This is a genomic window from Plantibacter sp. VKM Ac-2880 (assembly GCF_015351235.1).
GTDB lineage: Bacteria > Actinomycetota > Actinomycetes > Actinomycetales > Microbacteriaceae > Plantibacter.
Genome location: NZ_JADKSJ010000002.1, coordinates 397141 through 510560 on the forward strand (window position 1 = coordinate 397141; position 113420 = coordinate 510560).

At 70.8% G+C, this 113420-nt stretch carries 101 protein-coding genes (2 of these 101 only partly in view); 40 read left to right on the forward strand and 61 right to left on the reverse strand.

What is annotated here, in order from left to right; all coding sequences use genetic code 11:
* From ITJ57_RS14010 to ITJ57_RS14045, 8 genes are all read right to left on the reverse strand, one after another.
* Positions 1-922 carry the 5' portion of an adenosine deaminase gene (locus ITJ57_RS14010; protein WP_194670708.1) on the reverse strand. It extends 209 nt beyond the left edge of the window, so the window shows 922 of its 1131 coding nt (coding positions 1-922); its start codon is at positions 920-922; its stop codon lies off the left edge, out of view.
* A 112-nt stretch (positions 923-1034) separates the two neighbouring features.
* The gene (locus ITJ57_RS14015) at positions 1035-2327 is read right to left on the reverse strand and encodes a thymidine phosphorylase (RefSeq protein WP_194670709.1); all 1293 of its coding nucleotides are present in this window, start codon (positions 2325-2327) and stop codon (positions 1035-1037) included.
* Positions 2324-2743, reverse strand: a complete 420-nt coding sequence (locus ITJ57_RS14020) for a cytidine deaminase (RefSeq protein ID WP_194670710.1) — start codon at positions 2741-2743, stop codon at positions 2324-2326. The genes ITJ57_RS14015 and ITJ57_RS14020 overlap by 4 nt, the downstream gene beginning before the upstream one ends.
* A gap of 2 nt (positions 2744-2745) precedes the next feature.
* Complete coding sequence (locus ITJ57_RS14025) at positions 2746-4047, reverse strand: ABC transporter permease (RefSeq protein ID WP_056012898.1); 1302 nt, start codon at positions 4045-4047, stop codon at positions 2746-2748.
* The gene (locus ITJ57_RS14030; protein WP_194670711.1) at positions 4044-5330 is read right to left on the reverse strand and encodes an ABC transporter permease; all 1287 of its coding nucleotides are present in this window, start codon (positions 5328-5330) and stop codon (positions 4044-4046) included. Before ITJ57_RS14030 ends, ITJ57_RS14025 begins: the two co-directional genes overlap by 4 nt.
* A complete protein-coding gene (locus ITJ57_RS14035) occupies positions 5327-6841 on the reverse strand; it encodes an ABC transporter ATP-binding protein (protein WP_056012902.1) in 1515 nt (504 codons plus the stop codon). Before ITJ57_RS14035 ends, ITJ57_RS14030 begins: the two co-directional genes overlap by 4 nt.
* A gap of 138 nt (positions 6842-6979) precedes the next feature.
* Positions 6980-8086 carry a BMP family protein gene (locus tag ITJ57_RS14040; RefSeq protein WP_056012905.1) on the reverse strand — a complete coding sequence of 369 codons (1107 nt, stop codon included), beginning with the start codon at positions 8084-8086 and terminating at the stop codon, positions 6980-6982.
* 259 nt (positions 8087-8345) lie between these two features.
* Positions 8346-10052 carry an ABC-F family ATP-binding cassette domain-containing protein gene (locus ITJ57_RS14045; RefSeq protein WP_194670712.1) on the reverse strand — a complete coding sequence of 569 codons (1707 nt, stop codon included), beginning with the start codon at positions 10050-10052 and terminating at the stop codon, positions 8346-8348.
* A 263-nt stretch (positions 10053-10315) separates the two neighbouring features.
* On the opposite strand from ITJ57_RS14045, the gene ITJ57_RS14050 reads away from it, so the two are divergent.
* The gene (locus ITJ57_RS14050; RefSeq protein WP_194670713.1) at positions 10316-11311 is read left to right on the forward strand and encodes a hypothetical protein; all 996 of its coding nucleotides are present in this window, start codon (positions 10316-10318) and stop codon (positions 11309-11311) included.
* Between the two features lie 4 nt (positions 11312-11315).
* Here the strand turns inward: ITJ57_RS14050 and ITJ57_RS14055 are convergent, their stop codons facing one another.
* Both ITJ57_RS14055 and ITJ57_RS14060 read right to left on the reverse strand, forming a co-directional pair.
* The gene (locus tag ITJ57_RS14055; RefSeq protein WP_194670714.1) at positions 11316-11804 is read right to left on the reverse strand and encodes a hypothetical protein; all 489 of its coding nucleotides are present in this window, start codon (positions 11802-11804) and stop codon (positions 11316-11318) included.
* 13 nt (positions 11805-11817) lie between these two features.
* Positions 11818-12933 (reverse strand): mannose-1-phosphate guanylyltransferase, encoded by a 1116-nt coding sequence (locus tag ITJ57_RS14060; RefSeq protein ID WP_056012915.1) that lies wholly within the window; start codon positions 12931-12933, stop codon positions 11818-11820.
* Positions 12934-13040: 107 nt separating this feature from the next.
* Here ITJ57_RS14060 and ITJ57_RS14065 point away from each other — a divergent pair, with 107 nt between their 5' ends.
* The 5 genes from ITJ57_RS14065 (at position 13041) to ITJ57_RS14085 (ending at position 17834) form a co-directional block, all read left to right on the forward strand.
* Positions 13041-14165: a magnesium and cobalt transport protein CorA gene (locus tag ITJ57_RS14065; RefSeq protein WP_194670715.1), complete on the forward strand. Its 1125-nt coding sequence runs from the start codon at positions 13041-13043 to the stop codon at positions 14163-14165.
* Between the two features lie 195 nt (positions 14166-14360).
* Entirely contained in the window at positions 14361-14789 is a 429-nt protein-coding gene (sdhC, locus tag ITJ57_RS14070; protein WP_370582414.1) for a succinate dehydrogenase, cytochrome b556 subunit, read from the forward strand.
* Positions 14789-15235, forward strand: a complete 447-nt coding sequence (locus ITJ57_RS14075) for a succinate dehydrogenase hydrophobic membrane anchor subunit (protein ID WP_056012923.1) — start codon at positions 14789-14791, stop codon at positions 15233-15235. Before sdhC ends, ITJ57_RS14075 begins: the two co-directional genes overlap by 1 nt.
* A 26-nt stretch (positions 15236-15261) precedes the next feature.
* On the forward strand, positions 15262-17064 hold the full coding sequence (sdhA, locus tag ITJ57_RS14080) for a succinate dehydrogenase flavoprotein subunit (RefSeq protein ID WP_194670716.1): 1803 nt from the start codon (positions 15262-15264) through the stop codon (positions 17062-17064).
* A gap of 2 nt (positions 17065-17066) precedes the next feature.
* Positions 17067-17834, forward strand: coding sequence for a succinate dehydrogenase iron-sulfur subunit (locus ITJ57_RS14085; protein ID WP_056012929.1), 768 nt, complete (start codon positions 17067-17069; stop codon positions 17832-17834).
* A gap of 83 nt (positions 17835-17917) precedes the next feature.
* Here the strand turns inward: ITJ57_RS14085 and ptsP are convergent, their stop codons facing one another.
* Positions 17918-19576 carry a phosphoenolpyruvate--protein phosphotransferase gene (gene ptsP, locus ITJ57_RS14090; protein ID WP_194670717.1) on the reverse strand — a complete coding sequence of 553 codons (1659 nt, stop codon included), beginning with the start codon at positions 19574-19576 and terminating at the stop codon, positions 17918-17920.
* Positions 19577-19687: 111 nt separating this feature from the next.
* On the opposite strand from ptsP, the gene ITJ57_RS14095 reads away from it, so the two are divergent.
* From ITJ57_RS14095 to trpS, 3 genes are all read left to right on the forward strand, one after another.
* Entirely contained in the window at positions 19688-21010 is a 1323-nt protein-coding gene (locus ITJ57_RS14095; protein ID WP_194670718.1) for a YihY/virulence factor BrkB family protein, read from the forward strand.
* A gap of 9 nt (positions 21011-21019) precedes the next feature.
* Complete coding sequence (locus tag ITJ57_RS14100; RefSeq protein WP_194670719.1) at positions 21020-21865, forward strand: exodeoxyribonuclease III; 846 nt, start codon at positions 21020-21022, stop codon at positions 21863-21865.
* A 70-nt stretch (positions 21866-21935) separates the two neighbouring features.
* Positions 21936-22940, forward strand: coding sequence for a tryptophan--tRNA ligase (trpS, locus tag ITJ57_RS14105; protein WP_194670720.1), 1005 nt, complete (start codon positions 21936-21938; stop codon positions 22938-22940).
* Positions 22941-23031: 91 nt separating this feature from the next.
* Here trpS and glpK read toward each other — a convergent pair whose 3' ends face one another.
* The 3 genes from glpK to ITJ57_RS14120 all read right to left on the reverse strand — a co-directional run bounded on the left by glpK (position 23032) and on the right by ITJ57_RS14120 (position 27283).
* Positions 23032-24546: a glycerol kinase GlpK gene (glpK, locus tag ITJ57_RS14110; protein ID WP_194670721.1), complete on the reverse strand. Its 1515-nt coding sequence runs from the start codon at positions 24544-24546 to the stop codon at positions 23032-23034.
* Positions 24547-24644: 98 nt separating this feature from the next.
* Complete coding sequence (locus ITJ57_RS14115) at positions 24645-25397, reverse strand: MIP/aquaporin family protein (protein ID WP_079002885.1); 753 nt, start codon at positions 25395-25397, stop codon at positions 24645-24647.
* Positions 25398-25546: 149 nt separating this feature from the next.
* Positions 25547-27283, reverse strand: a complete 1737-nt coding sequence (locus tag ITJ57_RS14120; protein ID WP_194670722.1) for a glycerol-3-phosphate dehydrogenase/oxidase — start codon at positions 27281-27283, stop codon at positions 25547-25549.
* Between the two features lie 134 nt (positions 27284-27417).
* Between ITJ57_RS14120 and ITJ57_RS14125 the strand changes: the two genes are divergently transcribed.
* From ITJ57_RS14125 to ITJ57_RS14155, 7 genes are all read left to right on the forward strand, one after another.
* Positions 27418-28404: a sugar-binding transcriptional regulator gene (locus ITJ57_RS14125; protein ID WP_056012949.1), complete on the forward strand. Its 987-nt coding sequence runs from the start codon at positions 27418-27420 to the stop codon at positions 28402-28404.
* Between the two features lie 340 nt (positions 28405-28744).
* Positions 28745-29863, forward strand: coding sequence for a bifunctional diaminohydroxyphosphoribosylaminopyrimidine deaminase/5-amino-6-(5-phosphoribosylamino)uracil reductase RibD (ribD, locus tag ITJ57_RS14130; protein ID WP_228507258.1), 1119 nt, complete (start codon positions 28745-28747; stop codon positions 29861-29863).
* The gene (locus ITJ57_RS14135; RefSeq protein ID WP_194670723.1) at positions 29844-30542 is read left to right on the forward strand and encodes a riboflavin synthase; all 699 of its coding nucleotides are present in this window, start codon (positions 29844-29846) and stop codon (positions 30540-30542) included. Before ribD ends, ITJ57_RS14135 begins: the two co-directional genes overlap by 20 nt.
* Complete coding sequence (gene ribA / locus ITJ57_RS14140; protein WP_194670724.1) at positions 30539-31816, forward strand: GTP cyclohydrolase II; 1278 nt, start codon at positions 30539-30541, stop codon at positions 31814-31816. The genes ITJ57_RS14135 and ribA overlap by 4 nt, the downstream gene beginning before the upstream one ends.
* A gap of 75 nt (positions 31817-31891) precedes the next feature.
* Complete coding sequence (gene ribH, locus ITJ57_RS14145) at positions 31892-32362, forward strand: 6,7-dimethyl-8-ribityllumazine synthase (RefSeq protein ID WP_194670725.1); 471 nt, start codon at positions 31892-31894, stop codon at positions 32360-32362.
* A gap of 204 nt (positions 32363-32566) precedes the next feature.
* Positions 32567-33913: an MFS transporter gene (locus ITJ57_RS14150; protein WP_194670726.1), complete on the forward strand. Its 1347-nt coding sequence runs from the start codon at positions 32567-32569 to the stop codon at positions 33911-33913.
* Between the two features lie 166 nt (positions 33914-34079).
* Positions 34080-36008, forward strand: a complete 1929-nt coding sequence (locus ITJ57_RS14155; RefSeq protein WP_194670727.1) for an ABC transporter ATP-binding protein — start codon at positions 34080-34082, stop codon at positions 36006-36008.
* A 69-nt stretch (positions 36009-36077) separates the two neighbouring features.
* On the opposite strand, the gene ITJ57_RS14160 is transcribed toward ITJ57_RS14155, so the two are convergent.
* Entirely contained in the window at positions 36078-36347 is a 270-nt protein-coding gene (locus ITJ57_RS14160; protein WP_194670728.1) for a hypothetical protein, read from the reverse strand.
* Positions 36348-37221: 874 nt separating this feature from the next.
* The gene (locus ITJ57_RS14165; RefSeq protein WP_194670729.1) at positions 37222-39087 is read right to left on the reverse strand and encodes a phosphoenolpyruvate carboxykinase (GTP); all 1866 of its coding nucleotides are present in this window, start codon (positions 39085-39087) and stop codon (positions 37222-37224) included.
* A 123-nt stretch (positions 39088-39210) separates the two neighbouring features.
* Here ITJ57_RS14165 and ITJ57_RS14170 point away from each other — a divergent pair, with 123 nt between their 5' ends.
* Positions 39211-40668, forward strand: a complete 1458-nt coding sequence (locus ITJ57_RS14170; protein WP_194670730.1) for a helix-turn-helix domain-containing protein — start codon at positions 39211-39213, stop codon at positions 40666-40668.
* Here the strand turns inward: ITJ57_RS14170 and ITJ57_RS14175 are convergent.
* The gene (locus ITJ57_RS14175) at positions 40653-41840 is read right to left on the reverse strand and encodes a DUF4192 family protein (protein ID WP_194670731.1); all 1188 of its coding nucleotides are present in this window, start codon (positions 41838-41840) and stop codon (positions 40653-40655) included. The genes ITJ57_RS14170 and ITJ57_RS14175 overlap by 16 nt on opposite strands.
* A gap of 223 nt (positions 41841-42063) precedes the next feature.
* Here ITJ57_RS14175 and ITJ57_RS14180 point away from each other — a divergent pair, with 223 nt between their 5' ends.
* Together ITJ57_RS14180 and ITJ57_RS14185 are read left to right on the forward strand one after the other, a co-directional pair.
* Positions 42064-43770: a thiamine pyrophosphate-binding protein gene (locus ITJ57_RS14180; protein ID WP_194670732.1), complete on the forward strand. Its 1707-nt coding sequence runs from the start codon at positions 42064-42066 to the stop codon at positions 43768-43770.
* 64 nt (positions 43771-43834) lie between these two features.
* The gene (locus ITJ57_RS14185) at positions 43835-44629 is read left to right on the forward strand and encodes an alpha/beta fold hydrolase (RefSeq protein WP_370582416.1); all 795 of its coding nucleotides are present in this window, start codon (positions 43835-43837) and stop codon (positions 44627-44629) included.
* Positions 44630-44714: 85 nt separating this feature from the next.
* On the opposite strand, the gene ITJ57_RS14190 is transcribed toward ITJ57_RS14185, so the two are convergent.
* From ITJ57_RS14190 to ITJ57_RS14230, 9 genes are all read right to left on the reverse strand, one after another.
* Positions 44715-46976 (reverse strand): efflux RND transporter permease subunit, encoded by a 2262-nt coding sequence (locus tag ITJ57_RS14190; RefSeq protein ID WP_194670733.1) that lies wholly within the window; start codon positions 46974-46976, stop codon positions 44715-44717.
* 92 nt (positions 46977-47068) lie between these two features.
* Complete coding sequence (locus ITJ57_RS14195; protein ID WP_194670734.1) at positions 47069-47644, reverse strand: isochorismatase family protein; 576 nt, start codon at positions 47642-47644, stop codon at positions 47069-47071.
* Positions 47645-47740: 96 nt separating this feature from the next.
* Positions 47741-47935 carry a hypothetical protein gene (locus ITJ57_RS14200; RefSeq protein WP_056012984.1) on the reverse strand — a complete coding sequence of 65 codons (195 nt, stop codon included), beginning with the start codon at positions 47933-47935 and terminating at the stop codon, positions 47741-47743.
* Positions 47932-49053 (reverse strand): ABC transporter ATP-binding protein, encoded by a 1122-nt coding sequence (locus ITJ57_RS14205; RefSeq protein ID WP_194670735.1) that lies wholly within the window; start codon positions 49051-49053, stop codon positions 47932-47934. Before ITJ57_RS14205 ends, ITJ57_RS14200 begins: the two co-directional genes overlap by 4 nt.
* Before the next feature lie 70 nt (positions 49054-49123).
* Positions 49124-50767 carry an iron ABC transporter permease gene (locus tag ITJ57_RS14210; RefSeq protein ID WP_194670736.1) on the reverse strand — a complete coding sequence of 548 codons (1644 nt, stop codon included), beginning with the start codon at positions 50765-50767 and terminating at the stop codon, positions 49124-49126.
* 2 nt (positions 50768-50769) lie between these two features.
* The gene (locus ITJ57_RS14215) at positions 50770-51807 is read right to left on the reverse strand and encodes an ABC transporter substrate-binding protein (RefSeq protein ID WP_194670737.1); all 1038 of its coding nucleotides are present in this window, start codon (positions 51805-51807) and stop codon (positions 50770-50772) included.
* Positions 51808-51859: 52 nt separating this feature from the next.
* The gene (locus ITJ57_RS14220; RefSeq protein ID WP_194670738.1) at positions 51860-52666 is read right to left on the reverse strand and encodes a metallophosphoesterase; all 807 of its coding nucleotides are present in this window, start codon (positions 52664-52666) and stop codon (positions 51860-51862) included.
* Positions 52663-53391 carry a tyrosine-protein phosphatase gene (locus ITJ57_RS14225; RefSeq protein ID WP_194670739.1) on the reverse strand — a complete coding sequence of 243 codons (729 nt, stop codon included), beginning with the start codon at positions 53389-53391 and terminating at the stop codon, positions 52663-52665. Before ITJ57_RS14225 ends, ITJ57_RS14220 begins: the two co-directional genes overlap by 4 nt.
* A 182-nt stretch (positions 53392-53573) precedes the next feature.
* A complete protein-coding gene (locus tag ITJ57_RS14230) occupies positions 53574-54413 on the reverse strand; it encodes a MurR/RpiR family transcriptional regulator (RefSeq protein WP_228507260.1) in 840 nt (279 codons plus the stop codon).
* Positions 54414-54533: 120 nt separating this feature from the next.
* Between ITJ57_RS14230 and ITJ57_RS14235 the strand changes: the two genes are divergently transcribed.
* Complete coding sequence (locus ITJ57_RS14235; RefSeq protein ID WP_194670740.1) at positions 54534-55394, forward strand: endo alpha-1,4 polygalactosaminidase; 861 nt, start codon at positions 54534-54536, stop codon at positions 55392-55394.
* Complete coding sequence (locus ITJ57_RS14240; protein WP_194670741.1) at positions 55391-56296, forward strand: LysR family transcriptional regulator; 906 nt, start codon at positions 55391-55393, stop codon at positions 56294-56296. The genes ITJ57_RS14235 and ITJ57_RS14240 overlap by 4 nt, the downstream gene beginning before the upstream one ends.
* An 11-nt stretch (positions 56297-56307) precedes the next feature.
* Here the strand turns inward: ITJ57_RS14240 and ITJ57_RS14245 are convergent, their stop codons facing one another.
* From ITJ57_RS14245 to ITJ57_RS14305, 13 genes are all read right to left on the reverse strand, one after another.
* Positions 56308-57774, reverse strand: coding sequence for an LCP family protein (locus ITJ57_RS14245; RefSeq protein WP_194670742.1), 1467 nt, complete (start codon positions 57772-57774; stop codon positions 56308-56310).
* A gap of 82 nt (positions 57775-57856) precedes the next feature.
* Positions 57857-58921 carry a lysostaphin resistance A-like protein gene (locus ITJ57_RS14250; RefSeq protein ID WP_370582502.1) on the reverse strand — a complete coding sequence of 355 codons (1065 nt, stop codon included), beginning with the start codon at positions 58919-58921 and terminating at the stop codon, positions 57857-57859.
* A gap of 164 nt (positions 58922-59085) precedes the next feature.
* Positions 59086-60075: a LacI family DNA-binding transcriptional regulator gene (locus ITJ57_RS14255; RefSeq protein WP_194670743.1), complete on the reverse strand. Its 990-nt coding sequence runs from the start codon at positions 60073-60075 to the stop codon at positions 59086-59088.
* Between the two features lie 77 nt (positions 60076-60152).
* Positions 60153-61073: a hypothetical protein gene (locus ITJ57_RS14260; protein WP_200936454.1), complete on the reverse strand. Its 921-nt coding sequence runs from the start codon at positions 61071-61073 to the stop codon at positions 60153-60155.
* Between the two features lie 117 nt (positions 61074-61190).
* Positions 61191-62603 (reverse strand): FGGY family carbohydrate kinase, encoded by a 1413-nt coding sequence (locus tag ITJ57_RS14265; protein WP_194670744.1) that lies wholly within the window; start codon positions 62601-62603, stop codon positions 61191-61193.
* Between the two features lie 159 nt (positions 62604-62762).
* A complete protein-coding gene (locus tag ITJ57_RS14270; RefSeq protein ID WP_194670745.1) occupies positions 62763-63818 on the reverse strand; it encodes a DUF4432 family protein in 1056 nt (351 codons plus the stop codon).
* An 84-nt stretch (positions 63819-63902) separates the two neighbouring features.
* On the reverse strand, positions 63903-64670 hold the full coding sequence (locus ITJ57_RS14275; RefSeq protein WP_228507264.1) for an SDR family oxidoreductase: 768 nt from the start codon (positions 64668-64670) through the stop codon (positions 63903-63905).
* Between the two features lie 67 nt (positions 64671-64737).
* Positions 64738-65484, reverse strand: coding sequence for an SDR family oxidoreductase (locus tag ITJ57_RS14280; protein ID WP_194670746.1), 747 nt, complete (start codon positions 65482-65484; stop codon positions 64738-64740).
* On the reverse strand, positions 65481-66323 hold the full coding sequence (locus ITJ57_RS14285) for a class II aldolase/adducin family protein (protein WP_194670747.1): 843 nt from the start codon (positions 66321-66323) through the stop codon (positions 65481-65483). The genes ITJ57_RS14280 and ITJ57_RS14285 overlap by 4 nt, the downstream gene beginning before the upstream one ends.
* On the reverse strand, positions 66320-67801 hold the full coding sequence (locus tag ITJ57_RS14290) for a rhamnulokinase family protein (RefSeq protein WP_194670748.1): 1482 nt from the start codon (positions 67799-67801) through the stop codon (positions 66320-66322). The genes ITJ57_RS14285 and ITJ57_RS14290 overlap by 4 nt, the downstream gene beginning before the upstream one ends.
* On the reverse strand, positions 67798-68802 hold the full coding sequence (locus ITJ57_RS14295; protein ID WP_194670749.1) for a 1-phosphofructokinase family hexose kinase: 1005 nt from the start codon (positions 68800-68802) through the stop codon (positions 67798-67800). Before ITJ57_RS14295 ends, ITJ57_RS14290 begins: the two co-directional genes overlap by 4 nt.
* Positions 68799-69557: a DeoR/GlpR family DNA-binding transcription regulator gene (locus ITJ57_RS14300; protein ID WP_194670750.1), complete on the reverse strand. Its 759-nt coding sequence runs from the start codon at positions 69555-69557 to the stop codon at positions 68799-68801. The genes ITJ57_RS14295 and ITJ57_RS14300 overlap by 4 nt, the downstream gene beginning before the upstream one ends.
* Positions 69554-71113, reverse strand: a complete 1560-nt coding sequence (locus ITJ57_RS14305; RefSeq protein WP_194670751.1) for an FGGY-family carbohydrate kinase — start codon at positions 71111-71113, stop codon at positions 69554-69556. The genes ITJ57_RS14300 and ITJ57_RS14305 overlap by 4 nt, the downstream gene beginning before the upstream one ends.
* A 152-nt stretch (positions 71114-71265) precedes the next feature.
* On the opposite strand from ITJ57_RS14305, the gene ITJ57_RS14310 reads away from it, so the two are divergent.
* Together ITJ57_RS14310 and ITJ57_RS14315 are read left to right on the forward strand one after the other, a co-directional pair.
* Positions 71266-72036: a DeoR/GlpR family DNA-binding transcription regulator gene (locus ITJ57_RS14310; RefSeq protein ID WP_194670752.1), complete on the forward strand. Its 771-nt coding sequence runs from the start codon at positions 71266-71268 to the stop codon at positions 72034-72036.
* Positions 72037-72085: 49 nt separating this feature from the next.
* A complete protein-coding gene (locus tag ITJ57_RS14315; protein ID WP_194670753.1) occupies positions 72086-72904 on the forward strand; it encodes a class II fructose-bisphosphate aldolase in 819 nt (272 codons plus the stop codon).
* A gap of 38 nt (positions 72905-72942) precedes the next feature.
* Here the strand turns inward: ITJ57_RS14315 and ITJ57_RS14320 are convergent, their stop codons facing one another.
* The 6 genes from ITJ57_RS14320 to ITJ57_RS14345 all read right to left on the reverse strand — a co-directional run bounded on the left by ITJ57_RS14320 (position 72943) and on the right by ITJ57_RS14345 (position 78663).
* Positions 72943-73242: a hypothetical protein gene (locus ITJ57_RS14320; RefSeq protein WP_194670754.1), complete on the reverse strand. Its 300-nt coding sequence runs from the start codon at positions 73240-73242 to the stop codon at positions 72943-72945.
* Positions 73243-73463: 221 nt separating this feature from the next.
* Positions 73464-74459 carry an ABC transporter substrate-binding protein gene (locus tag ITJ57_RS14325; protein WP_056013014.1) on the reverse strand — a complete coding sequence of 332 codons (996 nt, stop codon included), beginning with the start codon at positions 74457-74459 and terminating at the stop codon, positions 73464-73466.
* A gap of 74 nt (positions 74460-74533) precedes the next feature.
* Positions 74534-75619: an ABC transporter permease gene (locus tag ITJ57_RS14330; RefSeq protein ID WP_194670755.1), complete on the reverse strand. Its 1086-nt coding sequence runs from the start codon at positions 75617-75619 to the stop codon at positions 74534-74536.
* Positions 75616-76377 carry an ATP-binding cassette domain-containing protein gene (locus ITJ57_RS14335; RefSeq protein WP_194670756.1) on the reverse strand — a complete coding sequence of 254 codons (762 nt, stop codon included), beginning with the start codon at positions 76375-76377 and terminating at the stop codon, positions 75616-75618. The genes ITJ57_RS14330 and ITJ57_RS14335 overlap by 4 nt, the downstream gene beginning before the upstream one ends.
* A gap of 133 nt (positions 76378-76510) precedes the next feature.
* Entirely contained in the window at positions 76511-77605 is a 1095-nt protein-coding gene (locus ITJ57_RS14340) for a class I mannose-6-phosphate isomerase (protein WP_194670757.1), read from the reverse strand.
* Positions 77602-78663, reverse strand: a complete 1062-nt coding sequence (locus ITJ57_RS14345; RefSeq protein ID WP_194670758.1) for a LacI family DNA-binding transcriptional regulator — start codon at positions 78661-78663, stop codon at positions 77602-77604. The genes ITJ57_RS14340 and ITJ57_RS14345 overlap by 4 nt, the downstream gene beginning before the upstream one ends.
* Positions 78664-78995: 332 nt before the next feature.
* Between ITJ57_RS14345 and ITJ57_RS19840 the strand changes: the two genes are divergently transcribed.
* Both ITJ57_RS19840 and ITJ57_RS14355 read left to right on the forward strand, forming a co-directional pair.
* A complete protein-coding gene (locus ITJ57_RS19840) occupies positions 78996-80204 on the forward strand; it encodes an HAD-IA family hydrolase (protein ID WP_194670759.1) in 1209 nt (402 codons plus the stop codon).
* A 476-nt stretch (positions 80205-80680) separates the two neighbouring features.
* Positions 80681-82168: an HNH endonuclease signature motif containing protein gene (locus ITJ57_RS14355; protein WP_194670760.1), complete on the forward strand. Its 1488-nt coding sequence runs from the start codon at positions 80681-80683 to the stop codon at positions 82166-82168.
* A gap of 105 nt (positions 82169-82273) precedes the next feature.
* On the opposite strand, the gene ITJ57_RS14360 is transcribed toward ITJ57_RS14355, so the two are convergent.
* Both ITJ57_RS14360 and ITJ57_RS14365 read right to left on the reverse strand, forming a co-directional pair.
* Complete coding sequence (locus ITJ57_RS14360; RefSeq protein ID WP_194670761.1) at positions 82274-83767, reverse strand: mannitol dehydrogenase family protein; 1494 nt, start codon at positions 83765-83767, stop codon at positions 82274-82276.
* A gap of 48 nt (positions 83768-83815) precedes the next feature.
* Positions 83816-84508 carry a nucleoside/nucleotide kinase family protein gene (locus ITJ57_RS14365; RefSeq protein WP_194670762.1) on the reverse strand — a complete coding sequence of 231 codons (693 nt, stop codon included), beginning with the start codon at positions 84506-84508 and terminating at the stop codon, positions 83816-83818.
* Positions 84509-84729: 221 nt separating this feature from the next.
* Between ITJ57_RS14365 and ITJ57_RS14370 the strand changes: the two genes are divergently transcribed.
* Together ITJ57_RS14370 and ITJ57_RS14375 are read left to right on the forward strand one after the other, a co-directional pair.
* Positions 84730-85458 (forward strand): SDR family oxidoreductase, encoded by a 729-nt coding sequence (locus tag ITJ57_RS14370; protein ID WP_194670763.1) that lies wholly within the window; start codon positions 84730-84732, stop codon positions 85456-85458.
* 55 nt (positions 85459-85513) lie between these two features.
* The gene (locus tag ITJ57_RS14375) at positions 85514-86515 is read left to right on the forward strand and encodes a LacI family DNA-binding transcriptional regulator (protein WP_194670764.1); all 1002 of its coding nucleotides are present in this window, start codon (positions 85514-85516) and stop codon (positions 86513-86515) included.
* Positions 86516-86524: 9 nt separating this feature from the next.
* Here ITJ57_RS14375 and ITJ57_RS14380 read toward each other — a convergent pair whose 3' ends face one another.
* A complete protein-coding gene (locus ITJ57_RS14380) occupies positions 86525-87076 on the reverse strand; it encodes a GIY-YIG nuclease family protein (RefSeq protein ID WP_194670765.1) in 552 nt (183 codons plus the stop codon).
* A gap of 642 nt (positions 87077-87718) precedes the next feature.
* On the opposite strand from ITJ57_RS14380, the gene ITJ57_RS14385 reads away from it, so the two are divergent.
* Positions 87719-88045 (forward strand): GIY-YIG nuclease family protein, encoded by a 327-nt coding sequence (locus ITJ57_RS14385; protein ID WP_194670766.1) that lies wholly within the window; start codon positions 87719-87721, stop codon positions 88043-88045.
* A gap of 357 nt (positions 88046-88402) precedes the next feature.
* On the opposite strand, the gene ITJ57_RS14390 is transcribed toward ITJ57_RS14385, so the two are convergent.
* A complete protein-coding gene (locus ITJ57_RS14390) occupies positions 88403-89581 on the reverse strand; it encodes a Gfo/Idh/MocA family protein (protein WP_194670767.1) in 1179 nt (392 codons plus the stop codon).
* On the reverse strand, positions 89578-90420 hold the full coding sequence (locus tag ITJ57_RS14395; RefSeq protein WP_194670768.1) for a class I fructose-bisphosphate aldolase: 843 nt from the start codon (positions 90418-90420) through the stop codon (positions 89578-89580). The genes ITJ57_RS14390 and ITJ57_RS14395 overlap by 4 nt, the downstream gene beginning before the upstream one ends.
* 125 nt (positions 90421-90545) lie before the next feature.
* Here ITJ57_RS14395 and ITJ57_RS14400 point away from each other — a divergent pair, with 125 nt between their 5' ends.
* Together ITJ57_RS14400 and ITJ57_RS14405 are read left to right on the forward strand one after the other, a co-directional pair.
* Positions 90546-91622, forward strand: a complete 1077-nt coding sequence (locus tag ITJ57_RS14400) for a carbohydrate kinase family protein (protein WP_194670769.1) — start codon at positions 90546-90548, stop codon at positions 91620-91622.
* A gap of 25 nt (positions 91623-91647) precedes the next feature.
* A complete protein-coding gene (locus tag ITJ57_RS14405) occupies positions 91648-92670 on the forward strand; it encodes a LacI family DNA-binding transcriptional regulator (protein ID WP_194670770.1) in 1023 nt (340 codons plus the stop codon).
* Between the two features lie 334 nt (positions 92671-93004).
* On the opposite strand, the gene ITJ57_RS14410 is transcribed toward ITJ57_RS14405, so the two are convergent.
* From ITJ57_RS14410 to ITJ57_RS14420, 3 genes are all read right to left on the reverse strand, one after another.
* Positions 93005-94774, reverse strand: a complete 1770-nt coding sequence (locus tag ITJ57_RS14410) for a glycoside hydrolase family 3 protein (RefSeq protein ID WP_194670771.1) — start codon at positions 94772-94774, stop codon at positions 93005-93007.
* 167 nt (positions 94775-94941) lie between these two features.
* Positions 94942-95916: an alpha/beta hydrolase fold domain-containing protein gene (locus tag ITJ57_RS14415; protein ID WP_194670772.1), complete on the reverse strand. Its 975-nt coding sequence runs from the start codon at positions 95914-95916 to the stop codon at positions 94942-94944.
* A 49-nt stretch (positions 95917-95965) separates the two neighbouring features.
* The gene (locus ITJ57_RS14420) at positions 95966-96331 is read right to left on the reverse strand and encodes a MerR family transcriptional regulator (protein WP_194670773.1); all 366 of its coding nucleotides are present in this window, start codon (positions 96329-96331) and stop codon (positions 95966-95968) included.
* A 122-nt stretch (positions 96332-96453) separates the two neighbouring features.
* Here ITJ57_RS14420 and ITJ57_RS14425 point away from each other — a divergent pair, with 122 nt between their 5' ends.
* The 5 genes from ITJ57_RS14425 to ITJ57_RS14445 are packed head-to-tail and all read left to right on the forward strand — an operon-like array spanning position 96454 to position 101650.
* The gene (locus ITJ57_RS14425) at positions 96454-97650 is read left to right on the forward strand and encodes an MFS transporter (RefSeq protein ID WP_194670774.1); all 1197 of its coding nucleotides are present in this window, start codon (positions 96454-96456) and stop codon (positions 97648-97650) included.
* A gap of 49 nt (positions 97651-97699) precedes the next feature.
* Positions 97700-98548 carry a siderophore-interacting protein gene (locus tag ITJ57_RS14430; RefSeq protein ID WP_194670775.1) on the forward strand — a complete coding sequence of 283 codons (849 nt, stop codon included), beginning with the start codon at positions 97700-97702 and terminating at the stop codon, positions 98546-98548.
* Between the two features lie 59 nt (positions 98549-98607).
* Positions 98608-99543 carry an iron-siderophore ABC transporter substrate-binding protein gene (locus tag ITJ57_RS14435; RefSeq protein WP_194670776.1) on the forward strand — a complete coding sequence of 312 codons (936 nt, stop codon included), beginning with the start codon at positions 98608-98610 and terminating at the stop codon, positions 99541-99543.
* A complete protein-coding gene (locus tag ITJ57_RS14440; RefSeq protein ID WP_370582419.1) occupies positions 99540-100625 on the forward strand; it encodes a FecCD family ABC transporter permease in 1086 nt (361 codons plus the stop codon). Before ITJ57_RS14435 ends, ITJ57_RS14440 begins: the two co-directional genes overlap by 4 nt.
* Entirely contained in the window at positions 100622-101650 is a 1029-nt protein-coding gene (locus tag ITJ57_RS14445) for a FecCD family ABC transporter permease (RefSeq protein WP_370582420.1), read from the forward strand. Before ITJ57_RS14440 ends, ITJ57_RS14445 begins: the two co-directional genes overlap by 4 nt.
* A gap of 4 nt (positions 101651-101654) precedes the next feature.
* On the opposite strand, the gene ITJ57_RS14450 is transcribed toward ITJ57_RS14445, so the two are convergent.
* The 4 genes from ITJ57_RS14450 to ITJ57_RS14465 form a co-directional block, all read right to left on the reverse strand.
* Positions 101655-101921: a helix-turn-helix transcriptional regulator gene (locus tag ITJ57_RS14450; protein ID WP_194670777.1), complete on the reverse strand. Its 267-nt coding sequence runs from the start codon at positions 101919-101921 to the stop codon at positions 101655-101657.
* The gene (locus tag ITJ57_RS14455) at positions 101921-102571 is read right to left on the reverse strand and encodes a DUF2975 domain-containing protein (protein WP_194670778.1); all 651 of its coding nucleotides are present in this window, start codon (positions 102569-102571) and stop codon (positions 101921-101923) included. Before ITJ57_RS14455 ends, ITJ57_RS14450 begins: the two co-directional genes overlap by 1 nt.
* An 88-nt stretch (positions 102572-102659) precedes the next feature.
* Positions 102660-103004 carry a biopolymer transporter Tol gene (locus ITJ57_RS14460; RefSeq protein WP_194670779.1) on the reverse strand — a complete coding sequence of 115 codons (345 nt, stop codon included), beginning with the start codon at positions 103002-103004 and terminating at the stop codon, positions 102660-102662.
* A gap of 81 nt (positions 103005-103085) precedes the next feature.
* Positions 103086-103391: a hypothetical protein gene (locus tag ITJ57_RS14465; RefSeq protein WP_056781485.1), complete on the reverse strand. Its 306-nt coding sequence runs from the start codon at positions 103389-103391 to the stop codon at positions 103086-103088.
* A 244-nt stretch (positions 103392-103635) separates the two neighbouring features.
* On the opposite strand from ITJ57_RS14465, the gene ITJ57_RS14470 reads away from it, so the two are divergent.
* Positions 103636-104121 carry a pyridoxamine 5'-phosphate oxidase family protein gene (locus ITJ57_RS14470; RefSeq protein WP_194670780.1) on the forward strand — a complete coding sequence of 162 codons (486 nt, stop codon included), beginning with the start codon at positions 103636-103638 and terminating at the stop codon, positions 104119-104121.
* 8 nt (positions 104122-104129) lie between these two features.
* Here ITJ57_RS14470 and ITJ57_RS14475 read toward each other — a convergent pair whose 3' ends face one another.
* The gene (locus tag ITJ57_RS14475; protein WP_194670781.1) at positions 104130-105542 is read right to left on the reverse strand and encodes a PLP-dependent aminotransferase family protein; all 1413 of its coding nucleotides are present in this window, start codon (positions 105540-105542) and stop codon (positions 104130-104132) included.
* On the opposite strand from ITJ57_RS14475, the gene ITJ57_RS14480 reads away from it, so the two are divergent.
* Together ITJ57_RS14480 and ITJ57_RS14485 are read left to right on the forward strand one after the other, a co-directional pair.
* Positions 105541-106455, forward strand: coding sequence for a DMT family transporter (locus ITJ57_RS14480; protein WP_194670782.1), 915 nt, complete (start codon positions 105541-105543; stop codon positions 106453-106455). The two genes, ITJ57_RS14475 and ITJ57_RS14480, sit on opposite strands and share 2 nt — an antisense overlap.
* A gap of 7 nt (positions 106456-106462) precedes the next feature.
* Complete coding sequence (locus tag ITJ57_RS14485; RefSeq protein WP_194670783.1) at positions 106463-107080, forward strand: FMN-binding negative transcriptional regulator; 618 nt, start codon at positions 106463-106465, stop codon at positions 107078-107080.
* On the opposite strand, the gene ITJ57_RS14490 is transcribed toward ITJ57_RS14485, so the two are convergent.
* Positions 106998-107996 (reverse strand): DMT family transporter, encoded by a 999-nt coding sequence (locus ITJ57_RS14490; RefSeq protein WP_194670784.1) that lies wholly within the window; start codon positions 107994-107996, stop codon positions 106998-107000. The genes ITJ57_RS14485 and ITJ57_RS14490 overlap by 83 nt on opposite strands.
* Before the next feature lie 32 nt (positions 107997-108028).
* On the opposite strand from ITJ57_RS14490, the gene ITJ57_RS14495 reads away from it, so the two are divergent.
* Both ITJ57_RS14495 and ITJ57_RS14500 read left to right on the forward strand, forming a co-directional pair.
* Positions 108029-108616, forward strand: coding sequence for a TetR/AcrR family transcriptional regulator (locus ITJ57_RS14495; protein WP_194670785.1), 588 nt, complete (start codon positions 108029-108031; stop codon positions 108614-108616).
* Positions 108617-108671: 55 nt separating this feature from the next.
* Positions 108672-109481, forward strand: a complete 810-nt coding sequence (locus ITJ57_RS14500) for an SDR family oxidoreductase (protein WP_194670786.1) — start codon at positions 108672-108674, stop codon at positions 109479-109481.
* On the opposite strand, the gene ITJ57_RS14505 is transcribed toward ITJ57_RS14500, so the two are convergent.
* A complete protein-coding gene (locus ITJ57_RS14505) occupies positions 109442-111526 on the reverse strand; it encodes a beta-galactosidase (protein ID WP_194670787.1) in 2085 nt (694 codons plus the stop codon). The genes ITJ57_RS14500 and ITJ57_RS14505 overlap by 40 nt on opposite strands.
* On the reverse strand, positions 111523-113420 hold the 3' portion of the coding sequence (locus ITJ57_RS14510) for a glycoside hydrolase family 36 protein (protein WP_370582422.1). It continues 283 nt past the right edge of the window; 1898 of the gene's 2181 nt are visible here — the last part of the coding sequence; its start codon lies off the right edge, out of view; the stop codon is at positions 111523-111525. The genes ITJ57_RS14505 and ITJ57_RS14510 overlap by 4 nt, the downstream gene beginning before the upstream one ends.

Below are 113420 nucleotides of genomic sequence, written 5' to 3' on the forward strand. Positions count from 1 at the left end.
CCGTGACGGCGAAGTCGAGCTGGTACAGCAGGTCGAACGGGTGGTCCTCGAGGTCGTCGCCCCAGGCCGCGATCGCCCCGGTCTGCAGGTTCGACTGGGGGCTCAGCTCGAGCGGGATCCGGCGGTCGCGGACCCACTCCGCGACCGGTCCGAGCGTGGCGTACAGGGACTCGGCGTCATCGCGCTCGATGAAGATGTCCTCCGCGATGCGGACCCCGTGACCGAGGCGGAGCGCCCGGCCGTCGAGCAGGGCGCTGCGGATCGACTCGACGCCGTCGGCCTCACCGGCGTGCACGGTGACCGGGAAGAGCTCACGCGCGAGGTAGTCGAAGGCCAGCCGGTGCTTGCTGGCCGGGAACCCGGCCTCGGCGCCGGCAATGTCGAAGCCCGCCACGCCGCGTTCGCGGTGCCGCACGGCGAGCTCCGCGATCTCGAGGGCGCGATCGGCGTGGCGCATAGCCGTGATGAGCTGACCGATCTGGATGTCCGAACCCGTGTGGGCGGCGTCCTTGATCCCGAGCTCGATGCCCTCCTGCACGGCCTCCACGACCGCGTCGAGGCTCAGCCCGCGGGTGAGGTGCTGCTCGGGAGCCCACCGCACCTCGCCGTAGATGACACCGTCGGCCGCGAGGTCCTGGACAAACTCGCGCGCGACGCGGACGAGCCCCTCCTCGGTCTGCATGACCGCGGTGGTGAGGTCGAAGGTCTTCAGATACTCGACGAGCGAGCCGGCGTTGCACTGGGCGTAGAACCAGTCGGCGAGGCCGTCCGGGTCGGACACGGGGACGTCGACGCCCACCGCCTCCGCGAGTTCGATGATGGTCGAGGGGCGCACGCCGCCGTCGAGGTGGTCGTGGAGCGAGATCTTGGGCAGCGCGCTGACGTCGACGCCGGAGAGGGGGGATTCATCTGCAGAGGTCACGGGGTTCACTGTACCGCGCACGCGCGTCCGGCGACATGGCGTCCATCGGGCCGCTCCGACCCGTCACCCGCGAGGAGCGGGCACGGCCGGTCGGAGCGGACCGGAGGGCGGGTCAGGCCTCGATGCGCGCCCGGACGATGGGCCCGCGCGGAGCCGCCGAGTCGGCGATCGAATACGCGCCCTCGAGCGCCTCGAGCGCCCGCGGGAACCGTGCGCCGTCGTCCGCGCTCAGGGTGAACAGCGGCTGGCCCGCTCGGACCTCGTCACCGGGCTTCGCGTGCAGGTCGATGCCCGCAGCGTGGACGACCGGATCCTGCTGGCGTGCACGACCGGCGCCGAGACGCCAGGCGGCGATACCGAAGGGCAGGGCCTCCTGCGTCGCCAGGACGCCGTCGCGGGAGGCGGTGACGACGTGGGTCTCCTTGGCGACCGGCAGCGGAGCATCCGGGTCGCCGTCCTGCGCTCGGATCATCCGCTTCCACACGTCCATGGCCCGGCCGTCCGCCAACGCACTCTCGACGTCGGCGTCCGGCTGGCCGGCGAGGGTCAGCATCTCCCGCGCGAGCGCGATGGTCAGTTGCACGACGTCGGCCGGGCCACCACCCGCGAGCACCTCCACGGACTCGCGGACCTCATTGGCGTTGCCGATCGCGAGGCCGAGCGGGACGTTCATGTCCGTCAGGAGCGCGGTCGTCGCGACGCCCGCGTCCGTGCCGAGCGCCACCATCGTGCGCGCCAGTTCCTCGGCGCGCTCGTACTCCTGCATGAACGCGCCAGAGCCGAACTTCACGTCGAGGACCAGGGCCCCCGTGCCTTCGGCGATCTTCTTGGACATGATGCTCGACGCGATCAGCGGGATGGCCTCGACGGTGCCGGTGGTGTCGCGCAGCGCATAGAGGCGCTTGTCGGCCGGTGCGAGCCCGGAGCCGGCAGCGCAGATGACCGCGCCGACCTCGGTCAGCTGCCGCATCATCTCGTCGTTGGTGAGGGCGGCACGCCAGCCGGGGATGCTCTCGAGCTTGTCGAGGGTTCCGCCGGTGTGCCCGAGGCCTCGCCCGGACAGCTGGGGCACCGCGACGCCGAACACGGCGACCAGCGGCGCGAGCGGCAGGGTGATCTTGTCGCCGACACCACCCGTCGAGTGCTTGTCCGAGGTCGGCTTGTCGAGCGCGGCGAAGCTCATGCGCTCACCGCTCGCGATCATCGCCATCGTGAGGTCGCGGATCTCGCGGCGTTCCATACCATTCAGGAGGATCGCCATCGCGAGCGCCGACATCTGCTCGTCGGCGACGTAGCCGCGGGTGAACGCGTCGATCAGCCAGTCGATCTGCGGCGTCGTCAGCTCACCCCGGTCGCGCTTCGTGCGGATGAGGTCGACGACGTCGAAGGCTTCTACGGGACTCATGCGTGGTACTCCTCGAGTTGACGAGGCCCGAAGGCGTCCGGGAGGACCTCGTCGATGGTGCGGATGCCGGAGACGGTGTCGAGCAGCATGCCCGCCGTCGAGTGCTCGTACAGCAGCTGACGGCAGCGTCCGCACGGCATCAGGCGCTCACCTTTGCCGTCGACGCACGCGAAGGCGACGAGGCGTCCTCCGCCCGTCATGTGCAGGGCGGACACGAGGGCGCACTCGGCGCACAGGGTGAGCCCGTAGCTGGCGTTCTCGACGTTGCAGCCGGAGATGATCCGACCGTCGTCGACGAGCGCCGCCGCGCCCACCGGGAAGCGGCTGTAGGGCACGTAGGCGTGGCCCATCGCCTCGCGGGCGGCAGCGTGGAGGGCGTCCCAGTCGATCTCGGGACCGGTCGATGCGTCGCTCACGATCAGCCCTTCACGTAGGGTTTGCCGGCTGCGGCCGGACCCCGGGAGACGCCGACGAGGCCCGCCACCGCGAAGATCGTCACGACGTACGGCAGCATGAGCATGAACGCGCTCGGCACCGGGGAGCCGATGGCGCTCAACGCGAACTGCAGGTTCTGCGTGAAGCCGAACAACAGCGCCGCGAGGGTCGCCTTCAGCGGGTCCCATCGCCCGAAGATGACCGCCGCGAGCGCGATGTAACCTGCACCGGCCGTCATCTCCTTGTTGAATGCACCGACCGAGCCGAGGGTGAAGTACGCGCCGCCGAGACCGACGATCGCACCGGCGAGGGCCACGTTCCAGAAGCGCGTCCGGTTCACGTTGATGCCGACGGTGTCGGCCGCCTGCGGGTGCTCACCGACCGCGCGGAGGCGGAGACCCCAGCGGGTGGAGAAGAGGCAGTAGAAGACCACGGCGACGGCGATGTACATCAGGTAGATGATGATCGTCTGCCGGAACAGCACCGGCCCGATGAGCGGGATCTCGCTGAGGATCGGGATGTTGATGCGGGGGAACTTCGGCGGGCTGTTGAAGAGCGCCTCGTTCTTCGTGAGCACCTGTGCGTACAGGAAGCTCGTGAGCCCCACGACGAGGACGTTGAGGACGACACCCACGATGACCTGGTCGACGAGGTACTTGATCGAGAACGCCGCGAGCAGGAAGCTCACGAGCATGCCGGCGATCATCGCCGCGACCAGGCCGAGCACCGCGTTGCCCGTCACCGACGCCACGAAGGCGGACGAGAACGCTCCGGCGAGGAGCTGGCCTTCGATCGCGATGTTGACGACGCCGACACGCTCGGAGATGACGCCGCCGAGCGCTCCGAAGATGAGCGGGACGCTCAGCGCGACCGTGCCGAGCAGCAGCCCCGTGATCGGGATGGCCTTGCCCGCGGCGGCCCAGGACAGGAACCCGACCATGAAGAGCACGCCGAACACGGTGATGAGCCAGAGCGGGATGCGCTTGCCGGTCGTGACGAGGTAGGCGCTCAGCGCCGTGATCGCCGCGAGGAGGATCGTGACGACGATGCCCGTGACGGTGGACGGCAGCACCACCGTCGGCAGCTGGATGACGTCCCCCTCGCTGGAGAGGCGGAAGGTGCTGTTGCCGTCCCGGTGCCAGATGACGAAGAGCAGGAACGCGATGACGGTGAAGATGCCGAAGGCGATCGGCGCCTTCCAGCTCCGGACCACGACCGTCTCGAGGACGATCGGTGCGTCGGGAGCGGGCTGGGGCTGCTGCTTGTCGAGCGTGAACGCACTCATGCGGACACCTCCTTCTTGGTGGCGCGACGCGTGCGGCGCGCCGATCCGTCCGGCTTCGGCAGGAAGAAGATCGCGCGGACGAGCGGCGGCGCCGCGATGAACAGCACGATGAGGGCCTGGAGGACCAGGACGATGTCGATCGGCACATTGACGCCCTGGGTCGCCTGCATGGAGTACCCGCCGGCCTTCAGTGCGCCGAACAGGATGCCGGCGATGAGGATGCCGCCCGGCCGACTCCGACCGAGGAGGGCGACGGTGATCGCGTCGAAGCCGATGCCCGCGTCGATGCCGTTGTCGAAGCCGGAGGTCACGGTCCCGAGCACCTGCGAGACCCCGGCGAGGCCGATGAGCCCACCGGAGAGGAGCATGGCGTACACGTAGGTGTTCTTCACGTCGATCCCGGCGACGCGGGCGGCGTTCGGGTTCTCCCCCACCGCGCGGAAGCGGAAGCCGATGGAGGACCGGCTGAACAGCCACCACACGAACACGACCGCGATGATCGCGATGAGGAACCCGGCGTGGAGGTTGTACCGGTCGCCCAGGAGCTTCGGCAGGACGGCGTTCTCCGCCATCCCCGCGCTCTTCGGCACGTTCGACCCGGGAGCCTGCAGGAGCCCCTGGGTGGAGAGCATGAAGGTGATGAGGTAGAACGCGACGTAGTTGAGCATGATCGTGATGATCACCTCGTGCGCGCCCGTCCTGGCCTTCAGGACACCGACGATGCCACCCCAGAACGCACCGCCGACGATGCCCGCCGCGACGGCGACGAGCAGGTGCACGACCGGCGGGAGGTCGAGGGTGAACCCGACCCAACCGGCGCAGGCGGCGGCGATGAGCATCTGGCCACGGCCACCGATGTTGAACATCCCGACGCGGAACGCGAGACCGACTCCGAGACCGGCGAGGATCAGCGGCGTGGCGAAGGTGAGGGTCTCGGTCAACGGGCGGATGCCGTTCAGGAAGTCGGGCCGGCGGAAGTTGTAGATGGACCCCTGGAAGAGGGCCCCGTAGGCGCCGGTCGCCGACTGCCAGACCGCGGCGATCGTGTCGCCCGGCCGAGCGAAGAAGTACCCGGCGGCCGCGTGGACCTTCGGGTCGGTGAGGGCGATGAGGACGGCACCGGCGACCATCGCCAGCACCACCGCGAGGATGGAGATGACGATGCTCGAGTTGAGGATCTCCGCCAGCACCCTGTTCGAGCGCGGCTGCGTCGTGTCGGGCTTCGCCTCGCCGGGAGCCACCGGCTGGACCGTTCCAGGCGGGGTGTGGGACGTGTCGCTCATGCTGCTGCTCCTGCCGGGAGTTCGCCGGCCATCATGAGGCCGAGGACCTCTCTGGGGGTCGAGGCCGGGACGATCCCGACGATGCCGCCGCGGTACATGACGGCGATGCGGTCGGCGAGCGCGACGACCTCGTCGAGCTCGGTCGACACGACGATGACGGGGATGCCCGCGTCGCGCGTCGCGACGATGCGCTTGTGCACGAACTCGATCGATCCGACGTCGATGCCGCGGGTGGGCTGGGCGGCGACGAACAGACGCAGGTCACGGCTGAGTTCGCGCGCCAGGACGACCTTCTGCTGGTTGCCGCCCGACAGCGAGCCGGCGGGCGACTCGATGCCCTGGGAGCGGACGTCGAACTCCTGCGACTTCTCGCGGGCGAAGTCGTCGCGGAAGCCGCGCTGCACCGTGCCGGCCTTCACGAAGGGCGCACCCGTCGAGCGGTCGAGCATGAGGTTCTCCGCGATCGTGAACTGCTTGACGAGCCCGTCCTCCGACCGGTCCTCCGGCACGAACCCGACACCGGCGTCGAGGACCTTCCGCGGGGTGGAGCCGACGAGTTCGACGCCGTCGAGCTTGATACTGCCCTTCGTGTGGGGCTGCAACCCGAGGATCGCCTCGGTGAGTTCGGTCTGACCGTTGCCCTGCACGCCGGCGATGGCGAGCACCTCGCCCTCGTGTACGTCGAAACTGACGGCGTTCACGACGAGCTGTCCCAGGTGGTCGACGACCGAGAGGTCCTGCACGCGGAAGGTGGCCTCGCCGAGCTTCGGCGCCTCCTTATGGACGGTGAGCTCGACCGGACGGCCGACCATCAGCGACGCGAGCTCGGCGTTCGTCGCCGTGGGCGAGGCCTCGCCGACGACCTTCCCGAGGCGGATGACGGTGATGCGGTCGGCGACCTCGCGGACCTCGCGCAGCTTGTGGGTGATGAAGACGATCGACGTCCCCTCGCTCTTCAGCTGCTTCATGATCGCCATGAGCTCGTCGGTCTCCTGCGGCGTGAGCACGGCGGTGGGCTCGTCGAAGACGAGGACGTTGGCATTGCGGGAGAGCGCCTTGACGATCTCCACCCGCTGCTGCACGCCGACGGGGAGGTCGCCGACGAGGGCGTCCGGGTCGAGGCTGAAGCCGAACCGCTCGGAGATGTCGGTCACGAGCTTGCGGGCCGCTGCGACGTCGAGGCGACCACCGCCCTTGGTCTGCTCGTGGCCGAGCATCACGTTCTCGGCGACGGTGAAGACGGGGATGAGCATGAAGTGCTGGTGGACCATGCCGATGCCGGCGGCCATGGCGTCGCCCGGGCCTTGGAAGTGCTGGACGACGTCGTCCAGGAGGATCTCGCCCTCGTCGGCCTGGTACAGGCCGTACAGGACGTTCATGAGGGTGGACTTGCCTGCGCCGTTCTCACCGAGGAGGCAGTGGATCTCCCCCGGTTCGACGGTGAGGTCGATGTGGTCGTTGGCGGTGAGTGCGCCGAACCGTTTGGTGATGCCGCGGAGCTGGAGCTTCATGGGTCCCAATCTAGTCACGTGTCGGGTGTCGGCACAGACGGTCGGGATCGCCGTCGACCATGCCGCGAACAGACCGGGGGGAGGCCGCGATTCGCGACCTCCCCCCGGAGTTCCGGGCGTCTGCCCGGGAAAGAGGGACTACTTGACGGGCGAGGAGACCGAGGTCGCCTTGATGGAACCGTCGATGATGCCGGCCTTGATCGTGTCGAGCTCGTCGGCCAGGGTCGGGGAGACCTTGGACTCGAAGTCGTGGAACGGCGCGATGCCGACGCCCTCGTTCTCGAGGGTGCCGATGTAGGCTGCCGCGTCGAACTTCCCGCCACCGGCCTCGGTCACGGTGTCGGCGACGCCAGCCTTCATGCCCTTGAGGATGGAGGTGAGGAAGAGGCCCTTGTTCTCGGCGTTCGTCTCGTAGAGGTCGGCGTCGACACCGACCATCGCGATGTCCTTGCCGGTCTCCTGGATCTCGGCGATGGCGCTGAGGAAGATCGGGCCACCGACGGGCAGGAGCACGTCAGCGTTCTGGTCGATCAGCGTGCGGGCGAGCTGCTTCGCGGTGTCGTTGGCCTCGAAGCCACCGGTGAACGAGCCGGTCTGGGCGGCGACGTCCCATCCGACGACCTGGACGCTCTTGCCCTTCTGCTCGTTGTAGTACGCGACGCCCTCGGCGAAGCCGTCCATGAAGATCTGGACGGACGGGAAGGGCTGCCCACCGAAGGTGCCGACGACGCCGGTCTTCGAGTAGTCGGCCGCCGCGTAGCCGGCGAGGAACGCCGCCTGCACGGTGTCGAAGAGGATCGGCTTGATGTTCGGAGCGTCGACCTTGCCGTCGAAGTCGTTGTCGGCCGCGTCGTCGATGATCGCGTAGTCGACGTCGGGGTTGGCGAGTGCCGCCTCGACCGTGTCGGCGGAGAGCGCGAAGCCGACGCTGACGATCAGCGAGCAGCCCTGGTCCGCGAGGCTCTGCAGGTTGGGCTTGTAGTCGTCGGCCTTGTCGGACTGGACGGTGATGGGCTCGACGCCGAGCTCCTTCGCCGCCTCGGTCAGACCCTCGTAGCCGAGCTGGTTGAACGACTTGTCGGTGAAGCCACCGGCGTCGGAGACCATGCAGGGGAGGAAGTCGGATGCGGCACCCGTCGCGTCGCCGCCACCGGTGCTGGGAGCCGATGCGCAGCCGGCGAGCAGTGCCATGAGACCGACGCCGGCGATTGCGCCCGCAGCGGCCTTCCGAGTTGTGATTGCCAAGGTAGCCTCCAAGATGCAGCCCCGCGGGTCACGGGGCGTATGGGGTTACGTTACCCAATGTGACGACGCCCGGATGGACGATCCCGGCTTCGCGACCGAAGCGTTACAGAACGGTGGCGTCGGCGTCATCCGCCGGAAACACGGGGCTGCTCAGCTGCGCACGAGCGGGCGTCCGCGATGCGCAGCTGAGCAGGCCGACCCGCCCGACGGCGCGGCTTGCGCTGCGGGTGCCTGCGGTTCCGACCGGTCGGTGCGCCGGTCAGCGGCGGTCGAGCGCGAGCGTCTCGCCGTCCCACCTCCGACGCAACCACCGGTCGTGGCTCGCGATGACGACCGCTCCGGGGTACGTCCCGAGCGCCTCCTCGAGGTCGGTCGCCAGCGTGAGCGACAGGTGGTTGGTCGGCTCGTCCAGGAGGAAGAGGTGCGGCGGCTTGGCGATGATCAGCGCGAGCGCCAGTCGGCGCTGCTGTCCCACCGACAGGTTGCCGATCGGACGATCGAGGTCGCGCGGCGCGAGCAGGCCGAGACCTGCGAGCGGGGTGCGCGCGGCTCGCGACTCGCCGAGGGCGCGCTCGTAGACCTCCCGAGGGGATCGTCCCGGTTCAGGGAACACGACGTCCTGCTCGAGCAGCCCCACCCGCAACCCCCTCCGCCGGAGCAGGGTCCCCGAGTCGAGGCGAAGCGAGCCGGCCAGCGCCGACAGGAGCGTCGACTTCCCTGAACCGTTCGCTCCCGTGACGAGCAACCGCGTCCGGGGTGCGATCCGCAGACGGTCGAGGTGGAGCCGGCCGTCGATGCGGGCGTCGGCGAGCTCGAGCAGCTGCTCCCCCTCGTCGAGGACCGTCGAACCGCTCGGGATCCCCGCGAACGAGAGCGGGCGAGGCGGACGTCGCACCTGCTCGCGCTCCAGGGTCTCGAGCCGGAGCTGCGCGTTCCGCACCCGCCGACTGATCTGTTGCTCGACGCGGTCACCGCGCATTCCGAACGCCATCCGGTTGTTGTCCCGGATGCCACGGTCGTGGTTGATCCGCGGGGCCGTGTCGTGCACGGCGGACGCGAGTCGACCGAGCTCCGCCTGTTCCTCCGCATGGCGAGCCGCCCACCGCTCGAGTTCCGCGGCCTTCCAGCCCAGGTACTCGCTGAAGGGACCGCCGAACACCACGAGGGGCGAGGCCTCGCCGACCGGGACCGCTCGGGATGGATCGATGTCGACGAGCCCCGTCGCGACCTCGTCGAGGAAGGCGCGGTCGTGGCTGGCGAACAGCACGGGACCGGGCCAGGTCGACAGCTGGCCGCGGAGGAAGGCGACCGCCTCGTCGTCCAGGTGGTTGGTCGGCTCGTCGAGCAGGAGGGCGGTCGGCCTCATGACCAGGAGCGCGGCGAGGGCGAAGCGGGACCGCTGTCCGCCGCTGACCTCGCCGAGGCGCCGTGACCGCTCGATCCCGGCCAGTCCGAGGCCGGCGACGACCGCGTCCAACCGGGCGTCCGCCGACCAGACGTCGGCACGTTCCGCCGCATCGAGGGCCGCGGCGTAGCGGCGACCGGCGGCCTCCTCGGTGGCAGCACCCGCCTCGCCCAGCGCCGCCGCCGAGCGTTCGAGCTCCGCCTCGACCGCTCTGACGTCACCCAGGGCCTGCTCGAGCAGCTCGCCGACGGACGTCTCCTCCGGCAGCTCGAGCTCCTGCATGAGGATTCCGGTGCGCACCGGGCGGACGGCCTCGCCGTCGTCCGGCTCATCGAGCCCGGCGAGGATCCGCAACAGGGTCGACTTGCCGGCGCCGTTCTCGCCGATCAGGCCGAGACGCTCGCCGGCCGAGACGACGACGTCGACGTCGCGCAGGACGACACGGTCGCCGTACGAGCGGGTGATGCCGTCCGCGCGCAGCTGCTGGACGTCGGCGGAACGCCCGAAGCTCGGCGCCGTTCGCGGGGTGACGGATGATGCATGGGTGATGGGTGCTCGCATGGAGGCCCCTTTCCGGATGGGGCACACCTCGCGCGATCGTCGCCGGACGCATCGGGAGCGAGCGCGGGGCTCGAACGCGTGGCGGGACGTGAAGCGACTGGCGTACCTCGATGGATTCCCGCCGGGCACACCACGGACGTGATGCTCGGGCCGCAGGCGCGGGACGTCGATTCGCTCAGTTCTTCACAGTGCGACCAGGGTATCCGGCGTGTGTCGACGCTCGCAAGCCCTCGGCGTCACCCGCCCCGATTAGGCTGGTGACCATGCGTGCTCCGTCGATCCCTTCGCTCGTGCGGCGTCGGTCGGCGCGTCGATCGATCGTGACGGCGTTGGTCGCGGCGGTGGGCGTCTCCGCTCTGCTGTTCGGCGGGCTCCCTGGCTCGAGCGCCGCAGCGGCCACGCGCGAGCAGGTGGCGGCCACGGCGACGCCAACCCCGACGCCGAAGCCGACCGGCAGCACCCCGGCGACGCCCAAGCCGACGGCCAAGCCCTCGACACCGGCCCCGGCCCCGGCCCAGCCTGCACCGCCCACGGTCCGCGGCACGGACTTCGATCCCGGCGAGATCATCAGCGACGAGAACTTCTACGACGCGAACGCGATGAGCGAGGCGGACGTCCAGGCGTTCTTCGCCTCCCAGCCCTGCACGCCGAAGGACGGCGTGCCGTGCCTGGCGGACTTCCGCGACAGCACCGAGTCGGTCCCGGCCGCCGAACCCGGTCACTGCGAGGCCTATCGGGGCGCCGTCAACGAATCGGCCGCCCGGATCGTCGCCAAGGTCGCGCACGCGTGCGGGATCAACCCGAAGGTGCTGCTCGTCCTCATGCAGAAGGAGCAGTCGCTCATCACCGGACCGAGCGAGTACGGCTACGCGCGGGCGATGGGCTGGGGCTGCCCGGACACCGGCCCGAACTTCAGCGCGAGTTGCGACGCCGACTACTTCGGCTTCCAGAACCAGGTCTACCGCTCCGCGTGGCAGTTCCGGCAGTACACGCTCTACCCGGTGAACGTGCCCGGCGAGTCGTACCAGCGCGCGTACCACCTCGGATCGGTGTACATCCAGTACAGCCCGGATGCCGCATGCGGGGGCACCCAGGTGGACATCCGCAACCAGGCCACGGCGAACCTGTACCTCTACACCCCGTACCAGCCGAACGCCGCGGCGCTCGCCAACGTGTCCGGCACGGGCGATGCCTGCAGCGCCTACGGCAACCGCAACTTCTGGCGCCTCTACACCGAGTGGTTCGGCCCCGCCGTCTGACGCCTCACTCCCCGATGAGGAGCGAGACCCGGTCGTCGAGGTAGGCGTCGAGTGGGGTGAGACCGAGGTCGTGACCGGCCCAGCGAAGCATGACCGTGTCGTCGACGAGGGAGAGCGGACCAGAGCCCGCCCGGAGCGACGCCTCGTCCAGCGCCAGTTCGACGACCTCGAAGTTCACGACGTCCCCCTCCGCGAACGGGCCCCGGTGGGCCGCCTGCTGGGCGATCCGCCGGTGCTCGACCTCCGCAGAGCGGTGGTTGAACCACTTCGGCTCGACGGCGCGCGTGGACTCGGCCGCGGTGAAGAGTCGGCCGTCGACGGACAGCAGCACGACGCCGAGGCGCCACGCCCGACCGATGGGCCGGAGCGCGGGCGCCCGCTTGACGAGCGGGATCCCGCGCGGCGTGTAGACCTCGGCGAGCGCCTCGTCGTGGACCCCTGCCGCCTGCAGACGCGCCGCAGCCTGCACCAGCAGCTCGTGCAGCGCGGTCACCGTCGGCAGCCGATCAGAGGACGTCGTCGCGACCGGACAGCTTGAGGGCGTCGACGACGCTCTTCACCCGTTGAGCGTTCGCGCTCGTGGTGACGAGCAGGGCGTCCGGGGTGTCGACGACGACGATGTCCTGCACGCCGATGAGGCTGATGACCCGACCGGTCTGGCTGACCACGATGCCGCTGGAGGCGTCGGACAGCACCCGCGCGTTCTCGCCGAGGATCGCGAGGTCGGACTTGCGCCCACCGGAGTTGAGCTTGGCGAGCGAGGCGAAGTCGCCCACGTCGTCCCAGTCGAAGTGCGCCGGCACGACGGCCATGCGACCGGCGGCCGCGGCGGGCTCGGCCACCGAGTAGTCGATCGCGATCTTCTCGAGGGCCGGCCAGACGCGGTCGACGACCGGACCGCGCGCTGCGGCGTCGTCCCAGACCTCGGCGAGTTCGAGGAGTCCCGCGAGGAGCTCCGGCTTCTGCCGGCCGATCTCCTCGAGCAGGACGTCGGCGCGGGAGATGAACATGCCGGCGTTCCAGAGGTGTTCACCGCTCGAGACGTAGCGCTTGGCCGTGGCGAGGTCCGGCTTCTCGACGAAGGAGTCGACGAGCATGACGCCCTCAGCCCCGCGGATGCCCAGATCGTGCGCGCTCTTGATGTAGCCGAAGCCGATCGCCGGCTCCGTCGGCTGGATGCCGATCGTGACGATGTACCGCTCCTCGGCGGCCGTGACCGCCTGGGCCACCGCGGCCCGGAACAGCCGATCGCCGCGGATGACGTGGTCGGCGGCGAAGGAACCGACGATGACGTCGGGCTCGCGGCGCACGAGGATCGCCGCGGCGAGGCCGATCGCCGCGGTGGAGTCACGCGGTTCGCTCTCGAGGACGACGTTCGCGTCGGCGAGGTCGGGCAGCTGCTGTTCGACGGCCGCCCGGTGCGCGCGTCCGGTGACGACCATGATGCGCTGGTCGCCGGCGATGGGAGCGAGGCGGTCCCAGGTCGCGCGGAGCAGCGTGCTGCCGGACCCGGTGAGGTCGTGCAGGAACTTGGGTGCGTCGGCGCGAGAGAGCGGCCAGAGCCGGCTGCCGATGCCGCCGGCCGGGATCACCGCGTAGAAGCGTTCGAGGGGCGTGGTCATCGCCCCAGCGTACCGGCAGCGTCCTGCCGCGCGACGACGGCACGGAACCGTCATCTGACGGGTTTACGATGAGCGCCAGTTCGAGCACGAGAAAGAGCGGTACGCGCATGGCTGGACGCAACGTCCTCGGGATCCCGATCCCGTCCTTCGGCAGCAAGCAGACTCCCCCGGCGCCCGTCGGCCCGCCCGATCCCGCCGACCTCGACGGGCGGAACAGCATCGTCAACGCGTGCATCTACCGACACGGATCCCGCAGCTCCACCCTCACCTCCCTGGAGGACACCTTCCGGGCGCTCCACGAGACGCCTGAGGGTGTCGCGTGGATCGGGCTCTACCGTCCCGACGCGGGCGAGCTCGGCGTCCTGGCGGCGGAGTTCGGGCTCCACCCGCTCGCCGTCGAAGACGCGATCACGGCCCATCAGCGGCCGAAGATCGAACGCTACGACGACGTCCTCTTCGTCGTCCTCCGAGCAGCCAACTACATCGACGAGACCGAGTCCGTCGAGTTCGGCGAGTTGCACGTCTTCGTCGGCCCGAACTTCGTGATCACCCTCCGGCACGCGGAGTCCCCCGACCTCTCGCACGTGCGCGCGCGCATGGAGCAGGAGCACGAGCTCCTCGCCTACGGACCGCAGGCGATCCTCTACGCCATCATCGACGCCGTCGTGGACGGGTACGGCCCGGTCGTGGCCGGACTCTCCAACGACATCGACGAGATCGAGGAGCAGGTGTTCGTCGGCGAGTCCCAGGTGTCTCGGCGGATCTACCAGCTCTCCCGCGAGGTCATCGCGTTCGAGCGCGCCACCCACCCGCTGAGCGACGTCATGCTGTCGCTCGAGCAGGGCAGTGCGAAGTACGGGGTCGCCGACGAGCTGCAGCGTGGTCTCCGCGACGTCGCCGACCACCTGACGAGCGTCAACCAGCGCATCGACGCCTACCGCGAGCTCCTGCGCGACATCCTGACCGTCAACAGCACGCTCGTCGGACAACGCCAGAACGAGGAGATGGCCAAGATGACGGAGGCGAGCCTCAAGCAGGGCGACGAGGTGAAGAAGATCTCCTCCTGGGCGGCCATCCTCTTCGGCCCGAGCCTCATCGCGGGCATCTACGGCATGAACTTCACCCACATGCCCGAGCTGTCATGGTGGTTCGGCTACCCGATGGCGCTCGCCCTCATGGCCACGACCAGCGTGATCCTCTACAAGGTCTTCAAACGACGGAACTGGTTGTGAACGGCGCCCGTCCGACGGGTGCCGAGCAGGTGGCGCGAGTCTCTCGTCATCGAGACAGTTAGGCCAGCCTTAGCGGCGGAACGGCGCGTCTCACGCCTACACTTGGGCACAGCGTGCCGATTCGACGCACGGCAGGCAACAACCCCCGCACGGCAGAACGATCTGCCGCAGATAGCGAATATCAGGGAGGACCTCGTGACCGCGAGTCTCACGCGAACGTCACCGTTGGAATCCACGACATCCAAACGCCCGGCCGGCACCCTGTATCGGGGCCGTGAAGGCATGTGGTCGTGGGTGCTCCACCGGATCACCGGCGTCGCCATCTTCTTCTTCCTCCTCGTGCACATCCTCGACACCGCGCTGGTGCGGGTCTCGCCTGAGGCGTACAACGCCGTCATCGGCACGTACAAGAACCCGATCATGGGCCTCGGCGAGGTCGCCCTGGTCGCGGCGATCACGTACCACGCGTACAACGGCATCCGGATCATCCTCATCGACTTCTGGTCGAAGGGCACGAAGTTCCAGCGGCCGATGTTCTGGATCGTCATCGGCCTCTGGGTCGTCACGATGCTGGGCTTCACGCCGCGCCACCTGATCAACGTGTTCAGCGAGATGGGCCACTGATGACGACGATCGCCGCTCCCCGCACCCCTGCACGTCCTGCGCGCCGCAAGGGCGTCAACTGGGAGAAGTGGGGCTGGATCTACATGCGCGTCTCCGGCGTGATCCTCCTGGTCCTCATCTTCGGACACCTGTTCGTCAACCTCATGGTCGGCGACGGCATCAAGGCCATCGACTTCGCGTTCGTCGGCGGCAAGCTGTCGAACCCGTTCTGGCAGTGGTGGGACGTCGCCATGCTGTGGCTGGCGCTCATCCACGGCGGCAACGGCATGCGCACGATCGTGAACGACTACGCGACGGGTCGCACGATCCGCGGCGTGCTCAAGGTCGCGATCCTCGCCGCCGTCAGCATCCTCATCATCCTCGGGACCCTGGTCGTCTTCACCTTCGACCCGTGCCCCGCCGGCGCACCGGCAGACCTGCTCGCGTCGTTCTGCCCCGCCAACTGAGCAACCGAGACCGAGCAACGGAAACCGTGACTACAGAAACCACCGAGTCCACCGTCATCGACGGCATCCACTACCACCAGTTCGACATCGTGATCGTGGGTGCCGGCGGTGCCGGCATGCGCGCCGCGATCGAGGCCGGTCCAGGAGCGAAGACCGCGGTCATCTCCAAGCTGTACCCGACGCGTTCCCACACGGGTGCCGCGCAGGGTGGCATGGCGGCCGCACTGGCCAACGTCGAGGAGGACAGCTGGGAGTGGCACACCTTCGACACGATCAAGGGTGGCGACTACCTCGTCGACCAGGACGCCGCTGAGATCCTCGCGAAGGAAGCCATCGACGCGGTCATCGACCTCGAGAACATGGGCCTGCCCTTCAACCGCACGCCCGAGGGCAAGATCGACCAGCGCCGCTTCGGCGGACACACGCGCGACCACGGCAAGGCCCCGGTCCGCCGTGCCTGTTATGCGGCCGACCGCACCGGCCACATGATCCTGCAGACGCTGTTCCAGAACTGCGTCAAGCTCGGCATCAACTTCTTCAACGAGTACTACGCACTCGACCTCATCATGACGAACGTCGACGGCGTCGACAAGCCGTCGGGCATCGTCGCGTACGAGCTCTCCACCGGCGAGATCCACGTCTTCCAGGCGAAGGCGATCATCTTCGCCACCGGCGGGTTCGGCAAGATCTACAAGACGACCTCCAACGCGCACACCCTCACCGGCGACGGCGTCGGGATCATCTGGCGCAAGGGCCTCCCGCTCGAGGACATGGAGTTCTTCCAGTTCCACCCCACCGGCCTCGCCGGGCTCGGCATCCTCCTCACCGAGGGTGCCCGAGGCGAGGGCGCGATCCTCCGGAACGCGAGCGGTGAACGGTTCATGGAGCGCTACGCACCGACCATCAAGGACCTCGCTCCCCGCGACATCGTGGCGCGATGCATGGTCCAGGAGGTCGCGGAGGGCCGCGGCGCCGGGCCCAACAAGGACTACGTCTACCTCGACTGCACGCACCTCGGCGCCGAGGTCCTCGAGACCAAACTGCCCGACATCACCGAGTTCGCCCGCACCTACCTCGGTGTCGACCCGGTGACGGAGCCCGTGCCGGTCATGCCGACCGCGCACTACGCGATGGGCGGCATCCCGACGAACGTCAAGGCCGAGGTCCTGAGCGACAACAACACCGTCGTCCCCGGCCTGTACGCCGCCGGCGAGTGCGCCTGCGTCTCCGTCCACGGCTCCAACCGGCTCGGCACGAACTCGCTGCTCGACATCAACGTGTTCGGCAAGCGAGCCGGCAACAACGCGGTCGAGTACGTCCAGAACATCGACTTCACCCCGCTGCCCGAGAACCCGGCCGGCTTCGTCGCCGGGCTCGTCGAGCAGATGCGGAACTCCAACGGCACCGAGCGGATCTCGACGATCCGCAAGGAGCTCCAAGAGGAGATGGACCGCAACGCGCAGGTGTTCCGCACCGACGAGTCGCTCGCCGGGGTCACCGCGACCATCCACAACCTGCGCGACCGCTACCAGAACATCGCCGTCCAGGATAAGGGCAAGCGGTTCAACACCGACCTCCTCGAGGCGATCGAGCTCGGCTTCCTGCTCGACCTCGCCGAGGTCGTCGTGTACTCCGCGCGGAACCGCAAGGAAAGCCGCGGCGGCCACATGCGCGACGACTACCCGAAGCGCGACGACGAGAACTACATGCAGCACACGATGGCGTACCTGTCGGGCGACCCGCACTCGTCCGACGCCGCCGATCACATCCGGCTCGACTGGAAGCCCGTGGTCATCACGCGGTACCAGCCGATGGAGAGGAAGTACTAGCGATGAGCACTGCAACGCTCGAGAACCCGCCGGCCGCGGCCCCGGAGGAGATCCAGTCCTTCACGGTCACCCTGATCATCCGTCGGTTCGACCCGGACGTGGACGCCGAGCCGCGCTGGGAGGACTTCGACGTCGAGATGTTCCCGACGGACCGGATCCTGGACGCGCTCCACAAGATCAAGTGGGAGCAGGACGGTACGCTCACCTTCCGTCGTTCGTGCGCCCACGGCATCTGCGGCTCCGACGCCATGCGCATCAACGGCCGCAACCGGCTCGCCTGCAAGACGCTGATCAAGGACCTCGACATCTCGAAGCCGATCTACGTCGAGGCGATCAAGGGCCTGCCGCTCGAGAAGGATCTCGTCGTGGACATGGACCCGTTCTTCGCGTCCTTCCGCGAGGTGCAGCCGTTCCTCATCCCGGGCAAGCCCGCGGAGAAGAACAAGGAGCGGGTGCAGTCGGTCGCCGAGCGCGCCCGCTTCGACGACACCACGAAGTGCATCCTGTGCGCCGCGTGCACCTCGTCCTGCCCGGTGTTCTGGACTGACGGCCAGTACTTCGGCCCGGCGGCGATCGTCAACGCGCACCGCTTCATCTTCGACTCGCGCGACGACGCCTCACAGGTGCGTCTCGACATCCTCAACGACCAGGAGGGCGTGTGGCGTTGCCGCACCACCTTCAACTGCACCGAGGCCTGCCCCCGTGGTATCCAGGTCACTCAGGCGATCGCCGAGGTCAAGCAGGCGATGATCTCGGGCAAAGTCTCCTAGCCCGATCCCCGTTCGTCCGTCCGGCCCAGCGCATCGCGCTGGGCCGGACGTGTTCGTGCGTGGCGACGTGCCATCGAGGGACGTCAGGCAAGCGCGGCGGCTCTGGCCTCGGCCGGTGACGCCGCGCTGAGCGCATCCATGGCCATGGCGCGAGCAGCCTCGAGCGTGTATCGACGCAGCTCGGTGCGGACGTCACCGAGGGCCGCAGGCGCGACCGACAGGCTCGTCGCCCCCAGCCCGACGAGCACGACCGCGAGCAGCGGGTCCGCAGCGGCCTCGCCGCACACCCCGATGGAGCGCCCCGAGGCGAGCCCGGCGTCGCCGACGAGTTTGATGAGACGCAGCACGGCCGGATGCCAGGGGTCCTGGTATGAGCCGAGCGGTGCGAGCAGGCGATCGGCCGCGAGCGTGTACTGCGTGAGGTCGTTGGTCCCGATGCTGACGAAGTCGGCGACGCCGAGGATCTGCGCCGCCAGGAGCGCACTCGACGGGACCTCGACCATCACCCCGACCGTCCGCAGCCCGAGCCGCTTGGCGAGGGTGACGAACGCCGCGGCCTCCGGAAGGTCCGCCACCATCGGTGCCATCACCCAGAGTTCCGCATCCGTGGCGTCCTGGGCGAGGGCGAGCGCCGTCAGCTGATCGCGGAGCACCTCCTCGCGGGCGCGCAGGGCCCGCAGTCCCCGGACACCGAGCGCCGGGTTCGGTTCGACGCTGTCCGGGCCGAGGAAGGCGAGCGGTTTGTCGGCACCGGCGTCGAAGACCCGCACGACGACGCGTCTGCCGGGGAAGGCGGCCAGCAGTTCGCCGTACCGCTGCGCCTGCTCGGCGACGCCCGGCGCCTCGGAACGGTCGAGGAAGAGCAGTTCGGTGCGGAACAGCCCGACCCCTTCGGCACCGAGGGCCAGCGCGCCGACCGCGGCGCCGACCGAGCCGAGGTTCGCGAGCAGCGGCACCGGTGTCCCGTCGGCGAGTTCCCCTGGCGACCGCGGCGACACACGCACCCGCGCCGCCGCGGTGGACCTGGCCGACCGCACCTCACGCGTGGTCGGCGAGCCGGTGACGACGCCCGCTCCGGCGTCGACGAGGACGATCTCACCGTCCTCGAACTGTTCCGCCCCGGCGACGCCCACCACGGCGATGAGGGATTGCTCCCGAGCCAGGATGGCCGTGTGCGAGGTGGCCGATCCGCCGCTGGTGACGAGCGCCAGGACCAGGTCGAGGTCGAGCAGCGCAGCATCGGCCGGCGCGAGGTCCGCGGCGACCAGGACGAACGGCTCATCCGAATCCGGCGGACCGGGGACGGGACGACCGAGCAGCCGTACGATGATGCGCTGCGACACGTCGCCGACGTCGGTCGCCCGCGCCGCCATCGGCTCACCGAGGTTGAAGAGGACCTGCTGCACGGTCGCCAAGGCCTCGAAGACCGCGCGCTCAGCCGTCCGGCCGGCGGCGATGCGAGCCGCCACGTCCTCGGCGAGCGCCGGGTCGTCGGCCATGACCGCCTGAGCCTCGAGCACGTCCTGGGCGTGGCCGCCGGCCCGACGGGCTCTCGCCTCGAGTTCGGCCCGCGTGTCGATCAGCGCCCGTGCCGCCCTGGCCTGCTCCTGCGCGACATCGCCGTCGAAGGGATCGGCGGACGGTTCGGCAAGCGGCTCCGGCATCCGGAGCACCGGTCCGGCGACGACGCCGCGTCCCACTCCGGTCCCGGTGAAGGTGCGTCGCCCCTCCGCCTCGCGCATGGTTCGACCCTAGTGCACCGCCGGTCGGCGACCAGGAGGCCGTCGGTGCCTGCCGATGGGCCGTCGTGCGGGCGGCCGACGAGGCGGTCCGGCCGCTTGTAGGCTGGCAGGGTGTCCAGTCCGCGCGCCTCCACGAAGGACGCCAGCGACGGTGACGGTCACGACGACGGCGAGCGGACGCCGCTCCCCCGCCGCACGCTCCAACAGACCCCGCCGCCGCTCGTGTTCCAGTGGATCCAGCGGAGCGAGAACCCGCTCATCCGTCGGCTGGCCCCGCCGGCGGCGCGCGCGGAACGCGCCACGACCTGGGTGATGCGACTGAAACCGTCCCGGGTCGTTCAGCGCTACCTCGACATGGACGGGAACCTGCTCGCCGCGGGCATCAGCTTCCAGGCCGTGTTCGCCGTCTTCGCCGCCGTGTACGTCGGCTTCGCGATCACCGGCATCTGGCTCGGGAACAACGCCGACGTCTTCCAAGCCCTCGTGGAGATCATCAACCGCGCGGTCCCCGGACTCATCGGCAGGGACGGCGAGGGGATCATCGCCGAGGAGCAGCTGTCGAGCGCCTCCCTCCTCGGCTGGACGGGCGTCATCGCCGCGGTCGGTCTCATCTGGACGGCGATCGGGTGGCTGTACTACACGAGGCAGGCCGTCAGGTCGATCTTCGCCCTGCCGAAGGTCGCGGCGAGCTTCTTCCTGTTGAAGGTCGTCGACCTCGTCCTCGCCCTCGCCTTCGGCGTCCTGCTCCTCGTCTCGGCGACCCTCTCGGTGGCCAGCACCCAGGCGCTCAGCTGGCTGCTGTCACTCGTCGGACTCGACGGCACCTTCTGGCTGACGGCCGGCAGTCGCCTGGTGGGCCTGATCGTCGCGGTGGTCGTCAACCTCGTCACGCTCGGCGCGATGTACCGGGTGCTCAGCCGGATCAGGATCCCGTGGCGCAACCTCTTCGGGGGCGCGCTCCTCGGCAGTCTCGTCCTCTCCCTGTTGAGCGTCGCGAGCAGCGCGGTGATCGCCGGTGCCTCCCGGAACCCGCTGCTCGCGACCTTCGCGGTCTTCATCGGTCTCATGCTGTGGTTCAACCTCGTGAGCCGCGTCATCCTCCTCTCCGCGTCGTGGATCGCCGTCGGCCTCGAGGACCAGGGTGTCAACGTCCGGACGACGACGCCCGAGGAACAGGCGGCCGAGGAGGCCGCCGCCAGACGCCTCCTCGCCGAGGTCGAACTGCGCGAGGCACGGGACGCCCGCCGACGTGCGAAGGGCCCGGCAGTCTGGTTCGCCCGACGGCGTCTGCACCGCGCCGAGGAGGCCATGGCCGAGGTCGACCGACAGCAGGGAGCAGGCTCCGGCGGCGCCGTGACGGACGGCCCCACCCCGCCCCACCGCCGTCGCTCCCGAGGAGCTGGGGACCGGGGCGGTGTCGGCCCTCGCGACTAAGCTGGAGGCATGTCTGCACCCCTCCGCATCGCCAGTGTCAACGTCAACGGAGTCCGCGCGGCCTTCCGGAAGGGCATGGGCGACTGGCTCGAGCACCGAGGGGTCGACATCCTCGCGCTGCAGGAGGTGCGCGCCGCGACGAGCGACCTCGAAAGCCTGTTCGGCCCGGAGTGGAACATCCTCCACGACGCCGCGACCGCCAAGGGACGTGCCGGCGTCGCCATCGTCAGCCGCCGCTCGGCCGGGATCCACCGCGTCACCCTGGGCGACGACGACTTCGACAGCGCCGGTCGCTGGCTCGAAGCCGACTTCGACGTCGACGGCACCCTGGTCACCGTCGTGAGCACCTACGTGCACTCCGGCGAGGTCGACACCCCCAAGCAGGTCGAGAAGTTCCGCTTCCTCGAGGCGATGCTCGAGCGGCTGCCTGCGTTGCGCGAGCACAACCCGCTCTCCCTCGTCGTCGGCGACCTCAACGTCGGCCACACGGAACTCGACATCAAGAACTGGAAGGGCAACGTGAAGCGCGCCGGCTTCCTGCCCGCCGAACGCTCCTACTTCGACCGCTACCTCGGCCCCGACGGCGAGACGGTCACGGGTGTCGACGGCGTGACCGGGACGGGCCTCGGCTGGGTCGACGTCGGGCGTCAGGCCGCGGGCCAGGTGCCCGGGCCCTACACCTGGTGGTCGCAGCGCGGCCAGGCCTTCGACACCGACACCGGCTGGCGCATCGACTACCAGCTCGCCACACCGGAACTCGCCGCCCGGGCGTCCGGCTACACGATCGACCGCGCGGCGGCCTACGACCAGCGATGGTCCGACCACGCCCCCGTCGTCGTCGACTACTCCCTCTGACCACCGGCACCGCGCCACCCATCACCCCGTGCTACCGGCTTCGGCCGCTCACCCCTCTGCGAGAACCCACATGACCAAGCCACGCCTATACTCCGGTATGCAGCCCTCCGCCGACTCCCTCCACCTCGGCAACTACATCGGTGCCCTGCTGCAGTGGAAGCAGATGCAGCAGGAACACGACGCCTTCTTCAGCATCGTCGATCTCCACGCCATCACGGTGCCGCAGGATCCCGCCGAGCTGCGCGAGAAGACCCGCCGGACGGCCGCACAGTACATCGCCGCGGGCATCGACCCCTCGGTCTCGACGCTCTACGTGCAGTCGCACGTGCCCGCGCACGCCCAGCTCGCCTGGGTGCTCAACACCATTACCGGCATGGGCGAAGCCGCGCGCATGACGCAGTTCAAGGACAAGTCGGCCAAGCACGGCCGCGACGCCTCCTCGGTCGGGCTCTTCGCCTACCCGATCCTCATGGCCGCCGACATCCTGCTCTACCAGACGGACATCGTGCCGGTCGGCGACGACCAGCGGCAGCACATCGAACTCACGCGCGATCTCGCCGAGCGCTTCAACTCGCGCTTCGGCGAGACCTTCGTCGTGCCGAAGGCGCAGATCCAGAAGGAGTCCGCGCGCATCTACGACCTCCAGAACCCGACGTCGAAGATGTCCAAGTCGGCGGAGACCCCGGCCGGGATCGTGTGGTTGCTCGACGAGCCGAAGGTCACGCAGAAGAAGATCATGCGCGCCGTGACCGACACCGACGGCGTCATCGCGTTCGACGCCCAGGAGAAGCCCGGGGTCTCGAACCTGCTGAGCATCTACTCCGCGGTCACCGGCTCCCCCATCGAGTCCGTCGTCGGCGAGTTCGAGGGCCGCGGCTACGGCGATCTCAAGAAGGGCCTGGCCGAGGTGGTCGTGGGTGAACTGGAGCCGGTGCGCGCACGGGCACTGGAACTCCTCGACGACCCGGCCGAACTCGACCGCCTGCTGGCCGTCAACGCGGCTCGTGCCTCCGAGGTGGCCGAAGCGACGCTCGCGGAGGTCTACGACCGCGTCGGACTCCTCCGCCGCGCCTGACCCCGCTCCGTTCGCTTCTGTTCGGGCGAACGAATCACAACAGAACGGCCCGCCCTCCACGAGGAGGACGGGCCGTTCCGGTCGGTCGGGACTACTGCACGTCGTCGTCGACCCAGTCGAAGGTCTTGGTGACGGCCTTCTTCCAGTTGCGGTAGAGGCGGTCGCGCTCCTCGGAGTCCATGTTGGGCTCCCAGCGCTTGTCCTCCTGCCAGTTCTTGGCGAGGTCGTCGAGGTCGGACCAGAAGCCGACGGCGAGGCCCGCGGCGTATGCTGCACCGAGCGCGGTGGTCTCGGCGACGACCGGACGGATGACCGGCACACCGAGGATGTCGGCCTGGAACTGCATGAGCGTGTCGTTGGCCGTCATGCCGCCGTCGACCTTGAGCTCGGTGAGCGGAACCCCGGAGTCGGCGTTGACGGCGTCGATGACCTCGGCCGTCTGGAACGCGGTCGACTCGAGTGCGGCACGAGCGATGTGACCCTTGTTCACGTAGCGCGTGAGCCCGACGAGCGCACCGCGGGCGTCGGGACGCCAGTACGGCGCGAACAGACCCGAGAACGCCGGCACGAAGTACGCGCCACCGTTGTCGTCGACGGTCTTCGCGAGCGCCTCGACCTCGGGAGCCGAGGAGAACATGCCGAGGTTGTCGCGCAACCACTGGACGAGCGAACCCGTCACCGCGATCGAGCCTTCGAGCGCGTAGTGCGGCTTGGCGTCACCGAGCTTGTAGCCGAGCGTCGTCAGCAGGCCGTTCTCCGAGTGGACGATCTCCTCACCGGTGTTGAAGATGATGAAGTTACCGGTGCCGTAGGTGTTCTTGGCCTCGCCCTGCTGGAAGGCCGCCTGGCCGAAGGTGGCCGCCTGCTGGTCGCCGAGGATGCCGGCGATCGGCGTCTCGCGGAGCAGGCTGTCGTCGGACGCGTGGCCATAGATCTCGGACGAGCTCTTGATCTCGGGGAGCATCGACTTCGGGACGTCGAAGGCCGCGAGGATCTCGTCGTCCCACTGCAGGGTCTCGAGGTCCATGAAGAGCGTGCGCGACGCGTTCGTGACGTCGGTGACGTGCACACCGCCGTTCACACCGCCGGTGAGGTTCCAGATGACCCAGCTGTCGGTCGTACCGAACAGGAGGTCGCCGGCCTCGGCCTTCTCGCGCGCTCCCTCGACGTTCTCGAGGATCCAGACGATCTTCGTACCGGAGAAGTAGGTCGCCAGCGGCAGACCGACGGTCTTCTTGAACCGTTCGACTCCGCCGTCCTTCGCGAGGCGGTTGACGATGTCCTGCGTGCGGGTGTCCTGCCAGACGATCGCGTTGTAGACGGGCTGACCGGTGGTCTTGTCCCACACGACCGCGGTCTCACGCTGGTTGGTGATACCGATGGCCGAAATGGCGTGACGGGTGATGTTGGCCTTGCTGAGCGCCTGACCGATGACCTCGCGGGTGTTGTTCCAGATCTGGTTCGGGTTGTGCTCCACCCACCCGGCCTTCGGGAAGATCTGCTCGTGCTCGAGCTGGCCGGTCGAGACGATCGATCCGCTCTTGTCGAAGACGATGGCCCGGGTACTCGTCGTCCCCTGGTCGATTGCGATGACGTAGTCCGCCATTGGATACTCCTTCGTTGCATGCGTTACGAGGTGAGGCACCGGAACCGGTACCCCGGGGTGCCGCGACGGCCGCGCCAGCGCACCGTCGCGGCGTCAGGTCAGACGGCCGGGAGGAGCACCATCGAGGCGAGCGCGGCGAGGACACCACCGAGGAGGGGTCCGACGACCGGCACCCACGCGTAGGACCAGTCGCTCTTGCCCTTGCCCTTGATGGGGAGGAGGGCGTGCGCGATGCGCGGGCCGAGGTCACGGGCGGGGTTGATCGCGTAGCCGGTCGGGCCACCGAGCGAGGCACCGATACCGACGACGAGCAGGGCCACCGGCAGGGCGCCGAGGGCGGCGAGTCCTCCGGGGACGCCCTCGATGACCACGGCGTCGGGTCCGGTCTTGCCGAAGGACATCACGACGAAGACGAGGACGAAGGTCGCGATGACCTCGGTGACGAGGTTCCAGCCGTAGCTGCGGATCTCGGGACCGGTCGAGAAGACGCCGAGCTTCTTGCCCGGGTCCTCCTCCTGGTCGAAGTGCTGCTTGAACGCGAAGTAGGTGAGGACGGCACCGATGAACGCACCGACCATCTGCGCGGCCCAGTAGACGAGCGCGGTGCCGAAGTCGATCGACCCGGTGGTGAGGAAGCCGATGGTGACGGCGGGGTTCAGGTGTCCGCCGGAGGCGTAGGACACCGTGACACCGGCGAAGACCGCGAGGCCCCAGCCGAAGTTGATGAGCAGCCAGCCGCCACCCAGACCTTTGGATTTCGTGAGGATCGCCGTGGCGACCACACCGGTACCGAGGAGGACGAGCATCGCCGTCCCCACGGTCTCGGAGAGGAAGATGGTTCCGAGGTTCATGTCTTCATTGACCTTTCATAGGTGTGGTCCCCGACGGGGGCTGCGCCTGCGCGCGAGCCCCCACCGGGCGAGGGTTTCACTGACCAGTTGTTTGTAAGGTAGTCAGCTGGCCTTGCACAGGACAAGGCCCTTGCCTGCACGTTCGTGCATTATGAGAACGCCGGGGCCTCCTGGCTCGTGCCGAGGCGCAGGTCGACCTGGTGCGCGTCGCGCAGACGGTCGAGCGCCGCCTCGATCTGGGCCGTGCGCTCGGCGTCGTCCCAACCGAGGACGCCGCCCACGACGCGGGCCAGTTCGTCGACGAGCGCGGCCGTCAGCGAGCCGGTGAACGCGAGGCTCGTCCGGCGGTGCAGCACGTCCGACAGGTGCACGACCTGCTCCTGCTCGACGAGGTACTCGAGCTCCTGCACGCTGTAGTCGGACGCGCCCTGCAGTCGGTCGTCTCCGTGCTCAGCCAGGTGCTCCAGGAGCGCTGCGGCCTTCGTGCCGTAGCGGTGCAGGAGCTGCTCGGCGCGCTGCACGCCGACACCGTCCTCGTGCGCCGCCACCCAGGTGCGCGTCGCGGAGTCGGTGCGGGGGAAGCCGGCGCCGCCACCGATCGCGAGCCCGAGGGTCTCGACCGGGCGCGGGGCGCCGATGACCTGCAGCACGTCGCCCGCCAGGTGCTCGGCGAGCGCCCGGAAGGTGGTCCACTTGCCGCCGACGAGGCTGAAGACGGTCGTGGACGGACGTGCAGCGGCCGTGCGTCGCTCGATCCGGTAGTCGCGGGACACGAAGCCGGGGGCCTCGTCGTCGTGCTTCGGGAGCGGGCGGATCCCGGAGAACCGGTAGACGATCTGCTCGCGCGAGGTCGCGATGGTCGGGAAGACGTGCTTGACGAGGTCGAAGAAGTAGTCGACCTCCTCCTCCGTGCAGACGCTCGGCGTGCTCGGGTCGGCCTCGATGTCGGTCGTGCCGACCATGACCTTGCCCTTGAGCGGGTAGATGAGGACGATCCGGCCGTCCTCGTGCTCGAAGAAGATCTCGCGGCCCTTGGTCGCGGCGTAGAGCTCCGGGTTGTCGAGCACGATGTGCGAGCCCTTGGTGCCGCCCATGTACGTGGTCGGCTCGCCGAGGCCGGCGTTCGTGAGGTCGGTCCAGGGACCGGAGGTGTTGACGACGACGTCGCTCGTGAGGGTGAAGGTCTGGCCGGTGACCGTGTCGCGCAGCTCGACGCCGTCCGCTCCCATGCCGACCGCTTCGACGTAGTTGACGGCGCGGGCGTGCGGGCCGGCGGCGAGACCGTCCATGAGCACGTCGAGCGCGAGGCGCTCCGGGTCGTGCATGGAGGCGTCGTAGTAGGTGGCCGTGTACTTGAGGCCCGGGTTCATCTTCGGCAGGTCGGCGAGCGACTTCTTGCGGCCGTGGAAGCGGTGGCGCGGGACGCTGCCGCCGTCGCGCGAGAACGAGTCGTAGGCGGTGAGTCCCACCTTGATGAGCAGCGCACCACGCTCCTGGGGCTTGCCCTGCTTGTGCGTGAGGAAGCGCAGCGGCGCGGAGAGGATGCCGGAGAAGGTCGAGAAGATCGGGACCGTGGTCTCGAGCGGCTTCACGTAGTGCGGGGCGATCTTGATCAGCCCGTTGCGCTCCTGCACCGACTCCTGGACGAGACGGAACTCGCCGTTCTCCAGGTAGCGGATGCCGCCGTGGATCATGTGGCTCGACGCGGCAGAGGCACCGGAGGCCCAGTCGTTGCGCTCCACGAGCGTGACGTCGACACCCTGGAGGGCGAGGTCGCGGAAGGTCGCGATGCCGTTGATGCCGCCGCCGACGATGAGGACCGACGCCTGCGGGCGGTCGATGACGGACTGGACGGTCGGACGGGGAGCTGACGACTTGAGGGACATGAGATGCCTCGCTTCTTCGCGGTTGGAACGCGACGCCGCCGGGTTTGCGCGCCGCTGAAGGATGTGACTGAATACATCGTGACAGCACCTGCAACTCTGAACAGCCCTAGTGAACAAACGTGCAAGGAGACCCGATGTCGCTCGCAGACGCACTCAGCCAGCCGGACCGGACGGCCGAGGCGCTCCGCGCTGCGCAGCTGTACTACGTGCAGGACCTGACCATGGAGGCCATCGCCCAGGAGCTCCACACCTCGCGGTCGTCGGTCTCACGCCTGCTCGGATACGCACGGGAGAGCGGCCTCGTCGACATCCAAGTCCGGTCGCCGCACGACATGCCTTCGCGGCTCGAGGCGGAGTTCCGCGACCGCTTCGGCGTGACCGCCCACATCGTCCCCGTCCCCGACCACACGAGCGACATCGACCGCCTCGAACGCGTCGCCCTCTCGGCTGCACGTTTTCTCGGCTCCGTGTTCGACTCGAACATGACGCTGGGTCTGGCGTGGGGGTCGACGGTGAGCGCCGTCGCGCGCCACCTCACCCCGAAGCGGACCCACAACTCGCAGATCGTCCAGCTGAACGGCGCGGCCAACACTCGGACCTCCGGCATCCTCTACGCGAGCGAGATCCTCCACCGGTACGCGGACGCCTACGGTGCCTACGCGCAGCAGTTCGCCGTGCCAGCCTTCTTCGACGACCCGGCGACGAAGCTCGCGCTGTGGCGTGAGCGCAGCATCCGCCGGGTGCTGGAGATCCAGCGACGGATGGATGTGGCGCTGTTCGGTCTCGGATCGCAGCTCTCGGGGGTGCCCAGCCACGTGTACGTCGGCGGCTACCTCGACGACAGCGACTTCGAGGCGCTCGCGAGCGCCGGTGCGGTGGGCGACGTCGCCACGGTGTTCTTCCGCGCCGACGGCTCGTGGCGGGACATCCCCTTCAACAACCGCGCATCCGGACCGGACCTCGACGTGTTGCGCGGCGTCTCACGCCGGATCTGCGTGGTCGCCGGGGCGGCCAAGGTCCCACCGCTCCTCGGCGCACTGGCCGGCGGGCTCATCTCCGACCTCGTGGTCGACGAGGGCACCGCGCGCGCTGCCATCGACCAGCACGACGCCCAGCGCTGAGGGCGACCACACCGCAGGACGGAGCCCGGCAACGGGGCGTCATCCGAGCCGGGAATAGGGCGGCCACTCAGCCCGTTGACCTAGACTCGACAACACGTAACGTGCTCCGGGGTCGGTGAGAGTCCGAACCGGCGGTGATAGTCCGCGACCCGTGCAACGCGCAAGCGATGCCCGGTTGACCTGGTGGAACTCCAGGACCGACGGTTATGAACGCGTCTGCTCGCAGGCGGCGTTCGAGTCCGGATGGAAGGAGGCACGGGCGTCGGCCGATGGTCGACGCCTGCGAGCACCTGCCCGCGACCCCGGATTCCGTGTCAGTACCGACCGAGAAGACGGACCGATGGACGCAGGACCCGCGACACCGACGGCGACGAGCCGCGAACGGCAGGCGATGCTGCGCGCGCTCGAACTCGCCGCGAACGGGCCGGCCCGCGGCGTGAACCCACGCGTCGGGTGCGTCATCCTCGACGCCGGCGGCACGATCGTCGCCGAGGGTTGGCACCGCGGTGCCGGCACCGCTCACGCGGAGGTCGACGCGCTCTCCCAGCTCGCGCCGGGAGCAGCTCGTGGCACCACCGCCGTCGTCACCCTGGAACCCTGCAACCACACCGGACGGACGGGCCCCTGCGCCGTCGCGCTGCTCGAGGCGGGTGTCGAGCGCGTCGTCTTCGCCGTCGACGACCCCGGTCATCATTCCGGCGGGGGCGCGGAACGGCTGAGGACCGCGGGCGTGGCGGTCGTCTCCGGCGTGCTCGCCCACGAGGCCGAGGCGTTCCTCGACGACTGGCTCACCGTGGCCCGCCTCGGACGCCCGCTGGTCACCGTGAAGTGGGCCTCGACCCTCGACGGCCGCATCGCGGCGAGCGACGGTACCAGCCGGTGGATCACCGGCGAGGCCGCACGGATCGACGTGCACCGACGACGAGCGGCCCACGACGCCATCCTCGTCGGCACCGGCACCGTCCTCGCGGACGACCCGAGCCTCACCGCGCGGCACGCGGACGGGACGCTCCGGCCGGAGCAGCCGGTCCCCGTCGTCATGGGCGACCGCGCCATCCCCGCCGGCGCGGCGGTACACCGCCACCCGCGAGGCGCGATCCTGCACCACGGGCACGACCCGGCGGCGCTCCTCGCCGAGCTCCGTTCCCTCGGTGTCCGCAGCGTGTTCGTCGAGGGCGGCCCGACCGTCGCGACGGCGTTCCTCCGCGCGGGCCTCGCCGACACCGTCCTCACCTACCTCGCCCCCGTACTCCTCGGCGGCCCTCGACTCGCGATCGGCGACCTCGGCGTGGAGACCATCCACGAAGCGATCCGCCTCGAACCCATCGGTGTCGAACAGCTCGGCGACGACCTCCTCATCATCACGACCCCCACCCGCCACCCGGTCGGGTCGGCTCCAGCCGGCCACACCGTGTCGCCCCCAGAGAACGGACCAAGCCATGTTCACGGGCATCGTTGAAGCACGCGGCACCATCATCGCCATCGACCACGGCGAGGCGTCCGCCCGATTCACCGTCCAAGGTCCGCTCGTCCTCGAGGGCACCCGCCACGGCGACTCGATCGCGGTGAGCGGGGTGTGCCTCACCGTCGTCGAGCAGACCGCCGACACCTTCACCGCCGACGTCATGGCGCAGACCCTCGCGATGAGCATGCTCGACGGCGCCACCGTCGGCAGCGCCGTCAACCTCGAGCGCGCCGCACGCGTCGGCGACCGCCTCGGCGGGCACATCGTGCAGGGCCACGTCGACGGCACCGGCACCATCGTCAGCACCGTCCCGGGCGACGCGTGGCGGATCGTCCGGATCTCCCTGCCCGACGCCCTCGCTCCGCTCGTGGTCGACAAGGGGTCGATCACCGTCGACGGCGTCTCCCTCACCGTCAGCGCGGTCAGCGACCCCGACGTCGCCGAGCAGTGGTTCGAGGTCTCCCTCATCCCCGAGACGCTCACGGCGACGACCCTCGGCGACCGCATCCCCGGCGACCGGGTGAACCTCGAGACCGACATCCTGGCCCGCCACGTCGAGCGGATGCTCGCCTACCGCCACCGTGCCGGAATCGACCTCCCCAGCAGTGCCGACGGGGAGCCGCACCCTGCGGACCCGCTCGTCACGACCGCCACCGAAAGGGGCAACGCATGAGCATCGCCAGCATCCCGGAGGCCCTCGAGGCGCTCCGTCAGGGTCGACCCGTCATCGTGGCCGACGACGAGGGCCGCGAGAACGAAGGCGACGTCATCCTCGCCGCAGCATCCGCGACGCAGGAGTGGATCGCCTGGACGGTCAGACACTCCTCCGGCTTCATCTGCGCCCCGATGACGAACGAGATCGCGGATCGACTCGCCCTTCCGCCCATGGTGGCCGTGAACGAGGACGCCAGAGGCACCGCCTACACGGTCACGGTCGATGCGGCCGACCGCCTCAGCACCGGCATCAGCGCCGCCGACCGCGCCCACACCCTGCGCGTGCTCGCGGACCCGGCGTCCCTCCCGTCCAACCTCTCGCGGCCCGGACACATCGTCCCGCTCCGTGCCGTCGACGGCGGCGTGCGCGAGCGCGACGGGCACACCGAAGCCGCCGTCGACCTGATGAAGCTCGCCGGTCTCGTCCCCGTCGGCGCGATCTCCGAGATCGTCGCGGACGACGGCGAGATGATGCGCCTGCCCGGCCTCATCGCACTCGGTGAGCGGGAGGGGGTGCTGGTCACCACGATCGCAGCGCTCATCGCCTTCCTCGAGGACAACCCCGATGCGGCCGCCGTGTGCGCCGAGGAACGCGCGAACCAGGTGACCATCCCCGAGTCCTCGAACGTGTCGTTCGAGGTGGAGACGACCGTCCCGACGACGCACGGCTCCTTCCGGTTCCGCGCCTACCGCGACCGCCGCACCGGTGCCGACCACCTCGCCATCATCGCCGGCGACCCGCAGGCCACCGGCGCGCTCGTCCGCGTCCACTCGGAGTGCCTCACGGGTGAGGCGTTCGGCTCGCTCAAGTGCGAGTGCGGACCCCAGCTCGACAGCGCCCTCGACACCATCCAGCGTCACGGCGGTGTCGTGGTGTACCTCCGAGGACACGAGGGTCGCGGGATCGGACTCATCAACAAGCTGCGCGCCTACCGACTCCAGGAGGACGGCCTCGACACACTCGACGCCAACCTGGCGCTCGGGCTGCCGGCTGACGCCCGCGACTACACCGCGGCGAGCGCGATCCTGACGGACCTCGGGATCACCTCCGTCCGTCTGCTCTCGAACAACCCCGAGAAGGAGCGGCAGCTCACCAACCACGGCATCGCCGTGAGCGAGCGCGTCCCGCTCGTGGTGGGCGTCGGTCTCTTCAACGAGGGGTACCTCGAGACGAAGCGCGACCGCATGGGACACAGCATCGGGTTCGACCTCGAACCGGAACCGCACCAGTAGCCCCCTCCCCCGACAAGCGCGGGGAACACCACACCAGCAGCCCCGATCCGTTCGGGAACGACGACAGGAGCCCGCATGAGCGGCGAAGGATCACCCACCATCAGCGTCGACGGCACCGGCCTCGACATCGTCATCGTGGCCGGTACCTGGCACGAGACCATCACGGACGGCCTCATCGCCGGCGCCGTGAAGGCGCTCGATGCCAGCGGCGCCACCCACCGGCTCATCCGCGTCCCCGGCAGCTTCGAGCTCCCGGTCGTCGCCAAGGCTGCCCTCGAGGGTGGTGCCGACGCGGTCGTCGCGCTCGGGGTCATCATCCGCGGCGGCACCCCGCACTTCGAGTACGTCTCCGACGCTGCCACGAGCGGCCTCACGCAGGTCAGCGTCCAGACCGGCAAGCCCGTCGGTTTCGGGCTCCTCACCCTCGACGACGAGAAGCAGGGACTCGACCGCGCCGGTCTGCCCGGCTCGAAGGAGGACAAGGGCGCCGAGGCCGCGGACGCCGCCGTGGCGACCGCTGTCATCCTCCGCGAACTCCGCGGCTGACCCCTCCGCACCGCCGAACGGCGGCGTCCCCGTACCACGGCACCCGGTCAGCGGGAGCCGAGTACCGGAACGCCGCCGTTCGGCGTACAGTGTCATGGTCCTGCCACAAGCGGGACATCCTCTGATCCTGCCGTCGTCGGCGGGCGTGCGCGACCGGTGCTGATGCTTCGACGGCGCCCATCCCCGAACCGAAAACGCGCACGCATGTCTCTCGAAGCAACACCAGTCACCAAGGCCCCGGTCAATCCGCGCTCCCGTGTCGTCCTCGCCAGCCTCATCGGCACGACGATCGAGTTCTACGACTTCTACGTCTACGCGACGGCCGCCGTCCTCGTGTTCCCCCACCTCTTCTTCCCGAGTGAGGACCCCACGGCGGGTCTTCTCGCCTCGTTCGCCGTGTTCGGCGCCGCCATGGTCGCCCGCCCCGTCGGTGCCGTCATCTTCGGTCACCTCGGCGACAAGCGCGGCCGGAAGGCGACCCTCGTCGGCGCCCTGCTCACCATGGGTGTCGCGACCTTCCTCATCGGGCTCCTGCCGACGTACCAGCTCGTCGGCTGGGTCGCGCCACTGCTCCTCGTGATCCTCCGCATCGGCCAGGGCTTCGCGCTCGGCGGCGAGTGGTCCGGCGCGGCGCTCGTCGCGACCGAGAACGCCCCGAAGGGTAAGCGGGCCCTGTTCGGCACGTTCCCGCAGCTGGGTGCGCCGATCGGCTTCATCATCGCGAACGGCCTCTTCCTCATCATCGCGGCGATCCTGCCGAGCGACGACCCGTCGATGCCGTCCGAGGCCTTCCTCGAGTGGGGATGGCGGATCCCGTTCCTCTTCTCCGTCGTCATGGTGATCGTCGGCCTGTGGGTGCGCCTGCGGCTCGTCGAGAGCAACGCGTTCACGACCGCGAAGGAACAGGGCAAGGTCCAGCGGTCGCCGCTCGCCAGCGTCGTCAAGCTCCACTGGCGCAAGCTCATCCTCGGCACGTTCTTCATGCTCGCGACCTACGTGCTCTTCTACCTGATGACGACGTTCTCCCTGAGTTACGGCCGTGCGCCGGTCGATGCCCCCGTCGCCGGCCTCGGCTACAGCTACACGACGTTCGTGCTCATGCTCATCGCCGGCGTCGTGTTCTTCGGCATCTTCACCCTCGTCTCGGGCCCGTTCGCCGACAAGTACGGCCGTCGCAAGACGCTCATCGTGGTGACCAGCGCGATCCTCGTCTTCGGCCTCGTGTGGGTGCCGCTCCTCGACGCCGGGTTCACCGGGGTCATGATCTGGTTGATCATCGGTTTCAGCCTCATGGGCTTCACCTTCGGTCCGATGGGCGCGCTGCTCCCCGAGCTGTTCCCCACGAACGTCCGGTACACGGGCTCCGGCATCTCGTACAACGTGTCGTCGATCCTCGGTGCGGCCGTCGCGCCGTTCATCGCGGTCGCGCTGTGGAGCGCCGGTGGCGGCAGCCCGTTCTGGGTCGGCGTCTACCTGTCGGTGATGGCCGCCATCACCCTCACGGCGCTGATCGTCTCGAAGGAGACGAAGGACGTCGACATCGACGCCTGACCCCGGTCGCCTCACCGAGGGCCGGTGCACGGAGGACTCCTCCGGGCACCGGCCCTCGGTCGGTTGCGGCCCGGACACCGGCGGCGGTCGCTTAGAGTTGGAGGACGGTGCGCCGTCGCCATGGACGTCTCCGAGCCCGCGCACCGCACCTCAGAGGAAGAGCACCATGAGCACCCCAGCGCGCCCCGCACGCAGCCGCAGTCCGTTCAGCCGGCCGAAGGACGACGGTCCGCGCGCGAGCCTCAAGCAGCTCATGCCGTACATCTTCGAGCACCGCTCGATCCTCGTCGTGGTCATCATCCTGAGCGTCATCGGGGCCGCGGCCTCCCTGGCCCAGCCGCTCATCGTGAGCCAGGTCATCGGCGTCGTCGAGGCCGGCAGGTCGCTCGGGAACCTCGCCTGGCTACTCGTCGGCCTCGTCGTGGTCTCCGGCGTCATCAGCGGGTACCAGCACTACCTCCTGCAGCGGGCCGGGACCGGGGTCGTCTACTCGTCCCGTCGCCAGTTGATCGCCCGCATCTTCCGACTCCCCATCAGCCAGTTCGACACGCGCCGCACCGGCGACCTCGTCTCCCGCGTCGGCAGCGACACGACGATGCTCTACGCCGTACTCACGCAGGGCTTCGTCGACGCCGTCGGCGGCGCCATCACCTTCCTCGGGGCGCTCATCGCCATGGCGATCATCGACCCCGTCCTCCTCGGGCTCACCCTGCTCGTCGTGATCGTCTCGGTCGTCGTCGTCGTCGTCCTCAGCGGTCGGATCCGGGTGGCGAGCCGCGAACAGCAGACGAAGGTGGGCGACCTCGCCGCCGCCGTCGAGCGCGGGATCAGCTCCATCCGCACCATCCGCGCGTCCAACGCCACTGACCGCGAGATCCACGCGGTGGACGGTGTCGCGAAGGAGGCCTACGGCGTCGGTGTCCGGATCGCCAAGATCTCCTCGCTGGTGGTCCCGGTCGCCGGCATCGCCATGCAGACCTCGTTCCTCGTGGTGCTCGGGGTCGGGGGCTTCCGGGTCGCGTCGGGTGCGATCACGATCGCGAGCCTCGTCGCGTTCATCCTGTTCCTGTTCATGATGATCATGCCGCTCGGTCAGGCCTTCGGCGCGATCACGAGCGTCAACCAGGCCCTCGGCGCCCTCGGACGGATCCAGGAGATCCTCGACCTCCCCGACGAGGGCGACGACGACGCGGCGATCGCCGCGGGCGTGGCGCGTCCCGGTGACGCCACCTCCGACGCCCCCGCCATCGCGTTCGACGAGGTGGTGTTCGCCTACCCCGATGCTGCGGTGATCGAGCGGGAGCGGGCGGCTGCGGAGGCCTTGGCAGCCACGGTGACGGAAGACGCTGCGGCCCCCTCGGAGACCCTGGCCGCCGACGCCGCCCGGCTCGCCGAGGCGCAGTCCGCCCTCGGTCGCCAGGTGCTCCGCGGTGTCTCCTTCGAGGTGCCGCAAGGCAGGCGGACCGCGCTCGTCGGGCCGTCCGGTGCCGGCAAGAGCACCATCCTCGGTCTCATCGAACGTTTCTACGACCCGACCGCCGGCTCCATCCGGCTCGACGGGGTCGACATCCGCACCATTCCCCGCACCGAGCTCCGGCACCAGATCGGCTACGTGGAGCAGGACGCCCCGGTGCTCGCCGGCACGCTGCGTGACAACCTGCTGTTGTCGTCGCCGGACGCCGACGACGCCGACTGCGTCCGGGTGTTGCACGCGGTCAACCTGGGTGCCGTGCTCGACCGCAACCCGCTCGGCCTGTCGGCTCCCGTCGGTGAGGACGGCATAATGCTCTCCGGTGGCGAGCGCCAGCGTCTCGCGATCGCGCGGGCCATCCTCGCGGCCCCGCCCATCCTGCTGCTGGACGAGTCGACCTCGAGCCTCGACGGTGTGAACGAGCAGATGATGCGTGAGGCCATCGACGCGGTCGCCACGGGGCGCACGCTCATCGTGATCGCACACCGCCTGTCGACGGTCGTCGACAGCGACCAGATCGTCGTCCTCGACGAGGGCCGTGTCGTCGGGGTCGGGACGCACAGCGAACTCGTCACCGAGGTGTCGCTCTACCGCGAACTCGCGAAGCACCAGCTCCTCGTCTGACCACCGTTCGTTCGCCCATCTTTGGGCGAACGAACCTGCATTCGCCCAAAGATGGGCGAATGAACGGGATCACGGGCGCCATCCTGCCGCGATGAGGCGCTCGCGGGCTCTGTCGACCGCGACGGCGGCTCCCGCCTGCAGATGATGTGCGAGGAAGCGGTCGTGGGACCAGCCGAGTTTGGTGACGGCATGGATCCGGTCGACGTCTCTCGCGAACTGCCCCGCATCTGTGGCGTGCTGGCGCCCGTCGTACTCGAACGCTGCACGATACGCCGGGTAGGCGAGGTCGAGACGCGCAATGAACCGCCCACAGCGATCACGGAGTTCGTGGTTGAGCACCGGCTCCGGAAGACCGGCGCGAACGAAGGCGAGTCGGAGTTCCGTCTCCTTCGGCGATTCGGAACCACCGCGGATCTGCGGGAGCGCAGCACGGAGGGGCCCGCGCCGAGGTGCCGGGAGCTGCTCAGCGCCGCTGCGAGGTCGTCGATGGAGCAGAGCCCCGGAATGCGCTCATGCCGCCACCGGCCCGAGGCACCTCGCTCACGGACCAGGTGATCGCCGACCGCGACCAGCTCGTCAACGGTGAGACTCGGTCCGAGCTGACACCACATGTCGGCGGGACTCACGACCGCGAGCCCCTCGGTGAGGATCGGATCGCTGACGAGGCCAGTCATGCGATGGCCAACGACCCCGGCGACCCTGGGCGCCCGGTCCGGCGGCCGGACGCCGACGTGCACCTCGTCCCAGCGCAGCCGCGCCGGGAGCGGAGCATTCAAGAGGTGTGCGGCCGACAGGTGCGAGAAGAACTGCGCCGGTGCCATTCGCGCCGGCGCCATTCGCTGCGCGTACGCCCGACACAGCTCCAGGTGCGCGAGATGCCGCTGCCCGGGAGGCAGGTCAGCGCCCCTGCGTGGTGCAGCGAAGCTCCTAACCCCCGGGAATGGTGCTGGAACACGCGTCGTGCGGAGGCGCTCCGGCGAGACGCCATGCTTCAGCGCCGAGCGGACGGAGAACGCGTCGTGATCGGGCAGATCGGTTGGCGTCATGCTTCGATCGTCGCGCGATCCAGCGGCGGGCCGAGCAGCGCGGCCACCTCACGACGACCTCGGCCCTCGTTCGCGAGCTGTGGAGCACCCTCGTAGCCCGTTCGTTCGCCCATCTTTGGGCGAACGAACCTGCATTCGCCCAAAGATGGGCGAATGCAGGACGAGCGTCAGGCGCGGAGGCGGTAACGGAGCGCGGCGAGTTCTGCCCGAAGGGCGGCCGGGACGCGGCTTCCGAAGGTGTCGAAGAAGGCCTCGGTGAGGTCGCATTCGGCGAGCCAGGAGTCGCGATCCACGGCGAACAGCGCGTCGAGGGCGTCCCCCGGCAGGTCGACGCCGTCGAGGTTCAGCTCGTCGACGAGCGGCAGCCCACCGATGGCCGACACCCGTGACCCGGCCTCGTGCTCCAGCCGCCGGACGATCCACTCGATGACCCGGGCGTTCTCGCCGAAGCCCGGCCAGAGGAACGAACCGTCGGCGTCCTTGCGGAACCAGTTGACCTGGAAGATCCTCGGCGCCTTCCCGTGGTCGAGCGCACCGCCGACGCGCAGCCAGTGGCCCCAGTAGTCGGCCATGTTGTACCCGCAGAAGGGCAGCATCGCGAAGGGGTCGCGGCGGAGTTCGCCGACCGTGCCCTCGGCAGCCGCGGTCTGCTCAGAGGAGATCGTGGCGCCCATGAACACGCCGTGCTCCCAGCTGCTCGCCTCCACCACGAGCGGCACGTTCGTGGCCCGGCGTCCGCCGAAGAGGATCGCGTCGAGCGGCACGCCGTCGGCCGCGTCCCAGTCCGGGGCGATCGACGGGCACTGCGCCGCCGCGACGGTGAACCGTGAGTTCGGGTGCGCCGCCGGGCGACCGGAGTCCGGCGTCCAGTCCTGACCCTGCCAGTCGATGAGGTGCGCCGGCGGCTCGGGGGTGAGCCCCTCCCACCACACGTCGCCGTCGTCGCGGAGGGCCACGTTCGTGAAGATCGTGTTGCCCCACAGGGTGTCGACGGCCGTCGCGTTCGTCGTCGCCCCCGTGCCGGGCGCCACGCCGAAGAAGCCGGCCTCCGGGTTGATCGCGTACAGGCGGCCGTCGTCGCCGGGACGGATCCAGGCGATGTCGTCGCCCAGCGTCTCGACCCGCCACCCGGGGATCGTGGGCCGCAGCATCGCGAGATTGGTCTTGCCGCAGGCCGAGGGGAAGGCCGCAGCGAGATGGAAGGCACGCCCTTCCGGCGAGGTCACCCGCACGAGGAGCATGTGTTCGGCCAACCAGCCCTCGTCCCGCCCGATCACCGAGGCGATCCGCAGGGCGAAGCACTTCTTCGCGAGGAGGGCGTTACCGCCGTACCCTGAGCCGAAGGACCACACCTCGCGGGTCTCGGGGAACTGCACGATGTACTTCGTGTCGTTGCACGGCCAGACGACGTCGGCCTGCCCGGACTCGAGCGGGGCACCGACCGAATGGACGGTGCGCACCCAGGGCGCACCGTCGGCGATGAGCTCGAGGACGCGGTCGCCCATCCGGGTCATGATCCCCATGCTGAGCACGGCGTAGGCGGAGTCGGTGATCTGCACCCCGAGCTGCGACAGCGGCCCGCCGACGGCACCCATCGAGAACGGGACGACGTACATCGTCCGGCCGCGCATGCTGCCGGCGAAGACCGCGCGCAGTTCGGCTCGCATGGCGACCGGGTCGCGCCAGTTGTTCGTCGGACCGGCATCCTCCTCCGTCTCGGAGCAGATGAAGGTGCGGTCCTCCACCCGCGCGACGTCGCTCGGGTCGCTGCGGGCGAGGAAGCTGTTCGGCCGCCATTCGGGGTTGAGCTTGATGAGCTTCCCCTCCGCGACGAGCTGGTGGGTGAGCCGGTGCGATTCACTCGCCGAGCCGTCGACCCAGTGGATGGCGGACGGTTCGAGGAGGGTCGCGAGTTCGTCCACCCAGGCGTGCAGCTCGGCGAGCCCTGAGGAGGTCGGCGACTGCACCGCTCGGAGCAGCCGCCGCGTCGCGGGGGCGGGGGTCGGATCGGAGAGCAGCTCGGCGATGGACATGTGTTCCTCCGGCGTTGGTGGGACAGTCAAGAAGTGGGCGTGAACCCACTCTGCGCCCGAATCGGGGATTCTTCTCGTGGTATCTATCGTGAAGAATCGCCGATCTTTCGATATGGTGAAGGAATGTCTCCGAACCCCTCCGGCAACGCCGCCGCAGACCTGCTCACCCTCGGGCGCCGGATCCGTCACTTCCGGACGCGTCGTGGACTCACCCTCGACGATCTCGGCGAGCGGGTCGGTCTGGCCGCGAGCCAGCTCTCCCTCATCGAGAACGGCAAGCGTGAGCCGAAACTGTCGGTCCTGCAGGAACTCACCGCCGCCCTCGGTGTCGAGCTGAACGACCTGCTCTCGACCGAGGCACCGAATCCCCGTGCTGCGCTGGAGATCGAACTGGACCGGCTGCAACGGAGCGCCCTCTACAGCGAGCTGACCCTCCCCCAGGTGAAGCCGTCGAAGGGCATCCCGGACGACGCCCTCCGCGCGCTCGTCGGACTGCACCGCGAACTGCAACGGCATGCGAACGAGGCGATCGCGACACCCGAGGAGGCCCGACGCGCCAACACCGAACTGCGGGAGTGGATGCGCGAGCGCGACAACCACCTCCCGGAGATCGAGGAACTCGCCGAATCCCGTGTTCTGCGGGCGGGGCACAGCACCGGCGCGCTCACGCACCGCACGGTGAGCGTCATGGCGGAGCAACTCGGCTTCGACCTCATCTACGTCAACGACCTCCCGCACTCGGCTCGGAGCGTCACCGACCTCGAGAACGGTCGGATCTACCTGCCGCCGGCATCGATCCCTGGCGGGCACGGGCTGCGGTCCATGGCCCTGCAGGCGATGGCCCACCGACTGCTCGGACACCAACGACCGACGAGTTACGCGGAGTTCCTCCGGCAGCGGCTCGAGATCAACTACTTCGCGGCGGCGGCGCTCATGCCGCAGACGGCCGCAGTGTCCTTCCTGCAGCAGGCCAAGCGCGACCGCAACCTGGCCGTGGAGGACTTCCGCGACGCGTTCGGGGTCACCCACGAGGCGGCGGCTCTCCGACTGACGAACCTCGCGACCGCGCGACTCGACATGCGTCTGCACTTCCTGCGGGTCTCGGAGGACGGCGCGATCTCGAAGGCCTACGAGAACGACGCGCTCCCGCTCCCGGTCGACGTGACGGGCGCCGTGGAGGGCCAGATCGTGTGTCGGAAGTGGAGCGCACGCAACGCCTTCGCCCGGACGAACCGCACCACCGAGCTCTACCAGTACACCGACACCCCGGCCGGCACCTTCTGGTGCGCGACGCAGACCGGCACCACCGAGGCGGGCGAGTTCTCGATCTCGGTCGGCGTGCCCTGGGGGGAGGCGAAGTGGTTCCGCGGGCGGGAGACGACGACCCGTGCGGTGTCGACGTGCCCCGACCCGACCTGCTGCCGACGGCCTCCGTCCGTGCTCGCCGACAAGTGGCGCGAGCAGGCCTGGCCCAGTGCCCGCTTGCACACGCACATCCTCTCGCCGCTGCCGAGCGGTACGTTCCCGGGCGTCGACGACTCCGAGGTCTACGACTTCCTCGAGCGTCACGCGGCGGGCTGACCGTTCCCTGCGACAGCGCCGTCGAGGGTTCCGGGGGCCCTACAGAACGCCCAGGCCGGCAGGTGCCCCTGGCGGATCAGCGACGCGACGGTCGACGCCAGCGGATGGTCCAGTTCGGCGACGTCGAGCTCGTCGAGGAAGGCGGCCGCACGGCTGCTCTGACCGAGCGCCCAGGACAGCCAGGCGAGCATGGCGAGCGGCGCGACGCGCGCGGACTCGGATGCGCGCGCCGCGATGTCGAGGAGCAGGCTGCTCGCCGCCCGGATGCGCTGGACGTCGGGATGTGGGCCATCGCCGACCAGCAGGTGGGCGACCCGGTGGAACACCTCCGGGTCGTCCATCCCGACCGGGAGATGCCCGTACGCGCGTTCGGCGTCATCGAGTTCGTCGCCCAGGTCACGCCCGAACGCCCACTGCATGAGCGCGAGATCACTCGCCCATGGGCGCTTCAGGCTGAGCAACAGGAAGGCCACCTCCCGCGGGGTCATCGTTTCGACGCCGCGGAGGAGGGCATCCTCGAAGACCTCGGGAAGGCCGTCGAGTCGTTCCACGGTGTCGCCGACATCGATCCGCCAGCCCGTGCGGGTGCGATCGGTGGCCGCATCGAGCATGGCGTCCAGCCGAGCGCTGAGCACCCGGTACTCGAGGTCGACGGCCGCGAACGTCGCCGCATCCACTGACGGCACCTCGGTGGTGACGAGCTCCGCCGGGAGCGGTGGGACCTGCGGCACCGCAGCCGAGGTCACGATCGCCGGCGACCTCCCTCCGGAGGGAAGTCCGGGATCGAGGTACGAGCCCCAGCCGTCGGTGGCCGAGCACAGCGCATCCTTGACCGTGAACCCGTGCGCGTTCGCCAACTCGAGGACCGCGTCCGCGATGATCCGGCCCGGCGGTTCCGAACCCGCCCCGAAGGCGTCGTCCGAGTAGAGCACCGGCACGATGGCGTCGACGCCCGGGGCCCGGCAGGCGAATCCGAGGGCGCGCTCTGCGGCGGCCTCGGCCACCCGCCGGTCGACGTCCGTCCCGGCCGGGAGATGCACCTGGAGGGCGCCGCGACTGCGGGAACCCTCGAAGAGGACGACGACGAGACTCGATCTCGGGGTGGTTCCGACGAGTCCGGGGACGAGGGCGAGGAGGTCTTCGGCCGTAGTGGCCTGCACGATGTGGGTCATGAGGACAGCCTCCAGCGGACGTCGGCGGCCTGTCCGGCAGGTGTTGCTCATGTTGAGCGACTGACGCGACGGCCGCTCTGTGCAGCGCGGTCCCCGCGGAGTAGAGTGTGCTCGTCAGACTCCGCGACACCGGAGTCGTTGCTCGAAAAAAGGGCGATAGCGCGGTCAGCACCGGCGAGACACACACGGAATCCCATCCGTCCACGTCCTCGAAGGTCACTCGATGTCCGAATACGCTCCGTCGACCGTTCCCGCGGTGCACCCGTCCACCGTCTCCGCCCGCGTGGCCCAGGCCCTCAGCCACCACGTCTCCGACGTGTTCGGGGTCATGGGGAACGGCAACGCCCACTTCCTCGACGCCCTCGCCGCCACCGGCACGCGCATCACGGCGATGCGGCATGAAGCCGGAGGGGTCGCCGCGGCCGACGCCTACGTCCGCGCCAGTGGTGCCCTGGCCGCCGCCACGGCGACCTACGGGGCCGGATTCACCAACACCCTGACCCCGCTCGCCGAAGCGGTCATGGCGCGGATCCCCCTCGTCCTCGTCGTCGGGGACGCGCCAACGACCGGCACGAGGCCCTGGGACGTCGACCAGTTCCAGATCGCCGCCGGGCTCGGAGCGCCCACCTTCACCGTGGGCCGTGACGACGCCACCGCGACCACCCTGCGGGCCATCGAACACGCCGTCCACCGTCGGACGGCCGTCGTGCTCGCGATCCCGTACGACCTCGCCGCCGTGGCGTCCGACGAACCGCTGCGGGCGGACGGCACGCCGCATCACCCCGCCCTCGTCCGGCCGTCGCGCGTGGAACCGGTCGCCAGGCGTCTGGACACCGCAGCAGCCGCCCTGCGCTCCGCGCGTCGACCGCTCATCCTCGCCGGCCGTGGCGCCTGGCTGGCCGACGCCGGCCCCGTCCTCGGGGAGCTCGCGGAACGTCTGGACGCCTACACCGCGACCACGGCGCTCGGGCTCGGACTGTTCGGGGCGAGCGACCGCGACCTCGGAGTCGCCGGAGGCTTCGCGACGGAACGCGCGGCACGGACCATCGCCGATGCGGACGTCGTCCTCGTCGTGGGCGCCGGCCTCAACCAGTTCACGATGCGGTTCGGCGAGGCGTTCTCGCCCGAGGCGCACGTGATCCAGGTGGACCTCGCCGACGCCCCGACGAACGCCCGGGTGGACGAACTCGTCCGCGGCGACGCAGCGCTCGCCGCCGCCGGTCTGCTCGATCGCCTGGACGGCGCGCCGGGCTCCGGTTGGTTCACCGCCGGAGGTGCCGTCCGGCCGGCGCCCCACCTCGACCGCGATCCCGGTGTCGGCGTGTGCGCCGACGGCCGACTCGACCCCCGCAGCCTCGCGCACCGACTGAACGAACTGCTGCCGCAAGACCGCACGGTCGTCCAGGACGGTGGCCACTTCATCGGTTGGGCACCCAGCTACCTCGACATCCCCTCCCCCGACCGCCTCGTCATGGTCGGCACCGCCTATCAGACCATCGGACTCGGCTTCCCGAGCGCCGTCGGAGCGGCCGCGGTCGGACATCCCGGCACGACCGTCCTCTGCACGGGCGACGGGGGCGGCCTCATGGCGCTCCCCGACCTCGACACCGTCATCCGCACAGTCCGGAGCGGGGTGGTCGTGGTCTTCAACGACGCCGCGTACGGCGCCGAGGTCCACCAGTACGGCTCACGCGGACTCGACCAGGCCCCCATGCTCATCGACGAGGTGGACTTCGCCGCGCTCGCCCGTGCGCTCGGCGGCCAAGGCCTCACGATCGACACGCTCGCCGACCTCGACGGCCTCACCGACTGGGTCCACGCCGGGGCGGACGGCGTCCTCCTGCTCGACTGCCGCATCTCCACGAGCGTCGTCGCACCGTACCTGTCGGAGATGATGCACCAGGGGCCCCGCCCGATCGCGGTCGACTGAGCCACGTCGCGACGACGACACCGACGCGTGCCGAACCGCTCCCTGCGGCGAGTATCGTGGTCGGGTGCTTCCCCAGCCTGAGCCGATCGCGCCCACCTACGTCATGTCGTCGGACGGGTTCCGGATCGCCACCTACGTGCACGAGCCGGCGGCCGACGCGGACCGCGCGGAGACGGTCGTCGCCGTCCACGGGTTCGCCTCGAGCGCCCGACTCAACTGGGACCTCGCAGGGTGGACGAGGACCCTCACCCGAGCCGGATACCGGCTGGTGACGATCGACCAGCGCGGACACGGGGCCTCGGACAAGCCGACGGATCCGAGCGCCTACCGACTCGACGGCCTCGTCGACGACGTCCTCACCGTGCTCGACGGCTACAGCGTCGACGAGCCGCACTACCTCGGCTACTCGCTCGGCTCACGGGTGGGCTGGCGGTTGGGTGTCCGGCATCCCGACCGTGTCCGCTCGCTCAGCCTCGGCGGGCTCCCGGAGGGCGACTCGCTCCGCGGCTTCGACCTCGACGAGGCCCGGCTCCGGGTCAGGACCGGCGCGACGATCACGCACCGGCTCACCGAGACGTACGTGTCGATGGCGGAGGGGGTCCCCGGCAACGACGTCGAGGCCCTGATCGCCCTGGTGGAGGGCCTCCGCGGCGGTCCGCAGCCGACCACGGCCGAGGTGCCTCCCCTCCCGATGCTCCTCGTGACCGGGGACGACGACGCGGTCGCGGACGGCAGTCGGCGCCTGGCCGAGGCGGCCGGAGCGCGGTACGTGGGCCTGGCCGGCCGCGAGCACTTCAACGCCGTGTCCTCCCGGGTGTTCAAGGACGCGGTCCTGGCGTTCCTCGCCGAGCAGGGGTAGGACCTCCGGGGCCGAGACCCTCGCGGGGAGGATCTCGTCCGGGGCACTTCGACAAGCTCAGTGACCGGAGACGGCGACCCCGCGCTCAGGCGGCGTGTCGGTGCTCGACCCGTCCCTTCGCGAGCTTCGACGGCCACCAGATGGCGCTCCCGATGTCATGGCTGAGGGCCGGGACGAGCAGGGTCCGCACGATGATCGTGTCGAGGAGGACGCCGAACGCGACGATGAACGCGATCTGCGCGAGGAACAGGATCGGGATCACGCCGAGCGCCGCGAAGGTGGCCGCGAGGACGAGGCCGGCCGAGGTGATCACCCCACCCGTGATCGCGAGACCGCGCAACACCCCGGCTCTCGTGCCGACCCGGAGCGACTCCTCGCGCACCCGCGTCATGAGGAAGATGTTGTAGTCGATCCCGAGCGCGACGAGGAAGACGAAGCCGTAGAGCGGGACGCTCGGATCCGCGCCGGGGAACCCGAGGACGTGGTTGAACACGAGGGCGGAGACCCCGAGCGCCGCCCCGAAGGACACGACCACGCTGAGGATGAGCAGGACCGGCGCGAGGACCGACCGCAGGAGCAGCATGAGGATGAGGAGGATGACGACGAGCACCACGGGGATGATGAGGTTCCGGTCGTGGATGGCGGCATCGTTCGAGTCGATCGCGGTCGCGGTGACCCCGCCGACCGGCGTGTGGGTGCCGACGCCGGTGTCGAGGTCGGCGCGCAGCTGTCGCACGGTCTCTTCAGCGGCTGCGGAGTCGGGTGCCGTGTCGAGGGTCGCCTGGAGCACGATCCGGCCGTCGTCGACGGTGGGATCGGCCGGGCTCGAAGGAGTCCCGGGAGGACCGGTCGGCGGCGCGGTGAACACCGCCTCCCCGTCGCGCACGGTCGCGTCCGCGGTGCCGGTCGGCGTACCGCTCGCCAGCACCTGGACGTCATCGAGCCCGTCGGCGCCTTCCAAGATGGCGATGACCTCGGCGGCGTCGCCCTCCCTGGTGAGGACGGAGACCGGGCTCGCCGACCCGGCCGGGAAGTGCTCGCCGAGCGCGAACTGTCCGTCGCGCGCCTCGGACTTCCCGAGGATGAGGTCGCTCTGCGCGACGCCGTCGGCCTGCAGCTGGACGACGCCGAGACTCGCGACCAGGAGGAGGAGGGTGCTCCCGATCCAGACGATGCGCGCGCGGCGCGAGATGAGGCGGGCGATCCCACCCCACAGCCCGGTGGTGGGCACCGCGTCGTCGTCGTCCGTCGCGGACTGCACCCGGTGCTCGCTGCCGACCTTCGGGCGCAGGGGCCAGAAGGAGCTCCGGCCGCAGGCGAGGAGGAGCGCGGGCAGGAAGGTGAGCGCGGCGAGCACGGAGAAGACGATGCCGATCGCGGCCACCGGCCCGAGTGCCTTGTTCGAGTTCAGGTCGCTGAGCAGCAGGCAGAGCAGTCCGGCGATCACGGTGCCTCCGGAGGCGACGATCGGCTCGAGGGAACCGCGGAGCGCCGCCCACGTGGCATCCCATCGCCGCTCGTGGTCGCGGAGCGCCTCCCGGTAGCGCGAGACGTAGAGCAGCGAGTAGTCCGTCGCCGCGCCGATCACGAGGATGAACAGGATGCCCTGCACCTGACCGTTCAGGAGCACGATGCCGGCCTTGGCGAGCCACCACACGGTGAGCAGCGCCGTGCAGAGTGCGAAGAGCGAGGTGCCGAGCACGAGGAACGGCAACACGGGCGACCGGTAGACGACGATGAGGATGAGGAAGACGGCGCCGAGGGCGGTCAGGAGCAGGATGCCGTCGATGCCGGCGAAGGCGGCGGTCAGGTCCGCGGTGAAGCCGGCGGGACCCGTGACGAAGACCTCGACCCCCGACGGCATCGCGTCCGCGAGCTGTGCGCGCAGGGCCTCGACGACGTCACCGACCTCCGCGTCGCCGCTGATCGGCACGAAGGCCTCGAGGGCCTCGCCGTCCTCCGAGGGGATGGCCGGTGAGACGCCGTCGGCGACGCCTTCGGTCGAAGCGATCGTCGTGAGCTCGTCGTCGATGGCGGAGCGGTCGTCGTCGGTGATCCCGCCCTCCCGCACGAACAGGACGAGGGCCGGGATGTCGTCGCCGTCACGGAACCCGTCGAGCGCGGCCTGCACCTCGGTGGCGTCGGCGCTCGCGGGGAGGAAGCTCGTCTGGTCGTTGGTCGCGACTTCGCTGACTTTGCCGAAGTACGGCCCGCCGACGCCGGCCGCGGTGAGCCACAGGAGGATGAGGACCGCGGGCAGCAGGATGCGCAGCCAGCGCGGCGCCCCGTTCCGATCCCGCCGCGGCGCCGTGGTCGTCGATGCCTCACCGTGTCGCCCGTGCGTCATGCGCGTGCCCCGTCCTCGCCTTGTCCCGAATATTATGCAGCTAGCTTACTATCCGCGGCGGGTGGCGTGTGCGAGTCCGGTCCGGCGGGGTCTCAGCGCGTGACGAGCACTCCCCCGGCTGCAGCGATCTCGGCGAGCGCCGCCGCTCCGGCGGCCTCGTCGACCGGCGCCACCAGGTCGGTGAGCACCCGGACCTGCAGGGCGTGCCCGATGGCGTCGAGGGCACTGCGGCGGACGCAGTAGTCGGTCGCCAGGCCCACGACGTCGACCTCCGTGACCTGGGCGTCCGCGAGGACCTCCTCCAGGCGTCGGCCCTCCGGGGTGACGCCCTCGAAGATCGAATACCCGTGGGCTCCCTGCCCCTTCCGGATGTGGGTGTCGACGCGCTTGGTGTCGAGCGCGTGGTGGTACTCGGCACCCTCGCTGCCCGCGACGCAGTGCACGGGCCAGGTGGTCACGTAGTCGGGCTCGCCCGCGGCGAAGTGGCCGCCGTTGTCGCCCTCGGCGTCGTGCCAGTCGCGGGAGGCGAACACGTGCGCGTAGTCGTCGCCGTGCTCAGCGAGGAGCTGCGTGATCCCTCCGGCGACGTTCTCGCCACCGGTCACCCCGAGCGCACCGCCTTCGGTGAAGTCGTTCTGTACGTCGATGATGAAGAGCGCGCGCGCCACGAAGCCTCCCGGTTGTCGTCCCGCCTCGGCCGAAGCGGGTGGCTTCGAGGGTAACGCGCAGGATCGGGCGGCGTCAGGTGCTTGCGCCGGCGGGGGTCAGAGGCGGCGGGCCCGTTCGCGGCGGCGGTCGAAGAACTGCAGGCCGACGTTCACGCCCATGACCACGGTGCCGAGCAGCATGGCGACGAGCCCGGCGATCCGGAACCCGACGGGCAGCTCCAGGAGCAGCGCGAAGACGATCCCGAGGAGGATGAGCGCGGCACCCGCGGCGAACAGCACCAGATACTTCATGCTCCCAACGGTACCCGCTCCGCGGCCGGGTGGTCGGCGCCCGTCGGCGCCCCTGCTGCCGGATAGACGATGGCCCGCTCGATGCGGACCCGCATCCGCTCGCCGACGACGGGTCGGACCCCGGAACCCCGGCTCCGCAGCGAGCGTCCGTTCCAGTCCAGGACGACGTCGTTGCCCTCGCGGCCGAAGAGCGACGAGACGACGACCGCGTCACCCGGTGAACCCGGTTCGACGGGCGCGAGGCGGACGTCCCCGGGCAGGATCGCCAGGTCCGCGGCTCTACCGACGGCCGCCGCGGGATCCGCCGTCGACTCGATCACGGCCGTGTCGAGATGCAGGCTGTCGTCAGGGGCGGTGAACCCCGATGCGTCGAGCCGGCCGGTGATGACGGTCGCATCCGACACGAACCGCGCGACGAACGCCGACGCCGGTCGGGAGACGAGTTCCGGCGGGGTGCCGATCTGCTGGATGCGGCCGCCGTCGAGCACCACGACGCGGTCGGCAAGGGCGAGGGCCTCGTCGCGGTCGTGGGTGACGTGCAGGACGGTCAGTCCGAACCGCCTGGTGAGCGACTGGAGTTCGAGGCGCAACCGATCGCGCAACGGTTCGTCGAGTGCTGAGAGCGCCTCGTCGAGGAGCAGCACCTCGGGCTCCGCGACGATCGCCCGGGCGAGGGCGACCCGCTGGCGCTGACCGCCGGACAGGGTCGCCGGGTCGCGCGAGGACGCACCGGCCAGGCCGACCAGCTCGAGCACCGCCGCGACCCGTGCGGCGCGCTCCCGACGCGGCACCTTCGCGAGCCGCAACGGGTATTCGACGTTCCGCCCGACGTTCCAATGCGGCCAGACCGCGTGCTGCTGGAAGACCATGCCGAGGGCGCGATGCTCCGGTGCCACGAACGCACCCCCACCCGCGACGAGCCGGTCGCCGAGCAGGACGCGGCCACCGGTCGGTGCCAGGAACCCGGCCACCGTCCGGAGCAGGGTCGTCTTGCCCGATCCGGACGGGCCGAGCAGCGCGACGAACTCACCGTCCGCGACGTGGAGGTCGATGCCGGCGAGCCCCTGGGCGCCGGACGGGTACCGGAGGTCGACGGCTGCGAGGGTGACGGAGGCCATGGTGTGCTCCTGGATCGAGGGATGGTGGACGGCGGACTGGTGGAGGGTCGGAGGTGTCGCCCGGCATCGGTCAGCGCGATCGGGCGGCGAGGCCGAGACCCGCAAGACCGGCGACGGTGACGAGGAGGGCGAGGGCCGATGCGGCGTTGTACGCACCCGCCTGCTGCAGGTTGAAGATCGCGACCCCGAGCGTCTGCGAGCCGGGCGACAGGAGGAGGACGGAGAGGGTGAGTTCGCGGACCGCCGTCAGCACGACCAGCACCCCACCGGCCAGGGCCGCCGGGATCGCCATCCGGCACGAGATGTCGACCAGGGCCCGCAGGCGACCGGCGCCCGCGATCCGTGCCGCCTCCTCGGCCGAGAGCGGCGTGGCCCTGAGCGGTGCGCCGACGGACTGCACGACGAGCGCGACGAAGGACGTCACGTACGCGGCGAGGATGAGCCACGGGGTGTTGAACAGGCCGACGCGCGGCGCGATGACGAGCCAGGCGACCGCGATGACGAGGCCGGGGACGGCCTGCGGCAACAGGGCGCCCGCGGACAGCACCCCGTTGTCCCTGGCCCGGGTGCGCGTGGTGAGCGCTCCGATCGCGAGCCCCAGGACGACGCAGACACCACCGGCGAGCCCGGCGAGCATCGCCGAGTTGCCGACGGCTGCGAGCGTGCCTGACGCCGTGACGGCTCGGACGAGGTTGTCGAGGGTCAGGTTCTCCAGGGTGAGCGGCACGCCGGGGGCCGGGAGGAGTGACTGGGTGAGCAACGCCAGCAACGGCAGGAGCGTGAGGGCGAGGACGACGCCCCAGGTCACGATCCCGACGGCGGGCCGTGCGACACCGAGCGGGAGACGCTGCGGTGGTGACGAGGAGGCGTCGAGCTCGACCCGACGCCGCGAGATGAGCACGTCGGCCACCAGCGCCAGCAGCGCGATCGCGAGCAGCACCACGCCGATCGTCGCGACCACCTCGAGCGGCGACTCGACCGTCCCGGACTGGAGGTACCGGTACACGAGGGTCGAGAGGGTGACGAACCGCTCCGGCGTACCGATGATGGAGGGGATCCCGAAGTCGGCGAGGTTCGAGACGGCGATGAGCGTGAAGGCGGACAGCAGCGCAGGCCGGACGAGCGGCACCGTCACCGTGAGCAGGGCGCGCACCGCGGACGCACCGGCGATCCTGGCGGCCTGCTCGAGGTCGGCGGGGATCCGCCGGATGGCCGCGGTGACGATGAGCAGGGCGATCGGATAGCTGTGGACGATGAGCAGGAACACCACCCCGTCGCCGCCGTAGATGGACCACAGCGGTCCGCCGGTGAGGCCGCGCCACCAGACGTTGAGAGCACTCGTCGGACCGGCGACCCCGATCCAGGCGATCGCGCCGACGAACGGGGGCACGAGGAGCGGGCTGAGCGCGGCCAGTCGGAGCACCCGGCGCCCGGGGAGGTCCGTCCGCTCGAACAACAGCGCGAGGGCGGTACCGATGACGATCGCACCGAGCGCCGACAGTGTGGCCGAGACGAAGCTGTTGAGCCCGGCTTCGACGACGTCACCTTGCAGGAGCAACGGCAGGTGCCGTCCACCTGCCGCGAGGACGACGACGCTCGCGAGCGGCACGAGGACGACGGCCGCGCACGCGAGCCACACGAGGACACGGACCGCGGTGAGCCCGTCGAACCGCGACCCGGTGGTGCTCGCCGCGCGAGCCGTCGTCGTCGTCATCGTTACTGGAAGAGGCGGTTGAAGGTGGCGACCGCGTCGTCCTGCGTGGCGCGGATCGTCTCGAGGTCGGGCGACAGGATCGTGAGCTCGTCCATCGATGGAGCACCCTTCGGGGTACCCACGTCGGAGCGGACCGGGAGGTAGGACTGCTCGACAGCGAGGGTCTGGCCCGCCTCGCTCACGAGGAAGTCGACGAAGGCCTCCGACGCCGCCTGCTCGTCGGTGGCGGCGAAGATCCCGACCGGCTGCGAGACGTACGGCACACCCTCCTCCGGGTAGGCGACGGCGATCGGCGAACCGGCGGCCGCGAGCTCGCGGACGAGGTAGTCGACGACGATGCCGACGGGCTGGGTACCGGCGGCGACGGCCTGTGAGACCGGCCCGTTGCTGTCGGCGATCACGGGCGAGTTCGCCGCGAGCGCCGCCAGCCAGTCCTCACCCAGCTGGTCGTCGTCGAGCCAGACGGCGGCGTTGTAGGCCGCGGCTCCGGACACGTCGGGGTTCGGCATGACGATCTTGTCCGCGTACTCGGCGTCGGTCAGGTCCTTCCACGAGGTCGGCGGGGTGTCGATGGCCGTGGTGTTGTAGGCGATGACCGTCGGGATGATGCGCGTGCCGGTGTAGAAGCCCTCCGGGTCGACGACGTCGGGGTTGACGGCTTCGATGTCGGCGGGCGTGTAGGCGAGGAGCAGATCGTCGGCGGCGTAGCCCTCGAAGGTCCCCGCGTCAGCGGCGAGCAGGACGTCGGCCTGGACGTCGCCCGCGGTCCGCTCGGCCTCGATACGGGCGGTGAGGTCTCCGGTTCCGGCGCGGAACACCTCGACGGTCACGTTCGGCTGGACCTCGTTGAAGGCGGCCACGAGGGCGTCGGCCTTCTCCTGGGGCTCCGAGGTGTACAGGGTGATGGTCGCCGCGTCGAGGACGTCGGCCGCGTCCCCCGTGGGGTCGGCGGAGGAGGCTGCGGTGGCGCTGCAGCCGGCGAGCATGACGGTGGAGAGCGCGAGAGCGGTGACGGCGCTGGTCCGGGTGAGACGGGACATGACTTCCTCTGGTTGTGTGGTGCGGCGGGCGGAACGGAACGGAAGGTGCGGGTCAGGAGGCGAGCGACGCGGGCCGACGGGCCGGGGCGGTGAACAACGGGACGGCGTCGCCGAGGCTGAACGCGGCGGTGCTGACGGACTCGGCGCTCAGGTGCACGAGCGAGAACAGCGACGCGTCGTGGCCGCTCACGAGGTCGGGGCCGGCGTTCATCACCTGGTGGTAGGCGAGCGACGGCCCGACCGAGATCGGGACGCCCCTGACGGTCGCGGAGAGCGCGTGATGGAAGTGACCGGCCAACACGATGCGGACGTCCCCGCCGGCGAGCGCGTCGAGCAGGGTGTCGGCGTGGGCGAGCCCGGCCTGCGCCAGGGTGGGTACGGGCGAGCCGAGCGGCGGGTGGTGCAGTGCGACGACCGTGCCGATGCCGAACGGGCTGCTGAGGGTGGCGCGCACGAGGGCGAGCTGCTCGTCGTCGAGCGCTCCGCTCGAGGAGTCCAGGAGGACGACCCGGAGCTCCCCGACGTGGACGACCCTGGCGTGACCGGCCTCGTGCCCGGTGAGGACCCGTGCGGCGACCGGGTCGTCGTGGTTGCCGAGCACGGAGAGCACCGGGGCACCGACGGCGTCCTCGAGGCGCCGGAGACCGCGGTCGATCGCCGGGTAGACGCCGGGGTGGCCGCGCTGGGCGAGATCACCGGTCACGACGACGAGTTCGGGGGTGATCCCCGTCTCCGCGACGTAGGCGGCGACGCGCTCCAGCCGCTCGAGGCCGTCGACGGACCCGTAGAGGAGCTCCCCCTCGGTCGCATGGACGTCGCTGAGGTGCAGGATCGTGAGGCGTCCCGATTCGACGCTCATGCGTCGGCCCCGCGCTCGGCGAGTGCGGCAGTGGTGACCCGGCGGTCCAACCGGCCGAGCCGGTCGGTGCTGAGGCCGTGGTCGAGGAGGTACCGGCGCGCCCCGCCGAGGGCGTCGATGGTCGCGACGGCTCCGCGCATGACCTCGGCGGGACTGTCGAGGTGCAGGCGTCGCGCCTCGATGAGGGCGGTGTCGTCCAGACCGAGCTCGGCGAGGGTCGCCACGACGAGCCGCTCGCGGTGCCGGGCGACCGATTCGCCGGACGTCGCGTAGTCGGCCACGACGGCCTCGGCCGGGGTGCCGGTCGCGAGCAGCGCGAGCGCGACGACCAGGCCCGTGCGGTCCTTGCCGGCCGTGCAGTGCACCAGCACGGCTCCTCGGTCGTCGTCGAGCGCATCGGCGATCGCCCCGACCGCGGCGGCGAGCGCCGTGCCGCGGGTCGTGAGCAGCGTCTCGTAGACGGCTTCGAGTGAACCGGTGGACGGCGGACCGTCCGGGGTGCCGTAGACCGGGACGCTGGTGACGGGGATGCCGGCGTCGCGGGCGTCCTCGGCGCGCTCGATCGTCTCGCGGAGGTCGACGACGAGTCGTACGCCGAGCTCCGCGAGCGTCGCTCGACCGGCATCGGTGAGGGTGTCGGGTGCCGCGGAACGGATGAGCCACGGAGCGGTCGGGGAGCCGGCGACTCGCGCGTTGTACACACCGTCCAGGTCGATCGTCTGCATGCCCGTGCTCCTCGGTTCGGCACCGGGAGCCACTGTCGTCAGCCGGTCCCCGGTGGTCGTTCCGCGCGTTTCACCGGACGTGAAACCGCGTTACACCGACAGCGTGCGCGCGTTCCGTGAACGTCCGGTGACGCGACCGCGACGGCCCGGTGAACGCTCGGCCACGCTTGTCGGGCGGAGGATCAGACCTCGTCGGCCAGCGCGTCCGCGACGACGTGCCGCATGTCCGCCACGTCTCCGGCACCACTCCGCACCGACAGCGCGGTGTGCAGGGCGTGCAGGACGACGAGGTGTCCGAGTCGAGACAGGAACGGGTCGACGTCGTGCGCGCGACCGGCGGGCCCGGTGACGAGCGCGATGGTGGCGAGACGAGCCAGCGGCGATCGCGCGTAGCTCGTCACGACGACGACCCGCGCGCCCGCGGCGGCGGCGGCTCGGCAGGCGGTCAAGGTGTGCGCGTTCGCACCGGAGTAGCTCACCGCCAGGCACACGTCATCGGCGGTGAGGGAATGCACGGCGAACTGCTGGGCCAGGATGTCGACCGGTGCCTCCACGGACCGGCCCAGGGTGCTGAGGCGCAACGCGGTGTCCTGGACAGGCGGTCCGGAGAACCCGTTGCCGAGGAGCACGATCCGCCGCGCAGCGGCCAGCGCGGCGGCGGCCTCCTCGATGCGTGCAGCATCGACGCTCTCCTGACTGAGCCGGAGGGCGTCCACGGCCTCGGCGAAGACGGTCGCGACGACACCGTCCGGCGCGTCGTGTCCGAGTTCGCCCGCTGCGCGCGCCACCTCGAGCCGGAGATGCTGGAAACCGCGGAACCCGAGACTCTGGCAGGCGCGGATCACCGTGGCCGGCGACGTCCCTGCCGCGACCGCGAGCTCCGTGGTCGACCATTCCACCACCTCGGCCGGCCGGGCGAGCACCACCTGCGCGACCCGTCGCTCGCTCGGTCCGAGCAGCGAGGACGCCGCACGCAACCGCGCCATGACGCCGCTGTCGGCACCGCCGGGCATGAGGACCATCCCGCTCCTTCGCTCAGTCGGCGGGACAGCACGGGGCTCGGCGCCGAAGTGGTGGCAGCCTAGCCCATCGGGAAACCCGGCCGGTGAACGCGGCGCGCGGTCCCGACCTAGGCTGGTCGCATGCCGTTCCCCCACCTCCGTGCCCGGAAGGCCCTCGCGGCCGCCGGCGTCCTCGCCGTCGCGCTCGTCGCCGCCGGCTGCTCCTCCTCCCAGAGCGAGGCCGCCTCCAGCACCGGATCGGCCACCGCGGCCAGTGGGTTCCCGACCGACATCGTGTTCGACTACCAACTCGGCGGCGGATACGAACCGGCCGCCGGCGTGGGTGGCGTCGTCCGCGACAGCACGGACACCCCGGCCCCGGACCGGTACTCGATCTGCTACGTGAACGGCTTCCAGAGCCAGCCGGCCGATCGCGACGCGTGGCTCGCCGAGCCGGACCTCGTGCTCACCGACGAGGCGGGCGAACCGATCATCGACGAGAACTGGCCCGACGAGCTGATCTTCGACCTCTCCACCGACGACCGACGAGCCCGCATCGCCGAGCGGGTCGGCACGAGCATCACCCGCTGCGCCGACGCCGGCTTCGACGCCGTCGAGATCGACAACCTCGATTCGTACACGCGGTCCGACGGCCGCCTCACCGTGGACGATGCGATGGCCCTCGCCACCCGCTACGCCGACCTCGCCCACGACGCCGGACTCCTCATCGGGCAGAAGAACGCCGGCGACCTCGGCACGCGGGGACGGGACGACGTCGGCTTCGACTTCGCCGTGGCCGAGGAGTGCCACCGCTTCGACGAGTGCGGCACCTACACCGAGGTGTACGGCGGGGCCGTGCTCGACATCGAGTACACCGACGATCTGCGCGGCACCTTCGACGAGGTGTGCGCCGACCCGCAGGTCCCGTTCTCGACGATCCTGCGCGACCGCGACCTCGCCCCGGCCGACGCCGCCGACCACGTGTACGAAGCCTGCCGGTGAACCTCGAACAGCTCGAAGCCGTCGTCGCCGTGGTGGACTACGGCTCGTACGCGGCCGCCGCCGACGTCCTCCGGATCTCGCAGCCCTCGCTCACGAGACGCATCCAACGCTGCGAGGCCGAGCTCGGGCTCGCGCTGTTCACCCGGGTCGGTCGGCGCATGCAGGTCACCGATGCCGGACGGTCGGTGCTCGGCCCGGCGAGGCGGATGCTCCAGGAGGCGAACGGGCTCCGCGCACTCGCCGACGCCCAACACGCGCTCACCGCCGGCACGCTCCGGATCGGCGCGCTCCCCTCGCTCGTCGCGACCCACGTCCCGGAGCTCGTCGCCCGGTTCCACGCCGCGCACCCCGACGTCCGCATCGAGGTCATTGGCGCCGTCGACTCGGCCGAGCTGCTCGAGGCCATCGACCTCGGGCGCATCGACCTCGGCGTGGCCGATGTGGCCACCGTCGGTCCCGGCGTCGAGGTGCGGCTCCTGGAGGAACAGCGGTTCGCGATCGTCCTCCCCGGCCTCAGGACTGACGCCGAGCGCGAGGCCGACCACGCCCCGCCGACCATCACCGGCGAGGAGCTGGCTGCGCACACCCTCGTGACCCTCCCGCGCGGGACGTCGATGCGGGCCGTGACCGACGAGGCCTACGCCCGCTTCGGCGCGCAGCCGCCGCGGGTCATCGTGACCACCCAACGCGATGCGCTCACCCGCTTCGCGACCGCAGGCGTCGGACTGACCGTGGTCCCCGAGCGGCTCGCGGACTGGGCTGCGGCGAACGGCGCGCGGGTCCGGCGGTTCCCGACTCCGGTCACGCGGAGCATCGGGCTGCTGGTCCGCCACGACACCGTCGGGACGCCCGCCGTGAGCGCCTTCCTCCGGCTGACGGATCAGGCCTCGCCCGGGCGGTGATGCGCCCCGCGTCAGCCGCAGAGGTCCGCGGCGGCGTTGCGGGACTCGACCTCGACCGGCGCCGGCGCTTGCGCTTGCCCGGCGGCCTCGGTCAGTGCGGAGAAGTCGTCACCGATGACGAGCACGACGTCCTCCTCGTCCGGCCCGGGTTCTCGGCTCACGACGACCGTGATCCCCAACTCCTGCGCGAGGGAGGCGGCCGTCGCCCGTGCTGCGTCCGAATCGCGCGCGAGGAGGATGGTGACCGGGGAGTCCGTCTCCGCATCGCCGATCGACGCGACGGCGTATCCGAGAGCGGTCAGTCGGTCGGCCGTCGCCGTCGCGACACCGTTCGTCTGCGAGCCGTTGAGGACGCTGACCGCCTCGACCCGCACCGGTTCGACCGGAGTGACCGGCTCGGCCGGGGGCGCGTCGGCGGCTCCCGCGATCGGCACCGGGACATCCGTGGCGAGGCTCGAGAAGACGACCGTCGCATCCTCGCTCGGAACGACCCGGTTGGCGTCCGACGGCGCCTCGGTCCACGGCATCGTCAGGAAGGTGATGGCCGTGGCGGGCACCTGTGAGACCCGGTGCGCGAGGGAGGTGAGGCTCGCGAGGTCGCCGAGTGCCGTGTCGACGGTGAGCGAGGACGTGACCGCGTCGAGGAAGCGGATGAGCCGGTCCGGCCGGGTGAGCACCTCGGCGCTCAGCGCGCGCTGCACGATCGCGGACATCACCATCTGCTGGTTGCCCAGGCGCGAGATGTCGCTGCCGTCACCCACCGCGTGCCGGGTGCGGGCGAGTGCGAGCGCCTGCGTCCCGTCGATGACCTGCGCTCCGGCGGGCAGTGCCAGGTTCGAATAGGGGTCCTCCATGTCCTCCGGCAGGCACACCGCCAGGCCGTCCATGCCGTTGACGATCGCTTGGAAACCACTGAAGTCGAGCTCGACGAAGTGGTCGATCGGCACACCGGTCATCGCCTGCACGGCGGCGACCGAGCAGGCGGCCCCCGAGTTGAGTGCCGCGTTCACCATGCCGTAGTCGTCGGGCGTCCCCCGCCCGGTGTCCGTGCACATCGACAGGTCGGTCAGCGTGTCCCGGGGGATCTGCATCGCGTCGATCCGGGTGTTGCCGGCGGACACGTGCACGAGCACCATCGCGTCGCTGCGCTTGGTGCCGGTGTCCTCGCCGTAGTCACCGAGCGCGAGGTCACGACTGTCGGAGCCGAGGAGCAGGACGTTGATCGCCGGGTCCGGTGCGCCAGGCTCCGCCGGCTCGGTCGCACGGCCGGTCGGAGCGGCGATCGTCTCGGAGCTGAGGTTGCCCTGCAGCCGGAGCGCGAGGGCCCCGATGCCTCCGAGGAGCGCGAGCACCAGACCGCCGGCGATGCCGACGATGAGGCGTCGTCGGCGGACCCGGGGGCTCGCAGCACGACCGTGACGGGGGGTGCGGGCGGTGTGTGGGCGAGTGGGCGCCTCGGGGAGCTCGGGTCTGCGCATCATCCCAGTGCACCAAGTGTCGAAGAGCCGGACAAGCAGCCTGCCCGGCGCGACACATACGCCGTGCGCATGCGTCGGCGGGTCAGCTCACGGGCGCGGAGACCTCGGAGGCACACAGCCCGGGCACCGCACGCTTGCCGAACTGGCCGGTGACGACGAGGGCGAGCGTCACCACGGCGAGCAGGATCCAGCCCGGCCAGCCGAGCAGGGTGCCGAACACACTCCCGGTGTCCTGCATGGAGGTGGGACTGGCGAACAAGAGGAGCGCCCCGACGGCGGCGTTCACGGCGCCGTGCGCGATCACGGCCGGCCAGACCGAGGCGGAGCGCAGTCGCAACCACCCGATGACGACGCCGAGGAGCATGCACCAGCCCACCATGAGGAGCACACCGACGACGTCCGTCCGCTGGTAGTTGTAGCCGAGGAGGATGAGTGGCGCGTGCCACACGCCCCAGATCGCGCCGGAGACGAGGAGAGCCGGCCAGGTACCGAGCGGCAGGAGGTTCGGCAGCAACCAGCCGCGCCAGCCGAGCTCCTCACCGAATGCGGACAACGAGGCCACGAGCACGCTGATCGGCAGGGTGAGGAGCTGGACGAGCGCGATCGTCGTGAGCTGGTCCCGCGTGGGCTCGCCGGCGCCGGACGCGGTCATGATGGCGGCGAGGCCGGAGAGGTCGACGAGGTCGAGGGTGATGAGGCCCATGGCCTGCCCGAGCAGCATGGCGCAGAACGCGAGCACCGGGAAGCCGACGAGGGCGGCTGCACACAGCCCGAGGGTGCGGGCGAGCGGACGCAGGGGCGCGAGGCCGAGCAACCGCGGGATGCTCCGCGGTCGGGCGACGAAGCAGACCACGACGACCGCCGCGATCGTCGGCGTGTACATCATGCCGAGCGCGATGAGCTGGAACCAGGGGTTCGCGAGCCCCTCACCGGACAACCACAGCGGGGACGCGACGAGCCAGGCGAGTCCGATCGCCAGGACCGTGAAGACGATCACCGCGACCCACGGGACCCGCGACGGCAGGACCGGGGCCGCCTCCCGGTTCCGGCGTCGCTGGCGGTCTGCGGCCGACTCGGGTCGTTGGGCGAGCACCGCCCGTGCGGCGGCCCCGAGCACCGGCGCTCCGGCGGGTTCTGCCGCGCCCACTCCGCTCAAGGGCGCCCCAGGCCGAGCGACGGGTGGCCCCACCGGCGCCCAGCCTCCCCCGTTCGCCGTTCCGTCCGAATCCTGCATGATGTCTCCCCCGAGCGTCGCGTGCAGCCTCCAACGCTACGCACCGACGGGCCGTGCCGCATCCGTCGGGCGGGGGATCACCCGTCGAGGTGGCAGCCGCAGGACTCCCGCAGCAGCAGCCCGACGGGCACGACGGTGCTGCGCTCGTGCGAGGCGTCCGCGTCGCCGAAACGGGCGAGCGCGCGCGTGGCGGCGAGCCGCCCGAGCCGGGCGGGATCCTGCTCGATGACGCTGACGGCCGGGTCGAGCTGGTCCGCCATCGGGAAGTCGCCGAAGCCGAGCGAGGCGATCCCCCGCGAGCGGAGCGCCGGGACGAGCGCCATCGTCACACGCGCGTTCGCCGAGAACAGGGCCGTCGGCGGGTCGGCGAGGGCGAGCAGAGCGTCGAGGACGACGGCGGCCGGTGCACGGTCCGTCGCGTCGAGGCTCACGAGGCGGTCATCGAGCGCGATGTCGTGCTCGGCGAGCGCGGACCGGTAGCCCTCGAGCCGGCGTCGGGTGCTGGGTGGGTGTGCGGCGTCGGCGACGAAGGCGACCCTGGTGTGACCGTGCTCGAGGAGATGCTTCGTCGCGAGGTAGGCACCGCGGTGGTCGTCCTCGACGAAACTGTCCGCGTCGAGTCCCCCGGGCGCCCGGTCGACGAACACGATGGGCGTGTGCTCGGCCCAGGGCGCGAGCCATGACTGGTCCTCGGCGACGGGTGCGAGCACGAGCCCCATGAGCTGCGAGCGCAGTAAGGAGTCGAGCACGGCGCGCTCACGCGAGGGGTCGTCACCGATGCTCGTGACGAGCGTGGTGATGCCCGACTGGGAGCAGACCTCCTCCACCGCCCGGACGACCGCGGCGAAGAAGGGGTCGACGACGTCGGGGACGGCGACACCGACCGAGGAGGATCGACCGGCACGGAAGGTGCGCGCCAGCACGTTCGGGACGTAGTTCAACTCCCGCATGGCCGTCTCGACCCGCGACCGCGTCTCGGGGAGGACGTGCGGGTCGTCGTTGAAGACCCGCGAGACCGTCTTCGAACTCACCCCCGCGAGGGACGCCACGTCCTGCATCGTGGCCATGGGTGCTCCTCGGGGATGGTGCCGGTTCGACGGGTGGACGTGCGCGGGCGGTGACCTCGGCCACCGCCCGCGAGGCGTCAGCGTCCGGCGAGGGCGGTCTCGATGACCTGCTCGAGCTCGCGGAGGCGGGGCAGCGCACGGTTCGTGAGCAGTTCCTCGCGGGTGGCCGACGAGATCGAAAGGCTATCCTTCCACAGCGAGCGGCCGGCCATGGCGCCACCGGCACCGTTCTCGACCGCGGTGCGGACCTGACCGACGAAGGTCTCGTGGTCGACACCGGCCGAGAGGACCGCCCACGGCACACCGGCGGCGGCCTCGGTCACCGCTGCGGCGGCCTCCGCCGAACCCGGGTACTGGAGCTTCAGGACCTTGGAACCGGCGGCGACGGAGATCTCCGCGGCACCGCGGACGAGTTCGGGGAAGATCTCGGCGTAGGCCTCGTCGCTCTCGCCGTCGAGCTGGTAGACGAGGATCTCGACGATGAGGAGGACGCCCTCGGCCGAGCACTCCGCCACGAGGCGGGCGATCTCGTCGATGACGACCTGCTCCGCCTCGCGCTGGTCGGAGCGCAGGTAGAAGAGCATCTTCGCGGCGTCGCCACCGAGTTCACGGACCTTGCGGGCGTCCATACCGGGCACGTACTTGGTGCGACGCAGACCGTTCTCGGTGTCGAAGCCGGAGGAGTCCATGCCGACCACGAGACCCGTGGTGCGGGAGAGGGTGCGCTCGTCGACGACGAGCGGGAGGGCGACCTCGGGGTCGAGGAGGATGGCGGGCGCGTGGTTGCCGAGGAAGCGCACGAGGTCGCTCTTCGCCTCGGCGAGCTCGTCACGGCTGATGCCGGCTGCACCGTTCGGCGCGTCCTTCATGACGGCCTTCATACCGTTGCGCTGGTCGCCGGCGACGATGAGCATGCCACCGGCCGGGGTGCTGATCGTGGACATGGCACGGCGTTCGAGCGTCGTGAGCTCGTTGGTGCGGGTGGCTACTGCGTTCATCAGGTGCTCCTTGTGCTTCGGATGGGGTCGTGTGCCGACGCGGTCGCGTCGGATGCTGCGGGCCGGTCGAGGTCGACCGGTGGGTGGGTTCGGTGAGTGGCTGGGCGGACGGACGGGTCAGGGATGTGCTCGGCCGGCGACGGCCGGCTCGAGGAGGGAACGGGCGAAGACGGTGGCACCGTAGGCGGTGTCCTGGGATCGGTCGGAGACCTGGATCCCGGGCAGGACGGTAGCTCGCGCGCGTTGGACCGAACGCATGCCGGCCCACCCGCCCGTGAGGAGGGCCGAGCTCGCCGGCGGGACCTCGCGGTCCATGGCCTCGATGAGCACACGGAGTTCGTCGTTGCCGTGGCGGAGGACCGCTGCGAAGATCTCAGCGGGGTCGGCGCCGTCCGCCCGGACCGTCAGGTGCAGGACCCCGTCGTCGTTGCGGGCGCCGGAGACGAGGATGTCGCCGTCCGCGAGGCGACCCTCGACGGGCAGCTCCATCACCGCGCCGTCGAGGCGGTCGCGGCCGGCCCGCTCGGTCACACCGACGAGCTGCAGGGTGCGGCGCATGAGGAGCCCCGTCTTCACCCCGGCGACGAGGACCCAGGTCCCGGGGACGACGTGCCGGACGCAGTTGATGAAGACCTCGGCGAGGCGCTCTCGAGCGGCGAAGGGCAGCGGCGCGTCGAGTCGACGCAGGAGAACCTCGGCGGTGCCCATCGACACGTGGTACCGCTCGGCGGGGAACGAGCCGGTGGACACGGCGGAGACGAGGTGGTCGTGGCCGGCGACGGTCAGTGCCGCATCGGCGAAGACCTTCGGAACCCAGGGAGCCGAGGCGGAGCCGAGCGGGGTGCCGGCGTCGACGAAGGGCGGCAGGAACGTGGCGTCGACCCCGAGGTGCTCGAGGAGTTCTGGCCAGGGGGCACCGGTGTCCTGATCGAGCAGACCGGTGCGGGACGAGAGCGAGTACTCTGCGGCCTCCTCGCCACCGAGCGCCGCGACGAGGAACTCGGGCAGGTTGAGCCAGCGGGTTCCCGTGAGGTCGAGTCCGGCGTCCCGCAGGTGCAGGAGCTTGACGACCGAGACCTGGACGCCGAGCGGGAGGCCGGTCCGGCCGGCGAACTGCTCCGCGATCGTGGCCGGGAGCGCGGCGAGCTGTTCGGCACCGCGCGGGTCGAACCAGGCGATCGCGGGGGCGACGGGCCGGCCGACGGTGTCGAGGACGATCCCGGACTCCCCCATGCCCGACACGGCGAGCGCTCGGACGCGCACGGTCGGTCCGAAGCGGTCGGCGAGTTCGGCGGCGACGTGGTCGAGGAGTTCGCGGACGGTCGCGATGAGGGAGGCGGCCTCCATGACGGTCGTGCCGCCGGCACCGGCGAGCCACGGGGTCGGGAGCTGGTGGATGAGGACCTCGGCACCGTCGGCGTCGGTGATGAGGATCTTCACACCCGTGCTTCCGAGGTCCAGTCCGGCGACGAGTCCGTCGGGGGCCACGGACGCGACGGTGGTCGGGTCGAGGTTCGCAGCAGCGTGCACGGCGGTGTCCGTTCAGGGTCCGACGTCCGTGTCGGCTTCCGACGATGACTCCATGTCATCGATGTCATGGCGAGCATACCCCGTTCATGTCATCGATGACATACCCCAGCGTGAATTCTTCGGAAACGGTGCGCCCGAGGGCGGCCGAGGCTGCTGGGCTCAGTCGCCGAAGTCGTCCGTCGCCGACTCGAACACGATCTCGAGGTCGACCTCGAAGGACTCCCCCGGTTCGAGCACTCGTCCGACCTTCCCGCGGTCCGGACCGACGGCGTGACTCGGCCAGCAGGTGCCCGGTTCGATGCCGAGGGCGTACGAGCCTGCCGCCGTGCTGCGCCACACGGTGAGGAACGGCAGCTGGTCAGGGCGGAAGCGGATCGAGACCGTCCCCACCTCGCCGGCCAGCGTCGCGGTGGACCAGCCGTCGGCACCGGCCACGGCGTCCAGGGCGTCCACCTGCTCATCGGCCGCGGGCTCCGGCTCCTCGATCACCCGTCGCCACGGACCGTCACCCGACGGTCCGGACACGGGGTCAGCGGACGGCTCGGCCTCGGCCGCCACGACCGCACCGCCGTGCAGCAGTGGCCACCCGAGGTTCACGTGGTAGAGCAGCCGCACCGGCTCGGCGACGAATCCCTCGTTGCGGACCACGTCATGCAGGCGGACCCGCGCGACACCGACCTCGGCACGGATGCTACGGGTCACCGTGAGGTTCTGCTGGAAGACGGCGCCCTCGCGCAGGAATCCGTCGACGAGGAGCTCGTACCGCCCCTCCTCGGTCCAGCGGCCCTCGCTCCGCGTGAGCGTCGCCGGGATCCTGGACGCCCGTCCGTGCATCCCGCCCTCGGCCTCCGACGCCACCCCGACCGCCGTGAGCCCGCAGGTCGTCAGCAGACCACCCTGCCAGCGCCTGGCCCAGCTCTCCGCGTGCGGCGCGGTCGTCGGCGCGACGAAGGACACGACGTCCCCGTTCCAGGACGCCTCGCCGAGGTCGAGGAACTGGTCGACCTCGACGGTCGCCTCCAGCCCGCCGAGGTGACGGAGTTCGATCTGCCGCCGCCCGACCGACGGACCGTCGTCGACCCGCACGGGACGCGGCGCCCACGCCCGTTCGACCGCGCCGGAGCGCGCCTCGACGAACCGTCGCCGCCGTGTCCCCCAGGCGGCGTCGCCGGCGAGGTCGGGGGCTGGGTCACCGTGCAGGTCGGAGTCGGTCATGGCTGGTCCTCGGGTCTGGTCGGGGGGCGGTCTGGTGGGCGGGGGCGGACGGTGTGCGGGATGGTGTTGGGACGAGTCGGGCGCTCAGAGCGCCGTGTAGCCGCCGTCGATCACGAGACTCTGGCCCGTGAGGTAGGACGAGGCGTCCGAGGCGAGCAGCAGGACGAGCCCGTGCAGATCCTCCGGCTGTCCCATCCGTCCGGCGGGGATGGCGGACGTCCACGCCGCGGCGAGGTCCGGGTTCGCCTCGGTGAACTCGCGGGTCATGTCGGAGAGGAAGTACCCGGGGGCGATCGCGTTCACCCGGACGCCCGCCGGCGCCCACTCCACGGCCAGGGAGGAGGCGAGGTGACTGACGGCCGCCTTCGACGTGTTGTAGGAGGCCTGGAACTGCGGCTGGTTCACGATGAACGCCGACATCGAGGAGATGAAGACGGCCGACGCCGGACGGCCGGCGGCGATCGCGCGGCGGGCGAAGGACTGCGCGGCGAAGAAGGTGCCGTCCAGGTTCACGGCGAGCACCTTGCGCCAGGTGTCCGGCGCGACGTCGACACTGTCGCCCCAGATCGTGATACCCGCCGCAGTCACGAGCAGTGACGGCGCGCCGAGCTCGGCCTCGGCGGTCGAGAAGGCCGCCTCGACGGCCTCGGCGTCGGTCACGTCGACCGTGATCCCGACACTGCGGACCCCGTGTTCGGCGGCGAGCTGCTCGGCCGACGCCTGCACGGCGGGCAGCAGGTCGAGCAGGGCGACGTGGACACCCTGGGCGGCGAGCGCTGTCGCGATCGAGAAGCCGAGCCCGCGGGCCCCGCCGGTGATGACCGCGGTGCGGCCGTTGAGGTCGGAGAACATCAGGACTCCCTGCTGGTGGGTGGACGGTGGATGGAAGTGTGGCTGGAGGTGGGGCTCGGCACGGCGGTCAGATCTCCTGGTCCGTCGGCAGGATCACGAGGTCGCGGATGGTGACGTGGCGGGGGCGGGTGAGCATGAAGAGCACCGCGTCCGCGACGTCCTCCGAGCGGATGCCGGTGCGTGCCGCGACCTGGTCGTCGACCCCGTCGGCGCCCTCCGCGATCCCCCACAGCTCGTTCAGCACCACGCCGGGAGCGACGGCGCCCATCCGCACCCCCGAACCGACGAGGTTGCGCCGGGTGGTGTGGACGAACGACTGCATGGCGTGTTTCGTGGCCGAGTACACCGGTTCCCAGTGGATGTCCTGGTGGCCGGATACCGAACTCGTCACGAGGACGTCGCCGGAGCCCTGAGCGATGAGGTGCGGCAGCGCGGCCCGCACGGTCGCCATCGCGCCCAGGACGTTGACGCCGACGAGCTCCTGGATCGCCGTCATCGGGGTGTCGGCGAAATCGCCTCCGACGTAGAGCCCGGCGTTCGCGAGGACGACGTCGAGGCGACCGAAGGCGGCGAGGGCGAGCGCGACGGCCTGTTCCGAGACGGCAGGATCGGCGAGGTCGCCGGCGAGGAACACGCTCTCGACCGGGAGGGCGTCGGCGAGGGCCGCGAGCCGCTCGGTGGATCGGCCGACGAGGACCGTGCGCACGCCCACCGTGGCGAGCGCCTGCGCGTACGACCGGCCGATGCCCGAGGATGCACCGGTGATGATGGCGACCTGCCCGCCGAGGTCGATGGTGCCGTCCGGTCCGGTCATGCGTCTGCCCCGTCCTGTGCCGTCGTGGCACGGTTCGTCGTCGGTTCCGGCGACGCCAGGGCGGCGCGCCGGAGGAGTTCGTCGGGTCTCGTGTCGATCCGCGCGACGGCTGCGTCGTCGAGGTACACGGGGCCGCCCGCCGCCAGCGCGCCGAGGAGCACCTGGGCGACCTTGACGGCCATCTCGGTGATCCGCAGGACCTCCGCGCTGTCGGAACCGAGCGCGAACATGCCGTGGTTCCGGAGGTAGACGACCTTGGGCACCCGGCCGGTCGCCTCGATCCTGTTCCGCAGGAGGCGTCGAACCACCCGGGCGAGCCCCAGCCCCGGGTCGACGTAGGGCACGAGCAGCGGGTCGGGGCCGAGCACGACGATCTGGTCGGGAAACAGCGAGCCGCGGGTCAACGCCTCCGCGGACACCGAGCAGAGCAGGGCGTTGACGGGGACGGGATGGGTGTGGCCGACCGCGGCGACGCCGGGCAGGTCGAGACAGACGGCGTGGAGGATCGCCTCGACAGAGGGCCGCCTGCCGTTCCCGGCGAGTGACGCCGCGTCGAAGAGCGCGTCGACCTCGGCGTCGCCTCCCCTGTCGGCGTCGACGAGCTCGAGGACGGACGGGAGCTCCAGTCGGACGGCGTCGTCGGCGGTCGCCGTGGCCATCGACGTGCCACTCGCCTTCACGAGCATGGTCGGGGTTTCGGTGCCAGGGAGCAGGAGGGAGGTGTTGCCCTCGGCGAGCAGCGCCCAGGCACGATCCGGGCGGCCGAGTTCCCGGGAGAAGGTCGCGAGCCGTCCTCGCGTCTCCGCCTCGGTCTCCGGTCGGTCGGTCGGGTGCGTCATGTCTGTCCCTGTTCCTGATCGTCGGCGGGGTCGTCGCGGTGACCCCGGTACACGGCCTCGAGCGACGGAGCGCGGCCGGCGGCCACGAGTTGGACGGCGAGGTTGCCGAGCGCCGAGGCTTCGGCCGGGCCGGCGGTGACGGGCAGGCCGGTCAGCTCCGCTGTGCGTGCGCAGAGCAGCCGGTTGCGGGATCCGCCGCCGACGATGCGGACCGAACGGATCGGGACGCCGGTCAGTGCCGCAGCGGCCCGACCGCTCGCGGCGTACGCTGCGGCGAGGCTCTCGATCACACTGCGGACGAGGTCCACGCGACCGCTCGGCGCGGTGCCTCCGGCCGCTCGGCACAGCGCCGTGATGCGGGCCGGCATGTCGCCCGGGACGAGGAGTCGGGGGTCGGCGACGTCGAACACCGTGGGCGGCACGGCCTCGGCCGATTCGGCGGCCACGGTCGCGGCGTCGACGAGCTCCACCGGGTCGACGGCGTGTCCGTCCTCCTCCGACCAGGCCCGCGCGCACTCGGTGAGCAACCACATGCCGGTGAGGTTGCGGAGGAGGAGCGACGATCCCGCGGCGCCGGCCTCGTTGGTGAACCCGGCGAGCCGCGCGGGCTCATTGAGGATCGGCTCGGCGAGACACACGCCGGCGAGCGACCAGCTGCCACTCGAGACGAGCAGCTCGGCGCCGTCCGGGCGGGCGAACGCGAGCGCCGACGCCGTGTCGTGCTCAGCGACCCGGTGGACGGGGATCGCGGAGCGCGCCCCCAGACGGGCGGTGACCTCCGGCGTCGTCGACCCGGCGAGGGTGCCCGGTGCGACCACCGGTGGGAAGCGGAACCCGCCGAGCCCCCACCGCTCGATGAGTGCCCCAGCCCAGTCGCCGGAGCGCTGATCGAGGAGCTGGGTCGTGGAGGCGATCGTCCGCTCGGCACCGACGACGCCGGTGAGCAACCACACCCAGAGGTCGGGGACCAACAGGACGGTCGGTGCCTCGGTCGGCGGCGGTCCGGCCTCCGAGCCCGCAGCGAGCGACCGCAGCTGGAAGGCGGTGTTGATCGGGTGTTCGATCACGCCCGTGACCGCGTACGCCGCGGCGGGGTCGACGAGGGCGGCGGCGCGCTCCGGCTCGTGCTCGTCCGCACCGCGGTGGTGCCGGACCTCGGGGACGGACGAGGCGAGACGCGAGGCGCCGAGAACGGGCAGGCCGACGTCGACGCCCCAACTGTCGATCCCGATGCCGTCGAGTGCGCCGCCCGCCGCCTCAGCGTGGCGGACCGCCGCTGCGAGCCCCGTCAGCGTCTCCTCGAACAACCGCTCGGCGTCCCACACGAGCCGGCCGTCGCGCACGACCGGGCCGTTCGGGAACCGGTGCACCTCGACGAGCCGGAGCTGCTCGCCGTCCCACCGCCCCACGATGACGCGACCGCTCGACGCGCCGAGGTCGACGGCGGCGTGGAAGCTCGGGACGGCGGAGGCGGTCATCGCGGCTCGACCTCCGACCGGGGTGGTGTCGCCGGTTCGCGCAGAGGCGTCCCCGGGTCGGGGTCGCGGACGGCGATCGGCAGCGGTGCACCGTCGAGCGAGGTGAGGACCGTCGTCGCGCTCGACACCGCGAGCGCACCCCAGGCGGCGGCCGTCGCGACGGCGGCCGCCGGATCGTCCTGGCCGTCCGGCCCGCGGAGGCCGACGAGGAAGCCGGCGAGCGAGGCGTCTCCGGCACCGGCGGTGTTGACCACGGTCGCCGCGGTGTGGGCGTGCCACAGGCCGGCGGACGAGCGCACGAGCGCACCGTCGGCACCCATGCTCACGTAGACGAGGTCGCAGCCGGCCCGGTGCAACTCGTCAGCCGCGGCGGCGACGTCACCGATCGTCAACAACTCCCGGCCGGTGAGTTCGGCGAGTTCGTGGGCGTTCGGTTTGAGCAGGTGCACGAGGTCGAGGTTCGCGACGGCGGTCTCGAGGGCCACACCGGCGGTGTCGACGGCGACGCGCGCTCCGCGACCCCCGGCCTCCCGCAGCAGCTCGAGGATGTCGACGAGCCCGCCACCCTCCGTGACCGTGGGGATCGTCCCGGAGAGGACCAACCAGTCCGCACCGATCCGGTCGATCTCGCGCGCCGACGCCGCGACGACCGCGGCCCAGTCGGCGGCCCGCAACGGGATCGCGGGCTCGTTCACCTTGGTCGTCCCGGTCGCGTCGTCGAGGATCGTCGTGTTCACCCGGGTCCGTCCATCGGTCGGGACCACGGCGAGCAGGGGCTGCAGGGCGGGGTCGCCCGCGAGGATCCGCCCGTCCTCCCCCATCGGGACGACGGCTCGGACGGGCAGCCGGGAGAGGGTCACGGCCCTGGCGACGTTGACGCCCTTCCCGCTCAGCTCGGTCGAGACGCCGACCGCCCGGTTGACGTCACCCAGCCGCAGCCCGTCGACGCGGTAGGTCTGGTCGATCGCGGCGGCCGGCGTGACCGTGACGATGCCGCTCATGCGCCGACCCCGATCGTCTCGACGCGGACGCCGGTCGCAAGCAGTACCTCGAGCCCGCCCGGATCGGCATCGCCCGCGAGGAGCACGGTGGCGAGGCTCCCGGCCGGTACCGAGGCGGCCAGCCCACCCGCGCCGAACGTCTCCGGATCGACCAGGAGGATCGCCGACCCGGCCAGATCCACCGCCGTGGCGACCACGGCGGCCTCCTCCGGCGACGCGTGGAGCAGCCGGCCGTCGGCGGTGACACCGAGCGCTTCGACGACGGCGACGTCCAGACGGAGACCGCTCAGCTGCTCACGCGCCCAGGCACCCGTGAGGAGTCCGTGGTCGTCCGCGGTGCCACCGATGAGGTGGACGACGGCCCGTTCGTCTGCGAGCGCGGCCGCGAGCGCCACCGGCACGGAGCCCGTGACCAGGACGGTGCCCGGGGTGGGCGCGAGTCGCGCCGCGAGCGCCTCGCAGGCCGAGCCGCCACCGAGGAAGACGGCGGAACCGGCGTCGATGAGCGTCAGGGCGCGGTCGGCGAGGGCGGCGGCCGCGCGGAGGTCGGGGTGCCGGTCGGTGTCGAGGTCCGATCGGACCGCACCGCCGTGCGCGCGCCGGAGCAGCCCGTCGAGTTCGAGCGCGCGCAGGTCGCGCCGGATCGTCTCCTCGGTCACGCCGAGCACGGCCGACAGCGCACCGACCTCCACACGACCGTGTGCCTCGAGCCGGTCGAGGATCGCCCGACGCCGGACGTCGACGCTGCCGCTCATCGGGTCTCCGCCTCGTCGATGGGCGACGCGGCCCGGCGTGCCCACCAGGGGTCGAGGGCGATCACGAGTTCGTCGAACGCGCGGCCCACCTCCGCCCAGTACCCGGCGGAGGCGGCGGTCGGCAAGACGGCCGGCGCGTGACGGACGACGTCGTGCTGCGCCTGCTCCACCGACGCGAGAAGCCCGGTGGCTACCCCGGCGACGATCGCAGCACCGAGGGCACCGGCCTCCTCGGAGTCGACGACCGCGACGGGTGCCCGCAGCGCGTTCGCGACGAGCTGCACGTAGAGGGGCGAGCGGGCGAGCCCGCCACCGAGGACGACGGGTTCGTCCCAGTCGAACCGTTCGGCGAGGGCTCGCGTGTGCCAGCGATGCATGAGCACGATCCCCTCCATGGCGCCCCGCAGCACGTGCGCGCGGGTGTGTCCGTCGCGGACGCCCGCGATGGTGGCCGTGGCGTCGGAGCCGAGGGGGGAATCCGACTGGAAGGGTAGGACGAGCGGCACCGGTTCCTCGGGTGGCAGGGCTGCGGCCTCGGCGATCAGCGCATCGCGGTCCACCGGGTCTGACGCGCCGAGCAGGCGCAGCGTCCAGTCGAAGGAGGGCGAGGCGGTCGCCGAGGTGGACATCGCGATGCGGAGGTCCGGGGTGATCGAGAGTCGCGACTGCCACCGCGGGTCGACGTCGGGCCGGGTGGTGGTGACCCCGTTGGTGCTGAACGAGCCCGCGACGAGCGCGAGGCGTCCGGGGGCGAGCGCCCCCATCCCGATCGAGGACGCCTGGACATCGTGAAGGCCGCTGATCACCGGGGTGCCGACGGCGAGGCCCGTGATCGCGGCGGCCTCGGGGAGCACCTGCCCGACGACCATGCCGCTCGGACTGATCGGTGGCAGCAGGCGGAGGAGGTCCGCCGGGAGGCCGTAGGCGTCGAGCACCTCGGCACTCCAGCTCGCGGTGCCGACGTCGAGGAAGGACGCGCAGGCGTCGGAGTAGTCGGTGGAGAGCTCACCGGTCAGCCGGTGACGGATGACGTCCTTGCAGAAGAGCATGGTGTCGGCTCGCGCGACCCGCTCGGGATCGTGGCGGAGCAGCCAGCGGAGCAGGTTGCCGGCGGCTCCGGGCGTCGGCAGCTGACCGGAGCGCTCGAGCACCACCCGCAGTCGGTCCGGATCGGCGGCGAGTTCGGCGGCCTCGAGATGGGCACGGGAGTCCATCGCGGTGATGGCCGGGCCGACGGGCTCGCCCGATGCGGTCACGAGGTGGAGTCCGTCGCCGTGGCCGGTGATCCCGACGGCGGCCACGAGGGACGCGTCGACGCCTGGCGTCGCCACAACCTCCGCGACGGCGTCGGCGACCGCGGCCCAGAGGGCGTCCTGCGACCGCTCCGCGTGTCGGGCCACTGGCCGGTCGACGGGGCTCGCGCGACGGGCGACGGCGATGGGGCGGAGTCGCTCGTCGTGCAGTACGGCCTTCACGGCGGTCTGTCCGACGTCGATCCCGAGCAGCAGGCCCGTCAGAGCTCCCCGCGGGTCGCCCTGGGATCCGTGCTCAGCCATCGGCGGCCTTCCGTTCGTCGTCATCGTCGTCGCGACCGGAGCACGCGCGGTTTGCGTGGCGCCCGATCATGTTGATCTTTGCACCGATCCCACCGAATCGGAAGGGATATCGGGCGGATTCGGATACGATGACCTGACCGGACGGAGCAGTCATGTACCCAGCAGAGCGCCACGCCGCGATCCTCGCCGGCGCCCGCAACGGTGACGGCGCCCTCTCGGTCGCCGAACTCAGCGACCGCCTCGCCGTCACCCCCGAGACCATCCGCCGCGACCTCGTCGTCCTCGAGCGTCAAGGACTCGTCCGTCGGCACCACGGGGGCGCTGTCCTCGCGCAGCGGACCCCGTTCGAGCCCAGCCTGCAGCACCGCCGCGAGGGCGAGCGTGCCGAACGTGCCGCTGTCGCCGCCCTCGTCGTCGAACGCCTCCCCGAGGAAGGCGTGATCGTCCTCGACTCCGGGGCGATGACCCTCGAGATCGCCGCCCTCCTCCCGGACGACCGCCGCCTGCTCGTCGTGACGAACAGCCTGCCGATCGTCGCCCTCCTGGGCGGACGGCCACGCCTCACCGTGCTCGCCCTCCCCGGCCGGGTGCGGGCGGTCACCCAGGCGACCGTCGGCGCGTGGACCGTCGCCCGGCTGGCCGGCCTCCACGCGGACGTCGCCGTCATCGGGGCGAACGGAGTCGGCGTCACGGCCGGGGCGACGACGACGCTGCCGGAGGAGGCCGAGGTGAAGCAAGCCATGCTCCGGATCGCCAAGCGCCGCATCCTGGCCGTCACCTCGGCGAAGTTCGCCACGACGTCGTTCCACCGGGCGGCCGGACTCGAGGAGTTCGACCAGCTCGTGACCGACGACGGACTCGACCCCGACACCGTCGCCGCCCTCGCCGACAGCGGTCCGGAACTGCTGCTGGCCACCACCTGACCATCCACGCGCCGGCCGGCCCGGCCGTGTGCACCCCGAGAGGAACCCCATGTCGCTCGTCTCCACGGCAACGCTCCTCGGCGCACAACGCGCCGTCCTCGCGTTCAACGTCATCCAGCTCGAACACGGCGAGGCGATCCTGCGGGGTGCCGCATCCGCCGGTCGCGGCGTGATCCTGCAGATCTCCGAGAACGCCGCGTCGTACCACGGCGGGCTCGCTCCGGTCGGGCTCGCCAGTCTGGAACTCGCGCGGGCCGCGCAGACCGACACCGCCGTCCACCTCGACCACGCCGAGGACGAGGCGCTCGTGGAGGAGGCCGTCCGCCTCGGGTTCACCTCCGTCATGTTCGACGCCGCGACCCTGCCCGACGCCGAGAACCGCGAGCGCACCGCCGCGGTCGCCCAGGCGGCTCAGGCGCAGGGGGTGTGGGTCGAGGCCGAACTCGGTGCGATCGGCGGCAAGGGCGGAGCGCACACACCCGGCGTCCGCACGGACGTGGACGACGCGGTCGCGTTCGTCGAGGCCACGAAGGTCGACGGGCTCGCGGTCGCGGTCGGCAGCTCGCACGCCATGACCTCACGAAGCGCCTCGCTCGACTTCGGACTCATCGCCGAGCTGGCGTCGGCGGTCCCCGTCCCGCTCGTACTGCACGGCTCGAGCGGCGTGAGCGACGCCGACCTCGTCCGCGCCGTCGAGGCGGGCATGCGGAAGATCAACATCTCGACGCACATCAACGGGATCTTCACCCGTGCCGTGCGCGAGCGGTTGGACGCCGACCCCTCGCTCGTCGACCCGCGGAAGTACCTCGGTCCCGCCCGGGAGGCCGTCGCCGCCGAGGTCGCGCGCCTCCTCACCCTCGTCGCCTAGGACTCGTCGCCGACCCGACCGTCAGTCGATCGAGTCGTTCACAACCAGTGGACGATGTCCGGGTCCAGGCAGACCCCGCCGAGACCCTCGGTGGTGGTGACGCCGTCCGCGAATCGGACCTCCACGGCCCGTCCCTCCATCCGCACGTACTCGGCGCGGAGCCCGAGTCGGAACGGGACGTCGGTTGTAGCGGTGATCGCGCGGCTCCTGCGTTCGGGGACCGTGATGACCACGCGGTGGACTCGCCCCGCTGCATCCACGATCTCGACCTCGATCCGTCCCGGAGGTTCGTCAGACAGCCGCTGCACCGCGGTCGCCGCGACGATCACCTGGGTCATGTCGTGATTCTCGCATCCGGTGGAGTGCGGCGTCGCCCTTCGACAGGCTCAGGGACCGGGGTCGCACTCAGGGACCGGTCGGGCGCGCTCAGGGACCGGTTGGGCGCCTGCAGGGTCCGGCTGCGCCCGGGCAGCGGTTCTCCCGGACGCAGCGCGACGGCGCCGGAGCTCGAAGCTCCGACGCCGTCACGGTCTGTGGTGCGGGGTGATGGCCTACGGGCCTAGCCGCACTTGGACTGGTAGACGGCATCCTTCGCGTCGCCGTCGACGTTGTCCTTGGTGATGATGGTGAAGCCGGTCTCGATCTTGGCCTCGACCTTGTCACCGTTGAGGGCGGCGATCGCCTGGGCGACGCCGTCCTTGCCGATGGTGGCCGGCTCCTGAGCGACGAGCGCCTGGACGGTGCCCTCCTTCAGCTGCTTGACCTGGGCGGGACCCGCGTCGAACCCGACGATGGTGACCGAGTCCTCCTTGCCGGCCTGCTTGACACCGGTCGCGGAGCCTTCAGCCGCGAACAGGTTCGCTGCGAAGATGCCCACGATGTCGGGGTCCTTCTGGAGCGCCGCGGTCACGATCTCGGCGGCCGTGGACGGCTCGTTGTGGCTGTACTGCACACCGAGGTCGGTGAACTTGTCATCGCCCTTGACCGCTTCCTGGAAGCCCTCGGCACGGGCGTCCGTGGTCGAGATGCCGGGGTCGACCGAGACCACGAGGACCTTGCCGCCCTCGGGGTGCGCTTCCTTGATCGCGTCGAACGCCGCAGCGCCGCCGCCCTTGTTGTCGCTCGAGATCTGCGAGACCGCGAACGACGGGTCGTCGACCGTGGTGTCGACGAGGACGACCTTGATGCCCGCGTCGGCCGCAGCCTTCAGCGGAGCCTCCATGGCCTTCACATCGGTCGGGGCGACGAGGATCGCGTCCGGCTTCGACGCGACGACCGAGTCGACGAGCGGCTTCTGCAGCGTCGGGTCGAACTTTTCCGGGCCCTGGGTGGTGACCGTGGCACCGGCGTCCTTCGCCGCCGATTCGATACCGCACTGCATCGAGATGTAGAACTCGTCACCCGCGACACCCTGGATGAACGCAATCTTGTAGCCGTCGGAACCTGCGCCTGCGCTGCTGCCGCCCGAGCTCGCGCCACCGGAACACCCGGTGAGCATGAGGCCTGCCGACGCGCCGAGCGCGAGGACTCCGAGAACTGATTTCTTCCACTTCATTGTGATTACCCGTTTCTCTTGAACTGCTGGACTACTAGGGATGGTGCGGGGGGTGTGTGTATCTGTGTAAGGGGCTATTTCTTCTTCCTGCTGACGAGGGCTCGCCAGAAGCTGGTGGATCCGCCGCGGGCTGCGGAGGAACGACGGACCTGGTCGACGTAGACGGCCAGGATGAGGACGGCGCCGACCGCGACCTGCTGCCAGAAGGGCTGCACGCCGGTGATGACGAAGCCGTTCTGGAGGACGGCGGGAATGAACAGACCGACGACGGTGCCGAAGATCGTGCCGTAGCCACCGAAGAGCGAGGTGCCACCGATGACGACCGCGGCGATGACGTTCAGGTTCGTCTGCGACTGGCCGGCGATCGCGGTCGTGCCGAACTGCGACAGCGACAGGATGCCGGCGAGACCCGCGAGTCCACCCGAGATGGCGTAGATGCGGATGAGGTGACGGTCGACCTTCACGCCGACGCGTCGCGCCGCCTCTTCGCTCGAGCCCACCGCGTAGGTGTAGAGGCCGAACTTCGTCTTGTGGAGCACGAGGGCGCCGATGATGACGACGACGAGGGCGATGATCGAGATGATCGGGACGGCGCCGAAGATGTTGCCGTAACCGATCGAGTCGGTGAGTACGGACGGCACCTCGCGGATGTCGACTCCGCCGGTGAGGATCTGGGCGAGGCCGAGCGCCATGCCGAGGCTACCGAGGGTGACGATCAGCGGCGGGACCTTGGCCTTGGAGATGAGGAGGCCGTTGAACGTGCCCCAGACGATGCCGACACCGATCGACACGAGGATGCCGACGATGGCGGTGCCCCAGTCGTCGCCGCCCATGGCCCGCATCGTCGTCGCGGACACGACGCCCGAGAAGACGAGGACGGAGCCGATGGAGAGGTCGATGCCCGAGGTGATGATGACGTACGTCATGCCGACGCCGAGCACCGCGAGGATCGACGCGTTCTGCACGACGAGCCGCAGGTTCGACAGTTGCGCGAAGGTGTCGGGGGCGATCGCGGAGAAGATCGCGATGACGACGAGGAGGACGATGAAGATCTGGAAGGCCTGGGCCTTGAAGAGCTTCCTGATCGGGGTCTCCCGATCCTTGGCCGTCTCGATGGCGGTCGTCTCCGGCCCCATCTCGGCCTGCTTCACCGCGCTCATGCGACGTTCCTCGTGCTGGCACCGGTCATCAGACCGACGAGTTCTTCCATGTTCGTGTCCTTCGTGTCGACCGTCGCCGCGCGGTGGCCGAGTCGGAGCACCTGCACCCGGTCGGACACCTCCATGACGTGCGGCATCGAGTGGCTGATGAAGACGACCGCGATGCCCTTGTCGCGGACGCGGCGGATCGTCTCGAGGACGTTCTTCGTCTGGCGGACGCCGAGGGCAGCCGTCGGCTCGTCGAGGAAGACGACCTTGTTGGCCCAGTGCACGGCGCGGGCGATGGCGATCGCCTGGCGCTGACCACCGGACATGGCACCGACCGGGTCGGTGAGCGAGCGGACCGTCGCGCCGAGTTCGTCGAAGGCGTGACGCGACTGCTTGCTCATCTCCTTCACATTCATGAGGCCGAGCAGCCCGCCGAGGCCCGGGCGCATGATCTCACGGCCGAGGTAGACGTTCTGCACGGGGTCGAGGTGCGGGGCGAGGGCGAGGTCCTGGTAGACCGTCTCGATGCCGAGCGAGCTCGACTGCATGGGCGAGGACAGCGTGATCGGTTCACCTTCGAACTTGATCACGCCGCTGTCGACGGCGAGGTTGCCGGAGAGGGCTTTGACGAGCGTGGACTTGCCGGCGCCGTTGTCGCCGATGAGGGCGGTGACCTCGCCGGGGTAGACCTCGAAGTCCGCTTCGTCGAGGGCACGGACGTGCCCGAACTGCCGGGTGAGGCCTCTGGCCTCCAAGACGGGAGTCGTCATGTCGTTCTCGTTCCTTTCCAGCCGGTCCCGGTGGACGGGTCCGGCGTGTGGTGGCTGTCGTACCGCCGATCGGGGCGGTGGTGTGGGGTGTTCGGGTGTCTGGTGGTCCTGGGTCCTGCGCTCGGCGGGGGCGTCATCGGATGCCTCCCGCGCTGAGGCTCGCCGGCCAACCGGCTCCGGGTCCTGCGACGAGCACGGTGGCCTCGCCGGTGACGGTCCACGGACCGAACCCGGCGGGGACCGCGAGGACCTCGCCGGCGGACACCGCGACCGGTTCAGCACCGTCCTCGGGTACCAGGGACCCTGCGCCGGTGAGGGCGAGGGCGACCGAGAAGCCGGCGTCGACGGGGTCGCTGCCGTCCGCGCCGGGCGCTATGGCGAAGAGCTGGAAGTAAGGGTCCGCGGCAGCGGGGAGCAGGCTGACGGGCGTGTCCGTCCGGGCGTCGAGGTCGTGCTGGACGACGAGCCTGGCGATCTCCGACTCGGGCAGGGCGGTGGTCGAGACCGCGCCCATCACCGTGTCGAAGCCGAGCCCGAGGTGGGACTCCTCGCGCGTCGAGGTCGTGACCGACCACTCGAGCAGGATGGAGAGGTCGGTGGGCTCCTGGACCTCGGTGAGGAAGATCCCGCCGTCGATCGCGTGTGCGGTGCCGGCCGGGACGAGGATGCCCATGCCGCGTTCGACGACGATGCGGTTCATGTGGGCGAGCATCCACTCGCTGTCCTGGGCGTCCCGGCGGCGGTCGAGTTCCTCGGGGTCGACGTCCTCGCTCCATCCGAGGTGCACGGCGGAGCCCGGCTCGGCGTCGAGGATGAACCAGGCCTCCGTCTTGCCGTAGGCGCAGTCGAGGTGCGAGGCAGCGAAGGCGCGGTCGGGGTGCACGTGGACGGGCAGGCGCTGCCGGGCATCGAGCAGCTTCACGAGGATGCCGGTGTCGGCGGCGTCGGTGCCGGAGTCGCGGCCTGCGCCGGTCCACTGCTGAGGGTCGGCGGCGACGAGGTCGCGGAGGAGGACGCCGTCGACGGTCCTGGCGAGGCCGATCGCACCGCCGGGCTCCTGGTCGGCGCGGCTCACCGTGGCACCGAGCCACTCCTCGGGCTGGAACTCGCTCTGCTGCTCGATCCCCCGCAGGGCGGCGATCCGGTCGCCGCCACGGTAGAAGTGCTCGATGAGGTTCGGCGCGAGTCGCGTCGGCTGGGCGAGCCTCGTGGGCTGGGTCGTGCTCATGCTGCTGGTCCTCCGACCATGGTCGTGGTGGATGCGGTGTCCGCATCGACGGTGTGCTGCCGGGCCGGCCCGGCGATCTCGCCGGAACCGCGGGGAACGAGCGAGGTCGGGACGATCCACTCGCGGGGCTCGTCCGTCGGCGACTCGCGCAGTTCCAGCAGCCGCTCGATCGCGGCGGTGCCGATGACGAACGGGTCCTGGTTGATGCAGCTGACGGCCGGTCGCAGCACGTCGGCGAGGATGAAGTCACCGAACGCGATGTGCGCCGTCCCTTCGCGCCCGATGCGGTGCAGCGACGTCGTCAGGCCGATCGCGGCTTTCGCGTTGGAGGCGAAGAACGCGGTGGGCGGGTTGTCGAGGCCGAGCAGTCGCTCCGTCTCGGCGGCGTAGTCGAGGGTGCCGTCGATGGTCCAGGAGACGAGGGACGGGTCGAGCTCGATGCCGGCCTCCGCCAGCACGTCGGTGTACCCCTGGTACCGGCGGCGGATGGTGAGGAAGCGCTCGTCGCGGTCGTAGAAGGCGATGCGGGTGTGGCCGAGCTCCACGAACTGGCGGATGGCGAGCTGCGTGGCGCCGTAGTCGTCGACCACGACGCTGTCGAACGCAGCCAGTGGGCGGTCCACGGCGACGACGGGGGTCACGTTCCGGAAGGCCTCCAGGTAGGGCAGCTCCGCTGCGACCGGGGCGATGATGACGCCGGCGACCTGGTGCCCGGCGATGAAGCCGGTGAGCTGGTCGCGTTCACGACGCTCGTCGAGCCCGGTGCTCGCCACGAGGACGCTGAGGCCCTCCTTGAGCGCTCGGGCTTCGATGGCGCTCACGAGCGAGGCGAAGAACGGGTCGGCGAGCGAGTCGATGAGCACGCCGATCGCGCCACCGGTGCCGGACTTCAACGAACGGGCGGCTGTGTTGGGCACGTACCCGAGGCGATCGATCGCCTCGAGCACGCGGCTTCTGGTCTCGGGGTGGACGGACGCTTCGCCGTTCACCACTCGCGAGACGGTCTTGATGCTGACGCCGGACTGCGCAGCGACATCCTTGATCCCGGGCGGCCGCATCAGCGGGTCCCCCGGTCGTGCGAGAGAGCGGTTCCGAGGGGGCCGTCGGTGTGGAGCGGCAGCGCGTGCGCACTCGTCCGGATCGGACTGGTCGCGGGGTTCGCGGGGTTGCAGGTGCCCATGGGCTCCACCTCCTGACAGCGTTGTCATCGTTCGGGGTGGTGCAGCTGCAGAACCCCGTCGTTCCTTGGTGCGCCTATACTGACCGCAGACCGACAACGTTGTCAAGCAACGTTGTCCGAAAGAGATCAAATTCATTTGGAACTCGCATCGATGAGGCGTTCTGACCCCTCGGATGCGGGTCGCCACCCCGGAATCATCGAGGAGTCAGCGTGATCGTCGTCGTCGCAGGAGCAGCCGGAAGCGGTAAGACCACCCTCGGGCGCGAGCTCGCACGAGCCCTGCGGCTGCCGCTCCTCGACCTCGACACGATCACCAACCCCCTGCTCGACGGACTCGGCCCGGTCGCCGACCCCGAGGGCGCCGAGCCACGGCACTGGAACGACCCCGCGCTCCGCTCGACCATGCGACCGGCACGGTACGCGGCGCTCCGCGCGGTCCTCGCCGACCAGCGCGACAACGGGGTCGGCGCAGTGCTCGTCGCGCCGTTCACCGCGGAGCTGCGCGGCGGAGCCGAATGGGACGCACTCGTCGAGGCGGCCGGGGTTGTCCCGAAGGTCGTCTGGCTGCGTGCCGACGCCGCCACGCTCGCCGCCCGCCGGGCCCAGCGCGGAGCCGAGCGGGACTCGCACATCGTCGACCCGGCGACCGACACGCCGCCGGCGATCGAGCACCTGTCGGTCGAGGCGGCCCTCTCCACGCCGCAGCAGCTCGCCGCCGTCCAGCGTGCGCTCGGCCTCGGCCGGACCATCGAGGCGACCGCGCCGATCTTCGATCAGGTCTTCGCCGCCGGACTCTTCGACCTCGACGGGACCCTCATCGACTCGACGCCCGCCGTGAACCGGTCGTGGGCGCAGCTGGCCCGCGAGTACGGCTTGGAGGTCGACCTGCTCGCCGAAGGGCACGGCCAGCCCGCAGCCCAGGTGCTCGCCGCGAGCTTCCCGCCGGACGAGGTCGCCGGAGCGCTCGCACGGATCATCGAGATCGAGTCCGAGGAGGTCGCGGACGTCATCGCGCTCCCCGGGGCTGCGGAGGCGCTTGCGGCGCTCGGCGACGACGCGAAGGCGATCGTCACGAGCGGCACCCGGCTCATCGCTGGGAACCGGATCGCGGCCGCCGGGCTCGTGCGGCCGGAGGTCGTGGTGACCTTCGACGACGTGACGAAGGGCAAGCCCGACCCGGAGCCCTTCCTCCTCGGCCGGTCGCGGCTCGGCATGGAGGCACAGCTGTGCGTCGTATTCGAGGATGCACCGGCGGGGCTCGCCGCCGCACGTGCCGCGGGGTGCTGGACGGTCGGGATCGCGGGGACGCACGAGGCGCATGAGCTCGACGCCGACCTCGTGATCGACGGCTTGTTCCAGCTGCGGCTCGAGCCCGTCGCCGAGGGCGGCTTCCGGCTCGTCCCGGCGTCGCTCGGCTGAGCCGGTCCCGGTCCCTGAGCCTGTCGAATGGCGGTCCCTGAGCCTGTCGAAGGGCGGCACCGCTGGCCCTGTCGAAGGAGCGCCCCTGCCCCTGCCGAGGGACCCTTTCCGAATCCGTCGAGGAGTGCTCGGTCCCTGAGCTTGTCGAAGGGCACTCCCGGACGCCGAACCCGCCGCGGGACTTCGGTCCCTGAGCTTGTCGAAGGGCGCTCCGGCCGCCGAGCCCACACCACGGCCCCCCGGTCCCTGAGCTTGTCGAAGGGCACACGGACGACTCCCCTCGTGCTCGAAACCCGGCCCCTCGGTCCCGGAGCTTGTCGAAGAGCGTTCCGGTCGCCGAATCCGTAACGTCGCATCCTCGTTCCCTGAGCTTGTCGAAGGGCACACGAACAGACCTCATCTGTTGCTTAAAAAGCCAGATCAGCAGGTTTTTCCATCCACGTTCCAGTGTCGGGGGTCCGTGTTTGGATGGACTCATGACCAGCACCGCACCGAACCCCCTCGCCGCCGCCGCGGCCGGGTTCGATGCCGTGTGGCACGGCGCGCTCGACGCGATCCGTGCCGGGTCGAATGTCGCGGAGCAGCTCGAGAACATGAACGGTGAGGCCCTGTTCCGGGTCCTCGATGAACTCGGGGCCGTGCAGCACGCGGTCGAGGTCCTCGCGGCGCGGGTGACCGGGGCGATCGCGCTCCGGCCGTCGCCGACGGGCCGCGACGGATCACTCGTTCGCGCAGCCGGCTATGCCAACCCTGGTGTGATGGTGTCCGAGCGGTGGCGGGTGACGCGCGCCCACGGTTCAGCCATCGCGGAGGTCGGCGCCGCGATCACCCAGCCGCGCGTGCTCCTCGGTGAGCTGGAGGAGTGCCCGTTCCCCGCGATCGCCGCCGCCCTTGAGGCGACACCAGGTACCGACGATCCCTGCGCTCCCGCCGAAACGGATGGTGACGGGCCCATTGCAGGCAGCACGGCGCCCGCCCCGCTCAGCGTCGACGGTGCAGCCGTCATCGTCCGCGAACTCCGGAACACTGGCCGTATCTGCGCCACGGCCGAGCTGCAGGCCGCGTCGGCGATCGCGGTCGAGCACGCCGCCCACGCACCCCTGCAGGACGTCGTCCGCATCGCGAAACTCGTCCGCACCCGCCTCGACCAGGACGGCCGAGAACCCCGCGACGAACTCCTCCGCCGAGCCGAACGCGCCACCCTCACGGAACTCCCCTCCGGCATGACCCTCCTCCGCGCCGAACTCGCCCCAGAAAGCGCCGCCTTCGTCCGCGCCGGCCTCGACGCGCTCATCAACGCCGGACTGCGCCGACCGTCCTTCGTGGACGCCGACACCGACACCGACACCGATCAGCCCGAGGGGTCCGGGGCCGTCATGCCGGACGGCCTGTCGGTGATCCCCACCGACCGGCGCCGCGCCATCGCCCTCACCGAGATCTTCCGCCACACCGCCGGCTGCAGTGGCGCCGCGACCGAGCTCGCACCCGTTTCCGTCGTCATCCGCGTCGACCACGACACCCTCGAAACCGGTGCCGGCACAGCCACCATCGACGGCATCGAAGAACCCATCGGCGCAGGCGCCCTCCGCCGACTTGCCGCGGACGCGAGAATCATCCCCATGGTCCTCGACGGACCCTCACACGTCCTCGACCTCGGCACCGGCACCCGCCTGTTCTCCCGCGCCCAGAAACTCGCCCTCGCCGAACGCGACGGCGGCTGCGCCTGGACCGGCTGCACCCACCCACCCTCCTTCACCGAAGCCCACCACCTCACCTGGTGGTCAGCAGGCGGACCCACCGACCTCGACAACGGCATCCTCCTCTGCCCCTTCCACCACCACCGCATCCACGACGACCACTGGACCATCGACGTCCGCGACGGCATCCCCTGGTTCATCCCACCAGGCACCATCGACCGACACCGAACCCCCATCCGCGGCGGACGCATCCGCCTCGCCGCCTGACACACGATGCGTGGCACCCGCCTGCCCGCGCACCCCTGCCCTTCGACAAGCTCAGGGAGCGCACCCCGACAAACTCGGCGACAGGTGCCGCGCTCGCTCCACGGGTCAGCCCGCGGCGACGACCTCCTCGACGGCCGCCCGCGCACCGACGGCCGCAAGGCGCGCCCGGGCCTCGACGAACGCCTCACGGAGCCGCACATCCTGGCCGAGGTCTCCGAAGACGACCTCCAGATCGAGGAACGCCCCGGGGTTCTCGACCTCCTGGGCGACGGCCGCCTGGAGTTCGGCAAGCCTCCGATCCACCGGCTGCAGCTCCCGACCGTCGTCACCGACACCCTCGATGAACCGGCTCCACGCCGCCAGCACGAGCGCTGAGCGTGCAACCCCTCCGCCGGCTCGCAGCTGCTCCCGCACCACGGGGAGCAGGAACTTGGGGATCCGTTCCGACCCGTCGACGATCTGCCGGGCCAACGTGTCCTTGATCGCTTCACTGCCGAACCGACGCATCAGCTCAGCACTGTAGGCGTCGAGGTCGATCCCCGGCACCGGCGCGAGCGTCGGCCTCGCCTCCTCGTGCATGTAGCCGAGGAGGAAGCGGGCGAAGAGGTCGTCACGGCAGACGTCGTGGACGTACGTCTCCCCCGCCAGCAACCCCAGGTAGCTCATCGCCTGATGCGAGGCGTTCAGCAGCCTGAGCTTCATCAGCTCGTACGGTTCCACGTCCTCGACCAGCTGCACCCCCACCTGCTCGTACGGCGGACGGCCGTCACTGAAGTCGTCCTCCAGCACCCACTGCTCGAACGACTCCGACAGCACCGGCCACCGGTCCTCGATCCCGAACCGCTCCGCGACCATCTCCCGCTGCTCATCCGTCGTCGCCGGGGTGATTCGGTCCACCATCGAGTTCGGGAAGCGCACCTCGGCGGCGATCCAAGCCGCCAACGACGGGTCGATCCGTTCGGCGAACGCGAGGATCGCCGTGCGGGCGACGTGACCGTTGCCCTGGATGTTGTCGCAGGACATGACGGTGAACGGCACCGCACCCGCGTCCCGTCGAGCACGCAGGCCGGCGGCGATGAACCCGAGCGGGCTCTGCGGCAGCGCACCCGCGGGCAGGCCGTCGAGCTCCGCGAGGGTCGCTCCGTCGCTCGGTTCGAACGCGCCTGTCGCGTCGTTGACGCCGTAGCCGCCCTCGGTGATCGTGAGGGACACGATGCGGGTCGAGGGGTCACTCACCCGGGCCAGGACGACGGCCGGGTCGTCGGGCGCGAAGAGGTACTCGACGATCGAACCGACCACGCGCGCCTCGGCCTGGCCGTCGGGACTCGTCGTCACGAGCGTGTACAGCCGGTCCTGGGCACCGAGTGCGTCCCGCATCGCCGCATCGCCTGGCAGGGTGCCGACGCCGACGAGCCCCCAGGACGCATGCTCCCCACCGGGCAGGGCGAGCACGCGGTCGACGAACATCGCCCCGTGGGCACGGTGGAAGGCACCCACACCGAAGTGGACGATGCCGGGACGGACCGCGGAACGGTCGTAGGACGGCACAGCCACCTGCGGGTCGAGGGCGGTGAGAGTGGCGTCGGAGAGCTGGGTCATGGGTGGTGCCTTCTCGTCGGTGAGGGGTTCCGGATGGTGCGGTGGTCGTCAGACGCCGTGGCTGGACTCGGTGGCCAACGGCGTGGTGGCGTCGAGGGTCACGACGCGGGTGGCGCGATGCTTCGTGGCGTCGACCAGGCGGGCGTTCGGCTCGTCGACCCCGAGCACCCAGGCTTCGGCCTCGTCCCGCGGGTGGCCGTGACCGAGCCGTCTGGCGATGAGGCGTTCGCGGCGGAGCTCGTCGTCAACGTCGACGTACCAGGACTCGTCGAGGTGCCGGGCGATGCCATCCCAACCGTGATCGTCGAACAGCAGGTAGTTGCCCTCCGTGATGACGAGCGGCACCTCGGGACGCACGAGGACCGCGCTGCCGATGGAGACCTCGAGGGAGCGGTCGAACCGGGGCGCGTAGACCGCGGCGCCGGGCAAATCCTCCGTGCGACCGCTCGTGGCGAGCCGCGCCAGCAGGGCGACATAGCCGTCGACGTCGAAGGTGTCCGGGGCGCCCTTGCGATCGCGTCGCCCGAGGCGGACGAGTTCGGGGTTGTCGAGGTGGAAGCCGTCCATGCCGACGATGACCGCCTGGTCGCCGAGGGCCGCGGCGAGCGTGTCGCTGACGGTCGACTTCCCCGCCCCGGGTGCGCCGACGATCCCGAGGATGCGTCGCGAGCCGGCGGCGGCGAGGGTCCGCGCGCGGTCGACGAGCTCGTCGAGGCTGGTCCCGGTCGTGCTGCCGCCCATCGTGATGCCCCACCTCTCGTCGGGTCGGCGTCGTCGCGGTCGCGCCGTCGCCCGACTCACGGTAGGTCCACGGGATGTCCGTGTCAACCGCGTATGTCACCGGTGTCACGGCTTTCGTGTGCATTTCCATGTCACGGGTGACATGACCGTGATTCCGTGGATATGATGCTCGCGACCCGGTGCACCGACGCACGGGCCCCTCACGTCGATCGGAAGAACCCATGACTGACTTCAACGGCCGCACAATCCTCGTCACCGGAGCGAGCGGCGGCATCGGCGGCGCGACCGTCCGCCACCTCGTCGCAGCGGGCGCACAGGTCATCGCCTCCGGCCGCAATCTGGAGCACCTCGAGGCCATCGCCGCCGAGACGGGCGCCGAACCGCTGCCCTTCGACCTCACCTCCGAGGACAGCATCCGCGACGCCATCGAGGGTCGCGACATTTGGGGCGTCGTCAACTCCGGCGGCTGGGGCGGCGAGATCGCCACGCCCCAGGAGACCGACATCGAGGTCTTCGACAAGGTCATCAGCATCAACGCCCGCGGATCCCTGCTTGTCACGAAGTACGCGTCGCGCGAGATGATCCGCCAGGAACGCGGCGGTGCGATCGTCAACGTCTCCAGCCAGGCGTCCCTCGTCGCCCTGTCCGGTCACATCTCGTACGGTTCGTCGAAGGCCGCCCTCGACAACATCACCCGCGTCTCCGCCCTCGAACTCGGGAAGTACGGCATCCGTGTCAACGCCGTCAACCCGACGGTCGTCATGACGCCGATGTCCGCCTGGTACTGGGGCCGCCCCGACATCGAAGGCCCGTTCCTCGAGGCCATGCCGCTCGGCAAGTGGGCGACGGAGGACGACATCGCCGGCCCCATCACCTTCCTCCTCAGCGACGCCGCCGGCATGATCTCGGGCGTCTCGCTGCCGATCGACGGCGGCTACACCGCACGCTGACCCGGCCGGCACGGACTGCACGACCGGCACGAGCGAGCGGGAGGGAGCACCACGCATGGCGACGATGCGACAGATCGCGGCAGCCGCCGGCGTGAGCGCGAAGACCGTCTCGCGGGTCTTCAACGACGACCCGCACGTGCTCCCGGAGACGCGCGAACGGGTCGAAGCGATCATGCGCGAGCTCGACTACGTGCCGAACACGCTCGCGACATCGTTCCGGTCCGGCCGCCCCTCGGTCATCGGGGTCGCCGTGCCCGACATCGTCGACCCGTTCTTCGCCGAGATCGCCCGCGCGGTGGAGCGGACGGCGCGCGACCACGACATGTCGACGCTCGTGACGAGTCTCGGCGACGACCCGGAACGCGAGCGCGAGGTGCTGGAACCGATGCTGCGGCGACAGCTCAGCGGCCTCGTCCTCGCGCCGGTCGGCGAGGACCAGGGGCCGCTCGCCGCATGGGCGTCACGGACGCCGTTCGTCTTCGTCGACCGCGCACCCGGCGGACTGACGGCCGACGCGTTCACCCAGGACGACTTCCGCGGCGCGTTCGAGGCGACGAAGCACCTCGTCGGGCACGGCCATCGACGGATCGCGTTCATCGGCGACCACCTGCGGCTCCCCACCACGGCGGAGCGATTGCGGGGCTACCGCGCGGCCCTCGCCGAGAGTGAGATCGCGGAGGGCGCGGAACTCGTCGCCCTCGGCGCCGACTCCCCGTCACGAGCCGCCGCCGCCTTGGCCGAGGTGCTGTCGATCCACGACGGCATGGGAGCGCCGGCACCCGCCACGGCATTGTTCTCCTCGAACGCGGTCTGCACGATGGCGATCCTGCCGGCCCTCGCCGAGCGACCACTCCCACTCGTGGCGTTCGGCGACTTCCCGCTGGCAGACCTCCTGCGGCCGTCGGTCACGGTGGTCGTGCAGGACCCGGAGTCCCTCGGTCGTCTCGCCGCCGAGCGCATCATCGAGCGCATCCAGCACCCGGACCGACGGTTTTCGAGGCGGACCGTCCTCCCGGTGCGGCTGCTCGAGCGGGACTCGTGCCGAGGATCGGTCTGAGCCCGGCGGTCACCGTCCGCGAAGCGCTGCCGCTTCGCTCAGCCAGCGGGCATAGCCGTCCCAGGGGTCGACCGCTCGGGCGATGGCGGCGATGTGGGCGAGGAGTCTCGGCGAGGACCGGAACCACTCGGAGCGTTCGAGTCGTTCCTGCGCGAACTGCTCGTGGCGGGCCCGCTCCACGTGTCGGTCGCCGCGTTCGAGCGCGAGCAGTTCGTCGTGCCAGATCGCGGCGAAGCGTTGGCGCGGGTTGGTCGTCGTGCCGATCTTCACGCGGTCGCCGTGACGGAGGTAGTAGACGACGTCGATCCGTGGTCGGGCGAGGTCGTCGTCGGGTACCTCTCCCTGTTGCCACTCGCACGTCGCGCACAACCAGCCGGACGGGTAGTCGCGACCGAGCCGTGAGCCGCACATGATGCACGGCGAGGGCAGGGTGTCGAGGACGCCCCATCGGCGTCCGGCCCATTCGGCGGCGAGGGCGAGGTGCTGTTCGCACAGCGCGACCGGCGCGTCCCCAGGGGCGGTGTCGTCGCACCCGGGTTGCACGCATCGTCTGTCGGACATGTGGAGAGTCTCCCCCACCCCGCCGACACCCGTCGGTCCCAGAACCCGCGCCCGGTCCATGAGCCTGTCGAAGGGCACCCGAGCAGACGCCACCCTTCGACAAGCTCAGGGACCAGACGGGGTACGCGAGCAAAGTCAGAGCGACCGCCGATCTCGAGGCCGAGCCACCCCGGTCCCTGAGCCTGTCGAAGGGCACCCGAGCAGACGCCACCGTTCGACAAGCTCAGGGACCAGACGGGGTACGCGAGCAGAGACCGAACGACCGCCGATCCCGAGGCCGAGCCACGCCGGTCCCCGAGCCTGTCGAAGGGCACCCGAGCAGACCCCGCCCTTCGACAAGCTCAGGGACCAGACGGGGTACGCGAGCAGAAACGGAACGACCGCCGACCTCGAAGCCGAGCCACCCCGGTCCATGAGCCTGTCGAAGGGCACCCGAGCAGACGCCACCCTTCGACAAGCTCAGGGACCAGACGGGGGTACGCGAGCAGAGTCCGAGCGACCGCCGATCCCGAGGCCGAGCCACGCCGGTTCCTGAGCCTGTCGAAGGGCGAGCGTCCTCCACAATGCGCACCACAGCGAGCAGCGTCCACCGTGGGGTGTCGGCGGAGACCCACAGGGTCGCGGCCCTGCGAGGCTGGCCCGATGCCCCACGTCTACATCCTCAAATGCGCCGACGGATCCTTCTACACCGGCAGCACCATCGACCTCGCTCGACGACTCGCCGAGCACATGGACGGCCTCGGAGCGAACTACACCCGCGAGCGACTACCCGTCTCACTCGTCTGGTCAGCGGAGTACGACCGCGTGGACGACGCGTTCTTCATCGAGAAGCGCCTCCAGGGCTGGAGCCGGGCGAAGAAGCAGGCCGTGATCGACGGACGGTTCGACGATCTCCCGCGCCTCAGCTGCTCACGGATCACAACGTGGCGCGATCCAGAACCCGGAATGGACCCCATGCCCGGCCCCTGAGGAGCCAGGCGCTCAGCGTGTCGGAGGACTCCCGGCCGGAGACCGCCCTTCGACAAGCTCAGGGACCGATCGGTTGCGCTGGCAGCGACCGACCGGTTGGGCTGGCCAGGACCGCCCTTCGACAAGCTCAGGGACCGATCGGTTGCGCTGGCAGCGACCGACCGGTTGGGCTGGCCGGAGCCCGCCCTTCGACAAGCTCAGGGACCGATCGGTTGCGCTGGCAGGGACCGACCGGGTTGGGCTGGCCGGGACCACCCTTCGACAAGCTCAGGGACCGATCGGGTGGGCCGGCGCAGGGCCCCGGCGGCACGCTCCCGGCTGGGAGGCGGTCGGGTGGCCTCCCAGCCGGCGCGCAGGTCACATCGCGATCGCTCGCCCCTCCTCGTGGGAGCGGATCGCCGCGCGGTAGATGTCGTGGGTCAGCGCCGCCTCCTCAGGGCGAGCGGCCCCGAAGCGGTCACCGAGGGAACCGTGACGCTCGGCCAGGAACACCGCCCACATCTGCAGGATCGTGTCGGAGAACCCCGACTCGAAGTTCGGCCCGGTGACCGTCGGCCACACCGACTGACTCCCCGCATCAAGCTGCTGCCACACCTGCTCACGCCCGCCACCCGGGATGGCGCGGATCGCGAACACCTCCACGAGCTTCGGGTTCTTCGTACTGAAGCGCACGCCGCCGTCGAGCCCGATCGCCTCGAACTCCCAGGTGTTCTTCTGCCCGGGATCGATGCGCTTCGTCTCCGTCGTGAGCGGGAAGCGGACGCCGTCGTGGCTCGCCCAACTGTGCAGCACAGCGTTGTCCCAGGTGTCGCACGGCACGAGCGAACCGTCAGGACCCGGCCGTTCGGTCACGATGTTCTGCAGCACACCGTAGACGCTCTCGGGCGCCCAGCCGAGCCGCAACGGCACATGCCAGGTGTGCATCCCGAGGTCGTTCATCACGCCGGCCTCACCACAGAACTGCGTCTGGCGCTTCCAGTTGATCTGCTTGCCGCGATCGATGTCGCTCGAGTGCAGGAAGCTGTTGCGGGCCTCGACGATCGTGCCGAGCGCGCCGGACCGGACGTAGTCGATCGCGAGCTGCGCGCCAGGGAAGAACGGCATCTCACTCGAACACCGGACGAAGCTCTCCGGGTGTTCGGTCATGGCCGTGAGGACGGACTGCGCCGCCGCCGCGTCGATCCCGAACGGCTTCTCCGCCAGCAGCGACTTCCCGGCGCGGATTACGTCGGTGTAGATCTGCTCGTGGAGGTCGTGACGCACGGCCACGTAGACGACGTCGACCGAGGGGTCGGCGAGGAGCTCGTGGTAGTCGGTGGTCTTCGTCACGACGGTGTCGATCTCGTCGAACCAGTCGAGGGCGGCCGGGTTGATGTCGCAGACGGCCGTCAGCCGGGGTCGCACCGGGTGGTCGATGAGCGCGGGCCAGCGCTGGATGGCCGCGGCGATCTCGCGCCCCATGAGGCCGCCTCCGATGATCGCGACGTTGACGCGTTCCGCCGTCACCCGGTCGGTCGTCACCTGCTCGGCACTCATGCGCGTGCCGCCTCGAGGATCGCGAGGCCGGCCTCGGCGTCGGCGCCGTCGTGCAGCACCGCCATGAGGGCCGCCGTGATGGCCGCCGGATCCTCGTGCTGGATGATGTTGCGACCGTAGACGATGCCGGCCACCCCGGCGTCCAGGACGGCGACCGTGCGTTCCAGCAGCGTCCGGTCGTCGACGCGCCCACCCCCACGGACGAGGACGGGGACGTCACCCGCGACCTCGACGACACGTCCGTACTCGGTGATGTCGCTGCTCGGATCGGCCTTGACGAGGTCGGCGCCCAGTTCGACCGCCTGACGCACGAGCGTGACGATCTTCTCGATGTCACCGTCGACCTGGTAGCCGCCGCCCTCGCTGTTGTCGCGCATGACGAGGGGTTCGATCATGAGTGGCATCCCGTACCGGGTGGCCTCGCGGCGCAGCGCCATGATGGAGCGGATGTTCGCCTCCCGCACCTCGGGGTGCTCGGGGATCTGCATGAGGTTGACGCACACGGCGACGGCGTCCAGCCGGACGGCCTCCTCGATCGCGTGCGGCACGTGGTGGCTGTACAGGATCGAGTCGAGCGGGTTGCCGTAGACGTTGGCGACATCGGTCCGCAGGACGAGTGCCGGCTTGTCCTTGCCGGGGATCTGCTGCAGGAGTCGGGCCTGGCCGAGCGTCAGCTGGACGGCGTCGGGACCGGCGGCGACGAGGGTGCGGACGACGCTGCCCATGTCCTCGATGCCGGTGATGAAGGAACGCTCTCCGAAGAAGCCGTGGTCGACGGCGACGTCGAGTGCACGACCGGATCGGGCGTTGAAGAGACGATTGAGGCGGTACAGCGACATTGCGGCGGCTCCTGATCGTGACGGGAAGGGTTTCCGGATCCTCCCTCGGTGTGTCACAGTAGTGGTCTGAGACAACGTTGTCTAGCTTGCGTCGGCTGAGCGCCGACGCGAAGAACGGAGGGTCCATGGGCGAGATCGTCGTCGCCGGCCACATCTGCGTCGATCTGTCGCCCAGGCTCGGCGCGAGCGCGCGCATCGACCCCGGCGCGCTCTTCGACACCGGCCCGCTCCGCATCTCGCTCGGTGGATGCGTCGCCAACACCGGCCTCGCGCTCGCGGACCTCGGCAGCGACGTCCGACTGCACGCGACCGTCGGCGACGACGAACTCGGCGCGATCGTCGCCTCCCGCATCGCCGCGCAACCCCGCCTCCATCCGGCACTCGAGGTGACCGATCGGGCGGCGACCTCGTACAGCGTCGTCGTCGAACCGGAGGGCCTCGACCGCACCTTCTGGCACCACACGGGCGCGAACGAGGTGTTCACCGGCGAGCACCTCGCCGTCGGTGGCGCGGACCTCGTCCACCTCGGGTATCCCCCGCTGCTGCCCGGCATCGTCGCCGACGGCGGCGCTCCGCTCACCGCCCTCCTGGAGCGGGTCCGCCGCCACGGGGCGACCACCTCGATGGACCTCGCCGTCGTCGACCCGAGCAGCTCGGTCGGTGCCCTCGACTGGGAGGCGATCCTCCGGCGCACCCTCCCCCTCACGGACGTCGTGAGCCCGAGCGTCGACGACCTCCGATCCGCCCTCGGAACGTCACTGCTCCCGGCCGACACCGCGTCGACGCCTCGGGCGCAGGCCGCCGCGTTCGCCGAGCTCCTCCTCGCCTGGGGTGCCGGCGTCGTGGCGATCTCGGCCGGAGAGGACGGGCTCGTGGTGCGCGCCGGCGGCGTCGACCGCCTCCGCAGCGCCGGCCGGATGCTCGCCCCACTCGCCGAGGCCTGGGCCGACGCGACGCTCCTCGCACCGCCGGTCCCCGCTCCGGCGTTCGTGTCCACGAACGGCGCCGGAGACGCCTCGACCGCCGGTCTGCTGTTCGCGATGTCGCGCGGCGCAGGACCCGAGGCCGCCGCCGACGTTGCCGGAGCCAGTGCCGCCGCAGTCATCGCCGGACTCCGGCCGACGGCCGAGGACGTCGTCCGGCTGCGGTCGAGCCTCCGCCCGCTCCTCACGGGCGCGTCACCGGAGCGACCCGTCGCGTGATCCGGCGTAGGCCAGGATGGTGAGCATGCGCAGCTCCCGGCCCCCGACCATGAACGACGTCGCCGCAGCGGCCGGCGTCGGTCTCAAGACGGTCTCGCGGTACGTGAACGGCGCGACGAACATCAACACCGAGTTGTCGGAACGCATCGGCGCGGCCATCGAGTCGCTGGGTTACCGGCACAATCTGGCGGCCGCGAGCATCCGACCCGGGCGCTCGAGCAAGGTCGTCGGACTCATCATCGGCGACCTTGCGAACCCGTACTACTCGGTGCTCGCCCGCTCCGTCGAACGGGTCTGCACCGAACACGGCTACCTCCTCATGTCGGCGAGCTCCGAGGAGGACGCCGGGCGGCACCGACTCCTCGTCGACCGTCTGGTCGCGCAGCGCGTCGACGGGCTCATCGTCGTGCCACCCCGACACGCGACGACGCCGTGGGCGACGAGCACCGTGGCGCACGCGCCGATGGTGCTCGTGGACCGCCCGACCGGGCCGCTGGAGTCGGTCGAGGTGCACACCGTCCTCGCCGACAACGCGGGCGGCGCACGGCGGGCGACGGCGGCGATGCTCGACGGCGGAGCCCGACGGATCGCGTTCCTCGGCGACTCGCTCGAGCTGTACACGATGCGGGAACGACTGACGGGCTACCGCCGGGCCCTCGCCGAGGCGGACCACGTGAGTGCCACCGGGGCCGCGCCGCCCGAGCCGATCGTGTCCGACGGGGCGCACTCCGTCGAGGACGCGGCCGCGGTCGTGGCCGGGTTCCTCCGCGACGGCGTCGTCGACGGCGTGTTCGCGGCCAACAACCGTGCCGCGATCGGGACCATGCAGGCGTTCGCCGCGGCCGGACGTCGCCTCCCGCTCGTCGGCTTCGACGACTTCGAGGCGGCCCCGCTCGTGACGCCGGCGGTATCGGTGGTCGCGCAGGACGTCGCCCTCATGGGACGCGTCGCCGCCGAGACCCTGTTGGCCCTCATAGCCGGTGAGGCCGGCCCGCCGACGACCCACACGCTCGACGTGCACCTGGAGTTGCGCGGCTCCGAGCGCTGAGCGGGGTGCCCTTCGACAAGCTCAGGGACCGGAGAGGGCGCGCTCAGAGACCGGAGCCCTTCGACAAGCTCAGGGACCGGAGAGGGCGCGCTCAGAGGCGGGCCGCCCTTCGACAAGCTCAGGGACCGGAGAGGGCGCACTCAGAGACCGGAGCCCTTCGACAAGCTCAGGGACCGGAGAGGGCGCGCTCAGAGGCGGGGTGCCCTTCGACAAGCTCAGGGACCGGAGAGGGCGCACTCAGAGACCGGAGCCCTTCGACAAGCTCAGGGACCGGAGTGGTTGCTCAGGGACCGGAGTGGTTGCTCAGGGACCGGAGTGGGCGCTCAGGGACCGGTCAGTGCTCCAGGTAGCGCAGCCCGTGGCCGAAGCGGAACAGCGGGTCCTCGGTGTCGTAGGGCACGTCGGACCGGCTCGCCTCGACGGCCGCCATGGAGCGCGGGAGGTCGAAGGGCAGCGACCCTTCGGGCAGCGCACGACCGAACACGACGTCCAGGAACGCGGCGTCGCTGCCCCCGAAGCTCGCGACCAGTGCCGCGACCACGTCGGCGACGCCCGTGAGGATCGCCGGACGGTCGAGGTGCATGTCGAGCACCGTCGGCACCGTCGCGGCGAGCTCCCGCAGGCGGGTGACCTCGTCGACCGGGATGTCCAACGATCCGGCGTGGAACATCGCCTCGAACCCGCCCGGCCGGGGCTCGTAGGGGGTCTGCATGCGGACGAGTGCGAGGTCCGCCGTCGCTGGGTCGGAGACGACCTCGCCGTAGCCGGCGGCCAGGGCCGCGTCCATCCCCTCGACGTACAGCCGGGGACGCGGCGAGCGCACCGGGAGCGTCCCGTCCACGTTCGTCAACACGGTGAACGCCCGGCGCTGCGCGGCCTCGCCGGCGGCGATGAAGTCGGCGCGCCCGACGATCGCACTCGCGGCCGACGCGTCGACGTAGGGCTGCTCGAAGAGCCCGAGCACGAACTTCTCGCGGAGCAGGCGCCGCACGGACGCGTCGATGCGGTCCTCGGTGATCCGTCCCTGTTCGACGAGTGCGACGACGAGTTCCGGTCGGGCCTCGCCGCCGAACTGGTCGCAGCCGGCCTGGAGGATGCGCTCCACACGGGTGAGCTCGTCGAGGTGCTCGAGGCCCCAGGCCCGGGCGGGCATGTCCTGCCCCATGATCGAGGTGTCGGTGATGAGGCCCCAGTCGGTGCAGACGATGCCGTCGAACCCGAGCTCCTCGCGGAGCAGCCCGGTGATGATGCCGCGGTTGAACGCGAAGGCGACCTCCTCGTGCTCGGTGCCGACGGGCATCCCGTAGTACGGCATCATCTGGCCGGCACCGGCGGCGATCGCGGCACGGAACGGGATGAGGTGGTAGTCGAAGTTGCCGCCGGGGTAGACCTGTTCGCGTCCGTAGGCGAAGTGCGGGTCCTCGCCGTCGAGCTGGGGTCCGCCGCCCGGGAAGTGCTTCGTCATGGTCGACACCGAGTCCGGGCCGAGTTCTGCTCCCTGGAAGCCGCGGATGTAGCCGGCGACGAGTTCGGCGCTCAGCTCGGCGTCCTCGCCGAAGGTACCGCCGATGCGCGACCAGCGGGGTTCGGTCGCGAGGTCGACCTGCGGGTGGAGCGCGAGTCGGAGGCCGATCGCCAGATACTCCTGGCGTGCGGTGTCGGCGAAGGCCTCGACGAGCTCGACGGATCCGATGGCGGCGAGACCGAGCGTCTCCGGCCACTGGGAGAACGCGCCCGCGCGGGCGGCGGTGCCCACGTTGTCGGTGAAGTGGTTGCGCGGGTCGGTGGAGAGGGTGACCGGGATGCCGAGCCGGGTGCGCGACGCCCGCTCCTGGAGGGCGTTCGTCCACTCGGCGAGCGCCGTGGTGTCGGGTGCCGTACCGAGCACGTTGAAGTGCGTCATCAGCTGTTCGCCGACCATGTGCTCGCCGCTCGCGAGTCCCATGTGCGGGTTGGCCTCGTCGATCGGGCCGGGGGCGATCATCGTCTGGAAGAGCATGCCGGCCTTCTCGGCGACGGTCATGCGGCCGAGGAGGTCGTCGACGCGCTCGTCGACCGGGAGGGTGGCGTCGCGGTAGGCCGGCGTGGGTTCGGGAACGCTCATGGGTGATCCGTTTCTCGTCGATGAGTGGGGGGCGTCGGATCACTCGACCCCAGACGGGCCGAGAACGAAAACCGAACTCCGTTCGGGAACGGAGGATGTCTCTAGTATGCCCGCTGTCGACGATCACGCAACGCGTCCGGAGCTGGCGATTCCAGCTGCGTCCTCACCTACCCGGCGTGCTCCTCCATCGCGCGGAGCCCCTCGGCGAGCCAGTCCAGCGACGGCGCCACACCCGGTGCGACGGGATGACGGTTCAGGTGTCCGTGGAGGACCCCCGGTTCGAGTCGACTGCGGACGGTGGCCCCGGCGGCCTCCGATGCGGCGATGAGCGCTTCGCCGGAGGGACGGAGGTCGTCGAACTCCGACAGCAGGACGGACAGCGGCGGACGGTCGGCGGTCACCGGCACTGCCCCGGGCAGGGCGAGTTCGGGCAGATCGACGAGTCGACCGACGTAGTTCTCGACCATCCAGTCGATCGATTCCCGCGGGAAGCGCATGAAGTCGGGCAGGACGTCCATCTCCGTCAGGACGTCCGGCGGCAGTGGCGGCACGACCGCGTCGAGGAACGGGTAGGCGAGGAGCACGGCGTCAGCACGGCGGTCGCTGCGGAGCGAGGCGGCGAGCGCGAGGGCGGCTCCGGCACTGGCGCCACCGATCGCCGTCCGGGAGCCGAGGACGCCCGACCGCGCGTCGACGAGCCATTCCCACACGGCGAGCACGTCGTCGAGCGGCACCGGGAAGCGCGTGACCCCGTCCGCCAGGCGGTAGTCGACGGACACGACCTCGGCTCCGGCTCGGGCCGCCAGTTCGGCGCTCACGACGTGCGCTTCCGGCCAGTCGAGCGTCCCCGCCGCGAACCCGCCACCGTGTGCCCAGAGGAGGGCGGGACGGGCGGGATGGGCGGCGGCCCGGCCGGCCCCTCCGGGTAGGTAGCGCCTGATCGGGATGTCGCCGTGGGGGCCGTCGACGACCTCGTCGGTGATGACGACGCCAACCGGTGGCTGCCACGGCCCGTCGTCGCCGTAGGCCGCGAGTCGCTCCTGGAACGACTCCTCGAGTGCCCCACCGGCGGCGGCTCGCTGGGCATTGGAGCATCCGTCGAAGAGCTGCAGCCGGTCGCGGTAGTAGGGGTCGATCGCCATGCGCCGAGCCTACCCAGCCGGCTCCATCGACCCGGCCGACCCGTCCGCCTCAGACCACAATGCTGCCGACGCGGTCGAGGTAGACGTCGATGGCGTCCCGGCTGGCCTGGATGCAGCTGACCTTGGCATCCAACCGCGCCCGGTGTTCGAGGAGTCGTTCGAGCACCTCGGCCGACGGCGTCACCTGGTAGATCGTGTCGTCGTCCTCGAAGCACGGCAGGATCTCGAGGATGAGCGCGGTCGGCATGCCGACGGCGATCAGCTCGCGGATGCGCTGCACCTTCGCGACGAGGTGGTCTCCGTACTCGCGGTACCCGTTCGCACAGCGGGTCGGTCTGAGCAGGCCCTGCTGCTCGTAGTACCGCAGCAACCGCGGGGTGCTCCCGGTGGCCGCCGCCAGTTCGCCGATGCGCATGCAAGACCCCTTCGAACGAGATGTGTCCATCTGCAGCAGCCGTCCGCGGCGGTCGGATATTCCCGACCCGTCGCGTGCCGGCTTGACCCTGACACCAGTGGCAGGCCGCGAGACTTCCCGGCATGACCACCGATGCCGCGCCCACCGCACCACCGACGACCCTGTCCCCGGCCCGAGGCCGCTCGCCCCTCCCGACCGCGCTCCTCCTCGCCGCCGTCGGATTCGTGACCCTGCTCACCGAGGTCCTTCCGGCCGGCGTCCTCCCCGCGATGGCCGCCGACCTCGGCACCACGGAGGCGATCGCCGGCCAGAGCGTCGCGGTCTTCGCCCTCGGGTGCATCGTCGCCGCGATCCCGATCAGCCGCCTCCTCGCACGGCTCGACCGCCGGACCGTCGCGCTGCTCGCCATCGCAGTCTCGGCCCTCGCGAACGCCGGCACCGCCGCCGCACCCGACCTCCTCACGCACCTCGCGACGCGCTTCGCCGCGGGTCTCGTGGCCGGCGTCGTCTGGGCGATGCTCCCCGGGTACACGCGCGGGTTCACGAGCCCGGAGCGGTTCGGTTCGACCCTCGGGATCGTGCTGTCGGGTGCGACGCTCGGCTTCGCCCTCGGCGTCCCGGCGGGTGCCGTCCTGAGCGCGGAGCTCGGGTGGCGGGCCGTGTTCGGCATCGTCGCCGCCGCGACCGCGCTCCTCGGCGTCGTCGCCGTCGTCGTCGCACCGCGGGTGGCCGGAACGGTCTCCGGTCGCTCTGGTCGCATGGGCGCGGCGCTCCGCCTCCCCGCGGTCGTCACGATCCTCGTGGCCCTGGCGGTCTGCATCATCGGTCAGAACATCGCGTACACCTACCTCGCGCCGGTCCTCGCCGACCGCGGGACGCCCGTGCCGCTCGGCCTGCTGCTCGCGGTGTTCGGAGTGGCGTCCGTCGTCGGCACCCTCGGGGCCGGACGACTCGCGAACGTGCGACTGGGCGCGACCATCCTCGGGGCTGCCGTCCTCGGCACCGTCGGGCTCAGCGTCGTCGCGGTGGATCCGCCGGTCGCGCTCCTCCTCGTCGCGGCCGGGGGCTGGGGGCTCGCCTTCGGCGCGTACTCCGTGCTCTTCCAGGTCGCGATCGCCCGGGTCGCCGGCGATGCGGCGGACGCGGCCCAGTCGGCGCTCGTCACGATGTGGAACGTCTCGATCGCGGTCGGCGGCGCGGTCGGCGGGATCATCCTCGGCACCTGGGGCGCCGCGCTCCTCCTCCCGGCCGCCGCGGCACTGACCGTCATCGCCGTCCCGCTGGGCGTCGCGATCGCCCGGTCCGTCCGTCCTCGGTGAGCCGCCGGACGCCACGGGACCGGCACCGGCTCCTCCTACACTCGATGGGATGCCCGTCCCGTTCCTGCAGTCGCCCAACGTCCTGTTCGACACCGTCGTGCAAGGAACCCGGCGCCTCTCACCCGGCTTCGTGCGGGTGACCCTCGGTGACCCGTCGCTAGCGGATTTCGCGCCGTACGAACAGGATCAGCGCATCAAGATCCTCTTGCCGGACGGCCTCGGCGGATACCCGGGCGGACTCCGCGGCGGACTGGCCGAGCAAGAGTGGCGGCGAGCCTGGCGCGCCCTGCCGGCGGCGGAACGCCCGGTCATGCGCAGTTACACGGCGCACCGGGTCCGGCCCGGACGGCACGAACTCGACCTCGACGTGTTCGTCCACGAGCCTGCGGGCCCGGCCAGCCGCTGGGCGCTGGAGGCGAGCGCCGGGGACCACCTGCTCGTCTCCGGGCCGGACCTCCGCCGCGGTCACCCGACGCACGGCGTCCAGTGGGCGCCGGAGACCGCGACGACCGTCCTCCTCGCCGCGGACGAGACGGCCTTCCCCGCCGTCGACGGCATCCTGCGTTCCCTCGGCGAGGAGGTCCGCGCCCACGTCATCCTCGAAGTCGGAGACCCGTCCGACGCGGCCCTGCTGCAGCCTCTGGCGGCGCGACACCGGGTCGAGGTCCACGAGCGCGGAGGCCGCTCGGGCGGTGACGCGCTCGTGGACGCGGTCGAGCGATGGCTCCGCGCGCACGGGTCGTCCGTCGCGACGCTCGGCCTCGGATTCGCCGCCTGGTTGGTGACGGAGAGCACGAGGGTCCCGCTCCTCCGCGCCGCGACGATCGCCCGCGGCATCGACCCCGCGCGGGTCCACACGCAGGGCTACTGGAGCGCGCGGCCCAGAACCACCGACTAACCAAGGTTATGCTTGCCTTACCCGGTTGCGTCGGTCGCGACCCGTTCGAAAGGTGACCAGTGCCCCTCCCCCTCGTCCGCCGCCGACGCCTCGCAGCCGTCGCCGCCCTCGCCATCGCCGCCCTGAGTCTGGCCGCCTGCAGCGGTTCGAGCGCCTCCACGCCCTCGGATGCCGCCACGAGCGCCACACACGTGATGAAGCACGCGCACGGTGAGAGCACCATCCCGGACAGCCCGAAGCGGGTCGTCGTCCTCGAGCCGGTCCAGCTCGACACGACGGTCGCGCTCGGCATCACCCCGGTGGGCGCGGCGGTCCTGAACGAGACGGCCGGCGTGCCCGCATACCTGGGCAAGCAGGCCGCCGACATCCCGACCGTCGGGACCGTGGCCGAGCCGAACGTGCAGCTGATCGCCGCGGCGAAACCCGACCTCATCATCGGCACCGAGTCGCGCCACTCGGCCCTGTACGACCAGCTGTCCGAGATCGCCCCGACGGTGTTCATGGCGACGCAGACCGACCCGTGGCGGGACAACGTCCGCTTCGTGGCCGAGGCGCTCGGCAAGCCGGACGGTGCAGACGAGCTCCTCGACGCCTACGACGCGCGCTGCGCCGAGATCGCGACGAAGCACGACACCGCCGGGAAGACCGCGCAGCTCATCCGCCCGCGCGACGGCGTCCTGACGCTCTACGGCCCCACCTCCTTCGCGGGCAGCACCCTCGAGTGCGCCGGGTTCACCACGCCCGAGCACGCCTGGGAGGACATCTCCCTCGACCTCTCGCCCGAGCGGATCCTCGAAGCGACCGCCGACCAGGTCTTCGTGACGAGTATCGACCCCGACGACGCCTCGACCATGCCGGCCTCCCTCACCGCGAACACGGACGCGTTCCCGGAGCTGCACCTCGTCGACCAGTCGTTCTGGATCACCGGTGTCGGTCCCCTCGGCGGCATGGCCGTGCTCGACGACCTCGACCGGCTGCTGTCCGCGGAGTCGTGACGGACGACGTCGTGGGCGGCGGCATCGCGACGGCCGAGCCGGCCGGACGGGCCCCGGTCGACGCCCGGGCTGGCGTGCGGCCGACTCACCGACGACATCGGGCCCTCCCGCTGCTCGCCGGGCTCGGAGCGCTCGCGCTGGCCGTCGTCCTCTCGCTCCTCGTCGGCGCCAACCCGATCAGTCCCGACGCGGTCTGGTCGGCGCTCACCGGCGCCGGCTCCGGGGAGGCACGGTTCGTCGTCTGGGATCAACGGGTGCCGCGGACCGTCGCTGCGCTCGCCGTCGGCGCCTCCCTGGGTGTCGCCGGAGCACTCATGCAGGCGTTCACCCGCAACCCCCTTGCCGACCCCGGCATCCTCGGCGTCAACGCCGGGGCCGGGTTGGCCGTGGCGGCCGGCCTGGCGTTCCTCGGTGTCACGGCGCCGGGCGAGATCGCCTGGCTCGCCTGCGGTGGCGCGCTCGTGGTCACCCTCGTCGTGTACGCGATCGGCTCGGGTGGGCGCGAGCGGTCGTCCGCCGCCCGCCTGACCGTGACGGGTGTGGCGTTCGGCGCCGTGCTCGCCGGTCTGACGACGGGGATCGCCATCACCCACCCCGACGCCTTCGACCGCATGCGCGGCTGGAACGCGGGGAGTCTCCTCGAACGTGACCTCGGCGTCGTCGTGCCCGTGCTCCCGTTCCTCGGGGCGGGGCTCGTCCTCGCAGCGGCCAGCGCCCGCAGCCTCAACGCGATCGCCCTCGGTCCCGACGTGGCTCGCGCGCAGGGGGTCAGCGTCGGGCGGAGTCGCGTGCTGGTGCTCGCGGCGGTCACCCTCCTCGCCGGGGGCGCGACCGCGATCGCCGGGCCGATCGCCTTCGTCGGCCTCGTCGTCCCCCACCTCGTCCGGTGGACGGTCGGGAGCGATCAGCGCCGGATCCTCGCCGGCTCGGTCGTCGTCGGCTGCGTCCTCGTGCTCTGCTCCGACGTGGTCGGGCGGATCGCCGTGCTCCCCGGCGAGATGCCCGTCGGGCTCGTGACCGCCTTCGTGGGCGCCCCCGTCCTCATCGCGCTCGCCCGACGCAGGACGGCGTCCGGGCTGTGACGGCGACGCGCGAACGGGCGGCGGACGCGCTGCGCACCAGGAATCGGCCGGCACCGCGCCTGCTCATCGTCTGCGGCGCGGCCCTGGTGGTGATCGTCGTCGCGGCGATCGCCGGTCTCGCCCTCGGCGACTACCCACTGAGCGCCGAGGAGGTGCTCGGTGTCCTCTCCGGCCGGGTCGACGGCCTGGCCCGCACCGTGGTGCTCGAGTGGCGACTGCCACGCGTGCTCGCCGCGATCGGCTTCGGCGCGGCGCTCGCCCTCTCCGGTGCGATCTTCCAGACGCTCACGCGGAACCCGCTCGCGAGCCCCGACATCATCGGTCTCGCCAACGGCTCCTTCACCGGCATGCTCGTGGCGCTCCTGCTGCTCGGCGGCGGCTGGCCGGCGCTCATGGCCGGTTCCCTGATCGGCGGCCTGGCCGCTGCGGTCGCGATCTTCCTCCTCGCCCTCCGCCAGGGCTTGTCTGGCTTCCGCTTCATCGTCGTCGGCATCGGTGTCTCGGCCGTGCTCGCCGCGTTCAACAGCTGGCTCCTGCTCCGAGCCGACCTCGACGTCGCGCTCTTCGCCGCCGCGTGGGGTGCCGGCACCCTGAACACCGCGACCGCGACGGTGGTCTGGCCGGCGCTCGGTTGCCTGCTGGTCCTGTTCGCGCTGCTCCCGCTCGTCGCCCGTCCGCTCCGCCAGCTCGAGCTCGGTGACGACGTCGCCGCCGCGACCGGGGTGCGCCTCACCCGCGAACGCGCGCTCCTCATCGGCATGGCCGTCGCCCTCGTGAGCGCGGTGACGGCCGTGGCCGGGCCGATCGCGTTCATCGCTCTGGCTGCCCCGCAGATCGCCCGCCGCCTGACCCGGTCACCGGGGATCCCCCTCGTCGCGACGGCGCTCGTCGGCGGGGTGCTGCTCCTCGGGTCCGACCTCGTCGCCCAACACCTGATTCCGCTGACGGTGCCGGTGGGCGTCGTCACGGTGGTGATCGGCGGGCTCTACCTGACGCAGCTGCTCCTCCGCGAGCGCCGGCACTGAGCGGTCACCGCTGAGCGGTCGGCGCCGGACCCTCAGGGGCGGCCTCGAGCTCCAGCAGCTCGCCGATCTCGCAGTCGAGCGCTCGGCAGATCGCCGTCAGGGTCGAGAACCGGATCGCCTTCGCGCGGTCGTTCTTCAACACCGACAGGTTCACCACGCTCACCCCCACGAGTTCGCTCAGGCGGGCGAGGGTGAGGCCGCGGTCGGCGAGCAACCGGTCGAGGGTGCAGTGCACCCCGGTCGCCGCGTCGTCGTCGATGGCCGGGACCATCAGACGAGCCCGTCGGTGTCGGCGCGCAGCCGCTCGCCGGCACGGAACGCGATCGCGAGTCCTCCGACGGCCATGGCCACGAGCACCGGGATCCACGTGAGCGGGTACGGGGTGCCCTCGACCGCGCCGTCGGTCGCGACCGCGAGCGCGCCGTTCGAGGCCATCGTGCCGAACCAGGTGTCCGCGATCCACCCGCAGAGGATGGCGATCGAGGCGACCGAGAGCAGCCGTGCGTTGCCGGGGGCGAAGGCGTCGCCACGCAGCAGGCGGCGGAAGAACCTGAACCCACAGACGATGACGACGAGGTTCGCGATCGCCGGCAGGATCGCGGCGAGCAGGACGCACGCGAAGGTCACGAACGGAAGGTCGGCCACGACGATCGAACCCTGGTCGACCGTGACGGCGCCGGCCGCCGCTGCGCCCGGCAGGGCCAAGTCGACGGCGTCGAAGAACACGGGCACCCGGGTCCCGTCGGTGCCGAAGATGTCGAGCAGCCGGAGGACCAGGATGACGACGACGGCTCCTGCGGCGACGACGGCGGCACCGAGCACGGACACGAGGTCGTTGCGGTTCGAGCGCTGGGTCTTCGCGGCCTGCCAGGCAGCGTGGTCGAAGCCGGACGGCGTCGGGCGATCGGTGGAGTCGGGCATGATCATCACATCCATATCGATTGTCATTGGTATCGACAAACGATATGTCGAGATCGCCCGGAGCGCAAGACCGGCCAGGCCGCGGCGATCAGCCGGACGACGTCCCGTCGAGCGCGTCGAGCTCCTCGAGCGCAGCCTCTGCCCGCTCGAGCCGCGCCGCCTCGGGCTCCTCCCACCAGGTCGGGCCACGCTCGCCGAGCCCGTGTTTCGCGAGGCCGACCCGACGGCGTGCAGCCGCGACCGCTTCCGCATCGCCGGCGCGCTTCGCGACTCCGACCCCTGAGCGGCCTCGGCCGAGGTGCGACTGCAGCGCGGCGACGAGGTCCTCCGGCAGGCTCGGATCGGTGCGGCGCCAACGTCGGCCGTTCACCACGAACCAGTGCTCGTCCTCCACCGGTCCGCACTCCTCCGGTCCACCCGAACGACTCGTCACCTCACCCTCCCGGAGACGACGCAGGGCCCGGTCCCCCGCAGACGCGGACGGGACCGGACCCTGGTGGTCATGATCGGTCGATCAGCCCTTGACGGCGTCGAGCACGCCGGCCCAGCCGAACGAGGAGATCGCGTCGGCGAACGTGGAGTCGCCGCGCCCTTCGCCGAGCTGCTTGCCGGAAGCGTCGCGGACGACGACCGTGTGGTCCTTCTCGGCCTCGGTACCGTTGCCCTCTTCGACGAAGTCGATGTGGATCTCGGTGTCGCCGAGGGTGCCGGTGACCGTGGTCGTCGCGTCCTGCTCGGTGGTCTTCGTCGTGAGGAACGGGCCGCCGCCGAGTGCCGCGAGCGCCTCGTTGATCTGGTTGATGAGCGATGAGGTGTTCATGTGTCTCTCCCTGCGGTCGTGAAGTGTCCAGGGTAATGAGCGGGCCGGTGATCCGCAGGAGCATGGCGCTCGCGCACGAGATGTGCGATGGGGCCGGTTCGGCCGCGCTCGGAGCAGAAGATCCCGCTCCCGTCAACGGTCGCGCCCATCCAGGTGGGCTCGCGGTGCCGAGTCGTAGGCTGCGAGCCACGCAGACCGGCACCCCGACTCCGACGGGCCGGTCGACGAGACGAAGGAGACAGCCATGTCCGAAGACACCGACCCCTACACGACCCTCAACGGCCTCCTCGCGGACTTCCGATTCGCGATGCTGACCACCGTGGACCTCGACGGCAAGCTCGTCGCCCACCCGCTCACCGTGCAGGAGCGCGAGTTCGACGGCGACCTGTGGTTCATCATCGGCAAGGACGCCTCCGCCGTGCAGCAGCTGGATGTCAACCCGAACGCCGGCGTCACGCTGAGTTCAGACAACTCCTGGGTGTCGCTCGCCGGGACCGCGGCACTCGTCGAGGACCAGGCGAAGCTCGAGGAACTGTGGAACGGCGCGGTCGAGGCCTGGTTCCCGGACGGCCCGTCCGACCCGCGCGTCGGCCTGCTGAAGTTCTCCGCCGACAGCGCCGAGTACTGGGACAGCCCTGGCGGCAAGATCGCCACCGCCATCGCGCTCGTCAAGTCGAAGGTGACCGGCGAGACCTACGACGGTGGCGACAACGCGAAGGTCGAGCTGTAAGCAGCACCTCAAGCGCGCTCGTCCGCGAGCACCTCACCCAGGATGCGGGCCGCTTCCTCGAAGCGGTCCGCATCCTCGCCGGAGTAGTTCATCCGGATGAAGGACCCGGCCGGTTCAGCGGGGAACCACTCCGCACCGTCGGCGATGATGAGCCCGCGGCTCTCGCAGGAGCGGACCACCTGTGCCGCGTCGGTGCCGTCCGGCAGTCGCCCCCACAGGTTCAGGCCCCCGGCGGGGACCAGCCCGAGGTGGACCGTCGGCGCGTGTTCGTCGAGGCTCGCGACGAGCCGGTCGCGTCGGGCACGCAGGCGGGGACGCAGGCCGCGGAGATGCGTCCGCCAACCGGGTTGGGTCACCACGTCGAGCGTCGCCGCCTGGAGCAGGCCGCTGATGTACATGGACTCGGCGGACCGGTCCGCCAGGATCCGATCGCGAGCCGGCCCCCTCGCGATGACGGCGGCGACCCGCAGCGACGGTGACACGCTCTTCGTCAACGACCGCAGGTAGATCACGTGTCCGTCATCATCGAGCGCGGCGAGGGGACGCGGCTCGGTGTCGATGGCGAGGTCGTGCGCCCAGTCGTCCTCGATGAGGAACGCCCCGTGGCGTCGCACGGACTCGAGGACCGCGAGCCCGGTCTCCTGCGGCCACTGCGCGCCGCTCGGGTTGGCGTAGGTCGGCTGCGTGTAGAAGGCGCGGGCTCCCGTGTCCTGGAAGGCGCGCTCCACGGCGTCCGGATCCGGCCCGGTCGGCCCGGTCGGCACGGGCACGAGCGTGACGCCGGCCTGCTCGGCCGCGAGGATCGCACCCCAGTAGCTCGGTGACTCGATGAGCATCGGCTGCCCTGGCCCGACGAGCGCCCGGAAGATCGAACTGAGACCGCTCTGGCTGCCGGCGATCACGATGACGTCCCTGGCCGTCGCCGGGGTGACCCCGGGTGGGGTGACGGCGGCGAGTTCGGCTGCGAACCAGGCTTGGAGCCCAGGCGCTCCGGCCGCCGGCGAGCGGGTCATCGCGACATCGGTGCGGGCTGCGCGGGCGAGCGCCGCGCGGACGAGGCGTTCCGGGAGGAGTTCACGGGCGGGATATCCCGAGTGCAGCGCGATCGTATCGGGCGCGACCGACCGCTGAGCCGCGGACAGCGCACCGGGCCGCCAGGGCAGCGCACCGAGCGCGGCCGTCTGCCATCCGTAGTCGACGGCCCGGGTCGATCGAGCCGCCCGGACGAAGGTGCCGACCCCCGGCCGGCTCTCGACGAGCCCTCGCCCGGCGAGCTGCCGCATCGCGTTCTGCACCGTGACCGGGCTCGCACCGAACTCCGCCGTCAGGGCCCGGTTCGACGGCACCCGGGCACCGGGTGGGGCGGTCGAGATCCAGCTCGTCATGGCGGTGACGATCCGCTCGGTGCTATCGTTGTTCATGAGTCAACAGAGTAGCGTTATCGCTCCGACGCCGGTGGCGTTATCCCGTGCCGGTCTCGGCTGGGGACTCCTCGGTGTCCTAACGTTCTCGCTCACCGTCCCACTCACCAAGGTCGCGCTGACCGGGATGTCCGCGCTGTTCATCGGCTCGGCTCGCGCCGTCGTCGCAGCCCTCCTCGCCCTTCTCGTCCTGTCGACCATGCGCGCACGGCGTCCCGTCGGTGCCCAGTGGGCTCGCCTCGCCGTCGTCGCCGGCGGGGTCGTCGTCGGGTTCCCACTCCTGACCTCTTTCGCGCTCACCACGGCACCCGCTGGCCACAGCGCCGTCCTGATCGGCCTGCTCCCCGCTGCCACCGCGGTCGCCGGGGTCGTCCGCGGCGGCGAACGCCCGTCCCGCGCGTTCTGGATCTTCGCCGGCCTGGGTGCGGTCGCCGCCGTGGGGTTCACCGCCCTGCGCACCGACGGACTCGCCCCGCTGGACTGGTCCGACCTCCTCCTCCTGGGTGCCGTCGTCGCCGCCGCGATCGGTTACGCCGAAGGCGGGTTGCTCGCCCGCGAGCTCGGCTCCTGGCAGACCATCTGCTGGGCGCTCGTCCTGGCCTCGCCGCTCATGGTGACGCTCACCACCATCGCCTGGGTCGCGGAGCCACCGACGGCGGCACCGGTGGCCTGGCTCGCCTTCGGATACCTCGGCGTGGTCAGCATGTTCCTCGGCTTCTTCGCCTGGTACCGCGGGCTCGCGATCGGCCCCCTGTCGCGCGTCAGCCAGATCCAACTCGTCCAACCGGTGCTGAGCATCGGGTGGGCGACCCTCATCCTCCGCGAGGACCTCGACCGGGCCACCGTGCTCGGCGGCCTCGCGGTCATCCTGTGCGCCGGCCTCGCCGTCCGCACCCGCCTCGACCGGAAGTGACCCCACCATGCGCCACACCCCCACGTACCTCATGACCGACGTCGACGAGGTCAAGCGCCTCATCCGCAACCACCCATGGGCGACGTTCGTGTCGCCGGCGAGCACCGGCCTCGTCGCCTCCCACTACCCGGCGATCCTCGAGGAGGACGTCGACGGGCTGTCCATCGTCAGCCACTTCGGCCGACCGGACGAGGCCACGCACGAGCTCGGTGAGCACGAGATCCTCGTCATCATCCAGGGGCCGCACGACTACGTGTCACCGAGCTGGTACCCCGAGGGGCAGGTCATCCCGACGTGGAACCACGTGACCGCCCACCTGTACGGCACGCCGGAGCTCCTCAGCGAGGACGAGAACTACGAGATGTTGAGCAAGCTGACGGACCACTTCGAGGACTCGCGTCCGGACGGCCGCCACCTGTCCGAGGACGAGGCGGGCACCCGGCGTGCGGCGAAGGGCACGGTCGGTCTGCGCATGCGGGTGACGCGCTTCGACGCCCGGGCGAAGCTCAGTCAGAACAAGGCGCCGGAGGTGGTCGACGACATCACCGCGCAGCTTGCCGAGCGCAATCCGGAGCTCGCCGAGGAGATGCGTCGCCAGCGTGATCTCCGGACGCCCGGCCGCTGACCCGACTCGGGCCACTGACCCGACTCCGAGCACCGACACGACCCCGCGCGTCACTGACGAGCACGAGGGCGACACCCGCCGCGCTGAGCAGGAACCCACCGGCGGTCAGGAGGGTGAACGGCTCACCGAACAGGAGCGCCCCGGCGACGGCCGTCGTCGGGGCGACGAGGAACAGGAGGGCGTTCAGGACCGTCACCCCGATCCGACGCAGCAACCACCAGTAGAGGCCGTAGGCCGAGAGCGTCGGCACGAGCGCGAGGAAGAGCGTCGTCAGCCAGAAGGTCGCGTCACCCGGCGGCACGGCAGCACCGGTCGCGAGGGCGAGCACGGCGAGGAGCACCGTGGTCGCCGTCGCGTGGACGGTCAGCGTGAGGAGGACCGGGGATCGGTGCGGCGAGCGCCGTTCCAGGATCGTCGCGGTGATGAGGCTGACCATGGCCAGTGCGGGCAGAGCGTAGGCGATCGGTGGCGCGTCGGAGGAGCCGAACTGGGACTGCACGATGAGGAACACCCCGACCGCGCCGATCCCGAGCCCGAGCCATTGCGCGCCGGGGACGCGCACGTGCAGCATCGGTCCGGCGAGCGCCGCGATGACGAGCGGCTGGACGGCGTCGATGAGCGCGGTCGTCCCGGTCGAGATGCCCACGGCGACCGATGCGTAGACGAACACGACGTAGCCGAACTGGGCGAACAGGCCGATGACGAGCTGCGACCGCAACTGTGCACGGCTGGCGTTCCGCCACTGTCCGCTCAGGAGCAGCACGATCGCGAGCCCGAGGGCGAGCGGGACGAACCGCCAGAGCAGGACGGTGAGCACGGGCACGTCCTCGGTGCCGATCTTCGCGACGATGAACCCGGAGCTCCAGGCGAGGACGAAGGCGGCGGCCGCGAAAACTATACCGATCTGTTTACTCATCCCCGCAGTATACAGACTGGTATAGTTTTCGCATGACGGTCGACACTCCCGAGCTCGCACCCCTCACGCCGGGCGCCCGACGGGTGCTCGACGCCGCGTCCGTCCTCTTCTACGAGAACGGCATCCACGCGGTCGGCGTCGACACCATCGCGGAAGCGGCCGGGGTCACGAAGAAGACCCTCTACGACCGCTTCGGCAGCAAGGAGGCCCTCGTGCTCTCCTACCTGCAGCATCGCGACGCGCGGTGGCGGGCCTGGGTCGACGAGGCGCTCGCACGTCACCCGGAACCCGGGATCGACCGGGTGCTCGCGATCTTCGATGCGGCGATCGGCTGGTCCGACGACAACAGTCCGAAGGGCTGCAGTGCCGTCAACGCGCGGGCCGAGATCCCCGATCACGCGACGAGCGGCCTGGTCCTCCCGGAGGTCACGCGGCAGAAGCAGTGGCTGCTCGGCCGCTTCGCGGAGCTCATCACCGAAGCGGGCCTGTCGGACCCCGGAGCACGCGCCCGCGAACTCATGCTGCTCTACGAGGGCGCCATCGTGACCGTCGGGATGCGCACCTTCCGCGAACCGTTCGAGACCGCCCGCGCGATCGCCGGTCGGCTCCTGTCCGCCTGACCGGGCTCGCCGGGTGACCTGTCGGCGACCACGCGACATCGCGTAGGGTCGGCGGATGGACTTCACCGACGACGCCATCGAGACCACCACCGACCCGGCGACCGACCGCGTCGCCATCGTGACCGGGGTGGGCCGCCGCCGGTCGATCGGGGCCGGACTCGCCGTCGGCCTCGCCACCGACGGCTGGAACCTGGTCCTCAACGCCTGGCGGCCCTACGACGAGCGCCTCGACTACGAGCGCTCCCCCGACGACCCGGAGTCGATCGCCGAGGAGTGCCGCGCGCTCGGGGTCCGGGTCGACGTCGTGTTCGGCGACCTCGCCGACCCGGCCTTCCCGGCCGAGCTCGTCGAGCGGGCGGCGCGCTCCGGTCGCGTGTCCGGACTCGTGATGTCGCATTGCGAGTCGGTCGACAGCTCGATCCTCACCACGGACGTCGACAGCTGGGACCGCCACTTCGCCGTGAACGCCAGGGCCACCTGGCTGCTCATCAAGGCGTTCGCCGAGCAACTCCCGGTCCAGGAGGGCGTGCCGGAGGTGGCCGGCCGGATCGTCGCCCTCACGAGCGACCACACGGTGCACAACCTCCCCTACGGCGCCAGCAAGGGCGCGCTCGACCGCATCGTCACGGCGGCCGCGGTGGAGCTCGCCGACCGCGGGGTGCGGTCGAACGTCATCAATCCGGGGCCGATCGACACGGGCTGGATGACCGACGACGTCCGCCGCTGGGGTACCGAGGCGACGCCGGCCGGGCGGCTCGGCACGCCACGCGACACCGCCGACCTCGTCCGCTTCCTGCTCTCGCCGTCGGGTTCCTGGATCAACGGTCAACTGCTCTCGAGCAACGGCGGGTTCGGCGTGGGCTGAGCCGGCGTCTCGCGGAGCACCGCCACCCCGCCGGGAGCCAGCACCACCCGACCCTCGTGCTCCGCCCCCGTCAGCAGGTCGACGCCGGTCGCGTCCGTCCAGGCCGCCTCGTCGGTGTGGTTGACGAGGAACAGGTAGGAGGCAGAGGATGACGCCCGACGCACCGCCTCCACCCCGTCGGACACTCTTGCTACGCGCTCGACCCCGGTCTCCTCGAGGATCCGGTCGACGAGCGCTCCGAGACTGTCGTCCTCGAGGTCACCCGACAGGTACCAGGCGGTGCCCGCGCCGACCGTGCGCCGGGTGATCGCGGGTGATCCGGCGACCCAACCGTCCACGGCCGAAGCAAGCACCTCGACGCCGGCGTCGGGGTCCGGGTCGCGCAGCAGTTCACTCCACCGCGTGAACAGCCACCCGTTGTCGAGCGTGACCCGTTCGTCGGAGGTCAACGGGAAGAACTCCTCGCTGGAGACCCCGAGGAGCTCGCGGAACGCGCCGGGAAAACCGCCAGTCCGCACCGTGTTCACCTCGTCGACGATGCCGGAGAACCAGGTGACGAGGACGGTGCCGCCGGCTTCGACGTACGCTCGTACAGCGGCCGCGTTCGCATCGGAGACGAGGAAGAGCCCGGGGACGACGACCAGCCGGTAGTCGGTGAGCGTCGACCACGGCGGCACTACGTCGGCGGTGACGGCGCGTCGGAAGAGTGCGTCGTGCAGCGCCCTGGCGGTGTCGGCGTAGCTCGGTCGGTTGACGGGCTTCAAGCCGCTCTTCAGCGCCCACCCCGCCTCGTCGTCGTGGAGGATGGCGACCTGGGCGTCGACCACGACCGTCTCGCGCACCTCCTCGAGCGCGACCAGGTGCGCGCCGAGCGTCGAGATGTCACGGAAGATCCTGCTGTCCCGTCCCGCGTGCGGCAGCATCGCCGAGTGGAACTGCTCGGTGCCCGATCGCGAGGCCCGCCATTGGAAGAACATGACACTGTTCGACCCCCGGGCGAGGTGCGCCATCGCGTGTCGGATCATCTCGCCGGGACGCTTCGGTTGGTTGATCGGATGCCAACTCGCCGCACCGGCGGCGTGCTCCATGAGCATCCATGGACCACCCCCGGACATCCCGCGCATCCGGTCGCCGCTGAAGGCGAGTTCCTGGTGCCGTCTCGGGTCCGGGCCGTAGGTGTAGTGATCGTTCGTGACGATGTCCATCTCATCCGCCCACCGTGGGTAGTCGACGACGTCGGGCCCGAGGCCCACCATGAAGTTCGTCGTGACGGGCAGCCGCGGGGTGTGGCGGAGGATCGTCGCTCGCTCCGAGCGATAGTGCTCCAGCAGTTCGTCCGAGGAGAACCGCTCGTAGTCGAGGAGCTGGCCGGGGTTGTGGGCGGTCACACCGGACGGCGTCGTCACCTCCTCCAGGGACGAGTAGGTGTTCCCCCAGAAGGCCATCCCCCACGCTGTGTTGAGCGCGTCGACCGACTCGTACTTCGCCGCGATCCAGGCACGGAACCGGTCGTTCGACACCGGGCAGTGGCAGCGTGCGTTGCCGCCACCCAGCTCGTTGCTGACGTGCCACATCCGCACGGCCGGGTGCCCGGCGACGTGGGCGGCGAGGCGATCGACGATCCGCAGGGCGAAGTGTCGGAACACCGGGGACGACGGACACCAGCCGAGCCGCCCGCCCGGGGCGAGCGGGTGCCCGTGCTCGTCCTGCGGGAGGATCTCCGGATGCAGTCGGTGCAACCACATCGGCACGGCGGCCGTCGGGGTCGCGAGGTCCACGCCGATCCCGTGTTCGTGCAGGAGGTCCAACACGCGGTCGAGCCAGCTGAAGTCGAAGGTCCCGTCGCGGGGTTCGTGCACGATCCAGGAGAAGACACCGAGGGTGACGAGGTTGACCCCGGCCTCTCGCATGAGCTCCATGTCCTCGAGGACCGTCTCCCACGGCCACTGCTCCGGGCTGTAGTCGCCGCCGAACGAGAGTCCTGCGGTGGGCCAGTCGACCGACGGGCGTCGGCTCGGGGCGGGGTGTCCGGTGCTGCTCGTCATGTGACTGGGTCCTTCGTCGAGGCGGTGTCTGCGGGGGTCGTGGTGAGGCGGAGGACTCGGGCCGTCGGGGCCTCAACCGAGGTCGAGACCGTGAGGGTCCCGGCCGCCCGATCCCAGTCCCAGTCCCAACCGTCCATTGCGGCCGGGAAGAACGGCTCGATCTCGACGTCCTGGCCGCGGAGCACCGGGAGGTCCAGCACGACGGACGCCTCGGCTCCGGGCCGACGCCAGAGGCTGAGGGTCGAGCGCCGCTCCGTCCGCAGGCCGAGCGCGACCCACCCGTCCTCCCAGGCGGGCAGGCCGAGCGGCCAGAACGGGAGCGACCTCTCGATGTCGTCGAGGAGCAGCCGGTGGGCTGCCACCGCCTCGCGCACGAGCGCACGTTCGGCCGGCTCCATGCGGTTGAGGTACCCGGACAGGTACAAGCGGCCGAGCATGCCGTTCACCAGGGCGAACACCATCGCCTCCCGTCCGGCGCCGGTGACGGGGTAGGCCCAGTTGCCGGCCTGCTCCGGCAGCATCGACGCCGGCGCCGCGGCGGCGATCGTCGCGTACTTGACGGGGTCCTGCTGATCGGACGTCGACTGCAGGTGTAGACGGGAGAGCATCGCCCCGTCCATCCGCATGGCGCCGGACGCGCAGCTCTCGATCAGCAGGCGAGGGTGTCTCGTCTGCACCTCGTCCAGCAATGACAGCAGGGCGCGGGCGTGCTCCAGCAGTCCGGCGCCGGGGGCCGATCCCCCGACGTCGGTACCCGGACCGGTCATCGTGTTGTCGTCCATCTTGATGAAGCCGATGCCGTGGTCCCGGACGAGCCGGTCGATCACGCCGGTGACGTGCGCGCGCGCCGCCGGGTCCCGGAGGTCGAGCAGGTGCCGCCCGTGTTCGACGAGGCGGATCCCACCGCGCGAGAAGAAGGCCGAATCAGGCAGTGCCCGGCCCGACGACGCCACCGCGAGTGGCGATCGGACGCCGATGACCTCCGGCTCCAGCCAGAGTCCGGCGGTCATGCCGCGCTTCCGGATGTGGTCGACGACCTCCCCGAGCCCGCCCGGGAATCTGCTGGCGGCCGGAACCCACTCGCCGACCGTGTCCCACCAGTGCCCCTCGGCGTACCATCCGGCGTCGATGCAGAACAGCTCGGCTCCCGCGTCGGCGGCCGCGTCGATGAGCGGGAGGAGCCGGTCGGTCGTCGGGTCTCCCATGAGCGTGTTCATGTAGTCGTTGAACACGATCGGCAGCGTCCGGTCGATCTCCCGCACCAGGCGGATCGCCCGCCGCTGCCGGGTGAGCGCCCCGAGCACCTCGTCGACCCCGCCCGCCGCGAGCGCGACCGAGGCGGGTACCGAGGCGAAGGTCTCCCCCGCGGCGAGTCGCAGACTCCACTGGTTGTCCTGGTCCGTCGGGCCGGTGAGGAGCAGGTAGGCGCCGTGCCGGGTCTCACCGAGCTCGAACGACCATGGACCGTTGTGCTCCACCTGCCACGCCAGGGCGAAGTCGCCGCTCGCCGCCAGCAGTGCCGCCGTCGGCGCCTGCTCACCGCTCGACCACGAACCGCGGTTGGCGATCTGGAGGCGGCTGCGCGGCGGTTGGTGCTGCAGGTCGCGGTCGATCCGTGCGAGACCGAGCTCCCGGAGCGGTCTCGTGGTCCAACGACTCTCCGCCACCCAGTCGTTCGCCGCCGAGGCGAGCACGAAGCCGTCGACGTCGGGCGCCGCCGTCAGGAAGGCGCCGGTGACGAACGTGGACACGAAGTCGAGCACGAGCGGCGCACCGGCCGTGACCTCGGTCCAGGTGCGGAAGGCGCTCACTCCGGGCCGCAGCTCGAAGACGCTCGTCACCCGGAGCCCCGTGTCGGGATCCAGCTGTCGCAGGCGGAGCGCCCCGTCGTCAA

What these genes read in the sequence shown, in the direction of transcription:
- ITJ57_RS14015 (WP_194670709.1), bottom strand. Translation starts at nt 2,327, where the DNA reads ATGAGTCCCGTAGAAGCCTTCGACGTCGTCGACCTCATCCGCACGAAG.
- ITJ57_RS14025 (WP_056012898.1), bottom strand. Translation starts at nt 4,047, where the DNA reads ATGAGTGCGTTCACGCTCGACAAGCAGCAGCCCCAGCCCGCTCCCGAC.
- ITJ57_RS14030 (WP_194670711.1), bottom strand. Translation starts at nt 5,330, where the DNA reads ATGAGCGACACGTCCCACACCCCGCCTGGAACGGTCCAGCCGGTGGCT.
- ITJ57_RS14035 (WP_056012902.1), bottom strand. Translation starts at nt 6,841, where the DNA reads ATGAAGCTCCAGCTCCGCGGCATCACCAAACGGTTCGGCGCACTCACC.
- ITJ57_RS14045 (WP_194670712.1), bottom strand. Translation starts at nt 10,052, where the DNA reads ATGCGAGCACCCATCACCCATGCATCATCCGTCACCCCGCGAACGGCG.
- ITJ57_RS14050 (WP_194670713.1), top strand. Translation starts at nt 10,316, where the DNA reads ATGCGTGCTCCGTCGATCCCTTCGCTCGTGCGGCGTCGGTCGGCGCGT.
- ITJ57_RS14060 (WP_056012915.1), bottom strand. Translation starts at nt 12,933, where the DNA reads ATGACCACGCCCCTCGAACGCTTCTACGCGGTGATCCCGGCCGGCGGC.
- ITJ57_RS14065 (WP_194670715.1), top strand. Translation starts at nt 13,041, where the DNA reads ATGGCTGGACGCAACGTCCTCGGGATCCCGATCCCGTCCTTCGGCAGC.
- ITJ57_RS14075 (WP_056012923.1), top strand. Translation starts at nt 14,789, where the DNA reads ATGACGACGATCGCCGCTCCCCGCACCCCTGCACGTCCTGCGCGCCGC.
- ITJ57_RS14085 (WP_056012929.1), top strand. Translation starts at nt 17,067, where the DNA reads ATGAGCACTGCAACGCTCGAGAACCCGCCGGCCGCGGCCCCGGAGGAG.
- ptsP (WP_194670717.1), bottom strand. Translation starts at nt 19,576, where the DNA reads ATGCGCGAGGCGGAGGGGCGACGCACCTTCACCGGGACCGGAGTGGGA.
- ITJ57_RS14100 (WP_194670719.1), top strand. Translation starts at nt 21,020, where the DNA reads ATGTCTGCACCCCTCCGCATCGCCAGTGTCAACGTCAACGGAGTCCGC.
- trpS (WP_194670720.1), top strand. Translation starts at nt 21,936, where the DNA reads ATGACCAAGCCACGCCTATACTCCGGTATGCAGCCCTCCGCCGACTCC.
- glpK (WP_194670721.1), bottom strand. Translation starts at nt 24,546, where the DNA reads ATGGCGGACTACGTCATCGCAATCGACCAGGGGACGACGAGTACCCGG.
- ITJ57_RS14115 (WP_079002885.1), bottom strand. Translation starts at nt 25,397, where the DNA reads ATGAACCTCGGAACCATCTTCCTCTCCGAGACCGTGGGGACGGCGATG.
- ITJ57_RS14120 (WP_194670722.1), bottom strand. Translation starts at nt 27,283, where the DNA reads ATGTCCCTCAAGTCGTCAGCTCCCCGTCCGACCGTCCAGTCCGTCATC.
- ITJ57_RS14125 (WP_056012949.1), top strand. Translation starts at nt 27,418, where the DNA reads ATGTCGCTCGCAGACGCACTCAGCCAGCCGGACCGGACGGCCGAGGCG.
- ribD (WP_228507258.1), top strand. Translation starts at nt 28,745, where the DNA reads ATGGACGCAGGACCCGCGACACCGACGGCGACGAGCCGCGAACGGCAG.
- ITJ57_RS14135 (WP_194670723.1), top strand. Translation starts at nt 29,844, where the DNA reads ATGTTCACGGGCATCGTTGAAGCACGCGGCACCATCATCGCCATCGAC.
- ribA (WP_194670724.1), top strand. Translation starts at nt 30,539, where the DNA reads ATGAGCATCGCCAGCATCCCGGAGGCCCTCGAGGCGCTCCGTCAGGGT.
- ribH (WP_194670725.1), top strand. Translation starts at nt 31,892, where the DNA reads ATGAGCGGCGAAGGATCACCCACCATCAGCGTCGACGGCACCGGCCTC.
- ITJ57_RS14150 (WP_194670726.1), top strand. Translation starts at nt 32,567, where the DNA reads ATGTCTCTCGAAGCAACACCAGTCACCAAGGCCCCGGTCAATCCGCGC.
- ITJ57_RS14155 (WP_194670727.1), top strand. Translation starts at nt 34,080, where the DNA reads ATGAGCACCCCAGCGCGCCCCGCACGCAGCCGCAGTCCGTTCAGCCGG.
- ITJ57_RS14165 (WP_194670729.1), bottom strand. Translation starts at nt 39,087, where the DNA reads ATGTCCATCGCCGAGCTGCTCTCCGATCCGACCCCCGCCCCCGCGACG.
- ITJ57_RS14170 (WP_194670730.1), top strand. Translation starts at nt 39,211, where the DNA reads ATGTCTCCGAACCCCTCCGGCAACGCCGCCGCAGACCTGCTCACCCTC.
- ITJ57_RS14175 (WP_194670731.1), bottom strand. Translation starts at nt 41,840, where the DNA reads ATGACCCACATCGTGCAGGCCACTACGGCCGAAGACCTCCTCGCCCTC.
- ITJ57_RS14180 (WP_194670732.1), top strand. Translation starts at nt 42,064, where the DNA reads ATGTCCGAATACGCTCCGTCGACCGTTCCCGCGGTGCACCCGTCCACC.
- ITJ57_RS14190 (WP_194670733.1), bottom strand. Translation starts at nt 46,976, where the DNA reads ATGACGCACGGGCGACACGGTGAGGCATCGACGACCACGGCGCCGCGG.
- ITJ57_RS14200 (WP_056012984.1), bottom strand. Translation starts at nt 47,935, where the DNA reads ATGAAGTATCTGGTGCTGTTCGCCGCGGGTGCCGCGCTCATCCTCCTC.
- ITJ57_RS14205 (WP_194670735.1), bottom strand. Translation starts at nt 49,053, where the DNA reads ATGGCCTCCGTCACCCTCGCAGCCGTCGACCTCCGGTACCCGTCCGGC.
- ITJ57_RS14210 (WP_194670736.1), bottom strand. Translation starts at nt 50,767, where the DNA reads ATGACGACGACGACGGCTCGCGCGGCGAGCACCACCGGGTCGCGGTTC.
- ITJ57_RS14215 (WP_194670737.1), bottom strand. Translation starts at nt 51,807, where the DNA reads ATGTCCCGTCTCACCCGGACCAGCGCCGTCACCGCTCTCGCGCTCTCC.
- ITJ57_RS14220 (WP_194670738.1), bottom strand. Translation starts at nt 52,666, where the DNA reads ATGAGCGTCGAATCGGGACGCCTCACGATCCTGCACCTCAGCGACGTC.
- ITJ57_RS14225 (WP_194670739.1), bottom strand. Translation starts at nt 53,391, where the DNA reads ATGCAGACGATCGACCTGGACGGTGTGTACAACGCGCGAGTCGCCGGC.
- ITJ57_RS14230 (WP_228507260.1), bottom strand. Translation starts at nt 54,413, where the DNA reads ATGGTCCTCATGCCCGGCGGTGCCGACAGCGGCGTCATGGCGCGGTTG.
- ITJ57_RS14235 (WP_194670740.1), top strand. Translation starts at nt 54,534, where the DNA reads ATGCCGTTCCCCCACCTCCGTGCCCGGAAGGCCCTCGCGGCCGCCGGC.
- ITJ57_RS14245 (WP_194670742.1), bottom strand. Translation starts at nt 57,774, where the DNA reads ATGCGCAGACCCGAGCTCCCCGAGGCGCCCACTCGCCCACACACCGCC.
- ITJ57_RS14255 (WP_194670743.1), bottom strand. Translation starts at nt 60,075, where the DNA reads ATGGCCACGATGCAGGACGTGGCGTCCCTCGCGGGGGTGAGTTCGAAG.
- ITJ57_RS14260 (WP_200936454.1), bottom strand. Translation starts at nt 61,073, where the DNA reads ATGAACGCAGTAGCCACCCGCACCAACGAGCTCACGACGCTCGAACGC.
- ITJ57_RS14270 (WP_194670745.1), bottom strand. Translation starts at nt 63,818, where the DNA reads ATGACCGACTCCGACCTGCACGGTGACCCAGCCCCCGACCTCGCCGGC.
- ITJ57_RS14275 (WP_228507264.1), bottom strand. Translation starts at nt 64,670, where the DNA reads ATGTTCTCCGACCTCAACGGCCGCACCGCGGTCATCACCGGCGGGGCC.
- ITJ57_RS14280 (WP_194670746.1), bottom strand. Translation starts at nt 65,484, where the DNA reads ATGACCGGACCGGACGGCACCATCGACCTCGGCGGGCAGGTCGCCATC.
- ITJ57_RS14285 (WP_194670747.1), bottom strand. Translation starts at nt 66,323, where the DNA reads ATGACGCACCCGACCGACCGACCGGAGACCGAGGCGGAGACGCGAGGA.
- ITJ57_RS14290 (WP_194670748.1), bottom strand. Translation starts at nt 67,801, where the DNA reads ATGACCGCCTCCGCCGTCCCGAGCTTCCACGCCGCCGTCGACCTCGGC.
- ITJ57_RS14295 (WP_194670749.1), bottom strand. Translation starts at nt 68,802, where the DNA reads ATGAGCGGCATCGTCACGGTCACGCCGGCCGCCGCGATCGACCAGACC.
- ITJ57_RS14300 (WP_194670750.1), bottom strand. Translation starts at nt 69,557, where the DNA reads ATGAGCGGCAGCGTCGACGTCCGGCGTCGGGCGATCCTCGACCGGCTC.
- ITJ57_RS14305 (WP_194670751.1), bottom strand. Translation starts at nt 71,113, where the DNA reads ATGGCTGAGCACGGATCCCAGGGCGACCCGCGGGGAGCTCTGACGGGC.
- ITJ57_RS14310 (WP_194670752.1), top strand. Translation starts at nt 71,266, where the DNA reads ATGTACCCAGCAGAGCGCCACGCCGCGATCCTCGCCGGCGCCCGCAAC.
- ITJ57_RS14315 (WP_194670753.1), top strand. Translation starts at nt 72,086, where the DNA reads ATGTCGCTCGTCTCCACGGCAACGCTCCTCGGCGCACAACGCGCCGTC.
- ITJ57_RS14320 (WP_194670754.1), bottom strand. Translation starts at nt 73,242, where the DNA reads ATGACCCAGGTGATCGTCGCGGCGACCGCGGTGCAGCGGCTGTCTGAC.
- ITJ57_RS14325 (WP_056013014.1), bottom strand. Translation starts at nt 74,459, where the DNA reads ATGAAGTGGAAGAAATCAGTTCTCGGAGTCCTCGCGCTCGGCGCGTCG.
- ITJ57_RS14330 (WP_194670755.1), bottom strand. Translation starts at nt 75,619, where the DNA reads ATGAGCGCGGTGAAGCAGGCCGAGATGGGGCCGGAGACGACCGCCATC.
- ITJ57_RS14335 (WP_194670756.1), bottom strand. Translation starts at nt 76,377, where the DNA reads ATGACGACTCCCGTCTTGGAGGCCAGAGGCCTCACCCGGCAGTTCGGG.
- ITJ57_RS14340 (WP_194670757.1), bottom strand. Translation starts at nt 77,605, where the DNA reads ATGAGCACGACCCAGCCCACGAGGCTCGCCCAGCCGACGCGACTCGCG.
- ITJ57_RS14345 (WP_194670758.1), bottom strand. Translation starts at nt 78,663, where the DNA reads ATGCGGCCGCCCGGGATCAAGGATGTCGCTGCGCAGTCCGGCGTCAGC.
- ITJ57_RS14355 (WP_194670760.1), top strand. Translation starts at nt 80,681, where the DNA reads ATGACCAGCACCGCACCGAACCCCCTCGCCGCCGCCGCGGCCGGGTTC.
- ITJ57_RS14360 (WP_194670761.1), bottom strand. Translation starts at nt 83,767, where the DNA reads ATGACCCAGCTCTCCGACGCCACTCTCACCGCCCTCGACCCGCAGGTG.
- ITJ57_RS14365 (WP_194670762.1), bottom strand. Translation starts at nt 84,508, where the DNA reads ATGGGCGGCAGCACGACCGGGACCAGCCTCGACGAGCTCGTCGACCGC.
- ITJ57_RS14370 (WP_194670763.1), top strand. Translation starts at nt 84,730, where the DNA reads ATGACTGACTTCAACGGCCGCACAATCCTCGTCACCGGAGCGAGCGGC.
- ITJ57_RS14375 (WP_194670764.1), top strand. Translation starts at nt 85,514, where the DNA reads ATGGCGACGATGCGACAGATCGCGGCAGCCGCCGGCGTGAGCGCGAAG.
- ITJ57_RS14380 (WP_194670765.1), bottom strand. Translation starts at nt 87,076, where the DNA reads ATGTCCGACAGACGATGCGTGCAACCCGGGTGCGACGACACCGCCCCT.
- ITJ57_RS14385 (WP_194670766.1), top strand. Translation starts at nt 87,719, where the DNA reads ATGCCCCACGTCTACATCCTCAAATGCGCCGACGGATCCTTCTACACC.
- ITJ57_RS14390 (WP_194670767.1), bottom strand. Translation starts at nt 89,581, where the DNA reads ATGAGTGCCGAGCAGGTGACGACCGACCGGGTGACGGCGGAACGCGTC.
- ITJ57_RS14395 (WP_194670768.1), bottom strand. Translation starts at nt 90,420, where the DNA reads ATGTCGCTGTACCGCCTCAATCGTCTCTTCAACGCCCGATCCGGTCGT.
- ITJ57_RS14400 (WP_194670769.1), top strand. Translation starts at nt 90,546, where the DNA reads ATGGGCGAGATCGTCGTCGCCGGCCACATCTGCGTCGATCTGTCGCCC.
- ITJ57_RS14405 (WP_194670770.1), top strand. Translation starts at nt 91,648, where the DNA reads ATGCGCAGCTCCCGGCCCCCGACCATGAACGACGTCGCCGCAGCGGCC.
- ITJ57_RS14410 (WP_194670771.1), bottom strand. Translation starts at nt 94,774, where the DNA reads ATGAGCGTTCCCGAACCCACGCCGGCCTACCGCGACGCCACCCTCCCG.
- ITJ57_RS14415 (WP_194670772.1), bottom strand. Translation starts at nt 95,916, where the DNA reads ATGGCGATCGACCCCTACTACCGCGACCGGCTGCAGCTCTTCGACGGA.
- ITJ57_RS14420 (WP_194670773.1), bottom strand. Translation starts at nt 96,331, where the DNA reads ATGCGCATCGGCGAACTGGCGGCGGCCACCGGGAGCACCCCGCGGTTG.
- ITJ57_RS14425 (WP_194670774.1), top strand. Translation starts at nt 96,454, where the DNA reads ATGACCACCGATGCCGCGCCCACCGCACCACCGACGACCCTGTCCCCG.
- ITJ57_RS14430 (WP_194670775.1), top strand. Translation starts at nt 97,700, where the DNA reads ATGCCCGTCCCGTTCCTGCAGTCGCCCAACGTCCTGTTCGACACCGTC.
- ITJ57_RS14450 (WP_194670777.1), bottom strand. Translation starts at nt 101,921, where the DNA reads ATGGTCCCGGCCATCGACGACGACGCGGCGACCGGGGTGCACTGCACC.
- ITJ57_RS14455 (WP_194670778.1), bottom strand. Translation starts at nt 102,571, where the DNA reads ATGCCCGACTCCACCGATCGCCCGACGCCGTCCGGCTTCGACCACGCT.
- ITJ57_RS14465 (WP_056781485.1), bottom strand. Translation starts at nt 103,391, where the DNA reads ATGAACACCTCATCGCTCATCAACCAGATCAACGAGGCGCTCGCGGCA.
- ITJ57_RS14470 (WP_194670780.1), top strand. Translation starts at nt 103,636, where the DNA reads ATGTCCGAAGACACCGACCCCTACACGACCCTCAACGGCCTCCTCGCG.
- ITJ57_RS14480 (WP_194670782.1), top strand. Translation starts at nt 105,541, where the DNA reads ATGAGTCAACAGAGTAGCGTTATCGCTCCGACGCCGGTGGCGTTATCC.
- ITJ57_RS14475 (WP_194670781.1), bottom strand. Translation starts at nt 105,542, where the DNA reads ATGAACAACGATAGCACCGAGCGGATCGTCACCGCCATGACGAGCTGG.
- ITJ57_RS14485 (WP_194670783.1), top strand. Translation starts at nt 106,463, where the DNA reads ATGCGCCACACCCCCACGTACCTCATGACCGACGTCGACGAGGTCAAG.
- ITJ57_RS14490 (WP_194670784.1), bottom strand. Translation starts at nt 107,996, where the DNA reads ATGAGTAAACAGATCGGTATAGTTTTCGCGGCCGCCGCCTTCGTCCTC.
- ITJ57_RS14495 (WP_194670785.1), top strand. Translation starts at nt 108,029, where the DNA reads ATGACGGTCGACACTCCCGAGCTCGCACCCCTCACGCCGGGCGCCCGA.
- ITJ57_RS14500 (WP_194670786.1), top strand. Translation starts at nt 108,672, where the DNA reads ATGGACTTCACCGACGACGCCATCGAGACCACCACCGACCCGGCGACC.
- ITJ57_RS14505 (WP_194670787.1), bottom strand. Translation starts at nt 111,526, where the DNA reads ATGACGAGCAGCACCGGACACCCCGCCCCGAGCCGACGCCCGTCGGTC.